Here is a 115,343-nt window from a genome sequence, read left to right as displayed (position 1 = left end):
ACAACCAGCCTGGCTCGCGACCGTAACAGGCTATACGGACAACGTAGGCAAGCGCGAGTTGAATCTGGTTTTAGCGGAGCATCGGGCTAAAACCGTAGCGGATTATTTGAAACAACGCGGTGTGCATCCCGATCAGATTATAGTCAAGTGGGAAGAGCCGGAGCCAAAAGCATCCGCTAAGAATCTGGAGGATACAAAAACAATAAGCAGGCGAGTAGCTGTCCAGCTTTCGCCGAGGTGATTTTTGTTGATGATAAAAGAGGGTTGATAGTTCGGCGTAGTTTTAAACTGTGCTCAACACTATTTCGCTCACCGCGTCATAAATTCCCAGGTTGTGTTGGTATAATGAAACGAAGGGTCTTTAGGCGCTATCCAACTGCCGCTTAGCTTCCCTTTTTTGTCTTTTTTGACAGTAAGTTGCGCCCAACTGTACTTGCCTTTTTCGTAGTCGAAAGTGATGCCGTCGTCATCATACAAGTTCCAACTGGCTTCTGTAGTGCCGTAATGTCGGACTTGCAACGGAAGTTTTTCGGTTTCACCAGGCGTGTGCAACTGGAATGGGATCATCGGAATAATTCCCCCTTCTTTTACAAATACCGGAATAGCTAACGACGCTGGCTTAACGTCGATTACTTCGCCATTGCCTACTACTTTCCCGGTGTAAAAGTCGTACCAATTGCCCGCAGGCAGAACCACCTTTCGGCTTGTTTCGCCAGCAAACAAGGGGGCTACCAGCAAGAAATCACCCACCATAAACTGGTCTTTGATATCCTGTTTCACGGCCATCGCGTAGGGATTATCGGTAGAACTGAATTGGGCCGTTGTCGCCTTAGCATCAAAGGAAAAACCATCGACCAGATTCATGGCTCGAATTGGCGGCTTGCCTTCGAAATGATACTGGGCAAAGGTTGTGTAGAGATAGGGGAGTAACTGCATCCGTAGTTGCATCACCGCTTTTACCTCATCGGCCACATCGGCAAACGACCAGGGTTTGGTGCCATCGGCCCAGGCGTTGAGCATCGCCATCGGCGAAAAGCATACCGTCTGCATCCGGCGCAGCCATTCTTCCGAGGTTTTAGACGTTCGTGCTTCGGGTGTCCAGAGTACACCGGCAAAGCTACTGGTACACAAGGCTGTAATGAAATCGCGGTGGTCGTAGTAATCGTTGTAAATTACGTAGGGCATCGACGGAGAACCTGCATTTGAACCGCGCACCAGCCCGTAAGTTCGCTGGTTCTTTTCCCGAAACCAGCCGTCGGTCATTTTCTGGAATTGCAGCCCGTAAATCTGCCGCATCTGCTCGGCGCCGGTTCCGGAAGGGAACTTGGCAACGTCGGGCCAAAGCCAGTGATCGTACCCATCAACTTCATCTACTTTATAGCCCGACACGCCAATGGACAGGTGCTGTTTTGTGAATAAGCTCTTGTATAAATCGCGGGCAGGGGGCAGATTAAAATCCGGTACCCGCCCCACCCAAACCGTATGCGAACCCGTATACGGGAGCACGTCCTTAAAAATGGGTGAATGCAACGAAACGTAGGGATTGATCCAGAGATTAGACCGAATATTTTTTGTCGCCAATTGCTTCAGAAATTGATCGGGCTGCGGAAATCGCGTGCTGTCCCAGACGAAACTGTTTGGGTAGGAGTGGGATTGCCAGCCGGGTTCCAGCCCAACAAAACTTAACGGATACCCTTTGGCTTCAAACTCGGCTACTTCGTTTAGAATCTGTTTGTCGGTAAATAGCGTTGGCGTTCGATGGGTGAAACCAAGCCCCCATTTAGGCGGCAGCGTACCTCCTCCGCAATAAAGATTGTAGCGTTGCATGACTTCCATTGGCGTTCGTCCGGCAAATACATACACCTCCGTACCAGCCGCCGGAATCACCATCTCTACTGCATCTGAGTAGGGTTGCGCGCTCCAGTCTCGCTGGCTATTGCGGTTCATTTCGGGTGGTGTATGTTTGCCTTCGGCCAGTACGCCCGTACCCGCGTAAACCGTGATGTACCGGGCCGAATTGATGAGTACACCATACCCTAGGCTGGACACATAAAACGGAACAGGTGCATGAGTTCGACCGTTGTCTTTTCCATTGTAATGGTCTACATGCAGCGTTTTGATGGTGCCTCGTTGCTGAACGCTTTTAAAATTTAAGCCTAGCCCAAAGAGTTGTTCGCCCTGTTGGAGGGGAAATCGTAAAAAGGTTTTGTTGTCTGTTTTTTCGTGAAAGCTCTCACCGAGCTGCGTAGGAAATGAACGCTCGCCCAGCTTTTGTAAGCCATCCAGTCGGGGTTTTACATCGGCAACTGCCAGCGGTGTAATGCCATCCGAACTACCCACCACCGATTTCCACACACCGGGCGCTATCTGCTGCCACTGAAAAGCGGCCTGCTGCCCGAAGCTGCTGATGACTACAAACAGACTGCATACGAAAAATAGAACGGAACGACGCTTCATGGTTTAGGGAATGGAGATCAGTAAATAGAACACCAATTTTTATGGTCGCTATGATTGAAAAGGTTATCGGATTATCCGATAGCGGAAAACAGATTCAACAATTTTTTTATTGATACAACTATTGCCAATTTTCAAACGATCATTGTTCATCGTAAATGATCATAAACATCAGCGGCCCATTGCTCTACTGATTCGATTTAATCCTGAAAAGGAAGCTGTATATTTACAAGCCTTGTGCGTGTGTCAATGAATGTACTACTGGAAGCACGTAACAGGCTATCACACCAGACGTTAACTGCTTATTGGTCTATTGAACTGGATGGAAAAGAAAGGGGCAACTGCTCAGCTAACCACAGGTAAGGCGAAATTTATCGCGCTGAGTGAAAGCATTATTGAAAAAATAAAAACGGGGGAGTTATTGCCAGGAGATCAGATACCTTCTGAAAATGAGCTGATTAAAACCTTTAAAATAAGTAACACAACCGCACGAAAAACGCTTCTTGAAATTGAATCCAAAGGTTGGGCACGGCGCATAAAAGGCAAAGGAACCTACGTGCTCAATCGGACAGAAGACCATCATTTACTCCGCACGTTAGGCTCAATCTACGCTACCCGACGTGGTTTCCACGATAGCCTGATTGCCGAGGGGTTTACGCCCAAAAATATCGTTCTGGAAAAAACGATTTTGCAGGACGGGATTTCATCGGAGATCAACGGGCGGCATTTTATTATCGAAGGTCCTGCGCTGAAACTTCACCAACTCCGCTATGCCGATGAGCTGCTGATTAAAGATGAGGTCAAATACATTTCCCTGACGCTCTGCCCGAAGATTAATAAAATACCGACCGAGGTTTCGTATTTCAAAGTCTACGAAAACAACTATCATCTGAAAATCAACGAAGTTCAGCAGACGTTGGGCGTGAAAATTCTGGAGCCCAACACGACGAATTTTGACCTAAGTAAACCAACGCCGGTCTTCTTGCTGGATAGCGCCGTGATCTGTACCGGCGATAAGGTTGTTGAAATTGAGCAGTCGTATTACCACGGCGATAAGTATAAATTCGCCGTTATTGCCAACCCCGAATTCGATTATCGGCCCGCCAATCCGCTTAGTTCGTAAACCACTTCAGAATTTCGTCGGCAATGATCTCATGTCCTGCTTTGTTCGGGTGGTTCACGTGCGACATGTAGTTGGTCAATTCACCCCGTTTGGCAATCTGCTTAAACTTCGAATACGGATCAGCTATTCCGATGTGGTTTTGTTTAGCTAGTTGATGAATTTGCTGAGCGTGTGGCTCTAGTGGATTGGTTGCATCCAGAATATCCAGCCGCTGGTCGGGAGAGGGAGTTAGCAGAATTATCTTTATGTTCTTGGCCAGGGCCATCTGTATCATGCTCGCCCAGGCTTCTTTTACCTTGCCAATGTCCGAGAAACGGTCGTTGAGGGCGTAGTCGATAAACAGGACGTCGGGTTTGTGAACGAGCACATCCTGCTCAAAACGAGTTTGCCCTTTGATGGCATTCTCTCCGCCAATGGCCGTCACAATTACATTGATAACGGCATACGGATACTGCTTTTTCAGTTTTGCCAGCAGCAGATTTGGATACGATTCCAGGGTATGCACTTCATGATCGTGCCAATAACCCGCTGGTACTGAGTGTCCATGAAACACCAGATTGATCGTCCGGTTTTTCGGCCATTGGATAGTGAGTTCCTGTTTTATAGTGGATAAATAAGTTGTTGAATCAGCTTGCTGGGCCTGTGTGCTTAAGGATACTCCCAGAAATAAGAGGATAAGTATGGTCTTCATTCAAGTGTTTGTTATATCATTTGTGGTGCCAGGTTCTTTAACCTGAGACGAGGAGGTTTCTCAAAACCTTCTGTTTGTGTCTATAGGTTTTGAGAAACCTAAAATGTCGGTTATTAGTAACCGACACCACGGGCGGCACTACCAAAATGCCACCAAATCACCCGTTATGTTTTCAACGACGTAGTGCTTACCGTATTTCTTATCGCCGAGCTTGAAGGCTGTCTGCGGCTTTTTCCACGGATAGCCTGTATTGGCATACACGTGTAGACTCTGCTCTGTAACCTCGTCATCAGGATAAATGCGGACGGTAGCGTTCTTCAAACCCATCAACCGGATGCAGCGTTTCATGTGCTTCACCCCTGACGTCATTTCCTGACACGATACGATTCCGTCTGCCTGATCAATAAACACACGGCTTTCCCGATGCCAGGCTTTCGGCATAGAATACACTGAATAACCATTAGCTAATTCCGTTTCGTAACCCGTTAGAATGGGGGCTCCCTGAGGAAGTTTGAACCGATGCGTGATGGTTGTATTGGGGCAGTAACCCGAGAAGAAAAAGCCGTTGCTGCCTCTGGAAATAGTCAATACGGGATTTTTAACCGACGGATTTCGCTTATCGATTCGATAGTCGAGGCCAAACTGGTTCAGGACGTAACGCATCAAAAGCGGTCCCGTAAACAGTTGCTCGGGATCGTCGGGCGTCAGGAGTTTGCCACCGGTAAACTTACTTGAATTGGTGCCGCGTACATAGGCAACTTTGCCGCCTTTCCACTCTGGTTTTTCGCGTACCCAAACCACGTCGCGTTCATTCTGGCTCTGGCTCATTTTTGCCCGTACTTTCGTTCCAACGTCAGCTTTATTCTTCACCTGCGTCGCAATACCACCTCCTGAAAACAGGGCATTATGGATGATCTTATCCGGGTATTTTTTAGTCAGTTCATCCAAGGTTATGCTTGAATTAACCTGAAACTCCCCGTCGAGGGCTTTGGTATTCTGGAGATTCAATAGATTTAGAAAAGCCGCTCCGGCATGGTCGGCGGGGCCGTAGATGAGGAGTTTACCGCCATTCTGCACAAAATCGATCAGCGTTTTTTCGAGTGATGAACCCGCGTCGGGTACGATGGAAACCAGAATCGACTCATTGAAATAAGTGGGCTTTGTGACCAACACTTTTTGGAGTGAGCCCGTAGACGTAATCGTGTTCAACGGAAAACCGTTGTTGATGGCCTGCCGGATAAGCCAGTCGCCGTAGTAGATTTCGGGCAATCGGTCAGGTTGTTTGTAGGCCCAACTATGGTATTCATCGAACGGATACACCCAAACCAGTGGCCCTGGAGCAGTGGGCGAATCGTAGCGGGCTTTCAGGATGTGGGGTGTCACTTCGTCGGGGACCTGAGTGGGCATTTCGCCGTAAGAATTGTCGGCCGTCAGGAAATTCAAATGCGTTGGCAGCTTTATTTCGCCCTTTGCATTGATACGTGCTACCGCCATCGGCAGGTAAATATCATGCGGCTCCTCTCCATAGCGATCCAGCCACGGGCTATTCACCCACCATGGATCGTGCGTGTAATAGCGGAACAGATAGCGTTCGTCGGGTAACTCGGCCATCCGCGACATATACCCAACCATTTCCAGACCAAAATCCCCATCTAGAGCCGCCCAGGGTGAATTGGGGGGCGGGAGCATGTTGTAATGGCCCCCATAAATCTGTTTCAGATCAACGCCATCGCGGGCTAAATCGGCACCAGTCGATAGGTTCGTGCCTCGGGTTTGAATCTGGAAATCAGGGCATTCCTTACGAAACAAATTCCAGAAACCGGCGATCAATTCTTTGGTATTCGCTAATTTTTCGGGTGCAAAGGCTTTCCCATTGAAGATGGCCCCGGTCGATGACCAGCCCTCAACCCCGAAGCCGAATCCATTGCTGAGCCAGATGAAATCGTAGCCTAAATCAGTCAGGAAATGCTGACTCTGCCGACCCAGAAACGTACCAAAAGGCGTATTGGCCGGAATGCCTTTGGGGAAACCAGCGTAGGCATCGGCATCGGCGTTCAGGGTCGAATAACAACTGACCATCGTCTTGTGACCCATTGCATTACCACCCAAAATTTCCGGGTGCTTTTTGTACTTAAACTCCGACTTGGCAAACTCCGGACCTGGGTCGAATGTAGCACCAATCATAACGGGTTTGCCTGTAATGCGCTTACCCGTTTCTTTCAACGTTTGAATAATAAACTTCAAATCACCGTAGGTGAACGCGGGTGGATTTTCGATGTACAGATAGGCCCGCTCGTGAAGGGACAACTCTTTCGGACCTGAACCCACTTCGTGTTCCGTGTTCGGGTTGCCGATGTAGCGCGCCCATTCCAGCGGCTGTGTCAACTTGCCTTTGTAATCCAGAATTTCAGACCCATCCGACGTCCAGAGCATCACCGAAACCGTATCGGTATGACGCAGCAACGATGACCATTGAGTAAACAACTCCGTAGCCACCTGTTGAATATACGCCTTGTCGTTTTTCTTAAACGGCTTCAGCGACGCTTCCAGGGTGATGTTGTTGAAGGGCTTACCTCGTAGCGTAGAATCGTCCAGATTGGGGGTATCTACGGTAGTTGTAAAGCCCAGAATGACAATACTTAACAGGCAGAGGGAGGTTAGGATTTGAGTACGCATGGGTTGAAAAAGTTAAAGTTATGGGGTAGTTACCCTCACCCCCGGCCCCTCTCCCAAAACAGGAGAGGGGTGAAAAATAGGACAGTCCTGCTCCCCTCTCCCATTTTGGGGAGAGGGGTTGGGGGTGAGGGTAACACGCATCAATATCCCGGATTCTGCTTCAGTGCCGGATTCAAGTCAATTTCTGCTTGTGGAATTGGGAACACCAATTCGAAATCCTGCACCGAAAAACTAAGTTTCTGACTGGCATAATGGGCGTTTAAGACCGTTTGCGCCCGGCCCGTTCGGACTAAATCGAACCAGCGATGACCTTCGTACAGCAACTCAACCCGTCGCTCCTGTTCCAACGCCAATCGTAAGGATGACTGGGTAAGGCCCGCCAGGACGGGTAATTTAGCCCGCTGACGAACCTGATTGATGTAAGGCAACGCATCGGTTGTTTTACCTTGTTCATTGAGCACTTCGGCGTACATCAGCAAGACGTCGGCAAACCGGAGAATCGTGAACGAGATGCTGCCGTCGTTGGGGTCAACGGCTTTAAAATCGACAAACTTTAGCCCGTAGCGACTGTACGATTGCTTGCCGCCAATGAGCGTGACCGAATCATTGACCGATATGGCCTTGCGAACATCATCCGCTTCGTAGGCTTTGGTTAAATCCAGCGTAGGCACAATACGACCCGCCCCCTGCGAATTGTTCGGGAAGATAGCCATGCTGGTGATGGCGGGGGTAAACAACGAGGAATAGTTATTGCCCAGCGTTTGCCCAGATAGATAATCAACTTCCAGAATAGTTTCGGCCAGATTCGTATTGCCATTGGTAGACAGTGTTTTATAATCGGCTACCAGCGAATACTGCTTGGAATCGATCACCTCTTTGAGCTTCGTAGCGGCCAGATCGTAGTTCTGCTGTGTCAGGTAAACTTTTCCCAACAACGCTTTCACGGTCATCTGCGAAGCTCTGGTTTTATCGGTAACCAGGGCGGCTGGTAATAACGATTCGGCGCTGGTTAAATCAGATAGAATAAGTTTGTAGGCTTCCTCTTTGGGCTTTAACGTTAAATCGGCGGCTGATACCTGCGCTGGACTGGTGAACGTCTGGGTAGCGATGGGTACATTTCCAAATAAGCGTACCAGATAAAAATAGCTGAACGCCCGTAAAAACTGCGCTTCGCCCTTAATGCGGTTCTTAGCCGTCTGGTCGAAGTTGACGGCGTCAATCCGGTTCAGAATATTGCTGGACTGCGAGATGGTGTACAAACAGGTACTCCAGACCGCTCTGGTAAAGGCGTTCGTTGCCGTAACGCCATTCTGATCCAGTTGCATCTCATCGGCCGATGGCGATGACCACTGGATTTCCGTATTGTCGGTGGTCAGTTCTGCCAGATAAATGATATTGCTACTGCTGTACAATCCCCGAAACGTGCTGTACACGCCAACCAGCGCCGTTTCAAAATCATTTTGATTCTGATAAAAACTCTGATCACTAATCTGGTAAGCCGGTTTCAGATTCAGAAAATCCTGGCAGGAGGTCAAGGTGGCCGTCAGAAAGAGTAGGGCCAATAATTTCTTTTTCATGACAGTTAAAGGGGAATAATCAATGAGTTGATTAATGTATTTATGCTAATTCACCTCACCCCCAACCCCTCTCCTAAAACAGGAGAGGGGTGAAAAATAGGACGGTCCTGCTCCCCTCTTTTAGGAGAGGGGCCGGGGGTGAGGTGAACCACAAGTATTAAAAGTTTCTAAAAAGTCACACGCATTCCCAACGTATACGTTCGTGGGTTTGGGTACGAGAAAAAGTCGACGCCACTTTTGGCCAGGTTATCCCCTCCGGTACTGCCTTCGGGATCGTAGCCTGGGTACTTGGTGAATGTGTACAGGTTCGTGACATCGGCATAGACGGAAAGCCCCTGAAGTTTCAGTTTGTTAATCATCGTTGTCGGGAAGGTGTAGGATAAATTGACATCCCGAATGCGGGTAAACGAACCATCGAACAGATATTTGGTTGTGCCCGCGCTGAAGCCAAACGCATAGTCATTCCGAATGGCGCGGCCATATAAACCGTCGCCCGGATTATCTGGCGACTTCCAGCGGTTAGCTATTGCTGCCAACTGGTTCTGAACCCCGGCATCGTTCAGGTTTACTTCGCCACCCTGGAAATAAATCTGGTTACCATAAGTGCCGTTCAGGCTAACGCTCAACGCGAAATTCTTGTAGCTGAATCGGTTACCCAAGCCCCAGGTGAATTTTGGCCAGGGGCTACCGACGATAGTTTTGTCCGACGTATTGATTGTTCCGTTGCCATCTACATCCTGGTATTTATAATCACCGGGTTGGACTCTAGGGTTTTGAAGCGGGCTCTTGCTGATTTCTTCCTGTGTCTGGAAAATACCCAGGATATTCAGTAGTCGGAAGCTGGAAATGGGTGAACCTACCTGTGCCACCTGATAATCGGAAGTGACGATTCGGGCGGCATCGGAATTGAGCGACAGGACTTTATTGCGGTTCCAACTGATGTTGAAATCAGTGTTCCACTGAAAAGGGCCCTTGCCGATATTCTGCGAGTTAATAGTTAGCTCAAGCCCCTTGTTTTCAACCTCGCCAATGTTCTGAACCGAGCTGCCAAAACCCGAAGCCGATGGTAGCGTTACGTTCAGCAATAGGTTCTTTTTATAGGCCTGATAAGCATCGACCGTGAACGAGAGTCGATTATGGAATAGGGACAAATCCATACCGATATTGCTCTGTACCGACTGCTCCCAGGTCAGTTGGTCATTGGCTAGGCTGGTTGGAACGATACCCGAAACGATCTGCCCATTCGATACCGTTCGGGCTACACCCAGCAAGCCCTGCGTGGCATAGTTCGGAATCAGGTTATTCCCCGCGACACCAAAGCTGGCTCTGATTTTCAGATCGTTGATAAAACTTGCCGATTTCATGAACGGCTCATCCGACAGGCGATAAGCAGCCGATAACGATGGGAACGTACCCCAGCGATTCTTGGCCCCAAAGCGCGAACTACCATCCTGCCGAATCGTGGCGGTCAACAAATATTTGCCCGCATAGGTGTAATTCACCCGTGCCAGCCACGACATGATAGCCCATTCGCTGATGTAATTCGTGCCCGTCGAAACGGTGCCAGCGGCCAGATAAGGCACATAATCCGTTGAAAACCCCGTAGCCCCTGCCTGCAAAATTTCGTCCGAATTTTTCTGGATGGTATAGCCCACTAAAGCGTCAACGTCATGCTTACCACCGAACTTATGGCGGTAGTTAAGCGTGTTTTCGTTCAGCCAGTTCAGGCTCTTAATTTCAGTCGAACCTGCCGTTGCGGCTCCTGTCCGGCTGGTGGCTAACCCGACTTTCGATGATTTCCACAGGCGCGTGACGTTGTTGGAATAATTCACTCCAACCGATGTTTTCAAAATCAGCCCTGGTGCCAGTTCAAATTGCAGGTAATTGTTCGTGAATACGTTGGTGTTGTTACGCTTATCCGAAAACTCAGCGGCAATCACCAACGGATTTTCGACCGGAATACCCGTTGGGCTGGAGAATTCAGAATAAGGCGTTCCGTCAGGGTTCGTTACCGGAATGGTTGGGTCGCTGGCCAGAGCTGCTGAGATCAAACCTCGGTATTGCAGGTGACCTTCCGCCCTGGCGAAATTGCCGTATGAATGTGCTCCCGAAAACGAAGCCCCAATTTTCATCCACGGGGTAAGCTGGGCATCGATGTTGGTACGCAGTGTGAATTTGTTGAAGTCGGAGCCAATAATGATACCCGTTTGGTTGAAATAGCCACCTGATACATAATAGCTTACATCCTTGCTAGTCCCACTGGCCGACAGTTGGTAATTATTCACCATGCCTTTTCGAAAGATGACGTCCTGCCAGTCGGTGCCGTAACCTTGATCGGCAAATTGGGATGGGTTACGAAATTCGGGTTTAACCTGCGTAGCCGTGCTACGAACGCTGTTGGGGTCAGAGGCTTTTCCACCAGCAAATACCCAGGCATTGTCGCGACCTTCGGCCACAAACTCCGCGTATTGACGGGGTGTCAGGAGCTTCATTTTTCGGGCTAGTTCCTGCATGCCGCTTGAGTGCTCGAAGCTAATGGTTGGCTTGCCTAACTTACCACGTTTGGTGGTAATGATAATGACGCCGTTGGAACCACGAGAGCCATAAATAGCCGTCGCCGATGCGTCTTTCAAAACCTGAATCGACTCAATATCAGCGGGGTTGATGATGCTGAGTGGATTAATTCGGTTGGTCGAACTGCTACTGGCAATGCCGCTGGCGGTGTAGGAGTTTGCACTAAAACTGCTTAGATCGGAGCCGCCCCCGCCCGTGCCAATCGCGTATCCATCGACCACATACAGGGGGGAGTTTCCTCCAGTAATTGAGCTAATTCCCCGGACAATTACGTTGACGTTTCCACCCGGTGCACCCGACGTTTGGGTAATCTGGACACCCGCCACTTTACCCTGCATCATTTGGTCGACACTTGTAGCGGATGGAACAGGAACCAGATCTTTACTGGTCAGGTTGACAATCGAACCCGTCAGGTCTTTTTTGCGCTGGGTACCGTAGCCAACGACAACCACATCCTGTAACTGCTGCTGATCGGTTTTTAACGACAGGTTGAAGGTTGTTCGCTTGTTAACGGCTAGTTCCTGAGGAGCATAGCCAATAAAACTGACGACCAGTGTAGCGTTGGGCGCGACATTCAGTTTGAAGTTCCCATTCACATCGGTTGTTGTGCCGTTTGTTGTGCCTTTTTCGGTGACAGTTGCGCCAACCAATGCTTCACCGTCTTCCTCGGCAGTGATTTTGCCACTCACCAACCCTTTTGTCGATTGAGCAGACACGCTATGCACGACAGACAATACGCTTAACATGCTGCCAATCACCAGGAGTCGCAGCCGATGAAATAAAAAATGATTCATGATTAATTGGTTAAGGTTTAAGTAGTTATGAATTTTTGATTCAATCGATTCTTTTGATGCTATAGTATCAAGAGAATCGATTGAATCTGATTTAGAGCTTACTCCTTGATAATCACCGATTCGATCTTCAGGTAATCGGCGATTTTCTGAATCGTTTCGGCGTGGTGGCCTACGCCCAATGCGAAATGGTGCGTTGGGCCTGCCTGTATCCAGCGTTTCAGGAACGTGCGAACATCCGGTTTGAAAAAGCCACGCGTGTTGGTATTGCCGGTTGGCGGAATAGGTCCCGCAATCGACTCGCCTTCGGCAATGATGAATTTCATTTTGCCTTCGTAAGTCGAGCTGATACTCAACATCGTAATGGGGCCTTCCTTGATTTTGAACTCGACACCCGCTCCGAAACCGGGTTTGCCATGATATTTTTTCAGACTTCGGAGAACCGGCTGCCCTTCAGCAATGGCGATGTTATGTGGACCATCGTGGCCAACCAGAACAAAATCTTCCTTGAAATCGACCGGGTGGAACTCCGCGAAGCTGCCACCGATGCCCAGGCGTTCCATAATGAGCATGGCAATGCAGGTTTTCAAATCCGATTCGCCACACATCGGGAAGCCCGCGCCCTGGAGCAGGGAGTTACCCACAATCAGGTTCGACATAACGACGCGGGTATCGCTGTCATCCGGGCCATCGTAGTAATAGGCTAGCCCGTCCAGTTTTTTAGCTTTGATGAATTTTTCCAACGCCACAGCCGCTTTGGCCGCAATGTGTAGGTCAGAATCCCGAAGCTTTTCGGAGATGGGGTCGGAAACCGGATCGGGGGTATCGAAAAAATCCAGAATTCGTTCTTTAACGGCATCGATTTCGGCTTCGGTAGCCTGCTGATACTGACTCACAATTTCATGTGCTTCGCACTGAACGATGTGCGCACCGAAGTGGGCGGTCAGCATGGTCGAATCGGAATGCATGTCCAGCATGGCCTCAATCGGGTGGCCTATATGCCCGATTCTTGCCGTTTTTAAATCATGCAAGACAGCGGCAATCCGACAATATTCGCTGATTTCGGCATCGGCAGCTGGATCGTCGTACAAAGTGCCAATAATCATTTGGGGTACTTTCTTCCCCATCCGAACAGCTACACCCGCGAACTCAGGTAAAGCGCAGATGTCGTCGTTGTACAATTGCAGATAGGTCGATGCCTGACTGTAATTCATGGCCTTGTCGGGTTGCAGGGCCACAAGGATAATTGGGGTGTCGATGCTTTTGATAATGACGCCGAACGTGCTCGATGTTGCGTAGGTGAGCATGTCGCAAAAAATCAGGTCCAGATTGGCCGCGTTGAGTTTAGGAACAAGCTCGTAAGCTTTTGTAACATCATCGACAAGCCCAAAATCAACGATCTCCACGTCGTGTTGTGCTTCAATTTTATCGATGAATACGGCCTGTTTTTTCAACAGATCGTCTAATAATCCGTCGAACTGGCCCCAGTATTTGAAATATCCTACGCCGAACACCCCGATTCGGGCACGCGTTGGTTTCCGTTTTACGAAGGCGCCCTCTTTCGCCAATACTAGTCCATTCAATGATTGGTTTTGCATATAAATTGGGTTGGTGTCTTTGAGTATTTTAGTTAGTGCACTAAGTTGATTTTGATAGTAGTTTTCCTTGTGTGACCCCTTCAGGGTCAAATGTTTATAGCAATAAGGATCTTCCTATAAACATTTGACCCTGAAGGGGTCATACAAGAATAGGGGTTTGGTTTAGTTGAATAAGTTTTGTAAAGTCAAGTCAGATTTAGCGAATCGGTATGGATAGAGCTTGATTCGTTACTTCCTGCTTTACTCCCAGAGACAGCGCTTTTATCCTGGGGATGAACACCAGTAGCAACACAAATGCCAATGGATAAAGCAAGCCTGAGGCAATCCAGAGAGGTGTATACGAATACCGTTGAATAACCACACCCATCAGCGGGTTGAGCAATAAACTGGACACGGCCCCCGCCGTACCCGATAACCCCACAACCGTTGAGGTCGCCTTTTGACCAAACATATCGGAGATGGATGTTATATAATTGGTGATCCAGAATCCATGCGCAAACATGAACACCGCCATCAACGCAACGGCTACTTCCACCGACGAAACCCACGAAATAGCTGGTGCCAAAAGCGTCAACAGGGCTGCAATACCCATTACCGTTTTTCGAGCTTTATTGACCGTATACTGATGAGCGATCAATTGCCCTGAGAACCAACCGCCGAGAATATTCGCAATTCCTAACGCAAGAAAAGGTATCCAGAATAGCCTGCCAATCTCTTCGAACGAGACATTCCGAACCGAGCTGAGGTACTTCGGAATCCAGAACATCATGAAATAAAATACCGGATCGAGCAGAAACCGGATGATGATGAATACCCAGGTTGGCCGTTTTTTGAGTAATTCCAAAAAAGAGACAGTTTCTTTAGGGCCAGCTTCCAATTGAGAAACGTTGGCCATAGTTTCTTTCTTCCAAGGCATTACTAACCAGGCGATTACCCAGGCAATACCAATCAAGCCGGGAATTAGAAAACCTCCTCTCCAGCCATAATTAGTAGATAACCAGATCGTTAGAGGAGGGGCAACTACAGCACCAATGGCCGAACCCCCAATAGCGATTCCATTCGCCAGCGCGCGTTCTTCCTTGTCGAACCAGCGGTAGACGGTCCAGGCGGCTCCGGGAAAACAGCCACCTTCGCCCATACCCAGGAAGAATCGGAAAGTCAGCAATTGAGAAAAGGTGGTCATTACTGCATGCAGACTATTCGCCACCGACCATACACCTACCGAAATGGCCAGCCCTAGTTTACCGCCCACCCGGTCGATTAACCACCCACCGAGCGTAAACATAAGGGCGTAACTGATCAGAAAACTGGTATTGACCATGCCGTATTCCACATCGGTGATGTGAAACTCCTGCTGAATCTTAATAATCGCAATCGATAATACCTGCCTATCCAGAAAACTTAAGCCAGTCGCTATAAACAGGAGGAAAACAATTAGCCAGCGGAGATTTTTGTTCATACCACTTAACGCACTAAGTTAGTGCTTGCAAAGATATAAGTATGGGTATGCTAAAGTCAATAGCTATAGTACTTTTTTTTAATCAAATAGAAATAATTCTACAGATTCGGTGGGTTGCAAAAGTGAGGGTATAAACAATACACGAGGTTTCTCAAAACCTCACGGTGTCGGATGTGTGCATCTGACACCACGTCGTAAATACTTGCCAATGTGTTGGTTATTGTCAATTATGCATTTACTTGGAACAAATCGTGCCCAGTAATACCGGTATTACTGGGCACGATTTGTTCTCCTAAACTAACGTGAAAAATGGATAAAACCTAAAGTTGCCGACTGATTGTCAGTTATTTACAAAGTTATTTTTTGTCATCCCGACGCCAGGAGGGATCTTCGGTAACTGGTTATTTACCGAAGATCCCTCCTGGCGTCGGGATGACAAAAAACTAGTATGATGCTATTCGTAAATCCTCCATAATTCACGTTAAACTAAAGGTTAACGCTTGTTACTTTTTAGCGCTGGCGATCAGGTCTTGGGCCATTTTCACATAATCACCATTTTTGGCTTCAGTTGCCAGAGTAACGGTTTTTTCGGCACTGGCAATGGCATTTTTCTTGTCTTTCAGCTTTAGCTCGATCCGGGCTTTCAGCAGCATAATCCAGAAAGCTTTCGGGTTTTGTTCCGTCGCTTTATTGACCCAACCCAGAGCTTTCGACAAGTCCCGGTTGTTTTCGTAGTAGTAGCTGGCCGCTTCAAAATAAGCTGGCTTGTCCGAAGCCATCGACGCTTCGATGTTTTTAGTGATGATATTATCGATGTCGGCAGTGATAGGCACTGGAACACGGACGTTATCCCACATGATTTCCAGTGTTGCTGAACTGGCCAGAATATCGGCGATATTGATCGTAAAGGTCTCTACTTTGTTGGGCAGGATAGTTGGTTTTACCTGAACCCGTACCACTTCGTTATCGAGTTTGTAATCGGCTACGTTGGCGCCCAGGTTCAAATCTTTGGACAACATGACTTCCCAGCTGGTTTTACCAGGAATCGTAAACAGACCGTATGTGCCCGCTTTTACATCCTTGCCACCCAGTTTGACGTCGCTCGAAAACGTGATTTTAGAGGTAGCATTGGCACCTGTGCGCCATACTTTGCCATACGGAACGAGGTCGCCAAAAATCGCCCGCCCTTTCGTTGCGGGTCGTGAGTATTCGAGCGTGATATCGCCTAAGGCAAAACTTTGCTTGGTGGTTTGGAGCGGGCTGGCAGCAGGGATTTTTAACTGTGCGGTAGCGATGTTGATGGAGACTACGGTCAGCAAAAGGATTGCCGAAATAGCTGATAATAGATTGCTTTTCATGAAAGAAAAATAATGTGCAGGATATATTTAGTTTTCGGAGCGAAGGTACGAATTAATGCACGAGGTCCGAGATAAGAAGATTCTGCGTTGAGTATTTAACCCAAGTTGATATGGTTAAAAGATAGCATTGGTCAAATTAGGTTCTGGTTATTGCTATTGACGTGGTTTTCATAAAGCGGAGTAATCTGTGTTAGAAAGGTTTACCATTCATCCGCAAATATTTCCGTAAGAAATGTGGCTGATTATGAAACGGCGCGATTCTATTAACTTGCTAGTTCGTATTCAAGTAGTGCCAAAATTTATGAAGATCATACGTCTGTTTCTGCTGGTTTCTGCCAGCTTGTTTTTTCAGTTTTCCTTTGCCAAACCAACGCTTCCGTTACTGTATGAAGTGAACCTCAACGACCGCGCCGACGACGAATTCAAAGTAACGCTACATGTGAACGGATTAACTGCCGATAACGCTGTGTATCAGTTTGCATCAACGGCGCCGGGAACTTATCAGGTTATGGATATTGGTCGGTATGTGCGCTCGTTCAAGGCATTTGATGCCAAAGGAAAAGAAGTGAAAACAACACAAGTATCGACCAACCAGTGGAAATTTGACCGACCCGAAAAAGTCCGGACGGTTCAATACAGTGTTGCCGAAACCTGGGATACGCCTGTAAATGAACACAAACCGTACAATATGTGCGGTACGTCCATCGAGAACGATCACGTATTGATCAACGGTCAGGGCGTATTTGGTTTCCCAATGGGCATGCAATCGGCACCGATCGAATTGAAACTAAACTACCCCGCTAGCTGGGTTGTCGGAACAGCTCTAGACAAAAATGCGAAGGGTAATTTCACCGCGGCCACCTACGACCGGATTGTGGATTCACCCATTTTGCTGGGCCGCCTGACGAAAGCCACAACAACCGTTGCGGGTGCGCAGATCGATGTGTACACCTACTCAAAAAGCGATAAAATCAAGTCGGATCAATTGCTGAACAACATGCAGTCGATGTTGACGGCGGCTGGTCAGTTTTTGAAGCAACTGCCCGTCAAGCGTTATACGTTTCTGTATCATTTTGAGGACCAAAGCTGGGGTGCCTGGGAGCATTCGTATAGCTCAGAATACGTGATCAAAGAGGAAGAGTTTTCGAAGAAATTAGCCGATGAGATGACGTCGATTGCTGCGCACGAATTTTTTCACGTAGTCACGCCACTGAACATTCATAGCGAAATCATTCAGCAGTTTAATTTCGAGACGCCTACACCTTCGGAGCATCTTTGGTTGTACGAAGGCGTAACCGAATGGGCCAGCGATGCCATGCAGTTGCGCGGTCAGATTATGGATTTGCCGACTTATTTCGGTGAACTAAGCCAGAAAATTGCTTACGATAAAAGCCTCGATACAACCTATAGCCTGAGCAAATTAGGCTTAACGTGTTATACCGACGAAGGCCAGCGTCAATACGGAAACATTTATGCCCGTGGCGCTCTGGTTGCCGGGTTGCTGGACATCCGCCTGTTAGAGCTGTCGGGCGGAAAGCGGGGGCTGCGTGAGGTTATCAATGAACTAGCCACTACCTACGGACCGGATAAATCATTCCCGGAGAAAGAGTTCTTCTCCGTTTTTACCGAAAAGACCTATCCTGAAATTGGTGATTTCTTTAATCGGTATATCAAAGCGGCTGAACCACTGCCCTTTAGCGATTACTATGGTAAACTGGGAATCACCTATACACCAGCTATTCCCACCGGAGAGAAAGTTGCCCTGTTGGGGATGAAGCCCGCTTTTACCGGTACCAAATTTGTTCTTACGCGTATAACCGACCCGCTGTTGAAGGCTGGTTTACAGGAAAACGATGAATGGGTTTCGTTCAATGGTCAGCCGTTGAGTATGGACAATATCGGCAAGATTCAGACTGACCTGAAGCAACTGAAACCGGGCGATACCTACGAAGTCACAGTTCGGCGAAACGGGCAGGATATTACCGTGAAATGCCCGATGCTGGAAAAGGAGGGGCTTAAACAATATGTTTTCGAGTTAAACCCTCAGGCCACGCCACAACAAGTGCAACTCCGCGAAATCTGGCAGAAAAACTTGTAGACTAACAGTACGCTGAACGCTTAAATCGGGCTGTTCATTGGCTAAACCAATGAACAGCCCGATTCTATTTTGTGTCTGATTGACTGCGTAATCAAACACGTACAGGCAAGTGTAATAAAGAGATCTTCATTAAACCATCTGTTCTCATCATAGTCTTATGCTAAACAATGACGAAGGCGAACGCGTTAATTGTCATTGATAAGTCAACTTATCCTACTAAGAATTACAACTATGAAAAAGACACATCAGATTGTTACGCTACTAATGCTGGCAATCATTTCGCTTGGTCAGTACGCTGAGGCCCAGGCTATAAAAGGCTGGGGAACTGGTACAAATGGGGCTGTTATTGGTGCCGGTAGCGGTGCTGCCATAGGAGCTATCATCAACAAACGTAATCGGGTTGTTGGTGGCGTGGTTGGTGGAGTCGTTGGGGGTGCTGCTGGGTATGCCATCGGTAAAAAATCAAAACGACGCTGGAGTCCACAGGCAACCGGAACGGCCATTGGTACAGGAGTGGGTGCCGCTGCGGGTGCCATCATCAATAAACGTAACCGGGTTGTCGGTGGCGTGGTAGGTGGAGTCGTTGGGGGGGCTGCCGGGTATGCCATCGGTAAGCATACAGACAATAAAAACAAAGCCGAAGCCGCCCGGATTGCCGCTGCTGAACGGGCTGCGGCTCAGAAAGCGGCTGCCGATCGCGCTGCGGCTAATCAGGCAGCCCATGCAAGAGCTGTAGCTCAACAAACGGCTCCTGTAACACCAGCCGCACAGCCAGGTATGCCTGCCGTTGCTGCTGTTGCCCAGACACAGGGAGCTAGCCTGATCGACACGACTCAACCTACAACTTCTTACGTGTTGAAAGCGGGTTATCTGCCAAATGATACCTATGGTGACCCTCTGTCGCCTTATCCAACCTCCGAATACCGCCGGAAAAGCTGGTAACAATTAGTACTCGTCCATTTTAGTTTCTATAGATTCTTTGGGCTCTATCGTCTTTGATTATCAGTACAATAGAACCAACCGCGTGGGCGGCCCCGAGAATCTATAGAATCCCCTAGAATCTAGTTTGCCAAAGCACTAGTACCTGTGTTGCCGTAAATCAGGATTCTATTGATTTCAGTAGAATCGATGAGAATCTATAGAATCTCCATTTACGGCAACACCCTTTTTATCATTCACTTCTAAAACGTTATGTCATGAACACATCCATCCGCATTTTAGTCGCGGCCACCCTTCTTGCGTCCTGTTCGCAATCGACCGATACGGTTAATATTCAGGATCTTAATCGCCAGTTTATCAACGCCTGGAACGATAAAGACTCAACCAAAATAATCTCGCTTTTGGCCGATGATGCCCATTTCCTGCAAGGTAGTACGCACTTTAAAGGGAAAGCAGAAGTTGCCGACAAATGGGTGCGCGAAACGTTGCCCACGCTGACCGACCTGAAAACCAATGTGGTAAGCTCGGAATCGGATAGCAAAATTGCGTACGAAGCGGGTACATTTTCTGTTGATGTACTGCCATTGAATCCGAAAGATCCACATGCGTACGGCGAAGGCAACTATATTTTGCTTTGGAAAAAAGGGAGCGATAATAGCTGGAAACTGAGTTACGCGCAACTGGAAGACCTGCCTGTTCAGGTGAAAAACTAATAGGCGGTTGATTGGGCGGTAAAGCTGCGAACGATTTAGCGCGTAAGCGCCTTATAGTATACGCATGACTACCAATGAAATTTACGATGTGCTGACTGATGGTATCAGCAGCATTATTCCCGACGAATGGACTATTGTCCGACTGAATGTTCAGATTTTGTCGAATGGACAAGATATTGAATTTGAAGGTACTTACCTGACGCCAACTGGTGAAGCAGAGCCTTTGCCGACCGATTTCCCGGATGAATTGGTCGAAGCCGTTCAGGAATTATACCTGCATCGAAAAACGGAAGGTCTTCCGCCCGCGAATCGGCTTCAAATTGATCTGACAGCTCAAGGCCAATTCTCGACTGAGTTTAGCTGGGATCAGGAAATTCAGGACGAAGATGACCATTTTTCAAAGGGCGGTACAGCCCGCGAGTGGATCGCGATCCGTGAAGCTAAATACGGCCCGATTGAGCCAATGGACGAGTAGTGTTTTCTGACAGGATTTACAGGATTCACAAGATGTAACACAGCAAAAAAATCTTGTGAATCCTGTAAATCCTGTCAGAAAAACTAGCTCAGTAAATTCAATAAATCCTTTCTGGACAACGATTTAGCAATGGCCGCGTCGGTCTTGATCAGATTGCCAGCTAGTTTCTCTTTCGATTCCTGGAGTAACAAAATCTTTTCTTCAATCGTGTTGGGGCAGATTAGCCGAACGGCGACTACATTTTTCTTCTGCCCAAGGCGATAGCTCCGGTCGATAGCCTGATTCTCAACGGCTGGATTCCACCAAGGATCAACCAAGTATACATAGTCGGCTTGCGTTAGGTTAAGGCCCGTACCCCCCGCTTTCAGGCTGATCAGAAATACACGTATAGACTCATCCGTCTGGAACCGATCAACGATGGCAGCCCGATTACGCGTTTTCCCCGTAAGATACTCGAAACCAATCTGGCGCTTCGCCAGCTCGTTTCTAATCAAGTCGAGCATGGACACGAATTGGGAGAAAACCAGGATTTTATGATTCGGTGATTTATTCTCGATCTGCTCCATCAGCACATCGATTTTGGCGGATGGATCACCGTAAAATTCATCGTCGTTCAACAGCACGGGCGAGTTACAAATCTGCCGTAGTTTGGTCAGACCCTGTAACACATGCAGACGATCTCTGGGAATATCTCCTTCCTTGGTCGTCAGTAAGAAGTTCCGAAACTCACGTTCGTAGGCATCATACACACTCCGCTGGTCCACGCCCATGTCGCAATGGAGAATCATCTCTGTTTTATCGGGTAGCTCGGTTGCCACCTGTGCCTTGGTTCGACGGAGGATGAACGGATTGATTTTTTTCTGGAGTTCGCGGGCGCGACTGCTGTCACCAAACTTATCGATGGGCGTAGAGTAGTGAGCCCTGAAATGGTTGTAGCTCCCCAAAAGACCCGGACAGGCAAAGGATAGTTGGCCGTATAAATCGAATGTGTGGTTTTCGATGGGCGTTCCCGTCAGCACAAGCTTATTGCGAGACTGCAACAATCGCGCTGCCTGGTAACGTTGCGACTCCGGGTTTTTGATCGCCTGCGATTCGTCCAGGAAGATGTAATTGAACAGGTATTCTTTTAAAAATCGGATCTCAGACAGGAGGGTGCCGTAAGACGTTAAAATAATGTCGTACTGGCCAAACTCCTTTTTCGTCAACGCGCGATCGGCACCATAAAATGTATGAATTTTCAGGGTTGGAGCAAATTTGGCCACTTCGGCCTGCCAGTTGAACAGGAGCGAGGTGGGTACAATGACTAAATTGGTCATAGCCTTTTTCTTCTCGCGTAAGAGCAGCATAAAAGCGATAACCTGAAGCGTTTTTCCGAGTCCCATATCATCGGCCAGGCACCCTCCAAAACCAAGATCGTCCAGAAAGTTCAGCCAATTCAGCCCCTCTTTCTGATAGTCCCGGAGCTTAGCATTCAGCTCTTTGGGAACGGCGACAGGCTTGATCGCTTTAAAGTCGGCGAAGCCTTTCGTAAACAAAGCCAGTTGATCTTTTACGTCATTCATCAACTGCTCTTCGGCATACAATTCACCAATGCTCGCAAAGCTAACTTTCGGTGTTCGGATACGTTCGTCAACAACTTCCCCCGCCTGGAAATAGGCAGTAAATCGGTCGAGCCATTCAGTAGGTAACAGGCCCTGCGTTCCGTCGTCGAGGGTAACAAACCGGCTCTTGTTCTTTATGGCTTTGTGCAGGTTTTTCAGTGTCACCTGCTGCTTCCCGTACGATAATCCCAGTGAAGTTTCGAACCAGTTCAGACCACTACTAACAATAACCGAAACTTTCCCTTTGTTTGGATTGAGTTTGTTGTTCCTGAGAGTATTAAAGCCTCTGATTTGAATATCCTGAGTCCGCCAGGCTTCGAAGGCATCGAGAAACCAGCCTTCTTCGAGCATATGTTTTTTGTGCAGAAAAAACTGGTTTTGGTGAAGCTGGTCCTGAAAATCAGGGTGCTGCGCTACTACTGCCAGCGTGAACTGAATTTCAGCAGCTTCATCGCGCTTTACCGTGAATGGTTTCCCTTTGCTATCGACAGCGTGAATTTGTCGGGTCGATAGTACGGGTACTTCAACAGGGCCGTATTTCATGACAGGCGTCAATACGACGTAGTTTTCCGTGTCTTCGAGGTAAATGAGTCGCTCCCGAACCTGATTAAATCCTTTTTCGATCAACTGAGCTGGCGTTGCCGGTTTCAGATACGCATAATTGATCTGAATCTGATCTTCCAGTTTAACCAGAACCTCCTGTTGAAAAGCTTCGTATTTTGACTGGTGAAGAATGATCTTACTATTCCGCTTCGTAAAAAACTGGATAACGCGCAGATAATCAGGATTTCCGATTAAATGGAGCGTATCATCGAGTAAAATGAAATAATCGTATTTAAGGGTTAGCATGTGAAGTTCGTAGGTTCCACCATCAATGGTCAGCGATCCCGAAATCTCGTAGAAGTGATCTACCTGCCGAACTAGTAAGGCTAGTTTAGTCTTCAGAGTGGTGAGCTTGACGGGTGTAAGCGAATGGGCCGTAATATTTTCTGAAATACTACTCGAGTGATAAAAAACGGCCAGTTTTGCCGGATTCGAGGCTACTAAACGTAAGCTCTCCAAGTCCGTTTCTTCTTGTTTAATACGGTGCTGATTCTGGAATTTGGCAACGGCCGAATAGAATTTTACGTCGTTCAGATTATCTACTTTCGGTAACACTTCGAAGGGTTGAACAGAGGCTAATGGATTCTTGATTCGACCATCTCGCGCTGTAGCAGCTTCAAACAGCTCCAGACAGAACTGATTATAGTAGCGGTGTTTCGTAAAAACCAGAATTCGTTTCAGACTCGAAATAGGCTTATCAACGGCTGGTCCCAGATGCGTTTTTTTTTGCAAAAGGCTGGTAATAAGAACATCTTTATCTGCCTGCGATAGTGGAATGAGTTCTCTTTGTTTGGGCTTGATACTTAGCGTTTTATTCTGATAATGTATGTCGAAAAAATCATCCAGTTGTTCTTCATTTTCCAGACCATAATCTTTGGCAACCGCTTTAATTGCGTCGTGCCGAAGGGCCTGATCGAAGAAAATGCGGAACTCCCTGCGCCTAAGCAAGCTCGATAAAACCCGTACCTGGTGTTCGCACAGTTTATCTTTTGGCGCATCACACATGCAGGAAACCCATACCGATTGGTCGAACTGCTGAACCGTCACGATGGGGAAGTAGGTTAGCCGAGACGTACTCGTAAATAGCCCTTGATTGACAGCAATTTCCTGCGGCTGAATATCAATATACCCATCGGAGAAAGAATTGTAGCCTGCGCTATGTTTGGCCAAGAGGCTATCGGTCAGCGTAGGGATTATGATGCCTGTTAACCAATAGTCGTGATCAGGGTCAAAGCTATCGGCATGATCGTGCATGGCGCGGGGTATTGGCTTTCATAAAATAATCTTGGATAATTTTCATTCTCACCGGGTTTCAACCCGGTGAGAATAAACTCATAACATAACCTCTGCCATAGGTTCATTAACATCTTCGTGCCGACTTCGGTGCTGTACGACTCGTTGGCCAATCAGCAGAACCAGCAATCCGCTAACTACAACCGTCAGCATCACACCTACCATCGGAAGAGCGGTGTTGTTGTGCAGCACACTCACTGCCGCCGATACGCAGGCACCAATGCCCATACGGAAGCTGCCCATCAGGGCCGCTGCACTTCCGGCATGTCGGACAAACGGAGCCAGCGAAAGTGCCGATGCATTGGGACCCGTAATTCCCTGGCCGCATAGGAAGAGAAATAACATCACCATCAGTCCATATTGCCCATACCAGCCCGCCCAGGTTCCAAACACCAGCAAAAGCCCAACGACGGTTTGATACCGCAGCGTGGCGAAAATGATTTGTTCGCTGGTGAATCGTTTCAGGAAAAATCGGTTCAATTGGGTTGGCGCAATCACGGCAACGGATAGAACGGCGAAAATCCAGCCGTATTCCTGTTCGTTTACGTGGTAAATATTCATGAACACATCGGACGAACCCGCCAAAAACGCGAAAGGGGCGGAGGTTGCCAGACCACCTACCAGCGCGTAGATCAGAAATTGGGGTTGTTTCAATACGGTAAAAAAGCTTCCCAGTACCGCTTTCGGTTGAAGAGACAGAGCTGTATCGGGCGCTTTACCGTCAGGTAGGACAAAGTACACACCGACCAGAATGAGCCCTGTTATGACGGCCAGAATCAGGAAGATCGAATGCCACCCCAGCGCAATAGTAGCATATCCGCCAACGGTTGGAGCAATCATTGGCGAAACGGCGATCACCAGCGTAAGCAGCGAAAAAACCTGAGCAATCTGATTGACTGGGAATAGATCGCGCACTAATGCCTGAGCCGCCACCAGGCCAACACATCCGCCCAATGCCTGGAAAAGGCGCATCATAATCAGCATATCAATCGTAGTGCTTAAGGCGCAACCAATTGAGGCCAGGAGATAAATGGCCAGACCGGCATAAAGCGGTAGTTTTCTGCCAAACCGATCCAACAAAGGCCCATACAGAAGTTGTCCAACCGAAATGCCCACTAAATAAGCCGTCAGCGACAGCTGAACCTGCGAAATGGAGGTGTGAAGATCTTTGGCAATAGCCGGAAAGCCCGGCAAATACATATCAATAGAGAATGGGCTGATAGTAGAGAGTGTCCCTAAAATCAGGATAATAACAAAATGCTGACGGCGAGTCATAAACTCTGAGAATGGTACACTTATAGAGACGCTCAATTGAGAGCGATTGTTCCACGTAGGTGTAACTCCATTGGTTAGTACATGTATGAATACTAGTATTTTGAGGTAATGTGGTGTAATTCAGAAGGGAAATAGCTTTCGCTGCTGCGTGCCCAAACATGTTTTAACAGAAGATTAATTGAGATACAATTGCACTACTTCAGCTACATTTTTGGTAGAGATGGCCGTACCTTTGTACCAGAACGCCGAACTGTCGGAGTGCCGAACCGTCGGAACGCCGAGCCGCTCGAAAACAAGCCACAGATGTACGTCAAACCCAAAAAAGAACTCGGCCAGCATTTTCTGAAAGATCTGAGTATTGCTCAACGCATTGCTGAACTGCTGACCGGGCATGGTGAATATAAAAAAGTCCTCGAAATTGGACCGGGTATGGGCGTTCTGACGCAGTTTGTCCTGAACGATACCCGTTTTGAGACCTATGTGATTGAAATTGACCGTGAGTCGGTAGATTACCTGAAACAGCATTTTCCCGCACTCGATGGGCATATTCTACCCGCCGATTTTCTGAATATTCGACCTGATTTACTCCCGACCAAACAGCCTGATAATACCGAGTTGTTTGCCGTAATCGGCAACTTCCCCTACAACATTTCGACCCAGATTCTTTTCAAAATACTGGACATGCGCGATCGGGTACCCGAAGTGGTGGGTATGTTTCAGCGCGAAGTGGCACAGCGCGTGGCGTCGGGACCGGGTAACAAGGATTATGGCATTTTGAGCGTATTGCTACAAGCCTGGTATGACATCAAATATGAATTCACGGTCGACCCGGACGTGTTTAATCCACCTCCCAAAGTTCATTCGGGCGTCATTTCGCTTCGGCGAAATGCGGTCACCGATCTGGGCTGCGATGTGCGAAAATTCACGCAAGTGGTGAAACATGGGTTCAGTCAGCGCCGGAAAACGCTTCGAAATGCCCTGAAACCCCTAAACCCGACAGAAGCCGCTCTTGCCAGTCCATTCATGGATAAACGCGCCGAGCAATTGAGTGTGGCTCAGTTTGTGGAACTAACACAATTAATGAGTGAAAGAGCGGAAGAGTGAAAGAGCGACGAACGCTTGGCCATCACCCTTTCGCTCATTCACTCTTTCACTTATTAAAACCGTGACTTTCGAACTCACCAAAGACTATCTCGATCATATTCAGTCGGCTATTGAAACGAGGGATGAAACGCTGCTTCGGACTGAGATGGAGGAGTTGTATCCGGCTGATATTTCGGGGATTCTGGACGAACTGGAGCCTGAATCGGCACGCTACCTGTTAGGACTGCTGGATAAATCCGTCGGCGCCGAAATTCTGGCCAATAGCGACCCGACCGTACGCACTAATTTGCTCAAACTGTTTACGTCGGAAGAACTGGCTCCGTTCATCAACCAGATGGATTCGGATGATGCCGTGGATTTGCTGAATGAGCAGCCCATTCAGGTGCGGGAAGAGGTTATCGGCTTTCTGGAAGATCGTGAACAGGCCCGCTTTATTCTGGATTTGCTGCATTATGAAGATGGTGTTGCGGGTAGCTTGATGCAGAAGGAGTTGATCAAAATCAGTGTCAACCTGACTGTCAACGCCTGCATTGAAGAAATCCGCCAGCAAGCCGAAGACGTCGAAAATGTGTATGCCGTCTATGTGGTCGATGAAGTGGGTAAACTCCTTGGGCTGATATCGCTCAAAAAAATCGTGCTGGCCCGGAAAAATGCTAAGATTGCCGACCTCTACGACGAAGATGTGGTGTTTGTCGAAACCTATCGACCAGTTGCCGAAGTAGCTGAGTTGATGCAGAAATATGACCTGGATGCCATTCCGGTTGTAAATGTGCAGCAGCGGTTGCTTGGCCGGATTACCATCGATGACGTCGTCGACGTAATTACTGAACAGGCCGAAGAAGATATTCAGGTAATTTCGGGTTTGTCGGGCGAAATAGAAGAAGATGATAGTGTCTGGCAGCGTTCTAAAGTGCAGCTTCCCTGGTTAGTTGCCGGGGCCGTTGGGAGCTTGCTGGCAGCAACGGTTATCAACGGATTTCAGAGCGAATTGGGGAAAGTAGCGGCTCTGGCTGCGTTTATTCCAATTATTGGGTCGACGGGAGGTAACGTGGGCATTCAAACGTCTTCGCTTATTTTGCAAAGCCTTACCGATACAACGGGCCTGAGTATGACAATGGCCAAGCGATTGCTCCGAACCCTGCTGGTCGCGATTATCAATGGTCTGGTTGTAGGCCTGATTGCTGGTACGTACACCTTCATCATTGGCGAACCGCGTCTGTTTTTCGTTGTGGCCACGTCATTGCTTGCCGTGGTATTACTGGCGTCATTTATGGGTACGGTTACGCCCTTGCTGCTCAATCGAATCGGAATCAATCCAGCAGTAGCTTCGGGGCCCTTTATCACAACGGCCAATGATTTGATTGGCATTGGTGTTTATTTCCTGATTGCACAATTGTTACTAACAGAGGTGTGATTGTTATTACTGCAGGTGTCGAAAAGTAAAATCCGGACCTATAGCACAGAAACGTTTCGGGATGCCTATATGCAGCCTGAACAGAAACTGGATGCTATTTTGAAACTTGATTTTGGGAAGTTCTTCATCGTAGAAGTTGAAAAACTCATTCGTCTGATAAAGCTTCCTGTTCCGCCGATTCGCTCAACAACGCACACGTTTATTTTCCTCACCGATGGCGAAGCGGTGATGACGATTGGGAGTGAAACCTACACCATTTACAAAAACGAGTGTTTGGTTGTGCCAGCCGGTCAGGTGTATTCGTTCAATAATGTTGATCAAAATCACGGTTATCTGTGCAACTTTCATAATGACTTCATTATTGGGAAGTTTGGCAAAAATGAACTGCTAAAAGACTTCGAATTTTTGCGGGTTTGGGGTAATCCGCGTATTCATCTGGATAAACAAACGGCCAAGTTTGTCCGTCGGCTCCTTAAACGGATACTACTCGCTTATTCGGAAAACGGGTTAGCCAATCTGGACATTATCCAATCCTATTTTATCGCGATGTTGTGCGAAGTGAATCGGGTGTACAAGCCCGTGTCGGTCAATATGCAGACCAACGCCGTGAGTATTACGAATCGGTTTCGGGAGTTATTGGTTGATCGAATCAGGACCAGTCATCGGGTAACGGACTATGCATCCGAGTTGAATATTACGCCAAACCATCTGAATAAGGCAGTCAGGGCAATTACTGGAAAATCACCCACCAAATGGATCGATGAAACCATTGTACTGGAAGCCAAAGTGCTGCTTTATCAGAGTACGTTGTCAATCAGTGAAATAGCTGCCGAAGTCGGTCTTTTCGATTCATCATACTTTAGTCGTCTGTTCAAAAAATACGAAGGTGTAACGCCCAAAGCGTTTCGCAAGATGATTGAAATGTCCTAGAAGTCGCGTTGTTAGTCCTAGCTTGATTTAATGATGGTAGAGACCTTTGCAGCACTCTTTTTATTGGATTGATTGACCTGATAAACAGGCCGATGTACTGGTTTTAGAAAATGTATTTGTCTCTACTTGTTGTTCATTCAATTTTTCGATGGCTGGTTTTACTAAGTCTGTTCTATGCCATCTTCAGGGCATACAAAGGATTCACAACTCAGGCGGTGTTTTCGAAAACGGATAATTCGGTTCGCCACTGGACGGCTACTATTGCTCATTTGCAATTGACAATTGGCGTTATTTTGTACAGCAAGAGCCCGATTGTTAGCTATTTCTGGCATGATTTTAAGAACACGATTGCGCATATCGATACCGCCTTTTTCGGACTTGTGCACATGCTATTAATGCTTGTTTCGGTGATTGTTCTGACCATTGGTTCGGCTCTGGCCAAACGCAGACCAACCGATCAGGAGAAGTTCAGAACGATGCTGATCTGGTTTTCAATTGCGTTATTCATCATCTTTATTGCCATTCCCTGGCCATTTTCACCGCTGGCTAATCGGCCTTATTTACGAGTATATTAATTATTTTCTGTCATCTCGACGCAAGGAGAGATCTTAAGGCGGCAATTCGAGATCTCTCCTTGCGTCGAGATGACAGAGAAACGTACCAATCATAAAAATCTGCCGGTCCGCCGGTTTCCAATAACCATGAAAAATTTCCTCACAACAAACATCGGTCGGCTTCGACTCATTGGTCTTTTAGAAGGCATTTCGTTACTCGTACTGATTGGTATTGCCGTTCCTGCGAAACACCTGCTGGGCGATCCAACACTCGTAAAAGCAATTGGTCCCGTTCATGGCGTGTTATTTCTTCTATTTGTGTTCAATACGCTAAGCGTGGGAGTCGAATACCGATGGAAGTTTAAAACGACGACCTGGAAAGTGCTGCTTGCCTGTATGGTTCCCTTTGGTACGTTCTACATCGACAAGAAAATATTGAGCAAAATAGAGCCATCGGCTGACTAGTGCTTTGGCAAAATAGATTCTGGGGGATTCTATAGATTCTCGGGGCCGCCCGCGCGGTTGCCCCTATTGTTCTGATAATCAAAGACGATAGGATCAACCGCGCGGGCGGCCCCGAGAATCTATAGAAACTAAATTGGACGAGTACTAGATTAGCGAGCAGGTATTCGTAGAAGGGTCAGCTTTTCTTATCTTGCCTGAACTATGATCATTCGTTTTGCTACATCAGCCGATGTGCCCGCTATTCTGGCTATTTATGCGCCTTTTATTACAGGATCGACCATTACGTTTGAATATGACATACCAACTGTTGCTGAGTTTACCGAACGTGTTCAAGCCATTCAGCAGCAATTTCCTTATCTGGTAGCTGAAATCGACGGGCGATTACTAGGGTATGCCTATGCGTCGAAGCACCGGGACCGAGCCGCGTATCAATGGTCCGTCGAGACATCGGTGTATGTGCATCCTGACCGTCACCGAAAAGGGATTGCTCGTCAGCTTTATAATACGTTATTTGATTTATTACGTCGGCAAGGCTATTACAATGCCTATGCGGGTATTACGTTGCCTAATCACAAAAGCGAATCATTTCATCGTTCATTCGACTTCGAACACATTGGGACGTATACGAATATTGGCTACAAGCTGGGGGCGTGGCATAGTGTGTCCTGGTTTCAGTTACCACTCCAACCTTATCAGACAAACCCACCCGTGCCAATTCCCATTACTCAACTAGAAATCAAAAAGAAACTTGATAAATAACGTAACTAATGGCCTATGGCACCTAATAGGCTTAAGTTCACACAAAAGGCTAATCCTTAAATCGAAAGAGTACAAGTTTACGGTTGAGGTTCCCACTGAGGTAAACGGCGATTGGTAAAATTATCAAATTGTTAAGAATGAAGTCGGCAAGGTAATGCGTGCTTAATTGCCTGTACTTTTGTAAGTGATTTTACTTACGAGTACCCTACGTAATTCTTGAACTTGTGATTCGCCGTTCTTTAGCTTTTTGTCTGGTAATCAATTTCTTTGTTGTCACGATTAGTCGTACACTTGCACAAACATCTCTTACGCCAGCAACTCCGTTAGGAAGCTGGCTGATTGCCACGGTTCAGTTGCCCGGTGGAGATAAAAAATGGGGCGGTTTTGCCGAATTGCAAGCCCGTAGTAATGGTACGTTCAGTCAATATTTTTACAATGAACTGAAGGCTGGCGTTAGTTACGACCTTGATAAAAATTTCTCGCTGATGGTAGCCGGTGGGCGTTATGCCACCTATGATTATCAGGATCTCTCAGCTGGTCCGCTCAATACCGAAAAGCGTATTTGGGAACAGCTCATCATCAATCAATACCTGACCCGACTTAAGTTTGAACATCGGTATCGTATTGAGCAGCGGTGGTTTACGTATCGTGACGGTACAACACCCTACCGCAACCGAATTCGGTATCGGCTGAATATGTTCGTGCCCCTTAATAATCGGACAATTACGGATAAAACAGCCTTCCTGTCTTTGTACGACGAAATCTTCGTTAATCCGCTAGGACCAACGTTTGAGCGGAATCGATTGTATGCAGGTGTGGGCTACCAGTTCGATCAACGCTGGATTATACAATTGGGACTTATAAACCAGACCAATTACAATCCGGCCACGTTTGAAAGTGGAGTATTTACCCCGCAGCTGGCCACGGGTAAGAACAATATCGTAGTTGGGCTGACCTACCGATTGAAGCGCAGTAAAAACTCCGAGAAACTACCGTCGCAGCCTGATTGATTTTTTCTCTGACAGGATTTACAGGATAAACAGGATTGAAGGGTCAAAATAATCCTGTAAATCCTGTCAGAGAAAAATTAAACTATTCGGGAAATACAGAATTCATGGATGCCGCCCGTTTCCCGGTACGCAATATGCAGGCCGTAACTGTCGCAGATTTGCCGGACAATGGCCAGCCCTAAGCCTACCGAATCGGGCCCAGTACTTTCTTTTTTGAAGCGCTCGAATAACCGTTCGGGGTCTGAGATCAATTGCCCTCCTGTATTACTTAAACACAACTGATCGGCGGTCGATGTTAGCTCGATTCGACCGTTGGGCTGGTTATGTTTGATGGCATTATTAACCAGATTCGTGACCAGGCTATCTGCCAGAGAAGCTGGAAGCTGGACGGCAAAGGGCGCAGTTGTTTGTAGGTTTATTGACAACTGCTTGAACGACAGGACCTCTTCCATGTCGGTTAGTTTTTCTGTCAAGAGTGCCGATAAATCGACTGATTGCGTATCACTAAACTGCCGATTCTCAATTTTAGCCAAAAGGAGTAATCCCTGATTCAACCGAGAAATGCGTCGGGATGCCTGATAAATTGACTCAATCCAGTTCGTTTGGGTTTCGGTGAGTTGTTCGGTCTGAATGAGTTGCTCCACTTTGGCGTTAATGAGAGCTAGGGGCGTTTGCATCTCATGCGATGCATTTTCAGTAAATTCTTTCAGACTTTGATAATCCTGCTGCATCTTCGCTGCCATTTTTTGCAACACATCGTTCAGCTCATTGAACTCCGTAATTTCTGACTTACTCAATTGCAGAGATGTATCGTTGTTGAGATCAAATTGCTTGATGCGCGCCAACGTACCGTAAAACGGAAGCCAGAGTCGGCCAGAGAGTTTACGTTGAAACCAGAACATGCCAAGCAACAGTAAACCCAGAAAAAGTACCATTGCAACACTAATCACTTCGATTAGCCGATAGGTCTGAATTAGAGACTTACGGATAGATACGCGGTGAATAATGCCGTGAATCGGTTCGTAGAAGGTCAATTGCCGGAACGGAATTAGTTCGCCATCGTAGCGATTTTCAATAAGTGTGTCTTTAAAGGCTTCCCGAATGGGGACACGTTTGCTAACGGGTATTACCTCAATCTTATTCTCAACAAAATACGGCGCACTCGTCCAGGCATTGTGTTTGCGGACATAGGTTTCAAAATCCCGCCGTTCGACTTTTAACCGACTTTCGACCTCATCGTAAATAAGGAGCCGGATAATCTGGTAAAAGGCCAGCGCGGTCAGCAGATAAATAACCAGCGAAAACGTCAGGTAAATCTGGTTAGTTTTGGTAAGCAGTTTCAAGGCTGACTAAATTTATAGCCGATTCCGTAGATGGATTGTACGTAATCGGCAGCTCCTTTTTCCAGCAATTTCCGGCGTAGATTTTTGATGTGCGAATACACCATATCGAACGAATCGGCGGAGTCGATATTATCGCCCCAAAGGTGCTCCGCAATGGAAGCTTTAGTGAGGGCTACATCCACATTCGACAGGAAATAAAGTAGTAAATCATACTCCTTTCGCGACAGTGTTGTGAGCTGCCCATTGACGAATACTTTGCGGGTATGGGGCACCACTACGATTTCCTGAAACCGAATTTCGGTGTGCCCACCAAACTGCCGCCGACGAAGCAGCGATTTAACACGAGCATTCAACTCCGACAAATGGAAGGGCTTGGTCAGGTAATCATCGGAGCCTATTTCGAGGCCTTTTAGTTTGTCTTCCAGTGCATTACGGGCCGATATAATGATGACGCCTGTTGTCGCAATAAGCCGTTTCAGCGTTTCGATAATCTGAAATCCATTGCCATCGGGCAACGTCAGATCAACAATCACGCAATCGTAGGTATAGAGATGAATTTTTTCTTCGGCATCCCGAAACGTAGCTGCTGTTTCGCAGATGTATCCATCCTTCACCATGTAATCGGTGATGCTTTCTGCTAACCCCTGTTCATCTTCTACGACCAATACTTTCATGACGTTGTCTGCGCTAATAGAGCGCTAAAATAGGCCGCAATGTTGGAAAGATTCTGTAGAGACGCAACCCTTTGCGTCTCCTCACCCGAATGGTTTTACTGACCAAAGAATACTGACGCGTGAGGAGACGCAAAGGGTTGCGTCTCTACATGATCTCCGTATTCGCAAAATACACCATCGCCTTGTACAAAAAGGCTGCGTATTCAGGATTCGCCTGATCATTCTGACTCGTAAAGCGTTGGTCATCCAGATAAAGCTGGGCCAATCCTTTGTAGGCTTCTTTCATATTTTTTGATCGACAAAGTTCTTCACCCCAAAAGCCCCGAATGTTGTCGTAATGACGCGCTATCTGTTGCTGAACAACTTTACTGGCTGGGTCTTGTTTTACCAGACTCATCAGCGTTTTGGCAATAGCCTTCTGGTCGGCTTTTAATTGCTCAAAACCCGCTTTCTCTTGTTGACGCAGGTTTTGCTCACTGGCTTCAACTTCTTCTGCACCATAGTTGGTAACGGCCTCCTGTCGGTATTGCGGCCCTTTCGGAAAGCCTTCGTATAACTCTTCGGTTGTTAACATAACTCGTTCTCCTTTTAAGGTTGAAATCGTTTTGTCAATCGTTGCCAGCAGCGTCGAGAGTCGGTATTGTCGGGCCTGGAGCGCCAGTTTATGACTTTCCAGCGCTTTGATCATGTTAAAATTCGGATCTTCCAGAATGTCGAGAATCTCGCTGAGTGAGAAATCGAGTTCTTTGTAAAAGAGAATCTGTTGCAGCCGAATTAGCTCGTTTTCGCCGTACAATCGGTACCTGGCCTCGGTACGGATCGATGGTTTTAACAGGCCTAACTGGTCGTAGTGATGAAGTGTGCGCACACTAACACCCGCTAGTTTCGCCAGCCTTTTAACCGAATATTGCCTCATTATAAACGCCTTGTGCTGATTAACGAAACAAATGTAAGCTATGACGTAAGGGGAGAGTCAAGAGAAATTTGCAGTTTTTTTGAAAATGTCCCAATCAGCTTTACGCCCGTTTTAGGGCCATTCATCGGCCATAATAGATGCTTGGTCAATTAAAGCTGTGAGCAGAGGAGGCAATGGTTCATTTTTGTGTCATCCTGCTAACAGAAACAACACGACTCATGAAATTTAAACACTGCCTATTGCTAGGGATTATCTTCGCTTCACTGTTCATTGGAACCCTAATCACGCTAAGTATGACAGCTCCTCACGATTTTACTATTGGCATGGCGAAAACAGTAGATCGATAACGCTTATCGATCCGTCCCTAGCTGTAGGTAATCGGTTTGGGTAGCCGATTCACAAGCCAAAGGCAGAACAGCGCATTGAAAATTAGGGTGAATGGAATCACGGAGATATTCTTGAAAAACAGAATAATTGCCCATTCAGACGATTGGTTGGAAATAATCTGGCGTGCCTGTAGCGTAATGTATAGACAGGTCTCATACGCTACGTGGTTGATCAGCTTGTTGACTAGCAGCGCGATAACCGAAAAAGCAACTAGATTAATCAGCAGACTAAGCCATTTATCCTTCATTTTTTGGACCGCTAGTCGCCAGTTTTGTTTACGACTATGCTTGTTCGTAACGAGTTGCACAAGACGAAGGGCACCAGTTTTAACATTGGTAAGCCCCAAGGCATAAACGAAAATCAACACCCGAACTGACTCAACCACTACTTCAAGCAATGTATTTGATAGCGGACTGATTGGGCCGAAGGCTTTGAGTTGAATCATCCGCCCAAAGGCAGCAATTAATCCCAGACCAAAGATGATCAAAAAGTGATTTTTGATAAATCGGATGGTGTGAATGGTCCAGTCGAGCGATTTGAGCAATTTCAGAGACGTTGTCATGGTAAGGAGTTGATTTAGGAAAACTCGTTTGCTCAAATCTATTGCATTTTGAGTTGGCTGTCAATGAGTTGTCTGTGGTTTCTGCATAATAAAAAGGCGCGGGCATTAGCCCGCGCCAGTATCTAGAATTTGTAAGTCTGCTTATACCAACGTAGCGTCAACGCTGATCGTGGTGTTGAACAGTTTCGAGATCGGGCAATTGTGTTCGGCATGATCGACCAACTCATCGAATTTAGCTTTGTCTAAGCCTGGAACGCTGGCCGTAAGCGTCAGTTTAGAACTGGTGATGCCAGCCTCTTCGAGCGTAATGGTGCATTTTACATCGAGCGAATCAGCCGCGAAGCCTGCTCCCTGAATGTTAAACGCTAACTGCATGGCAAAGCAACCTGCATGGGCAGCGGCTACCAGTTCTTCAGGATTGGTACCGACGCCATCGGCGAAACGGGTGTTGAACGAGTATTGTGTTTGATTCAGAACCGTGCTGGCTGTTGTCAGATTACCTTTACCATCCTTACCTGTTCCGGCCCAATGTGCTGATGCATTCCGTGTAATTTTCATGTCTGTATGATTTAGTTTTGTTAGCGATTTGTTTTTGATAGGACAAAAGTAGCCGGGCGATACTTGCCTATTTTTCACCTATGTTAAAAAGCGCTCGAACAAACTAAAAAAAATGATTACTGCCCCACACGATATCCTACATCACCATTTACACCAGTTTGCGCAACTCCCTGATGCCGATATGAAACTGGCCGATGAATTCTGGCACGTCAGGAAAATGCCCAAACACGATTACTTCAATTTCCAGAATTCGATTTGTCGGCAGGTTGGCTTTGTCTTGAAAGGGCTGTTTCGGGTATACTACATTGACCCTAAAACCGAGCTGGAGCACAACCTGTATTTCATTCCTGAGAACATGTTCCTGACGTCACTGAAAGGATTGTTGACCAAAACGGCCTGCCCGTATCTGATTGAAGCGCTGGAAGATGCTGAATTGCTGGTCATTGACCGGGAAGACTTGCAGCAGCTTTACCCAAGATCGCACAGCTGGGAACGCTTCGGGCGGATACTGGCCGAGCAGTATTTCCTATTCAATCAGATGCGGTCTGAAAGCTTGTTGACGCAAACCGCCGAGGAACGATATATCGATTTAATCGAAAGTCAGCCGGATATTCTGAATCGTGTATCGTTGGGGCACATTTCGTCTTATCTGGGCATTAAAGGTCCATCTCTAAGCCGAATTCGGGCGCAGGTCGCGCGTAAATAGTAGCGGTAAAACGGAATTATAAGCCCACTGTTTTAGCTGTGGGCTTATAATTCCGTTTTATACGAACTCAATACCCTTCATCCGTAACCAGATAGAAGCTCTTAGGGTAAGTCGATTGATCGTCGTTTTGAATCGTAACCGTCAGAAATTCAACGTGTGTGTAGGGGCTGAATAAAACGATTACACTATCGATAATGGATTGGCCTTGCGATAACGTCTGAGTTTTTATGAACTCCAGCGCTTCGTCCTGTGAGTCGAAACTACCGAGTAAATCGCCTAAGTTAAGGGCTGGCTCCTGATCGGGGAGTTCTCCTGTTGTGTTGGAGATGGGGGAATCGGCTGGCTCTTCTGAATCGTTGATGGGAGCCGTATACAGTTCTATAGTCATCCAAATAAAATGTAGTGTATAAACGGTTAACTAATTTCGGCTCATTTTGATCGAACAAATTCCCATTCCCACACGTCGCCATCTTCCTCATCCCAGATCGTTCCGAGATTCACAAAACCATTTTTCTGGAGAATACGCGTGGAGTAACTTTCCTCTGGTAACGTTCGGGCTGTAACTATAACGGCAGGATCAGTCTTTAGGGCGAGTTGTACCAATTGGGCACACATTTCGGCTCCAATACCTTGATGCTGGTAGTCTGGGAAAGTGCCATACGCAATCTCAACCCGACCGTTTTTAGGCTTTCCTTTGAACGCGCAACTGCCCATTAAATGACCATCGAGTTGAGCGTAATAGCCAATCCAAGGCGGGTTGTAGCCGATTTTATTGAAAAACTCAATCGTCATCGAAAGACTTGGCTCACAATCGGGATGATTGAGAAATTGGGTGTTTTCGGAAAGGGTTGGGTAGATGGGAAGGAGGAGCATATGGAGGAGTTATCATCAAAAGGTGAGTTGCAAATGCCCGCCTAATCCTTCGACAATGCGCATTAGCGTGGTTAGACGAATGTCACTAGCATCGTTTTCTATGCGCGAGATGTAGTTTTTTGTCGTTCCTACTTTCAAGGCTAGTTCTTCCTGAGTTAAATTCTGCTTTTTTCGAGCCTCCTGGATCAGAACACCAATTTTGAAGGCTTCATAACCTTGTTCATAGGCTTCACGAGTAGCGGTTCCTTTTTGACCATATTTTTGATTGAGATGATCGTCAAAGGAGGTTAGATTATCGAGAGGATTTTTCATTATAATATGCTTGTTTTAATCGTTCTGCACGTTCCAGTTCTTGTTTAGGTGTCTTGTCTGTTTTCTTCTGAAATCCATTCATCAGGACTACCAAATTGCCTTCGTCATAAAAGCAGAAGACCCGGAAAATGTTACTACCAACCTTGATTCTGATTTCAAACAGCCCGTCACTACCTTCTAAATGTTTAAAATATTTTTCTGGAATGATTGGTAAATCTCTAACCAAGCCAATTACCCAGTCGATTTTCAATTGAATCTCCGGTTTTTGAGCATGGTAAAAATCCCAGAAGTAATTTTTGTAAACCAGAATGTTACGTGGTATTCGTGGTGCCATGTACTAAAGTTGCCTAACTGGATAACAACAGGCAAATCTAATCAGTTCTCGTACTTAATTTCAGGTAAAAGAGAAAGTTAGAGGAGCGGATTTGCTGATGTTGATTTAATACCCCCAATTCTTTCTGTCAAAGGCCCTATTTCCCAAATGTTTCCAAATTTGAGATCGTGTTTTGTAGACACTTGATCGTACCGGCGCCTAAGGTCGGTCAGGTTGTTGTGAATGAAACATGCTCTTTTTCATTGCTCCCCACAGCGATTCTCCGGTCGTCTCGCGTATCGAACTCGATCGGGCTGGCTTCTTATGCTGGGTACAAGCCTGCTGACGTTCCAGGTATCGGGGCAATCGCTTACACTGAATCAGGTAGTCGAGCAGTCGGTTCGACAGTATCCTTTCCTGAAATCCAAACAGGCTGAGGTTAGTAGCGCCGAACGGCGGTTACAGGCCAGCCGGACTGAGTTGCTGCCTACCATGATCCTTCAGGATCAGTACAACTACGCCACGAGCAACAGCCTGAATAACTCGTTCTTTCCGAACGAAGGCACGAACATCTCGACCTCGGGCGGTGTGCGGGCTACCGCTATTTCGCAGGCTAGTTTTGGTAGCTATACCAGCGCGTCTATCGAGTGGCGGGCCATTACATTCGGACGTATCAAGGCGAATGTGGGCGTGGCTAAAGCCGACCTTCAGCGGAGTCAGGTTGATTACGAAAACGAGATTTTCCAGCATCAGGTCCGAACGATTGATGCTTATCTGCTACTGCTGATCAATCAGAAACTGGTGCAGATTCAACGCACGAACCTGGATCGGGCGCAGACCTTCAAACGGGTGGTCGATGCGGGTGTCCGGTCGGGGATGCGGGCAGGTGTCGATAGTTCGCTGGCCACTGCCGAAGCCGTTCGTGCCCGACTGCTTTTACTGAGCAGCCAGCAGCAGGAACAGGTGCAGCGATTACGTCTTTCTGAATTGGCCGGTCAATTGCAGAACGATATGCGGGTGGATAGTATGAGTTTCTATTCGACACTTCCGAATGGGGTTTTTCTGTCCGATTCGCTTTCGCCCAAGAATCCAACCTTACGGTTATTTGAATCCCAGATAAATCTGTCAGCGGCTCGTAGTCTGGCTACCCAGCGTTCCGGGATGCCGGTTATTTCATTGGTTGGTGTGGGTAATGCCCGGGGTTCCGGCTTCTCGAACCAACAGGGCGATGTTTTTCAATCAAATCAACTGAATGGTCTTGGTTATCAGGTTGGTAACTATCTCGTCGGCGTTGTAGCTCGCTGGAATCTGACCAACACACTACGTTCCCGGCACGATTATCAGGCCGATCAATATCTGGTAGAACGTTCCCGGCAGTTGTTCAACACGCAGCGATTGCAGATAACCCGCCAGTATCAGGAAGCGGAAACGCTGTATCAGGTTGCGCTGGAACAAGCCCGGCAGGCGCCCATTCAATTGCAAGCTGCCCGGCAAGCCTATAATCAGGCAAAATCACGCTACGAAAGTGGTTTGACCGATTTGCCAACCTTGCTGCAAAGTGTACTCACGCTCAACCGGGCGGAGGTCGATGGCTATGTGGCTGTCAGTAACGTATGGCGTTTCCTACTCCTGAAAGCAGCTGCTGACGGGGACTTGTCGCTGTTTATGAATCAAGTTAAATAAGGTTTACAGTTTATGGTATTCGGTTTATGGTAGGCTGGCGCGTAAGCTCTTATACGCCAACCGTAAACCGAATACCATAAACCGAATACGAAAAAGCTATGTATAACATCATTCGTTCCGCATTGCGTAAACCCATTTCGGTGGTTGTGATGGTTATGGGGCTTCTGTTTTTCTCGGTGATGTCGCTGTTTACCATTCCGGTCGACATTTTCCCGAACCTGGATTTGCCAACGATTTACGTGGTGCAGTCGTATGGCGGTATGTCACCCGATCAGATGGATGGCTTCATGGCGACACGTTACCAGGATCACTTTCTGTATGTGTCGGGGATTCGCGACATCGATGTAAAAACGATTCAGGGGTTGTCGTTGATCAAACTTTCGTTCTACCCCGGTACCGATATGGCCCAGGCTGCGGCCGAGGTAGCCAACAACGTATCGAGGGCGAAGGCGTACATGCCCGAAGGAACGGTGCCGCCCCAGGTTGTCCGATTTGATGCCAGTTCGGTGCCGGTGGGGCAGCTGGTTTTTGAAAGTCCGAGCCGATCCTTAAATGAAATTCAGGATTATGCGTCATCGCGGGTGCGACCTATGTTCTCCCGGATTCCAGGCGTATCCAGTCCACCGCCGTTCGGGGGAAACCAACGGTCGGTCATTATCAAAGTTAACCCCCAACTGGTCCGTAGTTATCAGTTAACCCCTGAGGAGGTAATTAAGGCGATTGTGACCAACAACCAGCCGTCGCCTGCTGGTAATATCCGGGTTGGGGATAAAACCATGATGACGCCCGTTAACTCGCTGGTTAAACGGCCGGAAGACTTTCTGAATATACCCATTCGGGTTGGTTCAGGACCCACGGTGTTTGTGCGGGACATAGGTACCGTGGAAGATGCTGCTGACATCACGGTGAGTTATGCGCTAGTCAATGGTCGACGGGCGGTATACATTCCCGTTGTCAAAAAGTCGGACGCATCGACCCTCGATGTCGTCAATAACCTTCGCAAAGCCATGCCCGAATTGCAGGCAGCTGTGCCCGAAGATGTGAAAATTTCGTACCAGTTCGACCAGTCGGTTTACGTAACCAACGCGCTGAAAAGCCTGGTATCGGAAGGGATTCTTGGCGCTGTACTGACGGGCTTGATGGTGCTGCTCTTCCTACGTGACTGGCGAAGTGTGATCATTGTGGTTATGACCATTCCGATCTCGATTCTATCGGCTGTAATCATGCTGAATCTGTTTGGTCAGACTATCAACATCATGACCTTATCCGGGTTGGCGCTGGCTATCGGGATTCTGGTTGATCAGGCTACAGTAACGATCGAAAATATTCACCAGCATCTGGAGATGGGCAAGCCCAAAGCGGTGGCCATTTGGGATGCCTGTAAGGAAATCGTTTTCCCCGAATTCCTGATTCTGCTGGCTATTCTGGCCGTATTTGCCCCTGCGTTCGTAATGAGTGGAGTACCCCGCTCTATGTTCCTGCCGCTGTCGCTGTCCGTTGGTTTTGCCATGATTGCGTCGTTCCTGTTGTCGCAGACGTTCGTACCAGTGCTGGCGAACTGGTTGCTGAAAAGCCATCCCGAACATGAAGCGCCCACCCTTGCCCTGGATGCTCGGGAACGTCACATGATCGAAGAGGAACACGCACCAGCCAACGCTAAAGGATTTGAGAAATTCAAGCAACGCTATTCCGCATCGCTCGAAAAAATTCTGAACCGTCGCGGATTGGTCGTTGGCGGGTATCTGGTTGGTAGTGTGGCGGTTATCGTTGCCTGTTTTATGGTCATTGGAACCGATATTCTGCCGCATGGCAATAGTCATCAGTTTCAGATGCGCCTACGGATTCCCGACGGTACGCGTGTAGAGCGCACCGAAATGGCCATGCTAAAAGTGCTTGGGATTATCAAAGAAGCGGTAGGCGGTGAGAACGTCGAAATTTCATCGGCCTATGTCGGTACAGTCCCATCCAGCTATGGTACCTCCAACATCTTCGTGTTTAACAGTGGCCCACACGAAGCGGTTTTGCAGGTATCGCTGAAAGAAGATTATCATGTTAAAATGGACAATCTGAAGGAAGAGCTGCGGAGACGTATTGCCCAGGCCTTACCGACGGCCGCTATTTCGTTCGAGCCGATTGAGCTAACCGAAAAGATCATGAGTCAGGGGGCCAACACGCCTATCGAAGTGAAGGTAGCGGCCAAAAACCTGAAAGAAGCGGGTCGGTTCGCCAATAAGATTCGGGAGCGAATGGCAAAAATTGCCTTCCTGCGCGATGTGCAGATTGCTCAGCCGCTGAATTATCCGATCCTGAACGTGACCATGAATCGCGAACGGGCTGGACAGTTGGGCGTTACATCTACACAGGTCGCTCGTTCCATGGTGGCCGCTACGTCGTCGAGCCGTTTTACGGATAAAAACCTATGGCTCGATGAATCGAAAGGACTGGCTTATCAGGTTCAGGTACAGATTCCTGAATATCAGATGGGAAGCGCCAACGACATTGGTAACATTCCATTACGCAGTGGCGAAATGCACCCCGTATTGTCGGATGTAGCGACCTTTTCGGAAGGAACCGCGCCCGGTGAATATGACCGCGCTGGCCCAAACAATCTGGTAACGGTTACGGCTAACTTACAGGAAAAAGACCTGGGGTCGGCTCGGAAAGCGGTTGAGCAGGCTATTAAGGAAGCAGGCCAACCTCCTCGTGGCGTCATTGTGGAAATGGGTGGGCAAACCAACCTTCTGACCGATACCCTTAATAGTTTGCAGACGGGGCTACTCGTGGCCATCGTGATTATCTTCCTCCTGCTGGCAGCTAATTACCAGTCGTTTAAGTTGTCACTGGTGATTCTGGCGGCTATTCCGGCGGTGGTAGCGGGGGCTTTGCTCATGCTGCTGGCCTGCGGGGCTACGTTGAACCTGCAATCGTATATGGGGCTGATTATGTCGGTGGGGGTGTCGGTAGCGAACGCCATTCTGATGGTAACCAATGCTGAAAACCTACGGCTGGACATCGGCGATACGCGTAAGGCGGTCGTACTAGCGGCTAATAGCCGGATTCGCCCGATTCTGATGACCAGTATTGCCATGATTGCGGGTATGGTGCCGATGGCATCAGGGCTAGGCGAAGGGGGCGATCAGATTGCCCCACTGGGACAGGCCGTTATCGGCGGACTGATTGCGTCGACATTGGCCGCTCTCCTGATTCTACCTTGTGTGTTTACCCAGCTTCAGGCCAAAGCCACTACCCAGTCGGTATCGCTCGACCCAGAAGATCCCGAAAGCAAATATTACCATCAGGAACAGCAGGAACTGAGTCATAGCCTGTAATAAAAGTATCATCTATCTCTAGTCAAAGGAAATCGACATGAACTCGTCAATCATAAATCGCTCAAGTGTTAACCCGCGACGTAGTTATTCGCTCATTCGCTCATTTGCCCTTTCGCTCTTTGTTCCTGTTGCCATGACTGCCTGCTCGTCGGCTAGTAGCGAAACGAAATCAACTGCCGAGAAAGCGCCAGAAGTGCAACAGGTTACCGTAACGACTGTGCAGGAGTTACAACCTAGCAAACGGGTTACACTGCCAGGCGAGTTAAAACCCTGGAATCGAGTGAGCATGTATGCCAAAGTGAAAGGCTTTGTGCGTGATATTTCGGTCGATCGGGGCACGATGGTTCACAAAGGCCAGGTATTAGCCCGACTCGATGCGCCCGAAGTGATTTCGGAATTGAGTCAGGCGCAGGCGCAGGTTCAGGCGCAGGAAGCTACTCTGGTCGAGCAAACAACCCGCGCCCGCGCCAGTCGGTTGACCTACAATCGGTTGCTACAAACGGCTAAAATGGAAGGGGCTGTATCGGCCAATGAACTCGACCAGGCGCTGGCCCGAATGCAGGGCGATAGTGCTATGGTTGCCGTAGCACGAGGCACCGTACAAGCTGCCCGCTCCAACTACCAGGCCAAAACCGAACTTCGCCAATACCTCACCATTACCGCTCCGTTCGATGGTATGGTGATTGAACGGAACATCAGCCCTGGTGCTCTTGTTGGTGCGGGCGATAGCGGTAAGCCACTATTCGTTCTGGAAGACAGCCGGACTTTGCGTTTAACGGTTGCCATTCCGGAATCATTTGCGAATCAGTTAAAGTCGAAAAGTGCCGTTTCGTTCACGGTCAATGCGATTCCCAATCGGCAGTTTAACGCGAAACTAGCTCGTTCGGCGCAAAGCCTGGTTGAAGCCAATCGTGCCATGATGGCTGAGTTCGATGTAGCCAATCCTGGTCACGAATTGAAAGCTGGTATGTATGCCGAAGTACAAATGCCCATCGAACGAACGGGTAAAACGATGTTCGTGCCGACAACTTCGGTGGTTAGCTCTAGCGAAAAAATGTTTGTAATTAAAGTAAATGATAACCGGGCGCAATGGGTATCGGTGCAAAAAGGGAACGTTCTGGACAGTCTGGTGGAGGTATTTGGCGATGTACAACCCGGTATGACCATTGTTAAAAAAGCGTCGGAAGAAATTCGTGATGGTCAAGAAGTAAAAGGTGTGAATAAGTAGGCTTTGTTGATTATTATGCGTGGTGTCGGTTTTAAGAAACCGACACCACGCAGGATCATTTCAGTACAACAAATAGGGCCTTACCTCCTCGGCCCACGCTTCACAAGCTAGTAGTTTGTGAAGCGTTTTTGTAAACAAAGCAATCGGTAGCTCAAATAGCGACTCCGAATCAGGAGTGCCCAATAACTTATCCAGATGATGTTTCCCCGTCGGATTGACATGAGTGGAGTAAGGTGCCCAGTCAAATTGATCAGGCTGGTGATCATATACCAGTTTGATAAACAACAGCCCGGATAAAACGGGTTTGAACTTGGTCGGTTCTGTAACATGAAACATAACCCCTCGGCATAATTGACCCACGTATTTGCCGCTTTGTGGCGTAAACGTAATCGCTCGCCCGACCACTCCTCCCAATTCTAATTCGTTAAATTGCCGCACTATTCGATTGGCGTCTAACCAGGGCGCTCCCGCTAGTTGAAAAGGCGTAGCTGTTCCTCGTCCTTCGCTGAGATTGGTAGCCTCCAGTAGCCCCAGACCAGGGTAAAGCAAAGCCGCTTCGGCACTGACCATAGCGGGCGAGGTTGGCACAAAAGAAGACTGCCAATCTCGTGAAAAAGCCTCCCGATGCCAGCCTTCGGTTTTCACGATGATCAGGTCAAGAGCGGGCAATCGGTTCTGTTTCCAGTAGTTGGCCAATTCGCCAAACGTACAGGAATGTCGTACTGGTAACTGCCATCTGCCAATGAACGAAGCGCAAGCGATTTCGTCTAAAATTGGGCCTTCTGCCAACTCCATATTACCGGAAAGTGGATTGGGTCGATCAAGGAGAATTAAGGGCTTCTTGTGGAGCGTACAGGCTTCCATGACGTGCGTAAGCGTCCAGAGATACGTATAAAAGCGGCAACCGATATCGGGCAGGTCAACAAGTACCGCATCGACATCGGCTAAGTCCTCGGCAGTAGGCTGAAGTTTATCGCCGTACAGGCTGATAATTGGCAAACCGGTTAAGGAATCTATTCCATTGGGCATCAATCGACCATCCTCACCAATCGCTTCCAGACCATGTTCGGGTGAGAATAACGTAACGATTGGGTAGCCAGCAGCAAGCAATGCCTGCCGCGAGGGCATATAAGTCGAGGTTGTGGCTGCCTGATTGGTGACGAGGGCCAAGCGTTGCGAGGAATAACGAGCGGCCTGTTTTAGGAAAATATCGACGCCAAATCGTACGGTCATGTGATGTTTGTCAGGGCCAAGCTCTGGCTTGGCCTGTTAAGTTATTTGGCCAAGCCAGAGCTTGGCCTTGACAATGAAAATTACTTTGCCTCTGTCTGAATATGCTCAGGTAATGGTCCCACGCCAACCAGATAAGCGGGGATTCGGCGCACGAAAGGTACGTGTTTGAGGAACCAGAGTATGAACGGTGGAAAGCTAGCAGGTCTGGTTGTCGATGCATTGATAAAGTGTCGGTGGACGAAGATTTGCCCGAATTGAATAATTTGGACGGGCCACAAACGTCGGCGCTGAATACGCGCTAATTCAGTTATCGTAACCGGACCTTTTTGCAGGGAAGCCGTCAATAGATTGGCTGTGGCAACGGCATCCTGAATGGCCATGTTGACGCCCACACCACCCGCTGGCGACATCGCATGCGCGGCATCGCCAATGCACAACAGCCCCGGTTTGTACCATTTCCGTAAACGATCAACCTTGACAGTGAGCAGGCTAATTTGATCCCAGGATTTTAATTCTTTCACATAGTCACCAACAAAAGGAGCCATACTTAGAATACTGGCTTGTAAGTCAGCAAGACCCCGTTGTTTTATTGAGTCGAATTGACCTTTGGGAATAATATAGCCACATTGGAAATACTCATGTCGGTCTATCAGCACCATAAATTGGCCTGATTTAAAATAACCTACTGACTGTTCGCCGATGGCAGGGTCTTTCGGAATTCGCATCCAGAGTACGTCGATGGGAACCCCGAAATCCTGGACAGGCAACCCCGCCTTTTCACGAATGACAGAAGTGCGGCCATCGGTGCCCACTACAAGATCGGCCCGGATTTCTAATTCACCCGTTGGACTGGTAGCTCGCACACCCAAGACTTTCTCGTTTTCTTCAATCAGATCAGTTGCTTTTGTTTCCAGGTATAGATGAAACGCAGGAAATTGTTTGGCTTTATCGGCCAGAAAGTTGAGGAAATCCCACTGGGGCATGAAGGCAATAAACTTGCAAGTTGTGGGCAAGTGCGCGAAGTCGGCAACGGGGACTTCCTGTCCTTCCATGGTTCCGTGAACGGCCCGAAGCTCCTGGTGAGGCAGTTTGAGAAACTCATCTAATAAACCCAACTCAACCAGTAATTCTAAGGTTGATGGATGAATGGTATCTCCCCGGAAATCGCGTAGAAAATCTTTATGCTTTTCCAGAACAACAACATCAACTCCCGACCGGGCCAGTAGAAAACCCAACATCATACCGGCTGGTCCACCACCCACAATACAGCAGCGTGTGGTTATGTTTTTCTGATTCGGCTGTGGGGGTTGCATAGGAAAAGTGTCGATCGCCAGTGTTTGCTGTTAAAACAGAATGGCTGCCTCTACGCGGTAGAAACAGCCCTGGTAGTCAAAATCTGGTAAAGCTACATTTTTCATCGCTAGTCTGGTCAACTGGCTAACCGTTGCACACAAGATTTTTACAACGCTGTCGCTAAATAGCTTCCTGCCCAAACACCTCAGTTGTTGGTAGCTAACGTGTTTGGGTAGGAAAGGAAGCCGTTACAATACTCGGTTATTGATGATCAGTTAGTTGATCGTAACCTTGATAATCTTATTAATAGTGGGTAAGGTAGTAAACGAGTTTGGATTCGGTACCAGCGCAATGGGTTGGCTTTCGACAAGTGGGGTACCTGCTAGATTGAACTGAGTTATGCCAGCTCCTGGGAATTGGTTAATAGCCGTTCCGTTGTCATATAGTGCAATCGTTGACGAAATATCGCCTTTTTGTGTGGCATCAACCCCATCTGTCGAAGCAAAGAACCAATCGTTGGAAAACCCATACATGGTGGCGATAGCAACGCGATCGCCAGTAGAGACGGTCAACGTCTGCGAAACTTTTCCGCCCGACTGGCCATTGATGACGGGCAATAATACGTTTGTACCAGGCGCATGCAGTACATAAACAGCCTTCACTCCTGGCTTTGTCTGTAGCGTTGCAGCCAGCGTGTCGGCATTTCCTTTCTGAGCCAATGGTTTTAAGCCTTCGCCCCGATCTTTCTGCCCTACAGTGAAAAGTGGATTGGTAATACCGTTATATACAACCACAAGAATAGGCGATAAAGGGGTGAAAATGCCGGTGATACCACTGATGTATGTACTCAGCGGGCCATTGTCGCCTTTTTCTGCAATAGAAGTCAGACCATTGGCACTGGGTTGGCCTTTGCTATAAAGTGGAGCGGGGTTCAGCAGATTACCGCCAACAATGTATGATACCGCCCATACACCTGGGCTTAGCGGAGTTTCATTCGCGGTTCCACCTGAAATATTCTGCAGCGTTAGCGTAAAGTAGGAATTGCCATCGTAAGCGAGCATGGCTTTGATAAGTTTAGAGGCAGACAGATAGGTATTCCCCTGTGCATCAACGCCATTTACTTCGGTAATAGATTGACTATCGGCCGTTCCTGGATGATTAACTGAGGAGCCCGGTACCTGATTGATGCGTGTGCCGTTGTCCCATAACTTGATCTGCGACGAAACATCGCCCTGAATAGGATTACCAGTAGCATCATAGACGGCAATACCGGGGTTTTCCGGTGCAAAAAACAGATCGTTAGACCAGCCATACATAGTAGCAAATGAGATTGCTTCGCCTTTTGCTGCCGAAAAATGAATGCTTATCGACTGGCCTGGTAAAATTACTGGAGGAGTGCCCGTACCCTGAAATGTGCCCGATTCAACCAATGGTTGTGACTGTAATACATTCTCGACGGAGAGTGTCGTAGTGACTGGAGCAGGTATGTTGTGATCTTGTATACTACAGGCGCTAAGTCCTGATAGGAGTATACTGGTTACGACTGCCAGAAGACCAATTGATGACTGGAATTTCATAGAGATTCGTTTTGAATGGATGACGGTGCAAACCAACGCAGACGATATCCCTGAGAAATCGCAGAAGTATAACAAATGTATCACAACGTGATTTGGGCGCTATTTTTTTAGAATTTTGATCCATCACAGGCTTCCCCTCAACGATACTAGTGGCTATGTATAAGGTGCTGATTATTGAAGACGACCGTAACATTATCGAATTATTAAAAATACACCTCAGCGATTTGGCTTGTGATGTTACGGCAGTAAACAATGGACAGGCTGGCCTGGCGCTGGCGCATGGGCAGACATTTGACCTGATTATTTTGGACCTGATGTTGCCCGGACTCACGGGTATGGAAATATGTCGGCGGGTACGTCAGATCGACCGTCGTACACCAATTCTGATACTGTCGGCCAAATCGGAAGAGATTGATAAAGTGATTGGCCTGGAAACGGGTGCCGATGATTATCTAACCAAACCATTCAGCATCAGAGAGTTTATTGCTCGCGTGAAGGTGATTTTTAGACGGAATGAAGAAAGCCAGGCAGGGCATTATGCGCTTTCTACTACACTAATTAAAGCAGGCGATCTTGAGATTGATATCGACAAACGAAAGATTAGCCTGAATGATGTACGGATCGATCTGACGGCTAAGGAGTTCGATCTCATTGCCCTACTGGCGTCTAATCCGGGTAAAAGTTATAGTCGCAAACGCCTGCTTAACTTAGTTTGGGGATATAACTTTGAAGGCTATGAACACACTGTGAATTCACACATTAACCGGCTCCGGGGAAAGATTGAAGAAGATCTGTCGAACCCGAAATTTATTCTGACGTCCTGGGGAGTAGGCTATCGATTCAACGAAGATTTATAAGCACTTATGTCTTTTCAGACACTTCGAGGAAACCTATTATTCTGGAAAATAACAGCGGTGTTTTCAGGACTCCTTCTGGTATTAGGAACGGTGTTTATGCTGATCGGTTCCCGTTTATCTAATGCGTATTATATGAGTGCCCATCAGGAGCTTTACGGGAATATCGCCAATCACCTGGCTACTTTTACGAAACCGCTCAAAAATGGTAAGCCCGACACGACTGTAACGCACGATATTATTCACTCGATTATGGTCGCCAATCCCAGCGTTGAGGTCTATCTGCTTGACACAACAGGTAAGATTACGGACTTTGTGGTGCCCGACAAATCGGTACGTCAGCGGCAGGTTGATATTGCCGTTGTTAAAAAATGGCTCAATGCCGAGCCGCATGAACGGCCGCTGGGCATTAACCCGAAAGAACCCAACGAACCGAGCATTTTTTCTGCCGCGCCCATTTACGAGCACACGAAACGGACAGGTTATGTGTATGCTGTTCTGGCCAGCGAACGACAACGTCAGATTCTGACTGCCCTGAACAGCAATCTCACCTACCGATTTGGGTTGTATGTGTTTCTTTGTACGCTCCTGATTGCCTTTATCGTAGGCGTCGTGACGTTTTTTCTGTTGACCGACACCATCGGTCAGATTGCCGCAGTGGTCAAGCGATTTAAAGAAGGAGATTATACAGCCCGTATTGCTGGATCTGTAAAAGGAAACCTGGGATTGCTGACAGCAACGTTTAACGAAATGGCTGATGTGATCGTTGCCAATTTCGATAAGATTACCACAACAGATAAGTTTCGGCAGGAGCTGATTGCCAATGTTTCGCATGATCTGCGCACGCCGTTGTCGATTATGCAAGGCTATGTGGAAACGCTGATTATCAAGAAACAAACGCTAACAGAGCTAGAAAAGGATACCTATCTGGCAGTTATCTTAGACAGCGCGAAACGCCTTTCTGGTTTAGTCGATCAATTGTTCCAGTACGCTAAACTGGAGGCCAATCAGATTATTCCAGAAAAAGAACCGTTTCTGATTACTGAGCTTACTTCCGACATTCTTATGGTTTATCAGCTCAAAGCTGATGAGCACGCCATTCAGTTGACAATGGAGGCAACGGGAAATATCTCACCCGTTTTTGCCGACATTGCTTTAACCGAGCGGGTGTTACAAAATCTGCTGGACAATGCCTTTAAATTTACGCCCGATGGAGGCTGCATTACCATTAAACTCGAACAGACAAAGCGGGGTGTTGTGGTAAAAGTGACTGATACAGGCATTGGCATTGCGCCCGAAGATCAGCCCTATATTTTCGAGCGGTATAAGCAACTTGAGGGCCATCAATTGTCCAAAATAGGCATGGGAATTGGCTTAGCCATTGCCAAGAAAATTCTAGAGCTACATCAGACTGCTATTCATGTCCAGAGTGAGCTTGGCAAAGGAACGGCTTTTTGGTTCGAACTATCCAGGTTAGGCTAACTATTTCTATAGAGAGGGATACTCTGAAAGGAGCGGCATTCGATTGGAGGGCTATCGTCGTTACAAAACGGAGTACTCCATTTTGTAACGACGATCTTATTATTTCCCTCCCGGCCGGGTTGGGCGTACTTCAATCTTACTGGGTAATGTGCGCGGATTCATTTTTAGCAGGTCGGAAACGATCTGGCCGATGTCTTCAGGCTGTATTTTCCAGGCGTCCTTATCGCTGGGCTGGTGATCGTTGAAATAGGTGGCTACTGAGCCCGGCATGATGGTAGAAACCTTGATGCCCTCTTTACGTAAATCGAGCATAACGGCCTGTGTAAAGCCCACCAGACCAAACTTACTGGCATTGTAAGCCGCTCCGTTTTCGAAGAAATTGGTGCCTGCCAGACTGGCAATCGTGATGAAATAGCCTTCCGATTTTTTCAGCGCATCCAGCGTAGCTTTAGCTGTGTAGAAAACACCGGTCAGGTTAATGTCGATGGTTTCATGCCATTGCTCGGGAGTGAGTTCCTGAATGGGTGCAAAGTGCCCTACACCCGCGTTCGCAATCACATAATCGAGTTGACCCCATTTGCCTAAAATAGCGTCTACAGCCTTCTGTTGAGAAGCCAGATCGCGCACATCAGCTGCTACACCAAGGGCGTAACCGGGCTTGATTTCGTTCAGCTTAGCCGCTGCTAGCTCGGCTGCCACCGACGAACGACTGGTGATTGCCACTTTTATACCTTCGTTGATCAAAACTTCGGCAATGCCGTAGCCAATGCCTTTCGAACCGCCTGTAATGAGCGCTGTTTTTGTACTATCTGCCATGAGTAAACGTAATAGATGTAACTTTCGGCCATAACCCCGAAGCAACTGGAAAGGTTTTCGCTCGAAAGGTAGCGCTTGGTAAGAGAAAAGTAAATTTCCTGAAAAGAGAGAGTAATAGTTAACTCATCGTGCAATCAATTATTTTTCGCGTCCAGCCGAAATTGACTAATAAGGTGTTTCGACAGGTTGGGCTAGAATCATAATCTGCCCAAACGATAATTGACGGTAACGATGCCTTGTAAGCCCGGCCAGAATTTATCCCAGCTCGTTAAGCCGATACCCGGTTGATAGGTTCTATAGTTCGCAAACAGCAGATAGTCTGTTCGCTTTTGAAGGCCGATGAATTTCTGAATACCCAGGTCAATACTCCAGTGGTTGGTGAGCCGGATATTCATGGCAGCCGTTACGCCAGCACCCAGAACGAACCCTTTGGCCGATTGGGTAGAGAAGATGTCCTGGCCCGAAGGGAATGACCGTATCGTGGCGTCTTGTTGATACTGCGAGCCAATCAAAATTAGACCAATTGGCAACCCAATTCGAGCTTTGGTTTTTACCATTCGAATCGCATCGATTCGGGAGCCTACTTTTACAAATGTGCCTGATGTATTTAAGGCACTAAAGCCGCAGTCGCAGGCGTAGCCAGAGGGGGCGGCAGCGGCATGATTTTGATACGTGTAGCCTGCATTGAGCGTTAAAGCCCACTTATCGAGGTTCGGACTCCAGGCCGTTGTTAGTTCTATGGAACGGCCGGGCAGAACTGCCAGATTGGTACCAATTTGCCCTTGCCATCCTTGGGCGAATACCTCTAAACAACAAACGATCAGTAACGTAAACGAGAGTAAAAGTCGATTCATCGGTGTGGGATGGTTTAAGAATTAACCAATGTTGCTGAGACAATTTTGCCGCTAACCACCAGCCTTTTTTGCTTTATACCCCTTACCCGTTAGCCAAGCCAGCACTTTATCGCGGTGATCGCCCTGAATCAGAATTTCGTTGTCTTTGCTAGACCCGCCTGCGCCACAGGCCGTTTTAAGCTGCTTTCCCAGATCGGCCAAGTCAGCTTCTGTACCAATGAACCCGCGCACGGCGGTTACTACCTTGTTACCGCCCAACTTAACCACCCAGATTTTGAGCGCCTGTTGGGCAGGGGGTAGCGTTTCGGCTTCAGATTGCTCGTCGGATTGATAATGAAAATCGGGGTTGGTGGAGTAGACAACACCGGTGCGGTTTTTCTTGCTCATGGAAAACTCTATTTATGAGCAAAGCTAATTTATAGCACGCTGATGATGCAGATTTTTATGATTTACGCAGATAAAAATTCAGATAAATCATAAAAATCTGCGTTCCATCTTTTTAAAGCTCCATCAGTTGACGAACGGCATCGCCGTAGGTACTGCCACTGGTTACTTTGGTCCCTTTTTTATCGTTCATGGCGAGCATAAACTTACCGTCAAAATGGCGATGGATTTCCGCAACTTTATGCCGATTAACCATTACCGACCGACTGACGCGTATGAAAGTATCGGGCAATTTTTCGTTTAAGGTTGTTAAGGTATAAGTCGTTAGGAACTTTTGCCCATCCATGGTGGACAGAAAAACGTATTTATCCTCAGCTTCAAAATAGGCGATGTCGGAGAGGGGAATCAGCTTGATTTTATCCCCCGTTTTCACCGAGATCGAATAGATTTCTTTCTTCGGTTGCATTTGCGCCAGAAGCCGCATAACGCTCTCCGTCATAGGATTTTGCGTTGTTTGGATGGCATCACTGCGTTCCACTAGTGATCTGATCTTCTGGATAGTACGATTCAGTCGTTCGGCTTCAATTGGCTTTAGTAGATAATCGATGGAGTTCTCTTCAAAGGCCCGAATAGCATACTGATTGAAGGCCGTTGCAAAGACAACCATCGGCATGAACGTCAGTCGGGAGAGCATTTCGAAGCCGTTGAGCAAGGGCATTTCGATGTCCAAAAAAATCAATTCGGGTCGTTCGGCTTCGATGAGTGTAAGTCCTTCGGCTCCGTTGGACGCTTCACCAACGATTTCTACCATATCCCGGTGTTTGTCTAACAGACGTTTTAAACGGCTGATTGCCAGCGATTCGTCGTCGACTAATATCGTTCTTAAGGGGAGTGTCATAATCAGTTGAGAGGTGGTTCTACGTTACGCTTCGGGTGTTAAATAGGTCTGACTACTTCGAATTTTCGTCATCAGAATCGAAAGCAGAACTTGCTTTAACGGCCAGTTCTGAAGCTCAACCCGAGCGTCGTTGCCATAGAGTAATTTAAGTTTGTCCTGAATGCTACGCAGCCCATAGCCGCCATCCATATCGTCGGGAAAAGCGGGGCCATTGTCGTGAACGCAGAGGTTTAACTCGCCATTTTTCTCGTAAATCCGAACATCAATTCGCCCAGCGTCAGCAAGTTTGGCGATACCGTGTTTAATGGCATTTTCAACGATGGGCTGCAGCAGAAACTGCGGTAATTTTAGATCATTCAAGGCTGGGTCGGAGACTTCTACGCTAAAGGAAAGCCGGTTTCCAAAACGCACTTGTTCAACCTGAAGGTAGGTGCGTACCATTTCCAGTTCGTCGGCCAGAGTAGAAAAGAGTTCGCCATCTCGTCCCGTCGAGTACCGAAAGAGTTTCGATAGGAGTAGCGTCATTTCCTCAGCTTTATCGGGGTCGTCATGCACCAGGCTGGCAATGCTGTTGAGGGCATTATACAGAAAGTGAGGATTGATCTTTGCCTGCAACGCATCTAACTCAGCCCGTGTTTTGAGCTTTTCCATGTTGAGCAACTGAAATTCCTGCTCGGAGAGTTTTCGGGTAAGTTGCCGCCCTTGTTGCAACACATACAGGAAAATGTTGGTAATCAGTAAATCGCCCAGCATATAAATGTACCAGGGCGCTGTTTCTCCAATAAATGCTGGTCGCTTCGCTAATTCGTCGATATAAGGCTTGAGTAATACAAGATACAAGCTCGTGTTGATAGCGAAAATACTGACCAGAACAACAAAACTAATGACTAGATGGCGCTGCCAGATGGCGGGAAATTGATGGGAAAGCCAGCCGGATAACGCCCAGGTTAAGAGAAATACAACGGCTCCGTTGGTCATATTCTGAACGATCAGGAACCGATATAAACCCGCCAATATAGGGTCTTTAGCCGTGATAATCAGGTTTGTAAAGTAAATGATTGCACTGCTACCGTATACCAGGAGGGCACCTAAAAACATGCCGATGAGCGTACCCCAGCCTGATTTTTGTAGGACAGTGGTCAGCGTAATCGGTTCCGGACGCGTTTCTACGGGATTACGGTATTTGCTGCGTCCGGCAAAATTAAATGTGGCTCCTTCCACATTGGCGCCGTTCAGATCGACGTCTTCCAGAGAGCAGAAATTCAGGTTGGCTTCGTATAAGTCGGCATCGGCGAAAGAAGCCCCCGTAAGATTTGAGAAACTCAGGTCGGCTCCCCTGAGAATAGCTCCCCGAAAATTAGCTTTATCGAGGTTTGAAAATCGAAAGTCTGCTTTTGTCAGGTCAAGACCACTAAAATCGAAATTAGCCAGGTCTGAGCCCATCATATTGAGCCGTCGGCCATTTTTACCAATCGTGCCGATGAGTTGTTCGCGGGTCATTTTAGTCTAGATTTACTGTATTCGGGTTACGGTTGTCGATTTGGCGACAGATCGCTGGCTGATTTAAAAGTAGTAAATTTTTCAACTGCTTATTTTCCTTTTAAAGCCATGAGAAGTCGTTGGAATAAGCCCGGTTGTTGTATCCGACAATTGTGAAAGGCTCTGATTTTCCATTGGCCATCGGTTTTAACTACTACCATCGTTTGAATCGAGCGCCGATTCAGGGGTGGGTTCTTCTGAAAGCGTAATTTAATCGTACCCGTTGAGTGAACAAGCGCGATGGTATTGCTCAAAAAAGCAATAGATGGCTGTTTCTGGGCCGGATGCATAGTTGAGCCTTTGAGCGCCCATGAATTGAATAAGTCATGGTGTATTTGGCGATTCGCTTCCTTGCCAATAATTTGCTGACCCGCAAACGTAATGTAGTCGCAATCATTGGTCAGGCATTCGGCGAAGATGTTGGCGTCGCCCATATCCCAGGCGGTTGCCAGTTGAGTGAAAACCTGATGAATAGCAGCTTCGTCTGCCTGTCTAGCTGATTTTGCTTCTGGTTGAGGCTCTTCTAGGACTTTCATGTAGGTAACCATCTGCTTCTGAAAGAATTATTTCCTAATTGGATAAGACAAAGCTAGACTGATCAGACTCGGAGTCCCTGCATTTTCTGACGAATGTCAGCTGATAAGGTGTGAAATAGGGTAGGGGAGAGATGAAGTTATTTCGTAGTATTGAAAAACAAATGCAAATTGTGTTTCAAAATACCTTGTCTAGCTAACATTTAGTTGTAAGTATTGTTAGTGACATAATAACCTGAGCTCCATTGACTACTGCGTTGATTTCCTTTCCTCTTTCTATCGGACAACTTCGACCCTGGCGTGAGGGCGACGAAGAGTCGTTGGTTCGGCATGCCAGCAATCGGCATATCTGGAACAACGTACGTGACTTTTTCCCCTATCCTTACACACCAAGAGATGCACATTCATGGGTACGTTCAAACAAATCTTATCAGCAGCCCAATAATCTGGCGGTTGAGATAAATGGGCAAGCCGTAGGGAACATTGGTTTTACGGTGAAAGATGATATTTATCGGTATAATGCCGAAATCGGGTATTGGATCAGCGAAGATTATTGGGGAAAGGGAGTGATGACGCAGGCTGTACCGATTATGACAAATTATATCTTTCAGAATTTCCAGGTTAATCGCATCTTTGCATGCGTGTTAGAAGGGAATATCGGCTCGATGCGTGTACTCGAAACCGCTGGGTATACGCATGAAGCAATTCATCGGAAAGCAGCGGTTAAAAATAATCAGTACCTGGACGAACATATTTTCGCCATTCTCCGCGCCGAACATAAAGCGTTGAATTCCTCATCTAGCAACCGTTAGTTAGCCATTGGTAACCTGTTTTCTGGGGTTTGATAAGGCGCTAACGAATAACTTACTTAACTATAACCATTTTTTGTGGTTAACTCTTTAAACCATTACCGCTTCGGCGGACCCACTATTCATGTCTAAAATAGTGATTGCCATTGACGGATATTCCAGCTGCGGAAAGAGCACAACTGCTAAAGCGGTAGCCGCCCGGATGGGCTATGGTTATATTGATACGGGCGCTATGTATCGCGCTGTCAGTCTGTTCTTTATACGGGAACATGTTGCGCTTTCCAATGAAAGAGAAGTCGCCGACGCCTTGGAGAAAATCCACATTACGTTTAATCACAACGCTCGCACCGGTAAGAATGAGACCTGTCTGAACGGTCTGAACGTAGAGGAGGAAATCCGTAAAATGTATATATCCAACATTGTGAGCGAAGTGAGCGCCATCCCGGAAGTGCGTTGGGCGATGGTTGCCCAGCAGCAGAAAATGGGACGTCGGCGGGGTGTTGTTATGGATGGGCGGGACATTGGTACAAAAGTGTTTCCCGATGCTGAAGTTAAGGTATTTATGACGGCCGACACCTATACCCGAGCCAAGCGTCGGCAACAGGAACTACTGGCTAAGGGCGAACTGGTGAATCTTCAGGATATTATCGACAATTTAGAAAAGCGTGATCATATTGATACAACGCGTTCCGAAAGCCCTCTTCGGCAAGCCTCTGACGCCAAGCTTCTGGATACGTCGCACATGACAATCGAAGAGCAGGTTGATTGGGTAATTGAACAGGCCGATCAATGTTTGGCGCAACTTCATCGGAAGAAGGGACGAAAGTTAGTAGTGGAGTAGGGCAAGTGGTTTACACACATTGACATGTATATACTCCACTTACCACACCCATAACGAATGACAGCCGATTTTCTACTAGTAGGGCAGGGAGTGGCAGGGTCGGCGCTCGCCTGGACACTCGATCAACGAGGCTGTTCGGTTATCCTGGCCGATGACCCTTCGCTTCCTTCGGCATCGGCAGTAGCCGCCGGGGTCGTCAATCCACTGACGGGTCGTAAACTCGTTCATACCTGGAAAGCGGACGAGTTGTTCCCGTTCCTACATCATTTTTATAGTGACATCGAGCAACAACTCGGTGTTCGCTTCTTTCATCCTAAAAATATTTACCGCCCATTCCGGTCTATAGCCGAGCAAACGGCTTATTTAGAACTGACAAATGACCCTGGTGTACAGGCATATGTTTCTAAAGCTGTTGATAACCAGCAGTATAGTCAGTTTATTAATAATCCATTTGGCGGATTGGAAGTAACCCAGGCAGGCTGGTTAGATTTAACTGAGTTCGTCAGAATTATTAAGGGTTATTTTATTAAAAAAAATCAATATTATGAAGGTCGTGTTGTTCTGGATGATCTGAAGATCAGTGATAATAAAGTAGAGCTGAAAGGGGTTACTGTCGGAAAAGTTATATTTTGCGATGGTGTCCAAGCCCGCGAGAATCCGTTATTTGACTGGCTTCCGTACAATCCCGTGAAAGGACAGATTCTGACAGCCCTTGCCGAAGGGTACTCTATTAAAAATATCGTTAATCAGGGGATTTTTATTTTGCCTGTCCGGGATGGGTTGCTAAAAATTGGTGCTACCTATAGCTGGCACGATTTAGATTGGCAAACAACGGAGGATGGTCGCGAGTTTCTAGAGTCGAAGGTTCGTGAACTGTTAAAAATACCGTATCAGGTTGTTGCGCAGCAAGCCGGTATTCGCCCATCAACCAAAGATCGTCGACCATTTATTGGCTTACATCCAACGCAACCCGTTGTGGGTATTTTTGGCGGTATGGGTACAAAAGGTGTATCACTGGCTCCTTATCTGGCAGAACAGTTTACACGTTACTTATTAGATGGCGAAGATTTGGAACCGGAAGCGAATATTAGCCGCTATGTTTCGTTATTATCGAGAAGTGAATAACTTAGTAGTTAGGGGCGAGGAATTAGGAATGAGAATGTTGTTAAACTAAGAAAAACACGCGCCAGCATTCTCACTCCTTACTCCTCGCTTCTCGCTCCTGATTGCTAAACACGTATGCGAAATCAATACATTCTGTTAGTAGGCCTGTGGCTGGGCGGGTTAAGCGTGGCTTTGGCGCAAAACTATCCGTCGCTGGAACGATTTGGAAAGAACCGGATTCAATACCGGAATTTTGAGTGGAAAATCGTTCGAACCTCAAATTTTGAGATTTACTATTATCAGGACGGTAATCAGATTGCCAACCTGACGGCGCAGTATGCTGAATCAGAGTTCGATCGCATTACCGAGTTGTTGGGCTATACACCCTATAATCGGGTCAAAATTTTCCTGTTTAATTCACCCGCCGAACTGGCTCAAAGCAACATTGGCCTTAATGCGCAGAGTGGACTAAGCAGCAAGGAACAGAACTTGTCTAAATCGCGCGTTGAACTCGCGTTTACAGGTGATCAGATTAGTTTTCGGCGCCAAATCATCCACGATATTTCGATGTTGTTCGTGTATGATATGCTCTACGGTGGAAGCCTGAAAGATGCACTTCAGAGTTCACTTTTGCTTACGTTGCCCGACTGGTTTATGCCCGGTATTGCCTCCTACATGGCAGAAGGGAATAGTCTGGAGTTAGACGATTACATGCGGGATATTTCGCTGACTCGTCCTGTTAAAAAACCATCACTGCTTTCAGGGGCTGAAGCTGAGCGAGTTGGGCATTCGATCTGGAATTATATTGTTCAGCGATATGGTCGGGATAATGTGTCGAATATCCTGAACCTGACGCGCATCATCCGAAATGAGCAAAGCAGTATTTCCAGCACGCTGGGTGTACCGTATAGTCGGTTCCTGCGTGAATGGCGTGACTACTATGCGGGCATGGCTACCAGTGTAGCGCAATCGTATCAGCAAGGTAGCGACGATTTCCAACTTAAAGTAAGCTCTGCCGATGATAAATCGTCATTAATTAGTCTTAAACTAAGCCCCGACAAGCAGTTTATTGCGTACTCGATTCTACGAGATGGGAAGTTCCATGTCGAGGTAGTTAACACATCGAATCACAAAAAGTCAACCGTTTTATCGGGGGGCTATCGGCTTGATGGGCAGGCAACGCGTACCAGCACGCCCCTGGTAGCCTGGCAAAAAGACAATAACCTATTGATTATCACCGATGAACTTGGCGAAACGAACTTGTATCAGTACAGCGGTTTTGAAAAGAAAGCAAAGCGTCAGTTTAAACGTAAAGTAAATGGGTTGTCGCAGGTTGTCTGGATGGATGCCTCTGAAGATGGAGGAAGTCTGATCCTCAGTGCAGAACGTAAAGGGCAAAATGACCTGTTTTTGTACAGCATTAACCGTGGCTCTTACCAGCAGTTGACCAATGACCTTTACGACGATTTGTATCCTTCTTTCATCGGGCGTACCGCTCGGGAGGTAGTATTTAGTTCGAATCGGCGGGAAGATACACTTGGGGTAGACAAAGGATCGTATAAAACTATCCGTGACCACATGGTGCTGTTTACGCACGAGGGGAGTGCCCGTGATTTATCGGTTGTCCGGTTAACGGATTCATTATCGCGCGCAACGCAACCCATCCCGGCTGGCGAAAAAACCGTTTACTTCCTCAATGATGTGTATGGTATCCAAAATCTGTACCGACTTGAGACTGAAAGTAAAGCGGTGACACAGGTAACAGCTTTCCCACAAAGCATTCATTTATACGATCTTAACCCAGCTAATGGGGGGTTTGTCTATAGCAGTTTGAAAAATGGGAACGAAGTTATTGGCTTCCGTTCGCAACTCAATCTGAATCAGTCGGTACAGGTTCCGCCCACGCAGCGTAGCTTAAGTACGGTTCGTGCCAATGCTGCTCGGATGGGTCAGGCGAAAGTTGATACAACCAGGCCGATTGAGCGTGTCGTGGCCGACACAAGTAAGGCTGGGCGGAATGTGGCTGTGGTTGATCCAACCAGAAAAATGGCACTGGAACCCGGAGAAGTCGATACGGATAATTATCAGTTTGACCCCGACGTGTTGAAATCGACGGAATATCGCCAGCGTCGTACAGTAGCCGGTAACACGATGCCAAGTCTGGCAACAACACTGCCCCGAAATCGCCGTCGGGAGAACATCACGATTCGTGGCCCATTTGATTATAAAGGTACTTTTGGCGTTAATGAAGCTCCTTCAAACTGGCGTATTGACCCAATTAAAGGATTTGGCTATGCACAGGATGTAACGTTAACGGACTTACTGGAAAATCATGTATTACGTGCGGGCGGGTTTGTTAGCCTGACCAACACTCTGCGTAACAGCGACTTATTTGCCGAATACACTAACCTGACCCACCGGATTGATTACGGCGCTCGAGTTGACCGACAAACGCTGTTTGTCGACGGTGCTGGGTTACTCCAGAAGTACCGGTATAATCGGGTTTCTGTGTCTGCTTCGTATCCTATTTCGGTCAATAGTCGCTTCACGTTATCGCCTTTCTACGCCATGACGCGCCTAATTGATCTGTCATTCCTGGACACGCCAGATCTCGTGTCTGATTATGCCGGACTACGGGGCGAATTTGTTTTCGACAATACGCAGGTGAACGGGATGAATATGTTGACGGGTACAAAAGCCAAGCTTCGGTATGAAGAATATGCCGGTTTGCGATCGTCTGCCGATGGCTTTCGGCGTCTGTCACTCGATTTGAGACACTATCAGAAAATCCATCGTGATCTGGTTCTGGCCTTACGGTTTTCGTTTAATCAGTCAGGTGGAGCAGCTCCCAAAAAGAGCACGTTAGGCGGTATGGAAAACTGGATTGGCTCCAATACGAAAGAGCAGGTTGCGTCGAATCCGTTACTGGTTCCTAATACACTGACAAGCGACGTTAATGTTCCCTATGATTATCGGGATGTATTCTTCCTGGATTTTGCTGCTCCCTTGCGCGGATTCCGGCAGGGTAAGCTAACCGGAAACAGTTCTATGCTGTTCAATGCTGAACTTCGTATACCACTAGTTCGCTATTTGTACCGAGGAAATATAACGTCGAATTTCCTGCGTAATCTGCAATTGGTAGCCTTCACTGACATTGGAACTGCCTGGACTGGTAACGGGCCTTTTAGCCAACAGAACAGCCTGAATACGGAGATTGTTGGGGGAAAAAATATTCCATTCCGGGCTATTGTGACAAATTTTAAAAACCCATTCCTGATTGGTTATGGAGCGGGCGTACGGACCATGATTTTTGGCTACTTTGTTAAGTTTGATTACGCCTGGGGCCTTGAAGACAAGACCATTGGGAAGCCCATTCCTTATTTAACGCTTGGCTACGATTTCTAGAAAAACTGGTGATAATGAGACAAAAAGCCATTCGTACGAATGGCTTTTTTTGTTTACTAAATGCCACCGGAAAGTAAATTATTGCTTGAATCCGTGGGTGGATAAGTATCTTCGCTGCACTTCAGTGCCCGATTGAGCTGAAGGTTCCCCTCCCATACATTGCTGCATTATCCCTCTTTTTAAGCTCCTGAATAGGCTGGTAGATTATTTATGGCTGTCTAATTGCAATGATTGCATCACAAATAAATAAACGAGACAAGGCTGTATACAATGCAGTTGGCATAGTTTTCGCTAATCGTCTGTCAACCCTCCTTATACCGTATCTGCTGACTCTATCATGCTTTTACCAATCTACAATAACATAATAGTAAAATAGTTACTTGGTGTTAAGTATCTATTTTACAGTGTTTTAATGCTCATTCGAGTTAAGATCCGAAAAGTAACTGTGGTTTGGCATAGTTTTAGTTAAATTTTAGGAAGCAAAATAGTCTTTTTATGCCCGAACAGCCCACTGTTACTAACAGAGGGATATGTTGGTCTTAATCATCATATAATCTGTAAGGTCTATTTTGTGCTATGATATTGTCCCAAATTAAGTTGCAGATGGAAGAAATGTCTACACTACACACGGAACGTCTTAAGCCTGTGATTGGCGTTACCTCTTCGGAACAGCGTCGCCAATTCGTAGGGAAGAAGAACCAGATAATTTGCTTTGTCGGGCAGATAATAAGCTACATCTGGGAACTGATTCAAGGGAGGGTTCTTCCGTTTCAGATTGTTTCGACGTCATCTTTCTCATTATCATTTACAAAGCCTGAATGTCTAAGCAGTAGTACGCAGGATTTGGTAGGATTCGACCCAGAGCCGCCCGATATACTCGATTCGGGTCCACCTGGGAAGCACGTTTCTATAACGAAAAAAGCCTATCATTTTTTTGCACAACAACCAATGAATGAGCAATTTATACTAAGTAAGTCACCTCATGAAACCCCTCCGTTAGTTGATACGGGTGGGATTCCTGTAGCCGTGATACCCAAATCATCAATAGGAGGCAGCCTTAATCGGTTGTTATGCTTATTGATGAATGCGGTTCATGGTACAACAAGACCCGCCTTGACAGGGGCGTTGTCGGTAGTTTCCCTTCTATTGATTTTACTTGTTGGTTCGCCCATGCAGGCACAGGCGCAAGCAACCATCAACTTAAGTCTCCACAAGAGCATCAGTACACAGGCTCCTGCTATTGGTGATGTTGTTACGTATACAATAGCTGTTGCTAATGCTGCCACGGCATCAACCACAGCTACGAATGTATCAGTAACCGATAATTTGCCAGTTGGCGGTGTGGCCTTCGTGCCAGGTTCAGCTACTATTACACGTGGGAGTGGTACCTATACACCAACTGGTTCGGCAACGGCTACGGTGGGTACCTGGTCTATTCCTTCTATCGCACCGGGCGATTCGGCAGTTGTCGTTTTAAAAGCAACCGTTTTACAACGGGGTGTTTGGTTCAATACGGCTGAGGTTGCTGCGGCCGATCAGACAGATGCGAATTCAGTTCCTAACAATCAAAGCTTGTTGGAAGATGATTACGACGCTGTCTGTTTTTCGGTTCCTATCCTTTGGTATGTTGGTGATGAATATACGGTAACGATCCCATCTGGCTATGACCAGATTGTTTGGTATCGTGATAACACACCCATTAGTACATCGGCGGTATCTACGTCGTTAGCAGAAGTTAATAGTGATTTCTCGCTGACCATTAAAAGTCCTGGTGTATATCGGTTTATAACCTACCGCAATGGCTGTCCGGCAACAAACTGCTGTGACATTCAGATGATTCAAGGGCCTTATGGTAGTTTAGGCGATTTTGTTTGGCTAGATACGAATAAGGATGGAGCACAAACATCTGGTGAACCTGGTATAGATGGCGTAAAAGTTTATCTATATGATCAGACTGGTACCACTAAGTTAGACTCAACCGTTACTGCTGGTGGCGGTAAATACCTGTTTGATAGTTTAACCGATGGTAGTTATGTGGTGCAATTCATTTCGCCATCTGGCTATCAGTCTACATCAGCGAATGCGGCTGGTGTGACAGATGATTTAGATAGCGATGCTGGCGTAAATGGATTTACGGGCGTATATACAATTGATACGAGTCAGCCAGAATCCAGCACCGCACGTAATAATCCTACAGTAGACGCTGGTTTCTATATTCCATCGGCTGGCTTGGGTGATTATGTCTTTGCGGATAATAATAAGGATGGCATCCAGAATACGGGCGATACCCCAATTGCTGGTGTAGTCGTTATATTATATACGAACGGAGTGGCTTCGGCTACGACGGTGACCAACGCGAGCGGCTTCTACAGCTTCACCGGCTTAACTCCCGGTAGCAGCACGAGCTACTCAGTAGGCTTCACCACGCCGGCTGGTTACACCGCAACACTGGCTCATCAAGGTACAGATGGTACTTTAGACAGTGATGCTGATGTGATCACAGGTCGTACCCAGTCAGTAACTTTAGCCGCAGGCGAGTTCAACCCAACTCTGGACGCTGGTTTCTACATCCCATCGGCTGGCTTGGGTGACTACGTATTCTTCGACGCCAATAAAGATGGTATCCAGAATACAGGTGATACCCCGATTGCCGGTGTCGCGGTTACTCTGTATATAAACGGAGTAGCTTCAGCAACGACGGTAACTAACGCGAGCGGCTTCTACAGTTTCACCGGTTTAACCCCTGGCAGCAGCCTATCTTACTCCGTAGGCTTCACCACGCCGGCTGGTTATACGGCGACCTTGGCTAACCAAGGCACGGATGATGCGCTGGACAGTGACGCTGATCTGATTACGGGTCTGACCCAATCGGTGACGTTGGCTCCAGGTGAGTTCAATCCGACTTTGGATGCTGGTTTCTATATCCCAGGTGCTGGTTTAGGCGATTACGTGTTTGCGGATAATAATAAGGATGGCATCCAGAATGGTGGTGATACGCCAATCGCGGGTGTCGTAGTTACTCTATATACGAACGGCGTGGCTTCGGCAACGACGGTTACGAATGCCTCTGGCTTCTACAGCTTCACCGGTTTAACCCCCGGCAGCAGTCTTTCGTATTCAGTAGGCTTCACGACACCTTCAGGCTATACGGCTACGCTAGCGAACGCTGGCACAGACGACGCCTTGGATAGCGATGCTGATCCAATCACAGGCCTGACTCAGTCGGTGACGTTGGCTCCAGGTGAGTTCAATCCAACCCTGGATGCTGGATTCTACATCCCATTAGCTGGCTTAGGCGACTATGTGTTCTTCGATGCGAACAAAGATGGTATCCAGAATGGTGGTGACACCCCGATTTCTGGTGTCGTGGTCACTCTGTATATAAACGGAGTTGCTTCGGCAACGACGGTAACGAATGCATCTGGTCTCTACAGCTTTACGGGTTTAACCCCCGGCAGTAGCCTATCTTACTCAGTAGGTTTCACAACGCCATCGGGCTACACCGCAACATTAGCGAACGCTGGTACGGATGATGCTTTGGATAGCGATGCGGATCTGATTACAGGCCTGACCCAATCCGTAACGCTGGCTCCAGGTGAGTTTAATCCAACCTTGGACGCTGGATTCTACATCCCATCGGCTGGCTTGGGTGACTACGTATTTGCGGATAATAATAAGGACGGCATCCAGAATGGTGGTGATACGCCAATCGCGGGTGTCGTGGTTACCTTGTATATAAACGGTGTGGCCTCTACTACGACGGTCACGAATGCCTCTGGCTTCTATAGCTTCACGGGCTTAACCCCCGGCAGCAGTCTTTCGTATTCAGTAGGATTCACGACTCCGGCTGGTTACACGGCGACCTTGGCCCATCAAGGTACAGACGGTGCTCTGGATAGTGATGTCGATCCAATCTCGGGTCGCACTCAATCAGTGACGTTGGCTCCAGGTGAGTTCAATCCGACTTTGGATGCTGGATTCTACATTCCATTGGCTGGTTTAGGCGATTATGTGTTCTTCGATGCCAATAAAGATGGTATCCAGAATACAGGTGACACGCCGATTTCTGGTGCCGTGGTGACCTTATATACGAACGGTGTGGTCTCCGCTACGACGGTGACCAACGCGAGCGGTTTCTATAGCTTCACGGGCTTAACCCCCGGTAGCAGCCTTTCGTACTCGGTAGGCTTCACCACGCCGGCTGGCTATACAGCTACGCTAGCGAACGCTGGCACAGACGACGCCCTGGATAGCGATGCTGATCCAATCACAGGCCTGACCCAATCGGTGACGTTGGCGCCAGGGGAATTTAATCCGACTTTAGACGCTGGATTCTACATCCCGTCAGCTGGCTTGGGTGACTATGTCTTCAATGACAATAACCACAATGGTATTCAGGATGGTGGTGACACGCCGATTTCTGGTGTCGTGGTTACTCTGTATACGAACGGCGTGGCTTCAGCAACGACGGTTACGAATGCCTCTGGCTTCTACAGCTTCACGGGCTTAACCCCCGGTAGCAGCACAAGCTACTCAGTAGGCTTCACGGCTCCAGCTGGTTACACGGCGACCTTGGCTCATCAGGGTGGTAACGGTGCATTAGACAGCGATGTCGATCCAATCACGGGTCGCACTCAGTCAGTGACGTTGGCTCCGGGTGAGTTCAACCCGACTCTGGATGCTGGATTCTACATCCCATCGGCTGGCTTAGGCGACTATGTGTTCTTCGATGCGAACAAAGATGGCGTTCAGGATGGTGGTGACACACCAATCGCGGGTGTGGTGGTTACCCTGTACACAAACGGTGTAGCCTCGGCTACGACGGTTACGAATGCGAGTGGACTCTATAGCTTCACGGGCTTAACCCCAGGCAGCAGCCTATCTTACTCCGTAGGCTTCACCACGCCGGCTGGTTATACGGCGACCTTGGCTAACCAAGGCACGGATGATGCGCTGGACAGTGACGCTGATCTGATTACGGGCCTGACCCAATCGGTGACGTTGGCGCCAGGTGAGTTCAATCCGACTTTGGACGCTGGATTCTACATTCCAGGGGCTGGCTTGGGTGATTATGTCTTTGCTGACAATAATAAGGATGGCATCCAGAATGGTGGTGATACGCCAATCGCGGGTGTCGTAGTTACTCTATATACGAACGGCGTGGCTTCGGCAACGACGGTTACGAATGCCTCTGGCTTCTACAGCTTCACCGGTTTAACCCCCGGCAGCAGTCTTTCGTATTCAGTAGGCTTCACGGCTCCAGCTGGTTACACAGCGACCTTGACTCATCAGGGTGGTAACGGTGCATTAGACAGCGATGTCGATCCGATCACAGGTCGTACCCAGTCGGTAACATTAGCACCAGGTGAGTTCAATCCAACCCTGGATGCTGGATTCTACATCCCATCAGCTGGCTTGGGTGACTACGTGTTCCTTGATCACAATAATAATGGTATCCAGGATACAGGCGATACGCCACTTGCTGGTGTCGTAGTGACCTTATATACAAACGGAGTAGCTTCGGCAACAACGGTAAGTAATGCGAGTGGTTTCTATAGCTTCACCGGCTTAACTCCTGGTAGCAGCTATTCTTACTCGGTAGGATTTGGTCCATCGCCAGGATACGTGCTTACCATATCTAACGCTGGTACAGACGATGCTTTAGACAGCGATCCTGATCCAATCACTGGTCGTACTCAATCGATCACGTTAGCTCCAGGTGAATTCAATCCAACACTAGATGCTGGTTTCGATCCTGTAGCAGGCCTTGGCGACTATGTCTTCTCTGATAATAATAACAATGGTGTCCAGGATGCAGGTGATACGCCAATCGCGGGTGTGGTGGTTACTCTGTATACGAACGGTGTGGCTTCGGCAACGACGGTCACGAATGCGAGCGGTTTCTATAGCTTCACGGGCTTGACCCCAGGTAGCAGCCTTTCTTACTCAGTCGGTTTCACAACACCTTCAGGGTATACTGCTGTACTGGCTCATCAAGGTGGCAATGATGCGCTGGATAGTGACGCTGATCCAATCACAGGCCGTACCCAGTCGGTAACGTTAACACCAGGTGAGTTTAACGGAAATCTGGATGCTGGTTTCCGCCCATCCTGCCCAGTTAACTTTAATCTGGTCGTATCGAATGATGCAACGCTCTGTAATGGAGATACACTTAGCCTGGTGGCTACAACGTCGGTTCAGGGAGCAAAGGTTAATTGGTATCTGACGCCATACGACGGAACTGCTTTTGCTACCGTCAATAGTGGTGAAGCGGTTCCGGTTCATCCAACAACAACGACTGTATACTACGCTGAGGTTGTTACGACCGATGGTTGTAAGAGCGCTCGTAAGCCAGTTGTTATTGAAGTGACAACGGTACCAACGCCAATTTGCCTGGGTAATACGAAAAATACTTGCCCATCTACAACGGTCGATCTGACTGCAATTCAGATCGAAAATCACAGCACAGGATTGACTTATGAGTGGTACACGAGCCTTGATCGCTCGCAAACTACACGGGTAACGAACCTGACGGCTGTGGGTGCAGGTAAATACTATCTGTTCGCGAAATCGGGCAATTGCTACAGCAACCCAACAGTACTGACTGTTGAGATTGTTGATTGTAACTGCCAGAATGTGGCAGGTGTGAATGTAGGCCCAGGTATCGCTGCCTGCTCTGGAGATATTATTCCAGTCAAAGCAGTACTTTCTGGTTCGGCAACAAGCGTAACCTGGTCGTCGAATGGTACGGGTGTGTTTAGCAACCCAACCAGTCTGACATCTACCTATACGCCATCGGCAGCTGATATTACGGCTGGTAATGTATTGATTACCGCAACAACCAACGATCCAGACGGAGTGGGTGGTGTTTGTCAGGCAGCTACTAGCTCGCTGATTCTGCAAATCGCGCCCCGACCAGATGCTCCATTCAATGTAGCTTGCGACGATACACTGGTTTGCCAGGGTAGCAGCACGAAACTGATTGGGTTTGCGCCTGGTTTCAAAATCAACTGGTATGATGGTGACGGTAAGCTGATCGGTACAACACAAAGCGGTGGAAAACTGGTGGTAACCCCATCGAAGGCTGGCGCTATTGTGTACTCGGCTGAAGCCTTCAGCGATGCTGGCTGCGTAAGCGAACGCTCGTCACTGACAATCACAGTTGGTACCTGCCGGGCTGATCTGGCCGTCGTGAAATCGATCCTCACGCCTGGTCCATATAGCATCGGTCAGAAAATTACGTACGCTATCACGGTAACTAATAATGGTCCAATAACAGCCACAGGCGTTAAAGTGACCGACGTGTTACCGGCTTCGCTGACCTATGTAAGTTCGACACCAGTTGGTCAGTATAACCCAGCATCGGGTATCTGGAACGTCGGTAATTTGACGGCTAACTCAGATCGCAACCTGTTAATCGAAGTAGGTATCGTTGGTACCGGCTCGGTTAGAAACACTGCGATTGTAGGTAGCCCAGACAATGATCCACGCCTGGCGTACAACGATACCTCAATGGTTACGATTCCAGTTAACGCATGTGCGGTTAACCCACCATCTATCGTCTGCGCAATCACCGAGATTTGCAAAGGCGGAACCACAACGCTCAGTGCGAAAGGGTGTGCCGATGGTACGGTTGTCTGGTCGGATGGCCATACGGGAACAACAATCTTTGCTACGCCTAGTGCAACAACGATTTATACCGCTAGCTGCGTAGTTGGTCAGTGTACGAGCGTTGCTTCAAACGCGATTACCGTAACAATCGTAGAACCACAAACGCCAACGATCACAGCTAGTGCCGATAATGTTTGCCCAGGTACATCGGTGACGCTGACGGCGTCGGGTTGTGCGGGTGGCATCATCGAATGGTCTGATAAAGCGCAAACGGGTACTTCGATCGTGGTGACGCCTTACGGCAAAACAACCTACACGGCTCAGTGCCGTCTGGCGAACTGCCTAAGCAACCCAGCTGTGAAGACGATTAACGTCAACACCGATATTCCAACACCAGTTATCGTTTGTAGCACCACGGTTGTTTGCCCAGGTGAAACCATGACACTGACGGTTGAGAATTGCCTCGGTACGCCAGTTTGGAACAGCACCACAGCAACTACCAGCAGCATCATTGTGACGCCAACGCTTGGCAACAATACCTACTCGGTATACTGTAAAAATGATGCCTGTGTGAGCAAGTCGTCTCCTGTATATACCATTAACGTGGTGGCCCCAGTTAGACCAACCATAACCGCTAGTGCCGATACGGTCTGTGCTGGTAGTACGGTTACCTTAACGGCGGCTGATTGTAACGGAACGGTTTACTGGTCGAGTGGCCAAACGGGTCCAAGCATTACCGTGAGCCCAACGGCTAACATTAGCTACTACGCTCAATGTAAGTACCGGACTTGCCTAAGCGATCCATCGAACACGGTGAACATTGCCGTAGTAACGCCAACAACGCCAATTGTTAGAGTGAACAAAACACTCATCTGTAGCGGAGAGCTGGTGACACTAACAGCCACAGGTTGCAACGGTACGGTGGTCTGGCATGGTGTGGATAAAGTTGGGGCTTCGATTAATATCTACCCAACGGAAACCAAAGAATACTACGCTACCTGTAAGCAGGGCTCTTGTGAAAGCGATCCATCAACCAAGGTTCGGGTAACCGTCAATACCTCGACGGCTCCGGCACCAACAGTTGTTGCCTCAACATTGGCTACCTGTAACAATGGTTTGGTATCGCTGACAGCTACTGGCTGCGTTGGTACTGTGAAGTGGTCGGATGGTCAGACGGGCTCGGTTGTGTCGGTAACGGCAACAACGAGCAACCATGAGTTCTACGCGCTTTGCCTCCCAACCAGTGGTACAGCTTGCGGTACTGGTAAGTCGAACGTTGTGAATATCAACGTAACTCCGACACCAACACCAAGCATTGTTCGTTGCCTCTGTAGTGCCGATACGATCTGCCCAGGTGAGCAAGTGAAACTGTCGGTGAAAGACTGTCAGGGCACGCCTTACTGGAGCACCGGTGAAACAACAACGAGCATCGTTGTATCGCCAACCGTAACCACGTCTTACACAGTTTACTGTCAGGATGGTGTTTGCCAAAGCACAACAACGGATGGCTATAAAATCACGGTAATCCCAGTGACGGAGCCAACCATCACCGCATCTGCTACAACCGTTGCACCCGGTGAAACGGTTACGTTGACAGCTACTGGCTGTAATGGTACGGTGATCTGGTCGGCCAACGACATCAACGGAAACAACCAGGGTGCGTCTATCGTCGTGCGTCCAGAAGGCACACAGACTTACTACGCACAGTGTAAGTTCCGGAACTGTCTGAGCGATCCATCTGTCACGATTGTGATCAACCCTGGCGATTGCGTAGCGAAAGCAGGTACGCTGGTAGCGGTAAATGGCACAATCTGCGGTGGTTCTAGTAGCACTGTAACGGTTGCTGCCACGCTCAATGGTGGACTCGTTCAACCAACTGGCTACTCAGTTGTCTACCTGCTGACGAAAGATGGTGTGGTTCAGCAAACCAGTGCTACGCCAAGCTTCGTAGTATCGTCGGATGCTGGTAATTATGCTATCCAGACGTTAGTATACAACGGCAACGTAGGTGATAAGAACTACTTCGATCTGTCGGCAGTACATACTGGTATCACAACATCTGCCGATGTACTGGCTCTGATTGGTACGAAGTGTGCTGATCTGGATGGAGTAGGTGCTCAAGTGACTGTACATGTTATTGCACCGCCAACCTTATCGGCTACATCGCTCACCGTTTGCAGTGGTGGAACGGTTGCTCTGACCGCTACCGGCTGCACGGGAACAGTAACGTGGTCGGATGGTACGGAAGGTGCTACGTATACGAAACCAATCTACACCGATCAGTGGCTGACCGCCATCTGCACGGTTGACGGTTGTGCTAGCAGCCCATCGGCAAGCGTACATGTTACCCTGGCCGCTCCTGCTATCCCGATTATTGTGAGCGACAAGCCTGCCGTCTGCGTAAGTGAAACGCTTTCGCTAACCGCTACGGGCTGCGAAGGTGGAACCTACATCTGGTCGGATGGCACAACCGGCAGTGCGCTGACTGTAACCCCAACATCGGATGTTAGCTACCGAGTACGTTGCAAAGTGGGTGAGTGCCTGGGTGATTGGTCAGCTTATACGACCATCAAAGTGGGTGCTCCATCGGCTCCGACAATCTCGATCGCGGGTGGTTCTGGTAACATAACAACCTGCTTCGGTGCACCAGTAACGCTGGTAGCTGAAGGTTGTGGTCCGAACAGCTACGTGACTTGGTCGAATAATCAGGTAGGTAATTCGATCACTGTATCGCTGTCCAGCACAGAAACCTTCTCGGCTCGGTGCTGCAACTCGAACGCTTGTAAGAGCGTGCCTTCGAACCAGATCACGGTGACCGTACTACCGAAGGTTCCACAGCCAACGGTAAGCGATATCACCAATACCTGTCCGATCCTAACGGCCGATCTGTCGAGAGCGGTTAGCAGCAACCCTGCAACGACAGGTGGTGTGTTTGAATACTATACGGATGCCGCGTTGAGCAGTGCATCGAAAGTGGCTGATCCAGCGCACGTAGGTACCGGAACGTACTACGTAGTTGAACGTACGACCAACGGTTGCGTAGGTCTGCCAGTAGCGATTCATGTTCAGATCACAACTTGCGAAGAGCAGCCTTGTGATCCGCAGAATCCGGCAACGGCCAACGCTGGCGCTGATGCCAGTGTGTGTGCTGCGAAGAGTTTCCAACTGAGTGGTGTCATGGGTGGTGCGGGTAAAACCGCCCACTGGACCACCAGCGGTAGTGGTACCTTCGATAACTCGTATGCCTTGAACGCGACTTATACCGCCAGTCCAGAAGATGTACTGTCGGGTAAAGTAACGCTGACATTGTCGGTAAGCACGAACAATGCAGCTTGCCCAGTAGCAACAGATGATATGCTCCTGACCATCGACGGTATTAAATCGCCTGTTTCGATATCAGTAGTTTCTGGCGCACTGAACCTGTGCTACGGTGATTCGGTAGTCCTGAAAGCACTACCAAATGCTCCAGGTTACAAATGGAGTGATAACCAAACGACTCAAAGTATCGTCGTTAAGAAGAGCGGAGTGTATAGCGTCCAGCTTTATGATGGCAAAGGCTGTAGCTCAGTTAAATCGGATGATGTGGTCGTCAATGTTAGCGAACCAGTTCTGCCTCCGCTGGTGCACAATCTGCGGAATACCTGTCCGTCGAAAATTGTTGACCTGACAACGGCGCTGTCTTCGACAAACCCAGGTAGCACGTACACGTATCGGATTTGCGAATGCAACACGTCAAACATTGTGGTTCGTCCGGATTCGGTTTGTGAGGGTACGTACTGGATTGTTGAGAAAAACGCACTGGGTTGTGTAAGCAAGCCATCTAAAGTGGTCGTTAAAGTCTTCAACTGTGCTACTGACACACTCGATACCGATGTGAGCATCGCTAAGACAGCTAACACGGCGTTCGTTAAAAATGGTGAGCCTGTTACCTACACCATCACGGTGAAAAACGAAGGTTCGCATACGGCGAAAAACATCGATGTTCGTGACGTACTGCCAGCAGGCCTTGAACTGGTGCCAGTATCGTCACCATCGTACAAAGTGTCGAACGGTACGATTACGCAAACGATCGATAGTCTGCAAGCAGGTGCGTCTACCGCGATTGTGTTTGCTGCTAAGCTGACGGTGAAAGGCAAGGATGTTGTCAACACTGCCGAGATTACGTATCTCGACAACAAAGACACCAACTTGGCTAATAACACCTCAAGTGTAACGGTTAAAGACACAACGGCGCAGAAACATAGCCTGATTGGTTTAGCGAAAGCAGTACTTGGTACGCCACGCGCTGAAGGTGATTCATTGATCAAGGTTTCTTACCAATTTGTGGTAACTAACTTCGGTGACGACACTCTGAAACATGTGCAGGTTGGTGATGATCTGGCCTACGCATTCTCGCCAAATTCGGTCCTTTCCACCAAACTGACGTTGTCGAACAGTGAATCGACATTGAAGCTGAATCCGGCCTTTACTGGAGCGGGAAGCAACAGTGACCTACTTGACAACACGAGCTATATCAAACCAGGTGCTTCGGAGTTGATTGTGCTGGACGTGACGGTGAAACGGGCTGCGGGTGATTCGACCAAGTCGTTTAACAACTATGGTAGTGCGACCGCCTTCAACAGCGTAACAATCGTTTCCGATATCTCGACGAGCGGTGGTGATGCTGACCCAGATGGTGATGGCGATCCTACCAACAACACAAGTGCAGCCAGCTTCACGCTGAGCACAGCACAGCCACAGGGCCCAAGTATTGGTCTGGCGCTGGCAGTTGTGAAAATAGAGCAGCAACCTGATAGTTCGTACAACGTGACCTACAAGGCAACGATTAAGAACTTTGGCGATGTAGATCTGAAAGGTATCAGCGTGACGGATAGTCTGAGCAAGGTGTTTGCTTCACCTGTTTCCTATAGCGTTGTTGGTTCGCCAGTAACCGGATCGGGTAGCACGTTAGTAGCGAATGCAGGCTTCGATGGCAATACGCAGCCAAATCTGTTGGGTAGTGCCAGTACGTTGGCCGCTGGTGTTCTGGATACCGTTGTGTTTGTCGTGAATGTGAAGACCAATGGAAACAACGGTCCGTTCTACTCGACTGCAACGGCTGAAGGTAGCACGCTCGACGGTACGCAGGTGGTGAAGGATATCTCTAACAATGGAATCGATCCAAACCCAGTAGGTTCTACCTCGACAACGGTTCGCTTCGATCTGCCAAAAGGCTTACTCGGGGTTGCCAAGTCGGTGGGTACACCAACGCTGGTATCTGACGGTGTCTACGACATTCCGTACACGATTATCCTGAGCAACTTAGGAAGTGTAGACCTTAAGAAGGTTCAGGTAGTAGATAACCTCTCTGAAACCTTTGGTCACGGTGCGCTGATTGCTAGTAATCAAATTGCCATCACAGGCACGGGTACAGTAACAGTCAACCCAGACTACTCAGGTCAGGGCCTGATCACCCAAATGCTGGTTGATTCGGCTAGTACGCTGGCGGTTGGAGCTAAAGCGACGCTGAGCTTCACGGTTCGGGTGGACGTTAGAAGTGCTGATTCGTTGACTTTCTACAACACGGCCCTGGCTTCGGCCTTGACTCCGACCGATGAAGTAGTCGAAGACGTGTCGACGGCGGGTACCAACGATGACCCAGATAATGACCTGGACCCTCGCAATAACAGCCAGACAACGCCGATTGTATTGAATGGTCTCTCGTCTAACTCGTATATTGGGGTGGCGATGGCCGTTCGCGATACGGTTCGTCAGTCGGATGGTAGCTACAACGTAACGTACCAGATTGTGGTGAAAGCCTACGGTCCTGATCCGCTGAAGAGTGTCAGCGTAAGCGATACCCTGTCGAAGGTCTTCAACAACCTGACCGGGTCGACCTACACGCTGGTGAGCGCACCGATTATCACCTCAACGGGTAGTGCGCTGAAACTGAACCCGAACTTCAACGGTAGTTCCGATCCGCTGCTTGTTCTGGGCGACAGCACCAGTACGCTGGCGGCAGGTAAAGTCGATACGATTCAGGTGGTGGTGAATGTCGCTTCGAGCGGTAGCACGACCACGTTCCTGAACTCAGCGTATGCGCAGGCAGTGGCTAAATCGGGCACGGTCAGTGATGTGTCGACGAGTGGGTTAAACCCAGACCTCAATGGCAATGGCAACCCAACCGATTCGAACGAACGCGAAGCAACTGCGCTGAACCTGCCACCAACGTTCCAGACGATCTTCATCCCAGAAGGTTTCTCGCCGAACAATGATGGCGTCAATGATCTGTTCGTGATTCGTGGAACCGCTGGCCTGACCGTTAGTATGGACGTTTACAACCGCTGGGGTAACCTGGTATATACCAATGCCGATTACCACAATGATTGGAATGGTAAAGCTAACACGGGTACCGTAGTGGATGCCGATGCGAACGGCGTACCAGACGGAACGTACTACTACGTGATTAATTTGAGCGACGGACGCAAGTTTGTACGATACATGACGATTAACCGCTAATACCGATGTCAAATCAGTTTTCAAAAAAACATTGGGCAGTCGTGCTGCTACTGATCCTTGGGATCGGTAGCAGCCAGGTCCGGGCTCAGCAGGACAAGATGTTCTCGCAGTACATGTTCAACATGATGGCCCTTAACCCGGCCTATGCCGGTAGTCGAGATGTGCTGAGCATGTCGGCACTCTATCGGAACCAGTGGACTGGCTTACCGGGTGCGCCCCAGACCGCTACGTTCACGATGGATATGCCCCTGAATAATGAACGAGTTGGCGTTGGATTGCAGCTCTACAGCGATAAGATCGGTGTCTTGCAGGAAGCCGGTGGCTTTGCCTCTTACGCCTTCCGTATCAAAGTAGGCGCTAAAACAACGTTGGCGTTGGGCTTACAGGGAGGTGCATCAAGCTATCAGCTTAATTTAACGGACGTAAAAACGTCGCCCGATAATCAAGTTGACCCAGCTTTTGCCTCCAACATCTCAAAGGTCCTGCCCAACTTCGGTACGGGTGTCTACCTGAGCAACGACCGGGCATATCTGAGCTTATCGGTGCCTCGCTTGATTAAAAACAAACTGAGCGAGTACAACGTGGGCGACTATCGGTCGGTGCAGGCTCGTCAGGCTTATTTAGCCGCTGGGTTTGTGGTTGGTCTTACACCAGGCATCAAAATGAAGCCATCGTTGCTGGTGAAATATGCAGAAGGTGCGCCACTGGGCTTCGATGGAAACATCAATTTCTGGTTTGCCGATCGTATTTCTATTGGTGCATCGATTCGCCGGAATCAGTTTTCGTCATGGGCTAAGTACACCACCGACGCTGTCGTTGGCTTGCTTGAAGTTCAGCTAACGGACCAGTTCCGATTCGGTTATGCCTATGATTACACGATGAACGGATTACAGAGTGTAGCTCCTAGTTCGCACGAAATTATGATTCGGTATGAGTTTGGTTTCGGTAAGAACAAAATCCTGACACCGCGTTATTTTTAAGTAGAAAATAAAGGCAGAAATTAGGTTGTTGAATTGTTGTAAAGATTTGTCTTTCAATAATTTAATAGCCTAATTTCTGTTTTTTTATTTTTCAAAAAATGTGATGAAAAGACGAAAGTATTTTCGTCTTTTCACGCTTTCTTTAGCTAATTCCGGCTCAGTATTTGCTTGTTAGTAAGGTGTATTCTCCTAAGCGATTAGAGAGCATGCACCTTATTTTTTTGTATTGCCGGTTACCAACTTACACTAGTGTATGACACGAATTCTTCCTTTCATCGCTCTTCTCTGGCTGTTTGTCAGTCCCCTGATGGCCCAGTCGCTGCTTAAACAAGCCGACCGCCAGTTCGACCAGTTAGCCTATACAAAGGCCATAGAGTTATACGAGCAGGTTCTTACGAAACAAACCGCTATGTCAGACGTCGACCGTCGGGATGCGAGAGCCAAGCTGGGATATAGTTATCAGCAAACGCGTGATATGCCTAATGCTGAACGTGTTTATCGGGATTTAGTTGGCGAAGGAGATTTACCGGCAGATTATTCCAAATGCTACCTGTTTTATGCGCAGGCCCTGGCCAGCAACGGTAAATACAAAGAAGCACAGGCAGCCTATGATAAATATGGTAGTGTCCAGAATTCAGACAAACGGGCTCCCTCATTTTCAAAGCTTTATAGCGATGTAAGCGCGTTGACGAAAAATGCTGGTAGCTATAAAGTTGAATTCCTGAGTATGAATACCAAACGGGCCGAGTTTAGTCCGGTGCTGTATAAAGAGGGGCTTGTATTTGTGTCGGCAGGTACGGGCGGAAATGGGATCAAGCGCGTTTTCAAATGGAACAATACTCCGTTCCTGGATTTGTATTATCTGCCTGATGCGCAAACATTACGCGGTAAAGCCTCAAGTTTAGGGGGAAGTAAAACAGCTGTAAGGCGCCCCCAAACCCGACTGATTCGGCCGCTGGGTAGTGATGATTTCACGGCACCAACTGCCAATGACTCAAAAACAATAGGTTTCTATGGGGGTACCAATATTAACCTAGGATATGAAGATCAGCCAATTAGCGAGTCTGATCGGTTTAGCCGGACGTTAAATACCAAATACCACGAAGGGCCCGCTACGTTTACAAAAGATGGCTCGCGGGTGATCTTTACGCGCAACAACTTCAATGAAGGCGAGTACCGGAAGAGTAGTGATGGGGTGAATAAACTCAAGCTCTACACCGCAACCCAAACAAATGGCATCTGGAGTAAAGCAGAAGAATTGCCCTTCAATAGTGATGAGTATTCGACGGGGCACCCAGCACTGTCGAAAGATGATCAACTCCTGTACTTCTCGTCAGATCGGCCCGGTGGGTTAGGGGGGACCGACATCTATGTGTCTAAGTGGACTAACGGAAAATGGGGTGAGCCTGTTAATCTGGGCAAAGAAGTGAACACGAAGGGGAATGAGCTATTCCCATTTGTCGATGAAAAAGGGAATATTTATTTCTCGTCCGACGGTCGTCCTGGCCTGGGTGATCTGGACATGTTCTATGCTCAACTCACGCCCGATGGCCAGCAAGGCGTACTCGCACGTAACCTGGGCGAACCGCTTAACTCGCCTAAAGATGATTTTGGCATTGTAACGGATGGTGATCGGATGCATGGTTATTTCAGCAGTAACCGTAAAAATGGGGGTGCCGACGATGACGTATACCGTTTTACGCGTGAGGGATCGCTTTATCCATGTCGTGAGCTTACGGTAAGTGTTACCGATGCCGATTCAAAGCAACCATTGGCAAATACCTCAGTTGCCTGGGATAATGCCGCCAACGATAAGCAGAAGGAGCTGAAAACTGATTCGGAAGGCTTGGTTCGTATTTGTTTGGATGTAGACAGCGACTTTAAATTCCTGGCCAGTCACGAAGGATACACCGACAGTAAAGTTGGTTTCTCGACGAAGGATTTGTCTGATGATCAGCCTTCTCGTTTAGAAATTCCCTTAACGAAACCGAAAGCAGAAGAGTCTACGGCCATGACCACCTTGCGTGGTCGGGTAACAACTCAAACCGACAAAACTCCAATTGCTGGTGTAAAAGTCGTGTTAGTGAACGAATGTGATGGTAGTAAGCAGGAAGCTACTACAGGTGAGGATGGTAGCTATGAATTCCCGGTGAAACCAGGATGCAACTATTCGCTCGAAGCCATGAAGGACAACATGGCTTCAATGGGTAGTCGTATTTCCAAAGAAGGTGTTGGTTCAACCGACCTAACTATGTTTAAGAAGGGTGATGTTGTTAAAATCGATAACATCTACTACAACCTTAACAAATCGAATATCCGGCCCGATGCGGCTGTTGAGTTGAACAAGGTGGTTGACTTGATGAAGAAATATCCAACCATGACCATCGAAATGCGTTCTCATACCGATAGTCGGTCAACAGCCAAATACAACAATACATTGTCAACCAGTCGGGCAAGGGCGGCAGTCGCTTACCTAAAATCGAAAGGCATTGCAGCTAAACGAATGGTGGCCAAAGGCTATGGGGAGAGCGAATTGCTGAATAAATGCAAAGACGGCGTGAACTGTTCTGAAGAAGAACATCAGCAAAATCGCCGGACCGAGATTAAAATTCTCAAGTTGGATTAATAAATTTTAAACACAGAGGGCACAGAGAAAAAAACGGAGTACACAGAGCGCTATTATTGGTTTTCTCCGTGTACTCCGTTTTTTCTCTGTGCCCTCTGTGTTTTACTTTTTTTAATGCTTTAGGTTTTCCACGCAAAACCTCGCAACTTGTTTCTTTATTTAAACGACTCTATGCATTTAAACGACTCTATGCGCTTAGGTTTCCTTACCTCAATTATTTCTTTTCTGATCGGTAGCTTTTTACTGTTTTCGAGTCAGCGTGTCTACGCACAAAAAGAAGTTTTGTACTCACAGTACCTCTTAAACCCTTTAAGTATCAACCCCGCTTATGCTGGAAGTCGTGAATCATTACATCTATCAGCCTTTCTCCGACGCAAATGGATTAGTGTTCGGTATGCTCCGGTTACGCAGAGCGTGGCAGTTGATGGGGCTGTGGCCAATGGCAAGGTAGGACTGGGTTTCCAGGCGTTAAACGATAAAATGGGGGTATACACAACGCAGGGAGCGTACGGGAGCGTTGCCTACCGTTTTAACTTGCCGGCCCTGGCAAAACTGTCCATTGGAGTTCAGGGAGGAGTAAGTGTAATACCGCTTTACGACGTAACTACAGCCACAAGTATAAATAAAGCGGTTGCCAGCCTGGGCGTAGGAGTTTACTACCAGTCAGATCGTTTCTTTGCCGGTGTTTCGGCACCAGAACTGAGCGGACAGGTGACGGATCTGACGGGGCGATACATTTACAAAAGTGTCCGACCGATTATGATTCAGGCAGGAGTGCCCATTGAAGTTGCTGAAAATACGGTGTTGATTCCCTCTGTCCTGATTTCAAAAATCGCCGATCGCGATCTTGGCTTTGATATCAACCTTCGGGCATGGTTCAACGAACAGATAGGATTGGGACTGTCGTACCGGCAGAATAGTCCAGGGGTAATTTCGACAAACTATGTGCAGGCAATAGCCGAATACCAACTAACAAAAGCAATCCGGCTGGCTTATACCTTCAACTCCCAAACCCCGGAAAGCCCCAACGCCATGCAATATGATCAGAAGAGCGTTCATGAGATTATGCTTCGTTTTTCTCCCAACGTGCTGACGTTTAAGTATTGATCTATTGCCTGGTTTTTTACATAGGTAAGGCAATGAAAAAAAGTAGTAAATTGTCCCCCTTGAAACGTAACAAAATGCCCGTGTGAAACCTTCTACTGAGATTTTCAGGGCCGACATGTTGCGCTATTTATCGGCCAGTAGTCGTATGCCTAATCAATCTGTTATTCAGAATTTGTATATACCCAGCGATCTTGATCGTGAGTTTCCGCTTGCTCCGCATTTTGTGCAGACGTTCGGTTCTTACCCGAATTATCTTCATTTCAATGATGATTTTAAGCCATCTGGGCAACAATTGTTAGAAACACGGGGGTTTGTGTTAATTAACCACTCTATTCGGGTTACGGATCAGGGCTGGCATGCTATCGAGCGGATTTATCAACACGAAGATGGCATCCTATTGAAAGCCGAGTTTGTGGGGGATCGCTTTTTTAGACTCTACGGCTACTATCGTGACGAGCTATCGGCAAAGAAGCTACTGGATGGATTTCAGGATCATAAATATGTACACGAAGATAATCAGACGCATATATACCTGATTCAGAGTGGTCTGGGTGGTTTGCACACCGAACGTGTAGAAATTCTACCACCCACCATCGATCTGGAATTGCACTACAACGATGATTTCCTGGTTGTTCATGATCGGTTGGTTAATCTGTTGGCTCAACCCAAAAGCAAAGGGCTGATTCTGCTCCATGGTGAGCCTGGAACGGGTAAAACGACTTATATCAAACACCTCAGTTCGCTGGTCAAAAAGGACATGCTCATTTTGCCGCCTTATATGACCAATTACCTGACATCGCCCGAAATTATTCCGTTTTTGCTGGATAATAAAGACTCTGTGTTGATCATCGAAGACGCCGAACGAATTCTACAGTCGCGTGAGGCCGGTGGCGACACGAATAGCGTTTCGAACATACTGAACCTGACTGATGGCCTCCTTGCCGACTGTATGCATATACAGGTCATTGCCACATTCAACGCCAGCAAACATCTGCTAGACAAAGCACTGCTTCGAAAAGGGCGTCTGATGGTCGATTATGCGTTTGGTAAACTGGACGCAGCCAAAGCCAACAAGTTACTAACGCATCTGGGAATGGACTATCGCACCAAAGACCCCATGACTTTGGCTGATATTTTCAACCTCGAAGAGCAAACGGTTTCGGGCGAACGACACGAAGTGAAGATGGGGTTTTAGCTTAGAAGATTCGTTTTATCGATTTAGTCTTCAGATAATCGTCAAAAATTACATCACTACTTACCAAGTTCATTTCTTCCACAATAGCTTTTGCTACGATAATTCGGTCAAAAGGATCTTTGTGATAAAATGGTTGCCTATTTTGTTCAACCGTATGAATAAAGTTGATTGGTAGTATTTCTAGCTCATTTTCCATTACGTCATTAATCACTGTCTCGTAGTTGCCGTTAATGGTCAGCTTCCCAAGTGCAGTTTTAATTGAAATTTCCCATAAACTAGCAATACTGATAAAGATCTCATTGTCTTCATCTTCTATTGTTTCTCGTGCTTTTTTACTCAATTCTGTTGAGCCGCTGATGAACCAAAGAAATATTTGCGTATCAATCAGATAATTCATTACATATACTCATTAAAGTCTTCCAATGGCGCATTGAAATCAGCCGAAAGCGTATATTTACCCTGCGCACTGCCAAACTTGCGTTTATGTGGCTTCTCGGTTGACTGGTGATTATATCTATTTTTAAGGAATTCAATATAATGAAGCACCTCTACCTTTAGATTTTCAGGTAATTGATAAAGCTGTGATATGATGAGTTTTTCTGTCATGTTGTTGGGAGATTTTGAATTTCGTTTATCGTTCCAGCTATTGTTCAATGATATATGACCATAAACTCGCGCAGCTCAAAAGATGATGCCATGGCATGCTATTTTAGGATACACTTTGTCTTGCTCTTTTTTATCACAAAAATTAAACATAGCCTGATTACGAAGATAATAACTAGCTAAAAGCCTCTTATAATTACCTTTAACTTTTCACCCCATCCGATTGGCTTTCCACTTACTTACCTTAGTCGCTACCTGAGTACTTGTTCCATTTTGTTTTGGCTTTCGGTTTTCCATTAGATAAGCCGCTAACATGGCCGCTAATTCGGCTTCAGTCGTATCGGGTGGTGTAGTTAGTTTGTCGGGGGTAAAGTATTTACTCACAAAGCCCGTATCGAACTGGCCTGACCGGAATGCGTCATGTTCCATCACAAACCGGCAGAAAGGGAGTGTTGTTTGTACACCCGAAATCTGGTATTCGTCAATGGCGCGAATCATTTTCTGAATGGCTTCCTCGCGCGAGTCGCCGTAGGTGATGAGCTTAGCAATCATCGGGTCGTAGTAGATTGGGATGGCCATGCCCTGCTCAAAACCATCGTCAACGCGAACCCCGTTTCCTTGTGGTCGTATGTAGGTTTCGAGTGTGCCCACATCGGGTAAGAAGTTATTGGCCGGATCTTCGGCGTACACCCGTACTTCTACTGCATGACCTTTGATCTGTAAATCTTCCTGCTTAATTGTGAGCGGTTTGCCTTCGGCGATGTAAATCATCTGTTTCACCAGATCGACACCCGTAATCTGTTCAGTAACTGGGTGTTCGACCTGAAGGCGCGTGTTCATCTCCAGGAAATAAAAATCAAGCTTATCGTTGACGATAAATTCTACAGTTCCGGCTCCATAGTAGCCACAGGCACGGGCTACATCGACAGCCGCCCGACCCATAGCTTCCCGAATTTCGGGCGTTAGAATGGCCGAAGGAGCTTCTTCAACTACTTTCTGGTGCCGTCGCTGTACGGAACACTCCCGCTCAAACAAATGAATGATATTGCCGTGCTGGTCGCCCAATACCTGGATCTCAACATGTCGGGGCGACGTGACGTATTTTTCAATAAATACTGAACCGTCGCCAAAAGCGGATTGTGCTTCACTCACAGCGCGATCCATCTGCTCATCAAATTCCGCTTCGTTCTCAACCACCCTCATCCCTTTGCCGCCACCGCCAGCACTGGCTTTAATCAGAACAGGGTAACCAATTTGGGCAGATATAACTTTGGCTTCTTCCCGGTCGGTAATGGCCGAAGGAGTGCCAGGTACCATCGGAATGTTATATTGGGCAACGGCCGCTTTAGCCGCCAGTTTACTGCCCATCACCTCAATACTTTCGGGAGAAGGTCCAACGAAAATTAACCCTGCCTGCCGAACGGCGCTGGCGAAATTGGCATTTTCGGAAAGGAAGCCGTAACCCGGATGAATGGCATCGACGTTCAATCGTTTACACACATCAATGATTTCGTCGGTCCGCAGATACGATTCCGTTGAGGGGGGCGGACCAACGCATACAGCCTCGTCGGCATAGCGAACATGAAGTGCATTCCGATCGGCCTCGGAGTAAATAGCGACCGTCTGGATACCCATTTCACGGGCAGTTCGCATAATTCGTAAAGCAATTTCGCCCCGATTGGCAATAAGGAGTTTATTGATTTTAGCCACGCTGCTAGTCAGAAAATATCAGGAATAGTCAAGAGTAGTCAAAGATTGTCAAGAAGTTGCAATACTGACTATTCTTGACTATTCATGACTACTTTGTAACAATAATACATGATTGTTACAAAACGATTATCGAATCGAAAATTTGCGCTACCGAAAGTTAACCGTATTTTTGCATTTACTCTGTAAAAAACAAGGGTTTGCCCTGATAAACAATAATAAAAAGTGGATTTATTTGAGAAGCTACGTAACAACTTAGGTCCCATCGGTTCGCCGGCACGGGAGTTCAATGGCCACCATTATTTCGCATTTCCTAAATTAGAAGGCGAGCTTGGCCCCCACATGCGTTTTCGGGGCAAAGAAGTACTGAACTGGAGCCTGAACAACTACCTTGGTTTAGCGAACCACCCCGAAGTTCGGAAGGCGGACGCCGATGCATCGGCAGACTGGGGCCTAGCTTACCCAATGGGAGCCCGCATGATGTCGGGAAACAGCGATCTCCACGAGAAGTTTGAAAAGGAGCTGGCTGAATTTGTGGGGAAAGAAGACGCTTTCCTGCTCAACTATGGGTATCAGGGGGTTATGTCGGCCATCGAGGCTGTTGTGGATCACCGTGATGTAATCGTTTACGATGCTGAGTGCCATGCCTGTTTGATTGATGGTATCCGGCTACATAAGGCCAAAATGGGTGAATACTACAAATTCAACCATAATGACATGGCTAGTCTGGAGAAAAACCTTCAGCGGGCCACTAAGCTAGCTGCCGAGAAGGGAGGAAGCATTCTGGTTATTACCGAAGGTGTGTTTGGGATGTCGGGTAAGGTTGGTAGCCTGGATAAGATTGTTGCGCTGAAAGAGAAATACGAATTCCGTTTGTTAGTTGACGATGCGCATGGTTTCGGTACTATGGGCGAAACGGGGGCTGGTGTTGGTGAAATGCTCGGCTGCCAGAAGGGAATTGACCTGTATTTCTCAACCTTCGCTAAATCGATGGCTGCCATTGGTGCGTTTATCGCGGCCGATCACGACATCATCATGTACCTGAAGTATAACATGCGTTCGCAGACGTACGCTAAAGCGCTCCCGATGCCTTACGTAGTGGGTGGGCTGAAGCGTCTGGAGATGATTCGCAACTCGTCGGAATTCCGGGATAAACTCTGGGCAAACGTTCGGGCCATCCAGAATGGTCTGCGCGAACGAGGCTTCGATATTGGCGAAACAGAATCGCCCGTAACGCCTGTGTTCCTGCACCATATTGAAGGGGGCGTTGCCGAAGTGGCTACCCTAACGAAGGATCTTCGCGAAAATATGGGCGTGTTCTGCTCGATCGTTGTATACCCCGTTGTTCCGAAAGGTACGATCATGTTGCGCATTATTCCAACGGCTGCTCACTCGCTGGAAGATGTGGAATATACACTCAATGCCTTCGCGCAAATGGGTGATAAGCTCAAGCGCGGTGTTTACCGGGAAAATATATCACCTGTAGCCCCAAAAACACTGGAAGTATCGGCCGAAGCAGCCACTGAGTAGGGTTTTTGGTGAAAAATTGGATTTTTTGGTCATTTTTTTGTCTAAGCTATTGCGCTGTATAAGAGAATGACTAAATTTCAGTCGAAAACCGCGTTTTTAGCGGAATTTGGGCATTTTTCACACATTTAAACCCATACTTATCGCTATGGCACGCTTCGATGAAGTAAAGAATTTGGTTATGTCGCTAGAAAGTGATTTCGAAAAATTCTACGAAAAAAATAACCAGGCTGCCGGTACTCGCGTTCGTAAAGGAATGCAGGATCTGAAAACGCTGGCGCAGGAAATCCGTTCGGAAGTTCAAAATACCAAGAACGCGGCTGCGTAAGCAAAGGTCCTTAAGACCAAAAATTTAAAACTCCCTCGTCGGCTAGTAGGCTGGTGAGGGAGTTTTAAATTTTTGTGCGAACGGGCTGCTTTTCGTTTTACAGAACCTTCTCTTTGTGCATAAGTGTAGCAACGCCTTTTGTTGTAACCTTCCCTGTTTTTACATCCCGGATTTCACCCAAAATTTGGGCAATGTGCTTAACCGAATCAATCGACTGAACGGTGAACGTAGCTTCATAGTCTGTATCGACAAACATAGGGCGTAAAAACTCCAGCGTTTGGCCTAAATAAACGGAGCCGTAGCCTGGAAACTCCGTACCCAGCACTTTTGTAAATACGCTGGCACCTAACATACCGTGAATAATTGGGCGTTTGAAGGGCGTTTGAGCGGCAAAGTCAGCGTCAAGATGAAGCGGGTTGTTATCGCCTGTAACGCGGGCAAAGTCGACTACATCGGCCTGCGAAAACTGAAAGGCGTAGCGATGAACAGCATTGAGTCCAAATTCCATAGGAAAATGAATGATAAATGATAAATGATGAATGATATGCTACAAAAGCTGCCCCGAATGTACAATGAATAATGATGATTCAGGAATAGCTCGGCTCTACAGATTGCTGGTTCACTAGTCCGGCTATCATTCATCATTCATCATTCATCATTACCTTCGTGGTTACTTATGCTTACGAACTTGTTTTCGCTCCATACGGCGACTGCTAAACGCGTATTTGGATTAGATGTGATGCGGGCGTTGGCCATCCTGATCGTGGTGGATGCCCATGCAACGATTGCTTTGAAAGAATACTATAATGGAATCTTTCTGCATCATCTGCTGCCCGATGGCGTCGAGTTATTTTTTGTCCTGAGTGGTTTTCTAATTGGCGGTATTCTGATTCGATCCTATGAAAAAAAGCAACGCTTCGATCGGGAGTTATTACTTAATTTCTGGACACGCCGGTGGTTTCGGACCTTACCCAACTATTACCTGGTATTGGGTGGATTGATTCTGATGGCTTTGGTAAGGGCCTGGCGTAGTGGCCTCCATCATAATTTGCCTCCAGCAGGAACATTGATTAAGTACTTCTTTTTCGTCCAGAACTTTGCGCAATACGTTCCCGATTTCTTCACCGAAACCTGGAGTTTAGCCATCGAAGAGTGGTCGTACATTACGCTCCCGTTGGTGTTATGGATCATGCATAGCCTATTTTCGGGGAGGTGGTCAAGGCAGCGAATTGTGCTGACAACTATTTTAACCATTATTATTAGTACGAATTTGTACCGGTTTATAACGGCCTTACAGATTCCGATTTCGGAGGGAGAGCTAGGTTATCGGGGCATTGTAATAACACGACTGGATGCTATTTCATATGGGGTGCTGGCGGCTTACGCCAGACATTATTTCCCGGCCCGATGGACAAATGAATCACTGCGTCGTCGACTTTTGGTTATTGGTCTGATCATGACAGTGATCGCTTCTTTCTCGGCTTCTATTGTCATTATTGGTTACTATGGTGAGCTTGGGCTTTTCCCGGCTTACACATTTTTTAAACGTACATTCTATTTTCCACTCATTGGGCTAAGCATGACCTTGCTTATGCCTTATATGGACGGATGGCGAACCGCGACGGGCGTATGGGCTCGCTTTGGCATTGCACGGGCAATCACGCATATCAGCCTGATTTCGTATTCGATGTATTTGCTGAATTTAACCCCCATTATGCTGAACATAATTGAGCGAATACCAACAACTTCCTATACAACTGGTTGGCTAAAAGTTGGCCTGTTTTGGGTACTAGTACTGGTATCGTCAACCCTTCTATACAAATTTTTCGAGAAGCCCGTCACCGAACTCCGCGATCGCCTATCCTCCAAGGAGCCTACGCAGTTGGTGAGTGAAAGAGTGAAAGAGTGAAAGAGCGTAGTCTTGAAGTGAGTCTTTTCGCTCATTCATTCTTTCGCTCTTTCGCCAATTAATTCGAATGGTCGCTGACGATTAGCCAGTGGTTGTTAAGCTTACGCCATAAGAGGGTGAAGTAGCCATCAGCATCGCCAATTTTAGGGCGCGTTAGGTGGAAGCGGCCGATAACGTAGGCGACGTCAGGCGAGGGGAAATCCAATTGTAAAATGTCGAATTTGAGCGTTCCCATAGAAACGCGAGTGGGATATCGTTTTTTGTAATTGGCGAGCGTTGCCTCATACCCATAGGTAATGCCCGCCTTACTAACAAAGGTGAGTGAATCGGAGGGCCAATAGCCATTCATAAACTTATCGACTCGTCCAGAATTCCAGTCGGTGGTTTGGCGCTCCAGAATTTGCAGAATGGTTCGACGTTCTTTCGATAGTTCCTTTTGTTCGGATTCGATAGTGTGCTGACCCAAGACGGGCCACCATATTGACGTAAGTAAGACTGCGACGATAATTCGGTTCATGATGACTATTTTTTAATGAAACGATAGAAGCCTGTTTGTGGTTGGCAAATAGCCTATATTTTACCGTTATTTAACGCGTATTCTACGTAGACTTTTAGGTACGACAACCATGCGATTACAGAATAAAGTAGCCATTATTACCGGTGCTGCCCGAGGAATTGGTCAGAAAGCTGCCGAAGTATTTTGCCAGGAAGGTGCAACCGTCATTATCTGGGATGTGCTCGACGAAGGCGAAAGCACGGCACAAGCGCTGGCTGCACAAGGATTTCGATGCGAATTCAAACACGTTAGCACAACAGATGTGCCAACCATCGAAGCGGCAGCCCGTGATGTGTTTGACCGTTATGGCCGGATCGATATTCTGATCAACAATGCCGGAATCACACGCGACAAAACGCTCCTGAAAATGTCATTTGCTGAGTGGCAACAGGTTATTGATGTAAACCTGACTGGCGTATTTAACTGTACCAAAGTGGTTGCGCCTTACATGGTTGATCAAAAATATGGCCGAATTATCTGCACATCCTCGATCAACGGGGTTCATGGGGCCTTCGGACAAACAAATTATGCTGCTGCAAAAGCGGGCATCATTGGTATGGTGCGATCATGGGCTAAAGAACTTGGACCAAAAGGTGTTACAGCTAATGCTGTGGCTCCCGGATTCATTCAAACGGCCATGACCGATGCCATGCCCGACGAAGTTCGCAATCAGGCGGTCGCGACTATTCCCGTGCGCCGTATTGGTAAACCCGAAGACATTGCCTACGCATATTTATTCTTAGCATCGGATGAAGCGTCGTTTGTGAATGGACACGTGTTATCTGTCAATGGGGGGCAGGCGTTGTAAAAGGTTCAATGTTTCAGGTTTCAAGTTCAATGTTCTAGGTTGGCCAATAACGTATAATATGGAACATTGAACTTGAAACCTGAAACATTGAACTTGAAACAAACCGTATCTTTGCGGATGTATTTGCCGTCACTGATCCATGAACAGAATCCGAAAATTTTATAATGAGTATAAGCCGTACATTTTTTCGGACGGCTGGTACTATGTGTTTATCGTTGTTTTCATTCTCATCTTGTTTATATTTTTTTCGTAAGTGGCTACCCGATCGGCTGTTTTGGCCATCATTAATCCAAATTCTGGCACCACGTCTGTCGAGCAGAAAAAACTGCTTCAGGATGCCTTTATGCGTCAGGCTACGGCTCTGGACTACGCTCCCGAAATTGCCCATACAACGCATGCCGGGCACGCTACCGAATTGGCAGCGGCTGCCGTTGAGCGGGGTGTTACGCGTGTGCTGGCCATTGGGGGCGATGGAACTATTAATGAAATTGCCAAGGCCCTTCGGCGGTCGGCTACGGCGTTGGGAATTGTACCCATTGGTTCGGGTAACGGACTGGCTCGTCATTTGGGCGTCCCTCTCAATCCAATGAAAGCCATCGAGCGAGCATTGAATGGTCGGCCTGTGGTGATTGATAGTGGAGAAATTAACGAATACCCATTTTTCTGCACGGCTGGCCTGGGCTTTGAGGCCTATGTAGCCCATGAGTTTGCCAGGCAGCCTGTGCGTGGTCTGCCAACGTATGTACGCACTGCTTTTCGAGCGTTTCAGGCTTATAAGCCGCAAAAGCTGCTGTTGAATGGGCAAGCCAAAGAAGTATTTTCACTAACCTTCGCCAATGCCGGGCAGTTCGGCAATAATGCCTGGATGGCACCAACGGCCAATATTTCAGACGGACGACTGGAACAATGCGAGATTCGACCGTTTCCGACACAGGCAGCCCCCATGATCACATGGCGATTATTCAACAAAACGCTCAATCTGTCGAGCTACTGGCGCGGGCATTCGATTACGACAGCTACAGTAGAAACTGACGAAGCGTTATTAATTCATGCCGATGGCGAACCGTTGACGCTACCCACCGGGAAGGCTGAAGTACGGATACTACCGGGCAGTTTGCTGGTTTTATTATAAGTCTCTCAACACATTGACGCAACTAAACGTCAAAAGCCCGATATTTGCCCCTCCAAAACTATACTGATGTCGGGCGATATAGTTCGGCGTCTTCTGTCTGATGTCTCAAAAAGTAGTTCTTGCCTTCAGCGGAGGTCTCGATACCTCCTTCTGCGTTAAATATTTGTCCGAAGACCGGGGTATGGATGTTTACTCGGTGCTTGTCGATACGGGCGGTTTCTCCGATGCCGAACTCAAGGCAATTGAGGAGCGGGCTTACTCGCTGGGCGTTAAATCCCACGTAACCATCTCTAAAACGGATGATTATTATCAGCAATGCCTGAAATTTCTGGTATTCGGTAATGTCTTGAAAAACAACACCTATCCGCTTTCGGTGAGCGCCGAGCGGATTTTTCAGGCCATCGCTGCTGCTGAATATGCGCGGGAAATTGGTGCGTCGGCTATTGCGCATGGTAGTACCGGAGCTGGTAACGATCAGGTACGTTTTGATATGGCGTTTCGGATCATTGCTCCCGATGCAGAAGTGATTACGCCAATCCGTGATTTGAAACTGTCGCGCGAGGCCGAAATTGAATACCTCAAATCGAAAGGTGTTGATCAGGAGTGGCACAAAGCGGCTTACTCGATCAATAAAGGTCTATGGGGAACGTCAGTTGGTGGTAAGGAAACGCTGACGTCTGACCAGTTTCTGCCTGAATCAGCCTGGCCAACTCAAGTGACGAAAACTGAGCCGGAAACCATTACGCTCACGTTCCAGCACGGCGAAATCAAAGCGATTGCCGGGCCGACGTTCGGTGATGAGAAGTTTGCCAACCCAGTTGATGCCATTCGTAAGTTGACTGAACTGGCTGGGCCGTATGGTATTGGTCGCGACATTCACGTAGGCGACACGATTATTGGCATCAAAGGCCGCGTTGGATTCGAAGCTCCGGCGCCATTAATTCTGATTAAATCGCACCACACGCTCGAAAAACACGTACTGGGCAAGTGGCAGTTGTACTGGAAAGAGCAACTGGCGAACTGGTACGGCACGATGTTGCACGAAGGCCAATTTATGGACCCTGTTATGCGCAACATCGAAACCTTCCTGGCCGATTCACAGGCGCATGTATCGGGTAAAGTACATGTGTTGCTGGCACCTTATCGGTTCCAGGTGCTGGGTATCGAGTCGGATCATGATCTGATGTCGTCGAAATTTGGTTCATATGGCGAAATGAACAATGCCTGGACCGGCGACGATGTACGGGGCTTCTCAAAAGTGGCTTCTAATCAGGTAATGATCTACGAGAAAATTAATAATCAGTGATCGGTAAATCGCGAAAATATTGTGCTCCTCGACGTATTGGTTACCCATTGCAACTCCTTGATGTAGTGGTTGACCAATACGCGCAGGGAAGCTATAGCCAGCGCGATTACGGCTCTTTAAATACCGATGCGCCGTCTATTCTGCTCATGACATCGGGGCATTTGGGCGACGCACTGATTTTATCGTATGCCTTTCCGCTCATTCGGCAACGCTATCCAAAGGCGCAGATCGACGTATTGGCAGGTTCCTGGTGCGATCCTATCTGGAAGGGAAACCCATACATCCGTAAGGTTGTTCATCTCAACCACGTTAGCACAAATCGACGTTCTTTGTCGAAATGGGGCAAGTGGCAGGAATTTTACCGAACAACCCGATCGGCCATAAACGAACTGCGCGATACGGTGTATGATTACTCGGTTGATGTTCGGTTCTCGGATTCGCCTATGCACTTTGTGTTGCCCTATCTGAAGGTCAAACGCAAATTGGGTTTCGGTACCCGAGGTTTCGGTGGCTTGCTCGATGAGGAATTTTTCATGCCCGATGAGGAGATTCACAACTTCGATCTGATCCTGAAGGTATTAAAGCCAATGGGCGTTGAGGGCGATTTACGAACCGTAGAACCATACTTTGTTCACCCAGCCCTCTCGCCAACTGAGTTGTGGGCCAAGATGAGCCGCTCGGTTCCGGCGCATAAACCCGTTCTGATTTTCCCTGAATCAGGTGGCGAGTTTCGGATGTTACCTATTGAGTACTGGGCTAAATTGGCAAGTCGGCTACTGACCGAAAGCCCACATCCGCTAGTATTCAGTGGACAGAAAGCGTTCACAACCGAATTGTATGAGCGCGTTCGGAACGATCATCCGGCTGATGCCGACCGATTGATACCGGCTGTTGGTACGCTGAATCTTCAGGATATTGCCAGTTTAAGCGAACAGGCACAGGTTGCTTTTACACTCGACTCGCTACCGATGCACCTTTGCTGTTTAGGATGCCCGACCTTCTCGTTTCAGAAAAATGGCATGGGCGTTCAATTCTTCCCGATTGCCAGTCAGCCAACGGTGGTGGTTCATAATCACCAGCTTAGTCGGGATCTTACCATTGATCGGCCCGGGTTTAGTAGTGAATACGTTACAGTTTTTGACGATACCGTTCTGGATCGTGCGCTGGAATGGTTTCGGAGCGTGAATACACACAGCCGAATTACGTCATCTAAGTGAATCAATCCGGTAAAGCGGTCGTTAGCTAAAAAGTATGGAAACAATTAATGTTGGTATCATTGGCGGAGCTGGCTACACAGGTGGCGAACTACTCCGTATTCTTATAAATCACCCGTTTGTAAACGTAGCGTTTGTGTACAGCAACAGTCAGGCAGGGAAACCCGTCTGGTCTACGCATACCGATTTGCTGGGTGATACAGACCTTACATTTTCGGGTGAAATTCCTTCGTTGAAGGATGGCGAAGCGACTGTTGATGCTATCTTCCTCTGTTCAGGACACGGGGCTTCGGTAACGTTCATGGCAGAAAACGAAGTATCTGATGATATAGCTGTGATCGATCTCAGCGCTGATTTTCGCGATGAGCACGACGATTTTGTGTATGGTCTTCCCGAATTGCAGCGGGACCGTATTCAGGAAGCTACGCGTATTGCCAATCCTGGCTGTTTTGCTACCAGCATTCAACTAGCCCTTTTGCCGTTGGCTAAAGCGGGAAAATTAACTGACGCTGTTCAGGTGAGTGCCATTACAGGTAGCACCGGGGCCGGGCAGGCGCTTGTACCAACAACGGGTTTCACCTGGCGGAATAATAACGTGTCGATCTATAAGGCTTTCACACACCAGCATCTGGCCGAAATTCGCCAGAGTCTAACACAGCTGGAGCCGGAGTTTAACCATGCTATTAACTTCGTACCGTATCGGGGTGATTATACGCGAGGTATTATGGCCAATGTGTACACGCCATTTTCAGGTACGTTGGAAGAAGCAAAACAGCTTTACAAAAATTATTACGGAAGTCATCCATTTACTTACATAAGCGATACGCCAATCGATGTAAAACAGGTAGTGAATACCAACAAATGCCTATTGCATTTAGAAGTCCACGACGGTCAATTGCTTATCACGAGTATCATTGACAACCTGACGAAAGGTGCGTCGGGGCAAGCCGTTCAAAACATGAACCTGATATTCGGCTTGCCAGAAGATACCGGTTTGCGCCTGAAATCGGTTGCGTTTTAAATAGGTAACGCGGTTGGAAAACCGCGCTTTATTGTATCTAGAGCGCGGTTTTCCAACCGCGTTACTAAAATGCTTGAAACCGAACGCCTTGTACTGGATAAACTCACTGTTGAGGACGCTCCCTTTATGCTGGAGCTTCTGAATACACCGCTGTGGCTACGGTTTATAGGCGACAGGAAGGTGCGAACGCTTGATGATGCTCGTCAGTACATTCTAAATGGAGCGATTAAAAGCTATGAGCAAATGGGTTTTGGCCCCTTTCTGGTCAAGCTAAAAAGCGGAGGAACGCCCATCGGCATGTGTGGCCTGTTTAAGCGTGACACACTAGAAGATATGGACATTGGCTTTGCGTTTCTACCCAATTCGATAGGCAAAGGGTACGGCTTTGAAGCAGCTACAGCCGTCATGACCTACGCCCGAGATGTTTTGAGTGCAAATCGGATTGTAGGCATTACGAACCCCGATAACCAAAACTCCATTCACCTGCTCGAAAAACTGGGGTTTTGTTTTGAACGAAAGGTTCATCTTACGACCGGCGATGAGGTTTTCTTATTCGGAACGTCAATCAGCAACTCATAATCTCGTTAGTGCGTCCTGCCACTTTTTGAACTCGGCCCGGTAAACTTTGTGTCGATCTAAATCGGGTTCAAATGTTTCGCCAAACGCCACACGATCGGCGGCTTCATCCAGCGTTTTTACTTGTCCAACGGCTTTCATTGTCAGTAAGATAGCGCCCATCGATCCGCTTTCATTGCTGGCATTCAGGCGTACTGGAACCCCTGCCATATCGGCCAGCATCTGCACCCACAAGGTTGACTGCGCAAAGCCGCCGTTGGCGTGAATAACACGTGCTGGCCCCGTGTATTCTTTTAGTAATTCGTTAATGCTAAGCAGGTTGAACAAGACGCCTTCCAGAGCCGCCCGGACAAAGTGGGCTCGGGTGTGCTGCCAATCGACATGCAGGTAAGCCCCCCGCACCGACGCATCCCATAAAGGAGCGCGTTCGCCCTGCAAATAGGGGAGGAATAATAACCCATCTGAGCCGGGATTGATGGTTGCGGCTTCTTCCAGAACGGCTTTTGTATCCTGTTGGGTCAATTTCTCCGACACCCACTCCAGTACATTGCCGCCATTGTTGGTTGGGCCACCTACGGCATAATAGCCTTCATCCAGAAAATAGCAGAAGAGTCGTCCTTTAGGGTCACGAAGGGGTTTGCGTACAGTTTGGCGAATGGCACCACTCGTGCCGATAGTAAGCGTAGCGGTACCGCGTTTTATGGCTCCGGCCCCAAGATTTGCCAGACAGCCATCTGAAGCCCCAATAACCAGCGAAACTCCATCTGGTAAGCCTGTTCCGGCTGTATCGGGCCGGGGTTTATACGTTCGCTGGAACGTTGTAGGAACGGGTGTTGATAGCTGATCGACTCGAACGCCTGCATAGTCCATCGCGCGTTTGCTCCAGTGGCGTTTGCTCTCGTTAAACAGGCCGGTTGCGGTTGCAATTGAGAAATCAATTTCAAACTCACCCGTCAGTTTTTGCCACAAAAACTCTTTGATCGAGCCGAAATGAGCAGTACGACGCAACAGACGTGGGTCGTGTTCGCGCATCCAGGCCAGCTTGCAAAGCGGAATCATGGGGTGAATAGGCGTACCCGTTTCTTCATGAATCGTCTTGCCTAAATCAGCTTGCTTCGTTCGTAAATCGTTGGCCTGAGCTTCCGCCCGATTGTCGGACCAAAGGATTGCATTGCCCAACGGAGCTCCATGAACATCCATGGGTAAAAGGCTATGCATCGCTGTGCAAAAAGCAACGTGCGTAATTGTATGGCCATTTTGGCTTGCCTCCCGACATACTTCCGAAATCACTTGTACAAAAGCAGACCAGATTTCATTCGGGTCCTGTTCGGCATAACCGGGTTCGGGATTAAGCGTTGTGAGTGGAGCGGATGCATGAGCCAGAATCTGACTCAAATCCGGCGGCATAGCCAGGGCTTTTACGTTGGTAGTACCGACGTCAACGCCAACGAAGCAATTCATAAGATTGGTGTTTTCGGCTTACGGTTTGTGGTTTACGGTGGGCTAACGCGTCTGTTATTTTTGCGTCATCCCACCGTAAACCACAAACCGTAAACCGTTTTACTTTATGTAGTCAAGTTGTAAAACGATACTGCATTTTCGCCGAATACTTTCGCGCGCACTTCCTCGCCCCAGGCATCGACATACTCTTCGACCAGTGTTTTAACCTGCGTATAGTTGGCAGCTACTAAGCATACGGGCCAATCAGAGCCAAACATCAATCGGTTGGGGCCGAAATGTTCGAAGACAACATCCAGGTATGGAAAGAAATCTTTCTTGCTCCAGTTGTGCCAGTCCGCTTCGGTTACCATGCCCGATAGTTTACAGGAAACATTTTTGTTCCTGGCGATCTCAGCCATAAAATTCGACCAGCGACTGATCTCCTGCTTTTTAATATAGGGTTTCGCCAGGTGATCGATCACAAAGTTGATTTCGGGAAGAGAACGCACTAGCTGCAAGGCTGCTTTTAGCTGGCTGGGATAAATCAGGATGTCGTATGTGAGGCCATAATCGGCTAGTTGTCGTATGCCTTCGATAACCGCTGGACGAGCCAGAAAATCGTCGGGTTCGGCTTGGGCTACGTGTCGATAGGCTTTGATTTCCTTGTATTGAGAAAAGAAATCCAGTCGTTGCCGCAACTGCTCCGACTGCAAATCAACCCAGCCTACAACGCCTTTCACGATGTCGTAATTCTGAGCCATGTTGACCAGGAACAGCGTTTCCTCCTCCGATTGTGAAGCCTGAACGGCTACACACCCATCGATGCCGTTTTGAGCCAGAACCGGTTCTAAATCAGCAGGTAGGAAATCGCGCTGGATGGTAGCCATATCATCCGTAATCCAGCTATCACGGACAGGGTCAAAATACCAGAAATGTTGGTGGGCGTCGATAGTCATCTTTCTGAACCGGGATTTATTTGATTAAATTGATTAACATGATTTTGCTACTGGAAATAGTATTTTGATGACAGGCAAAATCATGTTAATCAGGCAAATCACAAAAATCCCGGTTCAGACGTATGCTACCGCCGTCTGTTTCTGTTGGCCTAAACCTTCAATGCCCAGCTCGACTACGTCGCCAGGTTTGAGGAAGCGTTGTGGCTTTAAGCCCATACCCACACCCGCTGGGGTCCCTGTCGAAATAACGTCACCGGGCAGTAGGGTCATGAACTGGCTGAGGTAGCTAACCAACGTTGGCACATTGAAAATCATGTCGTCCGTATTGGAGTTTTGTAATTCCTCGCCGTTTATGTTTAGCCAGAGGTTCAGGTTATTAGGTTCTGGAACTTCATCTTTCGTAACCAAATAGGGTCCCAGGGGAGCGAATGTATCCGCACTTTTCCCTTTCACCCATTGGCCGCCACGCTCCAGCTGCCAGGCGCGTTCGCTATAGTCGTTATGTACAGCATAGCCTGCTATATAATCCATAGCATCATCTAGCTCAACATAGCTGGCTTTTTTACCAATGATAATAGCTAATTCGACTTCCCAGTCTGTTTTTTCGGAACGTTTGGGGATTACGACGTTGTCATTGGGTCCGCAAAAAGCCGTCGTTGATTTGAAGAAAACAATGGGTTCTGCCGGAACAGGTGCATTGGTTTCTGCAGCGTGTTTAGCGTAGTTCAGACCAATGCAGACTATTTTAGATGGGCGCTTGGTGCAAGGACCGAAGCGTTCGTCAGAAGACACTTCGGGGCAAGTGTGCGCATGAGCAGTAAGCCAGTGAGCTAATCGCTCGGGGCCATTGCTGGCAAAAAATGATTCATCGTAATCTTCACCAAAGTGGGTTACGTCAATATGTTGGCCGGTAGGTAATACAACGCCGGGGTGTTCGTGGTCGGGCGAGCCGAAGCGGAAAAGTTTCATGCGGTAAAATTCAGCTATTTTTTGATAAAAGGGTACTTGGGCGTGTTTTTTAACCATACAGATTTTGGTATGGTATTAAGAGAAGCCTTTCTGCAAGATTATTCAAATCGTTCTGTCAACCGACCTGGGTCTTGTCTTACATCGAATACCGTCAGTATCAATACATGCTGCGGATCAACTATTCGGTAAATAATTTTATGATAACCTTCCAGCAAATAGCGAGGTTTGCCTGGGTGTTCGGCTAGCAAAGGTTCTTGTTGTCCAATTTCAAGAAAGCCTTTTTTGAGTAATTCAACTCGATCTATAATTCGACTAACAATTCGGTCTGCGTAATGCTTACTTCTTGCCCCACGTAGCAATCAATTTTTTGACGTCTTCATGATCTGTTACTTCACCCCGGCGGGCGGCTTCTTCGGCCCGTTCAATTTTTGCCAGAAATGTTTCCTGGCTCATTGGCTGACTTGGGTAATCTGTTAAGGAGGGTGTATATAACAAACTGGCTATCTCGCGGAGTAGTAGCGCATCGTTTGTTTCGAGAACTTTCTCAATCACTTTAATCTTTTCTTCGGCAGCTGTCATAAGGCTAGGTTATTTAAGTTTTGAGATTAAGCCTGATCTATTAGCCATTCCGGCAAAATTTGCTTGTATATGATTAAACTGTTTTTACAAGCAGTATCAATCTTGTCGAATGCCTGTTGCTTCAAAAAACTACCATCAGGTAGAGCCTGTATTAATGTGACAACAATTTTGAGCGACTTCCGACGGAATGGCTTCAAAGCTATAATTTCTCTATAATCATTGTCATTTTGATTTCGGTATAATTCTTTATATGCTTCATTACAGTAGTTGCCCCATGATCTCATTAGCTGAGAGAAAAAATAATGTTTCTCATTATTTGTAGTACGAAATTTAGAGTGGTAACGGTCGCATTTTTCTTGAAGATCAATCAAACTGTTTATGGACCAATATTTATTTTCATACTCGTACCGCTGCCACATTATTTCCTTTCTCATAAAGCATTCATGTAAGATATCTTCAGTAATGAAATGATCGTTTCGTATGTCTTGAAGAGTTTTTCCACTAATTCTAACCCCTAGCTGCTTTAGGTTAATTATTAAAGTGGTTAAATCAGCAGACGTAGATATCATTTTGATTAGATTATCTAAACTTTGGAAGTCCATAGCGATTTGTTTATAAAAAAGCCTCCACGTTTCCGCAGAGGCTCTAATATAAGCATAATCTATATGCTAGTTACCCAACGCTACCTTCCAGGCTAATGGCCAGTAGTTTTTGGGCTTCTACCGCAAATTCCATAGGAAGTTGATTTAAGACTTCTTTGGCGTAACCGTTGATGATCAGCGCTACAGCCTGCTCGGTTGGAATGCCGCGCTGGTTGCAGTAGAACAACTGATCTTCACCGATTTTAGATGTTGTCGCTTCGTGCTCAACCGTGGCTGAAGGGTTGTTCACTTCCAGATAGGGGAAGGTATGTGCACCGCATTTATCCCCCAGCAAAAGCGAGTCGCATTGGGAGTAATTCCGGGCATTTTCGGCACGCTTTAATACCTGCACCAAACCCCGGTAGGAATTCTGGCTTTTTCCCGCCGAAATACCTTTCGAAACGATCCGGCTTTTGGTGTTTTTGCCGATGTGAATCATTTTGGTACCTGTGTCGGCTTGCTGCATGTTATTCGTAACCGCTACCGAATAGAATTCACCAATCGAATTGTCGCCTTTCAGGATGACCGAAGGATATTTCCAGGTGATGGACGAGCCGGTTTCAACCTGTGTCCAGGAAATTTTTGCGTTCGGACCATCGCAGATACCGCGCTTGGTTACGAAGTTGTAAATACCGCCTTTTCCGTCTTTATCGCCCGGATACCAGTTTTGTACGGTCGAATATTTGATTTCGGCGTTGCCCATCGCAATCAGTTCAACGACGGCAGCGTGAAGCTGATTTTCGTCGCGCATAGGAGCCGTACAACCTTCGAGGTAACTCACATACGAACCTTCATCCGCAATGATCAATGTCCGTTCGAACTGGCCCGTTCCGGCCGCATTGATCCGGAAATAGGTCGATAACTCCATCGGGCAACGAACCCCTTTCGGAATGTAGCAGAACGAGCCATCGGTAAAGACAGCTGCATTCAGGGCTGCAAAGTAGTTGTCTTTGGCTGGAACAACCGAGCCTAGGTATTTCTTAACCAGTTCGGGATGTTCATGAATGGCTTCGGTAATGGAGCAGAAAATAATACCCCGTTCGGCAAGGTCTTTTTTGAACGTAGTGGCTACTGAGACCGAGTCCATAACGGCATCAACTGCTACGCGTGGGCGGTCACCCTCCGGTTCAATGACACCCGCCAGCCGTTTCTGTTCGTTCAGCGAAATACCAAGTCGCTTGAATGTATCCAGCAGTTCAGGGTCAATTTCGTCGAGGGAATTAACAGTCTTCTTTTGCTTCGGAGCCGAGTAATATTTAATGGCTTGATAGTCAATCTTTGGATAGAAAACATTGGGCCACGTAGGCTCAGTCATTTCCTGCCACATACGGAATGCTTTCAGACGATTCTCAAGAAGCCAATCGGGTTCATTTTTCTTCGCAGAAATGAATCGAATCGTACTTTCATCAAGACCAACCGGAGCCTCATCGGCTTCAATCAGCGTCTCAAATCCGTATTTATATTCGGCGTTGGTAATACTCTCTAAAATTTCAACGTCCTTGCTCATAGTCTCGGTTAATTGCCCGGTAACTCAACCAGTGCAATACTTTTTTAACAATTTGCCCGATATGTACGTTCCGGGCAGGTTGGACAAATATCGGAAACTTTCCGTTACGTCAGTTATTTTAGCGCCTATAGTCTATCTGTTTATAGCGATGCTAAAGAAGCCCGCAGACAGAAAGCGATAGCGTCGAACTATCTTTCCCTTAAAGCACGAATGCCATCACCCCAGGGTGATGGCATTCGTGAACTGACTAGATCAACACGAACTATTTCGCAGTTACCTTAATAGTACTGTAGTACAGCGTAGTTAGACCTTCATAGCCCGAGTCGGTTCCAACAACGAGCCAGAGTTCACCCTGGGCGTTGGTGCGAACAGTAAGTGGAGCATCAGCATTACTACGGGTGATTAGTTTATAACTGGTTACGTCGTCACCAGCGCCAATATTGCCTAGCAAGGTGGCATCCTTACCACCAGTAGCCTGATTTCCTTTGTCCAGATTAATGCTGTAAAAACCATTTTCCAGCACTTTAGTTGGCTCTGTAGCCGTAGCTCCCGCTTTCAGATAAACGCTTCCCCCTGGCGAACCACCAATTCCTATTGAATTCGTAGCGTATGCCGATGCTAGCTCAATATCGAAAACCAGTTTATACTCTGCGTTGACTTGCAGACCAGAAATTTTCTTCTTAAGAAACATAAAAAGATCATCGCTCCGGTTCATGCTCGATACCCGAATCGCTTTACGGGTCGAATCCAGCGGACTGGGTAAAGCAGACCATCCCGATTCAAACTGGATATCCTGTTGCTGAGTACTGTAATCGGCAATGTCGGCTTGCCAGCCATCCTGGTTTTGTTTGAAGTTGGATTGATAAATAATGTTAGGGGATATCACCGGATTCAGATCCTTTTGGCAGGAGGAAGCGATGAGCGAAAAGATAATGGTAACGATGAGCAAAAATGAATTTAAACGCATACTTGTATTGTTTGGTTTGCAACCGTTGACCCGCTCACTAGGTCAATGGTTGCAACTAGCAAGGCGCAAATCGTTAACGCCGACGTGCCGATTCGTCTAACCCTCTCAAGGCGAGATAGAAAGCAATGACATAAATTAATTGGTTTCCGGCACCAGTCCAGTCTTCTTTCAGCGTTGTGCCAAACAATAAAGCAGCTATCGTTAGTCCGCCCAGAAAGTAGCCCCATCGGCTAAATTGTCCCCCCAGCAGGATCAGAACCCCAACGGTGAGTTCAACGAATGGTAGTGTATATAAGAAGGCTTTGGTCAGAATGGGAGGGAGGAGTGTGCTGGCAAAACCAGCTTCTGTTTTTGCCACAAACGCGTTTAGTTTGGGAATGCGTACCAGCCCATGCATGAGCATATTAATACCCAGTCCAATGCGAATTACAAGCCTGGCTAATTGGCTGTTAGTCATCGTTAGTTTCATCTGCATCGCCATTTTCTACTGCTTCTTCTTCCAATACATCATCGTTAAGGCCGTAATCTCCGTCCGATTCATCAAGCGTAACTTCCGCTTTTTCGGGTTCAGGGCCTGATGCGTGAACAGGGTTCATTTGTTGGTCTTGAGGGATTCCAGCGTTTGCTTCTTCGCTTTGGGCCATTGGTTGAATGATGCCCTGATTCCCATCATCGGCGGGGTCATAGTCGTTGGTGTTCATGGTGTTGATTTTTAGGGGTTTATCATTAAACCTATAAGATTTCAAAAACCTTATAGGTTTGCTTAGACACTACCAGAGCGGGTTACGTGGCCTCCTAAGGCATAATTATCGTCCTGGTGGTGATCATGTTCGCCGGTTGGATCGCCATCTTCGTCTACAGGTTCATCGTCAAGTTCTTCATTCACTGCTTCTTCTTCGGTCTCGTCGCCGTCTTCAATAGCGTCGCCGTTTTGGTTCTTAACGGTGTCCGGGTCAGTTCCACCGATTCGTGCATCGGCCAGGGCAGTACCGCTAGGATTTGGGTGATTTAGTGAGGTTATCATATCCGTTGCGTAATTTGGTTATAACAAGATAACTCGCTAGAATAGCGAAAAGTTAGACTTAAGCCATTGCCTCTTCTCCGCATTTTACTCGATATACGCTATGAAATCAATTCTGTTGGTGTTCAGCCTGTTCATTGTCTCCGCTACGCGCGCCCAAACCACCCGCGATCCGCTGTTTATCTCGTTCGATGGGACCAAAATTCATTATGATATTATAGGAGAAGGCAAGCCCGTTGTGTTATTGCACGGCTTTATTTCGACCAGCGAAAGCTGGAAACGGGCGCATGTACGACAGGCCCTGGCCGATGCTGGATTCAAAGTCATAACGCTCGATTTGCGCGGTAATGGCCTTTCCGATAAACCTCACGAAGCTGAGGCTTATAATAACAATGCTGAGTTAAAAGATGTCATGGCGTTGGTACAGTTCCTGGGTATCACCAGCTACGATGTAGTTGGCTATTCGCGCGGGGCTATCCTGACGGCTAAGTTATTGACGATGGACAAGGAGGTTCGTCGGGCGGTGATGGGTGGCATTAGTGTTGACTTCTCGGACCCCAACTGGATTCGGCGCAAAAATTTTCACGAAGCGCTTACCAAACCCGGTAGTCATCCAGAGTTGCAACCAGCCGTCGACAATGCTAAAAAAGCAGGAGCCGATACAGTTGTTCTAGCCCGATTGCAAGAGTTTCAACCCGTTACGAGTCGAGCCGACTTAGGAAAGATTAAAATTCCGGTCCTTGTTATCAATGGTGATGAAGATAAAGATAACGGCGATCCACAAACACTGGTCGACGCTATCCCTGGCTCTAAGCTTGTCATTGTTCCAGGCAACCACGGTGGAGCGATGCGGACGCCTGAATTTTCGAAGGCTGTCGTGGAGTTTTTGACAAAGTAATTGTTGAGGTTAAACAGGCCTTCATGAAACGATTACTCCTTTAACAGGAAAAAGCTACTGGCGCTATTTGCAAGTAGTGCAATAGTTGGATAAACGATGAATAGACTAGAACTCTTTGCTTCGTTAGATGGGCTTCCTATCCAATCAGTTGTTAACCAGTAAAGTGTTATCCAGCCTATGCCTGATAGGGCAGTACACCAAATCCAGTTAATTAAAAAATCAGACCGACCTGGTTTGATAATCAGCCCAATAAAAAAAGCATTGATGAGCTGGCCCATATAATAAGCGGTCACGCCCTGTATAATGCCACCTGATTTATTGTAGGTAATAACGGGGCCCCATTTCATCCAGCAATAAAAAGTAATGGGTAATGTGAGAAACCAAAAACCAGGGCGCGCAACGGCGGGGTGAATTTTGAAAATGAGGTATTGCGCAATAGTTACCAGAATTGGAAAGAAAAATATCCCGCCCATCCCTGTCAGCCAGCTTAGTATATGCGCCAAAACAGGTAATACAATCCAACAGATACGCAGGTTGTTGTGCCACCAGGTATAGGAATCGAATGTGTTTTGCATGTCTATAATCGCTTAGGAAAATGTTGAGCTAAGCTGAGTTTGCAATCAGGCTATTACAAACTCAGCTTATTGTAGCTAGTACTCGTCCAATTTAGTTTCTATAGATTCTTTGGGTTCTATCATCTTTGATTATCAGTACAATAGGACCAACCGCGCGGGCGGCCCCGAGAATCTATAGAATCCCCTGGAATCTATTTTGCCAAAGCACTAGTTAGGGAAGGTTATTTTTACCGGACTTGGCTCGTTCAGTGTTCGTTTACGCATTCTGAAAAGCACATAAAGATTTGTGAGATGCACTACGCCAAGTAATAGCAGAATACCTCCCACTTTGTAGCTAAGGACTTCAAAAACCTCCTGTGGATTTCGTACAATTTCGATTACTCGCAATAGCATTACCGAGTACCCGATATTGAGTAGGTAGAAGCCAATGAGGAGCAGTTTATTCACAGAATCGGCTAACTCAGTATTAGCGTGGAATATATCGACCAGAAATACTCGTCCATTTACAAATAGTGTTCGCCCAACCCAAACCGTGACTGGAATGACTAGGAGCAGGTACAGTGCATAGGTTGCTACATTATAATTCATTGCCTTACTTTGTTTATGTGAATTTATTATTTTTAAAATTTCAGAAATAATTGAAAGTTCGTTACAAAAAAATATCACCGAAATACTTTTATAAACTGACTCATCAACCAGTTTTCCTCAGCTTTGATGACCGCATTCAGCGTACCATCCGCGAAACCAACAACACTGCTCAAGCCTTCCATAACGCGTTGGAATTCCTGTGCTTCGGGTGTATCGGTCGGAATCATTTTTAGTTCATTGAGTACATCAACAACCGGCGTAATTTCCCGACGACGGCGTTCTTTAGCTACTTGACGGGCTACTTTCCAGATGTCTTTTTCGGCCATAAAAAACTCCCGACGCTCGCCCGGTTTGAGTTGCTTGTAAATCAGGCCCCAGTCCATCAGGTCGCGTAGATTCATGCTGGCGTTACCGCGCGAAATCTGTAACTGCTCCATAACATCCTCAGTAGCCAATGCTTGCGGTGAAATCAGCAATAATGCATGCAATTGCGCCATCGACCGATTGATACCCCATTGCGTAGCTAGCGTACCCCACGTATGAATGAATTTATCCTTGGCTTCGTCGAACGTCATGTGCCAAAGGTAAATTATAGTTTTTGTATTTTCAAAATATTTTGAAAGAAATGATTTTTGGGTAGGAATAATATTGCATGAGAAAATCAATTAGACCTTTCGCAAAAAGCCTAACTAATCTAGCCCAGGAATATGCAGCAGCGTGTTGGGGTTAGGGCAAAGAGCTAAAAATTTAGTCCGATTCATCAGGGAGCACACGCCAGGGAAATCGCCTTTCAGGCCGAGCATGTCGGTCATGAGTTGAAAATGAAGGTGTGGAGGCCAATCTCCATTTTCAGGGTAGGGACCAATTTCGGCCAGTTTCTGGCCTGCATTAAATTCTTTACCTTCATACAACCCATCCAACGATTGTCGGGTCAGATGGCCATAGAGAGAATACAGCGGTTTTCCAGCCGCGTTACTTGGGTGCTCCAGAATAATCGTGGGGCCATAGTCGCCGAAGTTCGCGTTGTCCTGAAAACTATGCACACGACCGGCTAGGGGAGCAAAAACGGGGGTTCCAGCATCGGCCCAAAGGTCGATTCCGAGGTGAATTTCACGCGGTTCTTCAACCGATACATTAAAATGTGGGCTTCGACGGTAGATGACCCGATGCTCATTATAACCACCGACACCAACTTTGGCACCTGCGGCTTTTAGTTTGCCGAACACATAGTTGGTAAAAAGGGCAGTATTGGTCAGATCAAGTGTGCGAAGGTCAGGGTTGCTGGCTGAGAAGTCCAGAATCAAGAAAGGATCTTTTTGAAAATTGAAAGGGAGCAGCATTGGCTTCGGGTTAAGTAGCGAAACTTTACTTCAAAATAGGGTAAGTCGAACGAACTACAAGCAGGTACATGAGTTAACGATCAAACAAATTTCCTTAATCCAATGAAAGTCAACTGTATACTTTTTAGTTTATGCGTTGCTCTACTCCTCTTATTGCAGCATTGTACACCGCCTGACAGTACCGTAAGATCGCTTTCAGGTAACTGGGATTTACGTGCTGAATTAGAGGGAGTAGCCCGAAGTTCGGCTGTTTCGTTTACGATTGGCAATCTGGCCTACATCGGAACGGGACTGGATGTGTCGAACAATGCACTGGCTGATTTCTGGCAATACGACCCCGCCCGAAATGCCTGGACTCAACTGGCTGATTTTCCTGGCAAAGCCCGAAGTGAAGCTGTTGCCTTTGCTACCAGACAGAAAAAAGGATACCTCGGAACGGGTATAGATGCTCAGGGCAACCTACTTCGTGATTTCTACGAATATGATCCGACAACGAATGCCTGGAAACGCATTGCTGATTTTAGTGGCTCAGCCCGGCGTTCGGCAACGGCCTTTAGTCTTTATGACCTTGGTTTTGTGGCCTTAGGGTTCGATGGAAGTGAACGGGCTGATCTTTGGCGCTATAGTCCTTCGACTAATCAATGGACAGAACGACAGTATATAGGTGGTCCCGCACGCGTTGGGGCAACAGCATTTGTCATCAACAACATTGCATACGTTGGCGGAGGAAGCGCGCAGGACAGCAATCTTAACGACTTCTGGATGTACAATTCTGATACGAATAATTGGACCTCACGACGGAGTATTCCTGAGGTAACCCGTTCGAATTCATATGGATCAGGCTTTTCGATCAATGCTGTCGGTTATTTTCTCGTGGGCACAGATAGGAAAGGAGTTCTGGCGTATAGGCCCGAAGATGACTCGTGGACAGAACTACAACCTTTTGAGGGCTCAACACGGACTAAAGCGGTTGGATTTTCAATTGGCCAAAAAGGCTATATAACTACGGGGGCAACTGGCAAGACCCGTTTTGATGATCTATGGGAGTTTGATCCGGGCTATTGAGGACTTTGCTGCTTTCGGATGTTGAGGGTATATTTGATGCTATTTTCCCCGTTATTTACGCAGATTCTTCGGCAAACTGATCAATTAACCTAACTAGATGGAAGCTACTATTGAAAAACCCGTTAACAACGTCACCTTCTTTGGTCATCCTATAGGTCTGTTCGTCCTATTCTTTACCGAGATGTGGGAGCGATTTAGCTATTATGGCATGCGGGCTATTTTACTCCTGTTTCTGATCGATAACGTTCGGGGAGGGTTGGGGCTTAGCGAAGCAGAAGGCGCGGCTATTTATGGAATCTATACCGCATCCGTTTACCTACTTTCTTTACCGGGGGGCTTTATTGCCGATACAATTCTGGGCCAGCGGAAGTCTATTTGGTACGGCGGCTGGATTATTATGCTTGGTCACCTTATCCTGGCCATTCCGTCGGGGCCGGGGTTATTCTATATAGGTCTCTGTACGGTTGCTATGGGAACTGGTCTGCTGAAACCAAACATTAGCAGTGTTGTTGGGGAGTTATATCCTGAAGGGGGCGCGCGTAAAGATGCGGCTTTCTCCATCTTCTATATGGGGATCAATTTAGGTTCGTTGCTTGGCATTTTTACGGTTGGGTATCTTGGGCAGCGAGTTGGCTGGCATTATGGTTTTGGTGCTGCGGCTATAGCAATGGCCTTGGGGTTGATCACCTTCCGGGTTTTAGGACAGCGGTTTCTGGGTGAGTATGGTAACTACGTAGCCCGACCAGCAACGGATGGCCTGAAATCTCAAGCGGGAAATCGCTCTATACTAGCTTTTGTCGTTTTTTTAATTGTTGTATTAGGGGCGCTGCAACTGACGGGCATGATCGATATGACCACCGCACAAGGATTAGCGCGGGCAATGGGAACGATCATTTCGCTGATAGCCGTAAGCTATTTTGTGTACATTTTAGCTGCGGGAGGATTGGATGCTGTTGAAAAAAAGCGGGTAATTGTTTTGTTCGTTTTCTTTTTGGCATCCGCTTTGTTCTGGGCGGGAAATGAGCAGCAGGGATCATCACTACAAATCTTTGCCGATCGGTATACGGACCTCAACTTTTTTGGCTGGGAAGTACCATCGAGCTGGTTTCAGAACCTTAACCCAGCTTTCATTCTGACTTTTTCGCCTATTCTGGCCATGCTCTGGGTTTTTCTGGCGAATCGAAAATTGAATTATTCAGTGCCTGCCAAATTTGCAACAAGCCTCCTTTTGCTTGGTCTGGCTTATGTTATCATGGTTATTGCGTCTAAAATAGCGTTGACGGGTACCCGTACATCTCCTTTGTACTTGTCGTTTACTTACCTGTTTTTTACCCTTGGCGAGTTGTTTTTGAGTCCGGTTGGTTTAAGTGCTTTTTCTAAGTTGGCACCAAAAAGGTACACCAGCCAGTTAATGGGTGTCTGGTTTGTGGGTACGTCGTTGGGGAATTTGATTGCGGGGCTATTTGCGGGTGGTTTTGACGAGGAGAATGTGCATCAAATGCCGGAAATGTTCCAAAGTGTTGCGTATTTCAGTTTAGGCTTCGGTTTTCTGCTACTACTTTTATCGAAACCCCTGAAAAAGTGGATGGGTGGTATTGAGTAAAAACGGTACTGCCTTATTGGCTATCCTTGATAACTAGCGCTGGATTCGCGCGCTCGTATTCATCGAGCGAATCGGTACCCTCATCGGTCAGTTGATAACTAATCGTATTACTCTCTTCTTTATCATTTGCACACAGCATACCAATGGCTAATAATCCCTCGATGTAGTAATTAATCATGAGGTAGTCGAAATTGGTTTCCTGTTCCAATTGAGGATAGGTCACCCCTTTTTCTGTGGCCTTCAGAATACTGTATTGAGCAAATGTAAGAATCATGTTAAAACAAACGAACTATAAGTAGCTTTAAGTGAATCTATAGCGAAATTCGTGCCTTTTATTAATCTGAGAGCAACGAATAAAAGCCTTACATATGACCTAACGAAGATGAATGGAAGATTGATTTAACTTACTTGATTTTATGAGGCAAAGGGAAAATAAGGCCGTTGAAAAACGATACCAGCTATACTAAACGAAAGTTAGGCCAAAGCCTGAATCGAACCGCTCAAGCGGGGTTGATAGGGTTCGATCCTATAGTATACAACAGCAAAAGCCCTATCCATATTGGCAGGGCTTTTGCTGGTAAAGGCTTTTCCTGAATAAAGCGTAATCGTTAGGAGGTAGCCTTTGAGAATTATAGTTCAAAATCGCTGACCCTAAAAGAGTCAGCGATTAATGAACTATCCAACTACAAACCAAACCTGTTGGTTTGTAAATTCTCGAGTGAAAAACCTCAATAATTGAGCCAGCCCATACTACCAAAGGTTATTTTAGTCTAAAAAACTTCCTATCTGTTGACTTAAGAAATCTATTCGTCTCAAGGTCAAACCTTTGTAGCCATAATTTTACATACATTGGGAAAGCGCCCGTCCAGGGAAAGCTAGCACCTGTAACGGGCACTTATATATGTAGCCGGAAAATAGAGAAAGAACGGTTTGTCGGGAGAATGAATGGCTAAAGAAGCCACTGGATTTGGTATATACGAGCTGGTAATAGCAGAATTATTGCCAATAATGCATCGACGCTTTATGGAACTAAGAAGCCGACTCCCTACTTTCGTACTATGAATCTTAGTCGTGAACACCAGGAATTAGTCGATTTCTTTTCGGGCCGTGATCTGCCTACTGGCCCTCAGCACATCAACGAATATAGTGTATTGCTCAATTTGCAGGGAGCCGTGAATACACGTCTACAACAACTGTATAGCGAGGTCGAAGCAACCAGAAAGTCGGCCGCACTTATGCTAACAGAAGTAAAGGATTGGCTAATGCTGACGGCTTCGGTAGAAGAAGTACACTGATTTGCAGCGGTCTAAAACCATTGCGTTGCTTTTACAGAGTTGGACTGCCTAGAGCAAGAATTTGACTACACTGTAAGTATAAATCAAGGTAATCAAGAACACCGTTACCCAGGTTAGGACACGAACCAAGGCGAACGAAGAAAAACGAGGATTATTCATGGCTGTAAAAGTTAACGGCTAGTTTATATACGCCGTAAACTAACTGACAGATTTTCAGCTCATAAAAAACTTTTTACTGTTTCATAAAGCGAGTTACTCCATCACGAAGTTGATCTACCAACTTCCTTGATTGTATAAGCCACTGCCCGGCTATTGGGTTTGACAGCTAAATGAATCCACTCGCTGTACTGACGGGTAAAAGAGGCTCCATAATAAAACAGTAGTGAAGCATAGAAGACAAACAATAGCAATAAAATAATTGCCCCCGACTTGCCATAAAGTGGCCCAATCTGGCTGTGAATAAGGAGATTGTTTAAGATGGCTTCGCCCGCTTTGAAAAGAATACTCGTGAAAAATGCACCTGGCCAAACAGCTCTCCAGTCTATTCGGACATCGGGTAAAAACTTGAATAATAGCGCAAACCAAATCATGCGGATAAGTATGGAGGCCAAAAAATGCCCAAGGTTAGCTATTGACTGATAGTAGGCAAATGAAGGAAGCGACCATTGTAGACTTAGATGAGCCGTGAATTGCTCAAGGGTTAATGACAAACTAAACAGGAACCCAGAGCCTATAATGATGGCCATAGCCATAAGCTTATCGATCAGAATGCTGAAAAACGACCTTCCTTCCTTTTTTTTAATATTCCACAGTTGATTCAGGGAGCTTTTAAGAATGGCTAATAAAGTAGTAGAAGCTACTAACAACAAGAGAAAGCTCAGTACAGTCAAAAGAAAGCTGGGTTTCGAGCCTTGAAGACGATGCGAAATGTCTTCAAGCTGATTGGCACTTCTGGCCCCAAACAGGTCGGCTAGTTCGTCAAAGAATTGGCCGCTAATGCGCTGATAGTGATCGTTAAAAAGCCTACTAAGTACGCTACTAATAATGATGACAATGGGCGGCAAAGCAAAAAAAGAGAAAAAAGCAGTGGCCCCCGCCATCCGAATAGGATCATTTGCCCGCAGGCTGGTGAATGCCTGTTTTAAGAGTAAGAGAAGGGGAGCTACTTTTTTCACCGTATGAGCAATAAAGGTGTTAGACCAAAAACGAACCTGAATATCCTAACCCGCCTTTTCCCGCCAGTTAGTATTACGCAATTGGTACAGTTCGAGTTGGAGCCGGGTTACCTGATTACGGCAATAAGCTAACTGATCGGTTGGGGCATGGACATCCTGCAAATGATCCAGTAAGTGAAGCCATTCGCTAAGGTGGTGTTCGGTAATGCTGGCAAAATCTATATCGGAAATATATTGTGGCTGACGTGTGCCCGATCGTTTCGTTTTCATGATTAGTAAGCGGGTTAGTGGCTCATCAGTATATAACACATAGGTAGCTATTTGTTCACTGAAAATCGTTCGCTAATTAGCTATAGAGAAAATGTGCTTGTTGCAGATAGGAGCGTAAACGTTTTGTAACCTGAGCTGATATAGGCAATTGGCTCCAGTAAAGACCCAGAACTGGATATATAAAATAAATCTACCGTATAATAGATTTATTGTGTCTTAATTGACTGAATTTATTCTAAAGTTCAATCGGCAATTGTATTTGTTTAAAGAATATGATTTTAGTTAACTTGTGCGATATAATTTATTATGATGACTTCATTGACAGACGAAGAAATGATTCGTCAATGCTTAACTACGCAACCCAATCAATGCTTTGAAACACTCTATAATCGATATGTAGGTAAAGTTTACCAACGGTGTTTATCAATGACCAAGGATTCTGAGAAAGCCGAGGATTTTACACACGATATTTTTCTAAAAGTGTTCGATAAACTCGATGGTTTCCAACAGCGATCCAGCTTTTCAACCTGGTTATATTCTATTGCCTATAACTATTGCGCCGATCAGCTTCGGATAGCTAAACGACTGAACACCACCGGACTTAATGACGATGTTGATTGTATAGATGAGTCGCATGAAGCTTTGCTGCATGAAGAAACACTTCTGATGGTTAAGCAAGCTATGGGAACTCTCTCGGTTGAGGAGCGGTCGTTGTTACGATTAAAATATGAAGACGGCATGAGTATCGATGAAATTGCCGAGTTGTATGGCTTAAAATCAAGCGCAGTTAAGATGCGGCTAAAGAGAAGTCGTGAGAAAGTACAACGTTTATATGCTAGAAAAGCGTTGATTTAGAGGGAATTGTCAGGTATATATATCGTATAAGAATATAATTAGTAATAAAACCGAAGCCCCATCAGTTACGATGGGGCTTTAGTTATTTATGGGTTGATATGTCGTTCTCTCGTTAAGAGTTTTCCTGTTTCCATATGAGTAGCTGATACCGAGATCGCACTCTACGTATTTTAAATGTTTCTGGTCTAACGGTTTAGGCTATTAGTAGTTTTACAACTTGTTACAATATAATGGGCAATAATCGAGCCAATTAATACCTTTCCCCCGTTGACCGATTAATCAATAAAAAGCGGATGAGAGCAACCATTCAGGTTGATTTGAAGTCTTATTGTTTAGCGAGATAAAACTCTGTTGATAAATGTAGGTGTACAGGAGTATCCTATTGGGAGCTTAACTGTTAGTAAAATTCAACCTACTAGAAGTTATGAAACTATGAAGCTTTTCACCAAATCTACATCATGCAATACGTTCTACGCTTTCAAGTTTATGATGGGCCATCTCGCCAGCATTTCACTCAATTGGGAACCGATAGGTTAGTGGACAAATACCCTTTATATCGTTATGGATTAGTTTATCGCATCAATGACGAGCCACTAACCGACAAATTACCTGTTTATGTAGCGGCTAATATTACACGGATCAGGCATATTCCAGACCCAAGCAATCCAGACACAAGTGCTTTGTTATTTGAAGTCTTTCTTGCCCGACTTGAAGAGTGGGGAGAGTTTGAAGAGGCCGAAGAGGTAAAACAAGTAAAAGAGACTTATTGGCCCACATACAGCAAAAAACTTATCAGGGAAAGACCATTGTGATTATCGAACTGACGAAATTGCTGAACGTCTTAGCGTCAGTATTCGAACTGTAGATGGGCATCGGGCTAACCTCCTCGAAAAGACAAACGCCCGCAATACGGCTGGCTTGGTCTTGTTCGCGATCAAGAATCGCCTGCTCGATCTGGCAGATTTACTTTGATATAGCGGTTCTCACTGGCAATTAGGCTATGACAGTAAGGTCGACATTATCATTATATCGGACCTTTCAAGCTGGTCATCTCGCTCTTCAATAAGCTGGGCCTTACGCCTGTCGTAGTTTTAGTCTAGCTTCAAGTTTAATTGAACGAGTTTTTGGTATCATGAGGTGGGTGAGGAGTTAAATAGGAGAAAAGTTGATGTAACTCCTTGTAAATTCTTATTTTTAAGCATTGCCAAAGGGAGCCATCCCGTAGTAGCGTTCGAGGAAATGTCCATACACGCGCCGAGCGTGTTTTCATTTGTTTTACCTTCCCATAGGACATCATATCAAAGCAGAGCCGACCATCCTCACCTCGAAGATACCGCTGAACGTAACCTACTTTTAGCCCAATATCCCTTTGATAGCCCATACTAAGCCCATATGCGTTTAGATACGGGCGTTTATAGTGTCGAAACTCGGTCAAACAGTCTTTTAATAATTCATAGAGTTGAAATTGCCAGCGAGGTATGTCTGCTATAGCAATAAACGAATAGCGACCATAAACGCAGATTACACCTGGCTGATTCAGTTTTTGCATCATTTCATCCAACCAATTGGGCGGGTATAGACAATCCGCATCCGCAAGTAAAACGTACTTACCCAACGCCATCTCCTGTCCGAGTTGTCGGCTAGGTCCCCAGCCTTGAATAGGTTGAAAAAAATACCTGATGTGTAGTTTCTCAATTAACTCCTGAGTTCTATCCGTGGAGTTATTGTTAATGACAACAATTTCAAAAGGGATTTTTGTACAAAGGTTCGAAAGAGTGCTGATCGTACGTAGAAGATTGATTTCTTCGTTGTAGGCTATAACAATTATCGAAACTAATGGCTTGGTATTGACTCGATTATCAAGTCGTAAATTGATAGAATTAAATAGCGATTGGGGGACTTCATCTATCGTGTTAAATGGATATTCGTACTGATTAATCCATTTCGGATTTGAAAAAAGACTCATTTAGTAATGGGGCAAAAACTATTAAACTAATTCAGGAAGGGTAACCAGAGCGTTAGGAGGGCTGGTTACAGTAGGTCTAATGTTAGTTGGCTTGCCGAGCGATGGAAATCCAGCTAACACTCTTCCCTATAGAATAAGGCAATCCACATTACTAATGGACGAAGGGTAAAGAAGTGACAGTATAGACGTTTTCATTATGGGTGAGTGAGTTGGGATTCATTGTTTAGACAATGCAAAAAAAGAATAGTCAACAAATAGTTATTAAAAAATTATTAACTAACAAGTTGTCTATTATTTGGAATTGTATATAAATAGGTGCTAAGGCTACTGATAAGGTGGCTCTTTAGTCTTATTTACGCTCTGGCAGTGTACATACTACTACGCAGGCATAGGTAGCTTTTGTTGCAGGATGAAAAGCTGCCCTAGCGCTTTAGCTCACAGCTGCTACCTCTACATCCAAAAGGAACTGGAGGAGCACAAGAACTAGATAAAGCATTGAGGTTGGGGAGGATGGTCAGCGCGCGGCTGGCTAGCTATTGATTGAATAGATTGATAAAAGCATTTACTGTAGTAAATAGATCAATGAGTTTTACTTCAGAAATCTGTATTTGCATAGGGGCATTAGGACTGAAAGTGAAGCCCGAGTTCACGTTAAACTATTGCAAAATGGTTATTTAGTGCAATTACTTTCCGATACAGAAAGTAATATGGTTTGTATGTGTGGTTCAATGTGCTGTATATCAGTATCTTGAAATTTTGACGCTTCTTTTTGGGTACAAATAGTGCTCAAAATCTGCAAGTTTTTAAGAACTAGTCGAGTTCAAAGAATGGTAGTCCTTAAAAAGTAATGATGGCAAGTAAACACCGCAGTCGGGCCGTAGTTTTGGGT

At 47.2% G+C, this 115,343-nt stretch carries 95 protein-coding genes (1 of these 95 running past the window's edge); 44 read left to right on the top strand and 51 right to left on the bottom strand.

What is annotated here, in order from left to right; translation table 11 throughout:
- On the top strand, positions 1 to 241 hold the 3' portion of the coding sequence (locus tag ACYVGR_RS25505; RefSeq protein ID WP_460962098.1) for an OmpA family protein. 125 nt of this gene lie to the left of the window's left edge; the window shows 241 of its 366 coding nt (coding positions 126-366); its start codon lies off the left edge, out of view; it ends in the stop codon at positions 239 to 241.
- 68 nt (positions 242 to 309) lie between these two features.
- Here the strand turns inward: ACYVGR_RS25505 and ACYVGR_RS25500 are convergent, their stop codons facing one another.
- Positions 310 to 2,457, bottom strand: coding sequence for a TIM-barrel domain-containing protein (locus ACYVGR_RS25500; protein ID WP_460962096.1), 2,148 nt, complete (start codon positions 2,455 to 2,457; stop codon positions 310 to 312).
- Positions 2,458 to 2,776: 319 nt separating this feature from the next.
- Between ACYVGR_RS25500 and ACYVGR_RS25495 the strand changes: the two genes are divergently transcribed.
- Positions 2,777 to 3,577 (top strand): GntR family transcriptional regulator, encoded by an 801-nt coding sequence (locus ACYVGR_RS25495; RefSeq protein WP_460962094.1) that lies wholly within the window; start codon positions 2,777 to 2,779, stop codon positions 3,575 to 3,577.
- On the opposite strand, the gene ACYVGR_RS25490 is transcribed toward ACYVGR_RS25495, so the two are convergent.
- The 7 genes from ACYVGR_RS25490 to ACYVGR_RS25460 form a co-directional block, all read right to left on the bottom strand.
- Complete coding sequence (locus ACYVGR_RS25490; protein ID WP_460962092.1) at positions 3,567 to 4,268, bottom strand: SGNH/GDSL hydrolase family protein; 702 nt, start codon at positions 4,266 to 4,268, stop codon at positions 3,567 to 3,569. The genes ACYVGR_RS25495 and ACYVGR_RS25490 overlap by 11 nt on opposite strands.
- 138 nt (positions 4,269 to 4,406) lie before the next feature.
- On the bottom strand, positions 4,407 to 6,944 hold the full coding sequence (locus ACYVGR_RS25485) for a hypothetical protein (protein WP_460962090.1): 2,538 nt from the start codon (positions 6,942 to 6,944) through the stop codon (positions 4,407 to 4,409).
- 140 nt (positions 6,945 to 7,084) lie between these two features.
- On the bottom strand, positions 7,085 to 8,521 hold the full coding sequence (locus ACYVGR_RS25480) for a RagB/SusD family nutrient uptake outer membrane protein (protein ID WP_460962088.1): 1,437 nt from the start codon (positions 8,519 to 8,521) through the stop codon (positions 7,085 to 7,087).
- A 167-nt stretch (positions 8,522 to 8,688) separates the two neighbouring features.
- Complete coding sequence (locus ACYVGR_RS25475; protein WP_460962086.1) at positions 8,689 to 11,889, bottom strand: SusC/RagA family TonB-linked outer membrane protein; 3,201 nt, start codon at positions 11,887 to 11,889, stop codon at positions 8,689 to 8,691.
- 98 nt (positions 11,890 to 11,987) lie between these two features.
- The gene (locus ACYVGR_RS25470; RefSeq protein ID WP_460962084.1) at positions 11,988 to 13,484 is read right to left on the bottom strand and encodes an L-fucose/L-arabinose isomerase family protein; all 1,497 of its coding nucleotides are present in this window, start codon (positions 13,482 to 13,484) and stop codon (positions 11,988 to 11,990) included.
- 196 nt (positions 13,485 to 13,680) lie between these two features.
- Complete coding sequence (locus ACYVGR_RS25465; protein WP_460962082.1) at positions 13,681 to 14,943, bottom strand: MFS transporter; 1,263 nt, start codon at positions 14,941 to 14,943, stop codon at positions 13,681 to 13,683.
- 503 nt (positions 14,944 to 15,446) lie between these two features.
- Positions 15,447 to 16,301: a DUF2911 domain-containing protein gene (locus tag ACYVGR_RS25460; RefSeq protein ID WP_460962080.1), complete on the bottom strand. Its 855-nt coding sequence runs from the start codon at positions 16,299 to 16,301 to the stop codon at positions 15,447 to 15,449.
- A 301-nt stretch (positions 16,302 to 16,602) separates the two neighbouring features.
- Here ACYVGR_RS25460 and ACYVGR_RS25455 point away from each other — a divergent pair, with 301 nt between their 5' ends.
- The 4 genes from ACYVGR_RS25455 to ACYVGR_RS25440 all read left to right on the top strand — a co-directional run bounded on the left by ACYVGR_RS25455 (position 16,603) and on the right by ACYVGR_RS25440 (position 20,526).
- Positions 16,603 to 18,399, top strand: a complete 1,797-nt coding sequence (locus ACYVGR_RS25455; RefSeq protein ID WP_460962078.1) for a M61 family metallopeptidase — start codon at positions 16,603 to 16,605, stop codon at positions 18,397 to 18,399.
- A 231-nt stretch (positions 18,400 to 18,630) separates the two neighbouring features.
- The gene (locus tag ACYVGR_RS25450) at positions 18,631 to 19,341 is read left to right on the top strand and encodes a YMGG-like glycine zipper-containing protein (RefSeq protein WP_460962076.1); all 711 of its coding nucleotides are present in this window, start codon (positions 18,631 to 18,633) and stop codon (positions 19,339 to 19,341) included.
- Positions 19,342 to 19,595: 254 nt separating this feature from the next.
- Positions 19,596 to 20,051, top strand: coding sequence for a YybH family protein (locus ACYVGR_RS25445; RefSeq protein ID WP_460962074.1), 456 nt, complete (start codon positions 19,596 to 19,598; stop codon positions 20,049 to 20,051).
- A gap of 64 nt (positions 20,052 to 20,115) precedes the next feature.
- Positions 20,116 to 20,526 carry an antitoxin YezG family protein gene (locus ACYVGR_RS25440; RefSeq protein WP_460962072.1) on the top strand — a complete coding sequence of 137 codons (411 nt, stop codon included), beginning with the start codon at positions 20,116 to 20,118 and terminating at the stop codon, positions 20,524 to 20,526.
- A gap of 83 nt (positions 20,527 to 20,609) precedes the next feature.
- Here the strand turns inward: ACYVGR_RS25440 and ACYVGR_RS25435 are convergent, their stop codons facing one another.
- Both ACYVGR_RS25435 and ACYVGR_RS25430 read right to left on the bottom strand, forming a co-directional pair.
- A complete protein-coding gene (locus ACYVGR_RS25435; protein WP_460962070.1) occupies positions 20,610 to 23,984 on the bottom strand; it encodes a DEAD/DEAH box helicase in 3,375 nt (1,124 codons plus the stop codon).
- Between the two features lie 78 nt (positions 23,985 to 24,062).
- Positions 24,063 to 25,298, bottom strand: a complete 1,236-nt coding sequence (locus ACYVGR_RS25430; protein ID WP_460962067.1) for a multidrug effflux MFS transporter — start codon at positions 25,296 to 25,298, stop codon at positions 24,063 to 24,065.
- Between the two features lie 303 nt (positions 25,299 to 25,601).
- Here ACYVGR_RS25430 and rsmA point away from each other — a divergent pair, with 303 nt between their 5' ends.
- The 7 genes from rsmA (at position 25,602) to ACYVGR_RS25395 (ending at position 31,534) form a co-directional block, all read left to right on the top strand.
- Positions 25,602 to 26,402 (top strand): 16S rRNA (adenine(1518)-N(6)/adenine(1519)-N(6))-dimethyltransferase RsmA, encoded by an 801-nt coding sequence (rsmA, locus tag ACYVGR_RS25425; RefSeq protein WP_460962436.1) that lies wholly within the window; start codon positions 25,602 to 25,604, stop codon positions 26,400 to 26,402.
- A gap of 61 nt (positions 26,403 to 26,463) precedes the next feature.
- Complete coding sequence (mgtE, locus tag ACYVGR_RS25420) at positions 26,464 to 27,816, top strand: magnesium transporter (protein ID WP_460962065.1); 1,353 nt, start codon at positions 26,464 to 26,466, stop codon at positions 27,814 to 27,816.
- A 15-nt stretch (positions 27,817 to 27,831) separates the two neighbouring features.
- Entirely contained in the window at positions 27,832 to 28,746 is a 915-nt protein-coding gene (locus ACYVGR_RS25415; RefSeq protein ID WP_460962063.1) for an AraC family transcriptional regulator, read from the top strand.
- A 110-nt stretch (positions 28,747 to 28,856) separates the two neighbouring features.
- Positions 28,857 to 29,321 (top strand): hypothetical protein, encoded by a 465-nt coding sequence (locus ACYVGR_RS25410; RefSeq protein WP_460962061.1) that lies wholly within the window; start codon positions 28,857 to 28,859, stop codon positions 29,319 to 29,321.
- Positions 29,322 to 29,447: 126 nt separating this feature from the next.
- Positions 29,448 to 29,765 carry a DUF3817 domain-containing protein gene (locus ACYVGR_RS25405; RefSeq protein WP_182460896.1) on the top strand — a complete coding sequence of 106 codons (318 nt, stop codon included), beginning with the start codon at positions 29,448 to 29,450 and terminating at the stop codon, positions 29,763 to 29,765.
- Positions 29,766 to 29,966: 201 nt separating this feature from the next.
- Positions 29,967 to 30,524 carry a GNAT family N-acetyltransferase gene (locus ACYVGR_RS25400; RefSeq protein WP_460962059.1) on the top strand — a complete coding sequence of 186 codons (558 nt, stop codon included), beginning with the start codon at positions 29,967 to 29,969 and terminating at the stop codon, positions 30,522 to 30,524.
- 224 nt (positions 30,525 to 30,748) lie between these two features.
- Entirely contained in the window at positions 30,749 to 31,534 is a 786-nt protein-coding gene (locus ACYVGR_RS25395) for a DUF2490 domain-containing protein (RefSeq protein WP_460962056.1), read from the top strand.
- 77 nt (positions 31,535 to 31,611) lie between these two features.
- Here ACYVGR_RS25395 and ACYVGR_RS25390 read toward each other — a convergent pair whose 3' ends face one another.
- From ACYVGR_RS25390 to ACYVGR_RS25370, 5 genes are all read right to left on the bottom strand, one after another.
- Positions 31,612 to 32,877: a sensor histidine kinase gene (locus ACYVGR_RS25390; RefSeq protein ID WP_460962054.1), complete on the bottom strand. Its 1,266-nt coding sequence runs from the start codon at positions 32,875 to 32,877 to the stop codon at positions 31,612 to 31,614.
- On the bottom strand, positions 32,874 to 33,551 hold the full coding sequence (locus ACYVGR_RS25385) for a response regulator transcription factor (protein WP_460962052.1): 678 nt from the start codon (positions 33,549 to 33,551) through the stop codon (positions 32,874 to 32,876). The genes ACYVGR_RS25390 and ACYVGR_RS25385 overlap by 4 nt, the downstream gene beginning before the upstream one ends.
- Before the next feature lie 145 nt (positions 33,552 to 33,696).
- Positions 33,697 to 34,467, bottom strand: coding sequence for a MerR family transcriptional regulator (locus tag ACYVGR_RS25380; RefSeq protein ID WP_460962050.1), 771 nt, complete (start codon positions 34,465 to 34,467; stop codon positions 33,697 to 33,699).
- Between the two features lie 364 nt (positions 34,468 to 34,831).
- A complete protein-coding gene (locus ACYVGR_RS25375) occupies positions 34,832 to 35,416 on the bottom strand; it encodes a hypothetical protein (protein ID WP_460962048.1) in 585 nt (194 codons plus the stop codon).
- A gap of 141 nt (positions 35,417 to 35,557) precedes the next feature.
- Positions 35,558 to 35,974: an OsmC family protein gene (locus ACYVGR_RS25370; protein ID WP_460962046.1), complete on the bottom strand. Its 417-nt coding sequence runs from the start codon at positions 35,972 to 35,974 to the stop codon at positions 35,558 to 35,560.
- A gap of 112 nt (positions 35,975 to 36,086) precedes the next feature.
- Here ACYVGR_RS25370 and ACYVGR_RS25365 point away from each other — a divergent pair, with 112 nt between their 5' ends.
- The gene (locus ACYVGR_RS25365; RefSeq protein ID WP_460962044.1) at positions 36,087 to 36,680 is read left to right on the top strand and encodes a Crp/Fnr family transcriptional regulator; all 594 of its coding nucleotides are present in this window, start codon (positions 36,087 to 36,089) and stop codon (positions 36,678 to 36,680) included.
- A 67-nt stretch (positions 36,681 to 36,747) separates the two neighbouring features.
- On the opposite strand, the gene ACYVGR_RS25360 is transcribed toward ACYVGR_RS25365, so the two are convergent.
- Genes ACYVGR_RS25360 through ACYVGR_RS25345 form a run of 4 tightly spaced genes read right to left on the bottom strand, consistent with a single transcriptional unit; the run spans position 36,748 to position 38,199 of the window.
- On the bottom strand, positions 36,748 to 37,068 hold the full coding sequence (locus ACYVGR_RS25360) for a hypothetical protein (protein ID WP_460962042.1): 321 nt from the start codon (positions 37,066 to 37,068) through the stop codon (positions 36,748 to 36,750).
- Between the two features lie 41 nt (positions 37,069 to 37,109).
- Positions 37,110 to 37,553 (bottom strand): GNAT family N-acetyltransferase, encoded by a 444-nt coding sequence (locus tag ACYVGR_RS25355; RefSeq protein ID WP_460962040.1) that lies wholly within the window; start codon positions 37,551 to 37,553, stop codon positions 37,110 to 37,112.
- A gap of 15 nt (positions 37,554 to 37,568) precedes the next feature.
- Positions 37,569 to 37,865: a helix-turn-helix domain-containing protein gene (locus ACYVGR_RS25350; RefSeq protein ID WP_460962038.1), complete on the bottom strand. Its 297-nt coding sequence runs from the start codon at positions 37,863 to 37,865 to the stop codon at positions 37,569 to 37,571.
- The gene (locus tag ACYVGR_RS25345; protein ID WP_460962036.1) at positions 37,846 to 38,199 is read right to left on the bottom strand and encodes a type II toxin-antitoxin system RelE/ParE family toxin; all 354 of its coding nucleotides are present in this window, start codon (positions 38,197 to 38,199) and stop codon (positions 37,846 to 37,848) included. The genes ACYVGR_RS25350 and ACYVGR_RS25345 overlap by 20 nt, the downstream gene beginning before the upstream one ends.
- Positions 38,200 to 38,421: 222 nt before the next feature.
- On the opposite strand from ACYVGR_RS25345, the gene ACYVGR_RS25340 reads away from it, so the two are divergent.
- The 3 genes from ACYVGR_RS25340 to ACYVGR_RS25330 all read left to right on the top strand — a co-directional run bounded on the left by ACYVGR_RS25340 (position 38,422) and on the right by ACYVGR_RS25330 (position 44,418).
- Positions 38,422 to 39,861: a TolC family protein gene (locus ACYVGR_RS25340; RefSeq protein WP_460962034.1), complete on the top strand. Its 1,440-nt coding sequence runs from the start codon at positions 38,422 to 38,424 to the stop codon at positions 39,859 to 39,861.
- Positions 39,862 to 39,959: 98 nt separating this feature from the next.
- Positions 39,960 to 43,190, top strand: coding sequence for an efflux RND transporter permease subunit (locus tag ACYVGR_RS25335; RefSeq protein ID WP_460962032.1), 3,231 nt, complete (start codon positions 39,960 to 39,962; stop codon positions 43,188 to 43,190).
- A gap of 37 nt (positions 43,191 to 43,227) precedes the next feature.
- On the top strand, positions 43,228 to 44,418 hold the full coding sequence (locus tag ACYVGR_RS25330; RefSeq protein WP_460962029.1) for an efflux RND transporter periplasmic adaptor subunit: 1,191 nt from the start codon (positions 43,228 to 43,230) through the stop codon (positions 44,416 to 44,418).
- Between the two features lie 60 nt (positions 44,419 to 44,478).
- Here ACYVGR_RS25330 and ACYVGR_RS25325 read toward each other — a convergent pair whose 3' ends face one another.
- From ACYVGR_RS25325 to ACYVGR_RS25315, 3 genes are all read right to left on the bottom strand, one after another.
- Positions 44,479 to 45,651: an exo-beta-N-acetylmuramidase NamZ family protein gene (locus ACYVGR_RS25325; protein ID WP_460962027.1), complete on the bottom strand. Its 1,173-nt coding sequence runs from the start codon at positions 45,649 to 45,651 to the stop codon at positions 44,479 to 44,481.
- A gap of 80 nt (positions 45,652 to 45,731) precedes the next feature.
- Positions 45,732 to 46,964, bottom strand: a complete 1,233-nt coding sequence (locus ACYVGR_RS25320) for an FAD-dependent oxidoreductase (RefSeq protein WP_460962025.1) — start codon at positions 46,962 to 46,964, stop codon at positions 45,732 to 45,734.
- 255 nt (positions 46,965 to 47,219) lie between these two features.
- Complete coding sequence (locus tag ACYVGR_RS25315; protein WP_460962023.1) at positions 47,220 to 48,521, bottom strand: spondin domain-containing protein; 1,302 nt, start codon at positions 48,519 to 48,521, stop codon at positions 47,220 to 47,222.
- A gap of 155 nt (positions 48,522 to 48,676) precedes the next feature.
- On the opposite strand from ACYVGR_RS25315, the gene ACYVGR_RS25310 reads away from it, so the two are divergent.
- The gene (locus ACYVGR_RS25310; RefSeq protein WP_460962021.1) at positions 48,677 to 49,378 is read left to right on the top strand and encodes a response regulator transcription factor; all 702 of its coding nucleotides are present in this window, start codon (positions 48,677 to 48,679) and stop codon (positions 49,376 to 49,378) included.
- Between the two features lie 6 nt (positions 49,379 to 49,384).
- Positions 49,385 to 50,857, top strand: a complete 1,473-nt coding sequence (locus ACYVGR_RS25305) for a sensor histidine kinase (protein WP_460962019.1) — start codon at positions 49,385 to 49,387, stop codon at positions 50,855 to 50,857.
- A gap of 99 nt (positions 50,858 to 50,956) precedes the next feature.
- Here ACYVGR_RS25305 and ACYVGR_RS25300 read toward each other — a convergent pair whose 3' ends face one another.
- The 6 genes from ACYVGR_RS25300 to ACYVGR_RS25275 form a co-directional block, all read right to left on the bottom strand.
- The gene (locus ACYVGR_RS25300) at positions 50,957 to 51,673 is read right to left on the bottom strand and encodes an SDR family oxidoreductase (protein WP_460962017.1); all 717 of its coding nucleotides are present in this window, start codon (positions 51,671 to 51,673) and stop codon (positions 50,957 to 50,959) included.
- A 197-nt stretch (positions 51,674 to 51,870) separates the two neighbouring features.
- Positions 51,871 to 52,527 carry a hypothetical protein gene (locus ACYVGR_RS25295; RefSeq protein ID WP_460962015.1) on the bottom strand — a complete coding sequence of 219 codons (657 nt, stop codon included), beginning with the start codon at positions 52,525 to 52,527 and terminating at the stop codon, positions 51,871 to 51,873.
- 51 nt (positions 52,528 to 52,578) lie between these two features.
- Positions 52,579 to 52,914: a translation initiation factor gene (locus tag ACYVGR_RS25290; RefSeq protein WP_460962013.1), complete on the bottom strand. Its 336-nt coding sequence runs from the start codon at positions 52,912 to 52,914 to the stop codon at positions 52,579 to 52,581.
- A gap of 112 nt (positions 52,915 to 53,026) precedes the next feature.
- A complete protein-coding gene (locus tag ACYVGR_RS25285) occupies positions 53,027 to 53,809 on the bottom strand; it encodes a LytR/AlgR family response regulator transcription factor (protein ID WP_460962011.1) in 783 nt (260 codons plus the stop codon).
- A gap of 24 nt (positions 53,810 to 53,833) precedes the next feature.
- Positions 53,834 to 55,309 (bottom strand): histidine kinase, encoded by a 1,476-nt coding sequence (locus ACYVGR_RS25280; RefSeq protein ID WP_460962009.1) that lies wholly within the window; start codon positions 55,307 to 55,309, stop codon positions 53,834 to 53,836.
- Positions 55,310 to 55,398: 89 nt separating this feature from the next.
- The gene (locus ACYVGR_RS25275) at positions 55,399 to 55,884 is read right to left on the bottom strand and encodes an SgcJ/EcaC family oxidoreductase (protein WP_460962007.1); all 486 of its coding nucleotides are present in this window, start codon (positions 55,882 to 55,884) and stop codon (positions 55,399 to 55,401) included.
- 242 nt (positions 55,885 to 56,126) lie between these two features.
- On the opposite strand from ACYVGR_RS25275, the gene ACYVGR_RS25270 reads away from it, so the two are divergent.
- The 9 genes from ACYVGR_RS25270 to ACYVGR_RS25230 all read left to right on the top strand — a co-directional run bounded on the left by ACYVGR_RS25270 (position 56,127) and on the right by ACYVGR_RS25230 (position 82,057).
- On the top strand, positions 56,127 to 56,693 hold the full coding sequence (locus ACYVGR_RS25270) for a GNAT family N-acetyltransferase (RefSeq protein ID WP_460962005.1): 567 nt from the start codon (positions 56,127 to 56,129) through the stop codon (positions 56,691 to 56,693).
- A 121-nt stretch (positions 56,694 to 56,814) separates the two neighbouring features.
- On the top strand, positions 56,815 to 57,531 hold the full coding sequence (cmk, locus tag ACYVGR_RS25265) for a (d)CMP kinase (RefSeq protein ID WP_460962003.1): 717 nt from the start codon (positions 56,815 to 56,817) through the stop codon (positions 57,529 to 57,531).
- Between the two features lie 57 nt (positions 57,532 to 57,588).
- Entirely contained in the window at positions 57,589 to 58,656 is a 1,068-nt protein-coding gene (locus tag ACYVGR_RS25260; protein WP_460962001.1) for an NAD(P)/FAD-dependent oxidoreductase, read from the top strand.
- Positions 58,657 to 58,770: 114 nt separating this feature from the next.
- Positions 58,771 to 62,040 carry a hypothetical protein gene (locus tag ACYVGR_RS25255; RefSeq protein WP_460961999.1) on the top strand — a complete coding sequence of 1,090 codons (3,270 nt, stop codon included), beginning with the start codon at positions 58,771 to 58,773 and terminating at the stop codon, positions 62,038 to 62,040.
- A gap of 612 nt (positions 62,041 to 62,652) precedes the next feature.
- Positions 62,653 to 76,149, top strand: coding sequence for an SdrD B-like domain-containing protein (locus tag ACYVGR_RS25250; protein WP_460961997.1), 13,497 nt, complete (start codon positions 62,653 to 62,655; stop codon positions 76,147 to 76,149).
- Positions 76,150 to 76,154: 5 nt separating this feature from the next.
- Positions 76,155 to 77,129, top strand: a complete 975-nt coding sequence (locus ACYVGR_RS25245; protein ID WP_182460918.1) for a PorP/SprF family type IX secretion system membrane protein — start codon at positions 76,155 to 76,157, stop codon at positions 77,127 to 77,129.
- Between the two features lie 253 nt (positions 77,130 to 77,382).
- Entirely contained in the window at positions 77,383 to 79,755 is a 2,373-nt protein-coding gene (locus ACYVGR_RS25240) for a carboxypeptidase regulatory-like domain-containing protein (protein WP_460961994.1), read from the top strand.
- Between the two features lie 171 nt (positions 79,756 to 79,926).
- Positions 79,927 to 80,862, top strand: a complete 936-nt coding sequence (locus tag ACYVGR_RS25235; protein ID WP_460961992.1) for a PorP/SprF family type IX secretion system membrane protein — start codon at positions 79,927 to 79,929, stop codon at positions 80,860 to 80,862.
- A gap of 115 nt (positions 80,863 to 80,977) precedes the next feature.
- Positions 80,978 to 82,057 carry an AAA family ATPase gene (locus tag ACYVGR_RS25230; RefSeq protein ID WP_460962434.1) on the top strand — a complete coding sequence of 360 codons (1,080 nt, stop codon included), beginning with the start codon at positions 80,978 to 80,980 and terminating at the stop codon, positions 82,055 to 82,057.
- 1 nt (position 82,058) lies between these two features.
- On the opposite strand, the gene ACYVGR_RS25225 is transcribed toward ACYVGR_RS25230, so the two are convergent.
- From ACYVGR_RS25225 to accC, 3 genes are all read right to left on the bottom strand, one after another.
- Complete coding sequence (locus ACYVGR_RS25225; RefSeq protein ID WP_460961990.1) at positions 82,059 to 82,454, bottom strand: type II toxin-antitoxin system VapC family toxin; 396 nt, start codon at positions 82,452 to 82,454, stop codon at positions 82,059 to 82,061.
- On the bottom strand, positions 82,454 to 82,663 hold the full coding sequence (gene vapB / locus ACYVGR_RS25220; protein WP_460961988.1) for a type II toxin-antitoxin system VapB family antitoxin: 210 nt from the start codon (positions 82,661 to 82,663) through the stop codon (positions 82,454 to 82,456). The genes ACYVGR_RS25225 and vapB overlap by 1 nt, the downstream gene beginning before the upstream one ends.
- 207 nt (positions 82,664 to 82,870) lie before the next feature.
- On the bottom strand, positions 82,871 to 84,370 hold the full coding sequence (gene accC, locus ACYVGR_RS25215) for an acetyl-CoA carboxylase biotin carboxylase subunit (RefSeq protein ID WP_460961986.1): 1,500 nt from the start codon (positions 84,368 to 84,370) through the stop codon (positions 82,871 to 82,873).
- Between the two features lie 222 nt (positions 84,371 to 84,592).
- Here accC and ACYVGR_RS25210 point away from each other — a divergent pair, with 222 nt between their 5' ends.
- Complete coding sequence (locus ACYVGR_RS25210) at positions 84,593 to 85,897, top strand: aminotransferase class I/II-fold pyridoxal phosphate-dependent enzyme (protein WP_460961984.1); 1,305 nt, start codon at positions 84,593 to 84,595, stop codon at positions 85,895 to 85,897.
- Between the two features lie 145 nt (positions 85,898 to 86,042).
- Positions 86,043 to 86,222, top strand: coding sequence for a histone H1 (locus ACYVGR_RS25205; RefSeq protein WP_460961982.1), 180 nt, complete (start codon positions 86,043 to 86,045; stop codon positions 86,220 to 86,222).
- 97 nt (positions 86,223 to 86,319) lie between these two features.
- Here ACYVGR_RS25205 and ACYVGR_RS25200 read toward each other — a convergent pair whose 3' ends face one another.
- Complete coding sequence (locus ACYVGR_RS25200) at positions 86,320 to 86,730, bottom strand: MaoC family dehydratase (RefSeq protein WP_460961980.1); 411 nt, start codon at positions 86,728 to 86,730, stop codon at positions 86,320 to 86,322.
- 168 nt (positions 86,731 to 86,898) lie between these two features.
- Here ACYVGR_RS25200 and ACYVGR_RS25195 point away from each other — a divergent pair, with 168 nt between their 5' ends.
- Positions 86,899 to 88,131, top strand: coding sequence for an acyltransferase family protein (locus tag ACYVGR_RS25195; RefSeq protein ID WP_460961978.1), 1,233 nt, complete (start codon positions 86,899 to 86,901; stop codon positions 88,129 to 88,131).
- 58 nt (positions 88,132 to 88,189) lie between these two features.
- Here ACYVGR_RS25195 and ACYVGR_RS25190 read toward each other — a convergent pair whose 3' ends face one another.
- Complete coding sequence (locus ACYVGR_RS25190; protein ID WP_460961976.1) at positions 88,190 to 88,648, bottom strand: YybH family protein; 459 nt, start codon at positions 88,646 to 88,648, stop codon at positions 88,190 to 88,192.
- A gap of 109 nt (positions 88,649 to 88,757) precedes the next feature.
- Between ACYVGR_RS25190 and fabG the strand changes: the two genes are divergently transcribed.
- From fabG to ACYVGR_RS25160, 6 genes are all read left to right on the top strand, one after another.
- Positions 88,758 to 89,495 carry a 3-oxoacyl-ACP reductase FabG gene (fabG, locus tag ACYVGR_RS25185; RefSeq protein WP_460961974.1) on the top strand — a complete coding sequence of 246 codons (738 nt, stop codon included), beginning with the start codon at positions 88,758 to 88,760 and terminating at the stop codon, positions 89,493 to 89,495.
- Between the two features lie 253 nt (positions 89,496 to 89,748).
- Positions 89,749 to 90,627, top strand: coding sequence for a diacylglycerol/lipid kinase family protein (locus ACYVGR_RS25180; protein ID WP_460961972.1), 879 nt, complete (start codon positions 89,749 to 89,751; stop codon positions 90,625 to 90,627).
- A 100-nt stretch (positions 90,628 to 90,727) separates the two neighbouring features.
- Positions 90,728 to 91,933, top strand: a complete 1,206-nt coding sequence (locus ACYVGR_RS25175) for an argininosuccinate synthase (protein WP_460961970.1) — start codon at positions 90,728 to 90,730, stop codon at positions 91,931 to 91,933.
- A gap of 47 nt (positions 91,934 to 91,980) precedes the next feature.
- Positions 91,981 to 93,150, top strand: a complete 1,170-nt coding sequence (locus tag ACYVGR_RS25170; RefSeq protein WP_460961968.1) for a glycosyltransferase family 9 protein — start codon at positions 91,981 to 91,983, stop codon at positions 93,148 to 93,150.
- Positions 93,151 to 93,184: 34 nt separating this feature from the next.
- The gene (argC, locus tag ACYVGR_RS25165) at positions 93,185 to 94,168 is read left to right on the top strand and encodes an N-acetyl-gamma-glutamyl-phosphate reductase (RefSeq protein WP_460961966.1); all 984 of its coding nucleotides are present in this window, start codon (positions 93,185 to 93,187) and stop codon (positions 94,166 to 94,168) included.
- A gap of 69 nt (positions 94,169 to 94,237) precedes the next feature.
- Positions 94,238 to 94,747 carry a GNAT family N-acetyltransferase gene (locus tag ACYVGR_RS25160; RefSeq protein ID WP_460961964.1) on the top strand — a complete coding sequence of 170 codons (510 nt, stop codon included), beginning with the start codon at positions 94,238 to 94,240 and terminating at the stop codon, positions 94,745 to 94,747.
- Here ACYVGR_RS25160 and ACYVGR_RS25155 read toward each other — a convergent pair.
- The 10 genes from ACYVGR_RS25155 to ACYVGR_RS25110 form a co-directional block, all read right to left on the bottom strand.
- The gene (locus ACYVGR_RS25155) at positions 94,742 to 96,205 is read right to left on the bottom strand and encodes a gluconokinase (protein ID WP_460961961.1); all 1,464 of its coding nucleotides are present in this window, start codon (positions 96,203 to 96,205) and stop codon (positions 94,742 to 94,744) included. The two genes, ACYVGR_RS25160 and ACYVGR_RS25155, sit on opposite strands and share 6 nt — an antisense overlap.
- 104 nt (positions 96,206 to 96,309) lie before the next feature.
- Positions 96,310 to 97,140 (bottom strand): amidohydrolase family protein, encoded by an 831-nt coding sequence (locus ACYVGR_RS25150; protein ID WP_460961959.1) that lies wholly within the window; start codon positions 97,138 to 97,140, stop codon positions 96,310 to 96,312.
- Between the two features lie 114 nt (positions 97,141 to 97,254).
- On the bottom strand, positions 97,255 to 98,109 hold the full coding sequence (locus tag ACYVGR_RS25145; protein WP_460961957.1) for a fumarylacetoacetate hydrolase family protein: 855 nt from the start codon (positions 98,107 to 98,109) through the stop codon (positions 97,255 to 97,257).
- 336 nt (positions 98,110 to 98,445) lie between these two features.
- Positions 98,446 to 98,688 carry a hypothetical protein gene (locus ACYVGR_RS25140; protein ID WP_182460937.1) on the bottom strand — a complete coding sequence of 81 codons (243 nt, stop codon included), beginning with the start codon at positions 98,686 to 98,688 and terminating at the stop codon, positions 98,446 to 98,448.
- A 26-nt stretch (positions 98,689 to 98,714) separates the two neighbouring features.
- Positions 98,715 to 99,290, bottom strand: coding sequence for a hypothetical protein (locus ACYVGR_RS25135; protein ID WP_460961955.1), 576 nt, complete (start codon positions 99,288 to 99,290; stop codon positions 98,715 to 98,717).
- Between the two features lie 70 nt (positions 99,291 to 99,360).
- Positions 99,361 to 100,836: a Fe-S cluster assembly protein SufB gene (gene sufB / locus ACYVGR_RS25130; protein ID WP_460961953.1), complete on the bottom strand. Its 1,476-nt coding sequence runs from the start codon at positions 100,834 to 100,836 to the stop codon at positions 99,361 to 99,363.
- A gap of 262 nt (positions 100,837 to 101,098) precedes the next feature.
- Positions 101,099 to 101,803: a hypothetical protein gene (locus tag ACYVGR_RS25125; RefSeq protein WP_460961951.1), complete on the bottom strand. Its 705-nt coding sequence runs from the start codon at positions 101,801 to 101,803 to the stop codon at positions 101,099 to 101,101.
- A 73-nt stretch (positions 101,804 to 101,876) separates the two neighbouring features.
- Positions 101,877 to 102,260 (bottom strand): DoxX family membrane protein, encoded by a 384-nt coding sequence (locus tag ACYVGR_RS25120; protein ID WP_460961949.1) that lies wholly within the window; start codon positions 102,258 to 102,260, stop codon positions 101,877 to 101,879.
- Positions 102,253 to 102,504: a hypothetical protein gene (locus tag ACYVGR_RS25115; RefSeq protein ID WP_460961947.1), complete on the bottom strand. Its 252-nt coding sequence runs from the start codon at positions 102,502 to 102,504 to the stop codon at positions 102,253 to 102,255. Before ACYVGR_RS25115 ends, ACYVGR_RS25120 begins: the two co-directional genes overlap by 8 nt.
- A 62-nt stretch (positions 102,505 to 102,566) precedes the next feature.
- Positions 102,567 to 102,827 (bottom strand): hypothetical protein, encoded by a 261-nt coding sequence (locus ACYVGR_RS25110; protein ID WP_460961945.1) that lies wholly within the window; start codon positions 102,825 to 102,827, stop codon positions 102,567 to 102,569.
- A gap of 100 nt (positions 102,828 to 102,927) precedes the next feature.
- Between ACYVGR_RS25110 and ACYVGR_RS25105 the strand changes: the two genes are divergently transcribed.
- Positions 102,928 to 103,722 carry an alpha/beta fold hydrolase gene (locus tag ACYVGR_RS25105; protein WP_460961943.1) on the top strand — a complete coding sequence of 265 codons (795 nt, stop codon included), beginning with the start codon at positions 102,928 to 102,930 and terminating at the stop codon, positions 103,720 to 103,722.
- A 32-nt stretch (positions 103,723 to 103,754) separates the two neighbouring features.
- Here ACYVGR_RS25105 and ACYVGR_RS25100 read toward each other — a convergent pair whose 3' ends face one another.
- From ACYVGR_RS25100 to ACYVGR_RS25085, 4 genes are all read right to left on the bottom strand, one after another.
- Positions 103,755 to 104,297 (bottom strand): hypothetical protein, encoded by a 543-nt coding sequence (locus tag ACYVGR_RS25100; protein WP_460961941.1) that lies wholly within the window; start codon positions 104,295 to 104,297, stop codon positions 103,755 to 103,757.
- Positions 104,298 to 104,504: 207 nt separating this feature from the next.
- Positions 104,505 to 104,885, bottom strand: a complete 381-nt coding sequence (locus tag ACYVGR_RS25095; protein ID WP_460961939.1) for a hypothetical protein — start codon at positions 104,883 to 104,885, stop codon at positions 104,505 to 104,507.
- Between the two features lie 74 nt (positions 104,886 to 104,959).
- Complete coding sequence (locus tag ACYVGR_RS25090) at positions 104,960 to 105,460, bottom strand: GbsR/MarR family transcriptional regulator (protein WP_182460945.1); 501 nt, start codon at positions 105,458 to 105,460, stop codon at positions 104,960 to 104,962.
- A gap of 114 nt (positions 105,461 to 105,574) precedes the next feature.
- Complete coding sequence (locus ACYVGR_RS25085) at positions 105,575 to 106,225, bottom strand: peptidoglycan DD-metalloendopeptidase family protein (protein WP_460961937.1); 651 nt, start codon at positions 106,223 to 106,225, stop codon at positions 105,575 to 105,577.
- Between the two features lie 102 nt (positions 106,226 to 106,327).
- On the opposite strand from ACYVGR_RS25085, the gene ACYVGR_RS25080 reads away from it, so the two are divergent.
- Positions 106,328 to 107,290, top strand: a complete 963-nt coding sequence (locus ACYVGR_RS25080; protein ID WP_460961935.1) for a Kelch repeat-containing protein — start codon at positions 106,328 to 106,330, stop codon at positions 107,288 to 107,290.
- A gap of 97 nt (positions 107,291 to 107,387) precedes the next feature.
- A complete protein-coding gene (locus ACYVGR_RS25075) occupies positions 107,388 to 108,893 on the top strand; it encodes a peptide MFS transporter (RefSeq protein ID WP_460961933.1) in 1,506 nt (501 codons plus the stop codon).
- A gap of 13 nt (positions 108,894 to 108,906) precedes the next feature.
- Here ACYVGR_RS25075 and ACYVGR_RS25070 read toward each other — a convergent pair whose 3' ends face one another.
- Positions 108,907 to 109,167 (bottom strand): winged helix-turn-helix domain-containing protein, encoded by a 261-nt coding sequence (locus ACYVGR_RS25070; RefSeq protein ID WP_460961931.1) that lies wholly within the window; start codon positions 109,165 to 109,167, stop codon positions 108,907 to 108,909.
- A 784-nt stretch (positions 109,168 to 109,951) separates the two neighbouring features.
- Between ACYVGR_RS25070 and ACYVGR_RS25065 the strand changes: the two genes are divergently transcribed.
- Positions 109,952 to 110,188 (top strand): DUF6965 family protein, encoded by a 237-nt coding sequence (locus ACYVGR_RS25065; protein WP_460961929.1) that lies wholly within the window; start codon positions 109,952 to 109,954, stop codon positions 110,186 to 110,188.
- A 260-nt stretch (positions 110,189 to 110,448) separates the two neighbouring features.
- Here the strand turns inward: ACYVGR_RS25065 and ACYVGR_RS25060 are convergent, their stop codons facing one another.
- Positions 110,449 to 111,363 (bottom strand): YihY/virulence factor BrkB family protein, encoded by a 915-nt coding sequence (locus tag ACYVGR_RS25060; RefSeq protein WP_460961927.1) that lies wholly within the window; start codon positions 111,361 to 111,363, stop codon positions 110,449 to 110,451.
- Positions 111,364 to 111,408: 45 nt separating this feature from the next.
- Positions 111,409 to 111,633, bottom strand: coding sequence for a hypothetical protein (locus tag ACYVGR_RS25055; RefSeq protein WP_460961925.1), 225 nt, complete (start codon positions 111,631 to 111,633; stop codon positions 111,409 to 111,411).
- A gap of 306 nt (positions 111,634 to 111,939) precedes the next feature.
- Between ACYVGR_RS25055 and ACYVGR_RS25050 the strand changes: the two genes are divergently transcribed.
- The 3 genes from ACYVGR_RS25050 to ACYVGR_RS25040 all read left to right on the top strand — a co-directional run bounded on the left by ACYVGR_RS25050 (position 111,940) and on the right by ACYVGR_RS25040 (position 113,460).
- A complete protein-coding gene (locus tag ACYVGR_RS25050; protein WP_460961923.1) occupies positions 111,940 to 112,488 on the top strand; it encodes an RNA polymerase sigma factor in 549 nt (182 codons plus the stop codon).
- 458 nt (positions 112,489 to 112,946) lie between these two features.
- Positions 112,947 to 113,300 carry a hypothetical protein gene (locus ACYVGR_RS25045; RefSeq protein WP_460961921.1) on the top strand — a complete coding sequence of 118 codons (354 nt, stop codon included), beginning with the start codon at positions 112,947 to 112,949 and terminating at the stop codon, positions 113,298 to 113,300.
- Positions 113,254 to 113,460, top strand: coding sequence for a response regulator transcription factor (locus ACYVGR_RS25040; protein WP_460962432.1), 207 nt, complete (start codon positions 113,254 to 113,256; stop codon positions 113,458 to 113,460). The genes ACYVGR_RS25045 and ACYVGR_RS25040 overlap by 47 nt, the downstream gene beginning before the upstream one ends.
- A 136-nt stretch (positions 113,461 to 113,596) precedes the next feature.
- Here ACYVGR_RS25040 and ACYVGR_RS25035 read toward each other — a convergent pair whose 3' ends face one another.
- Complete coding sequence (locus ACYVGR_RS25035) at positions 113,597 to 114,454, bottom strand: glycosyltransferase family 2 protein (RefSeq protein ID WP_460961919.1); 858 nt, start codon at positions 114,452 to 114,454, stop codon at positions 113,597 to 113,599.
- Positions 114,455 to 115,343: the final 889 nt, after the last annotated feature.

Source organism: Spirosoma litoris, assembly GCF_054776755.1.
Note: the sequence above shows the minus strand (reverse complement) of the source record. Positions and strands in the feature narration are given on the sequence as shown.

Excerpts from the sequence above, each read along its gene's own strand:
- ACYVGR_RS25500 (WP_460962096.1), bottom strand. The coding sequence starts at position 2,457 with ATGAAGCGTCGTTCCGTTCTATTTTTCGTATGCAGTCTGTTTGTAGTC.
- ACYVGR_RS25495 (WP_460962094.1), top strand. The coding sequence starts at position 2,777 with ATGGAAAAGAAAGGGGCAACTGCTCAGCTAACCACAGGTAAGGCGAAA.
- ACYVGR_RS25490 (WP_460962092.1), bottom strand. The coding sequence starts at position 4,268 with ATGAAGACCATACTTATCCTCTTATTTCTGGGAGTATCCTTAAGCACA.
- ACYVGR_RS25485 (WP_460962090.1), bottom strand. The coding sequence starts at position 6,944 with ATGCGTACTCAAATCCTAACCTCCCTCTGCCTGTTAAGTATTGTCATT.
- ACYVGR_RS25480 (WP_460962088.1), bottom strand. The coding sequence starts at position 8,521 with ATGAAAAAGAAATTATTGGCCCTACTCTTTCTGACGGCCACCTTGACC.
- ACYVGR_RS25475 (WP_460962086.1), bottom strand. The coding sequence starts at position 11,889 with ATGAATCATTTTTTATTTCATCGGCTGCGACTCCTGGTGATTGGCAGC.
- ACYVGR_RS25470 (WP_460962084.1), bottom strand. The coding sequence starts at position 13,484 with ATGCAAAACCAATCATTGAATGGACTAGTATTGGCGAAAGAGGGCGCC.
- ACYVGR_RS25465 (WP_460962082.1), bottom strand. The coding sequence starts at position 14,943 with ATGAACAAAAATCTCCGCTGGCTAATTGTTTTCCTCCTGTTTATAGCG.
- ACYVGR_RS25460 (WP_460962080.1), bottom strand. The coding sequence starts at position 16,301 with ATGAAAAGCAATCTATTATCAGCTATTTCGGCAATCCTTTTGCTGACC.
- ACYVGR_RS25455 (WP_460962078.1), top strand. The coding sequence starts at position 16,603 with ATGAAGATCATACGTCTGTTTCTGCTGGTTTCTGCCAGCTTGTTTTTT.
- ACYVGR_RS25450 (WP_460962076.1), top strand. The coding sequence starts at position 18,631 with ATGAAAAAGACACATCAGATTGTTACGCTACTAATGCTGGCAATCATT.
- ACYVGR_RS25445 (WP_460962074.1), top strand. The coding sequence starts at position 19,596 with ATGAACACATCCATCCGCATTTTAGTCGCGGCCACCCTTCTTGCGTCC.
- ACYVGR_RS25440 (WP_460962072.1), top strand. The coding sequence starts at position 20,116 with ATGACTACCAATGAAATTTACGATGTGCTGACTGATGGTATCAGCAGC.
- ACYVGR_RS25435 (WP_460962070.1), bottom strand. The coding sequence starts at position 23,984 with ATGCACGATCATGCCGATAGCTTTGACCCTGATCACGACTATTGGTTA.
- ACYVGR_RS25430 (WP_460962067.1), bottom strand. The coding sequence starts at position 25,298 with ATGACTCGCCGTCAGCATTTTGTTATTATCCTGATTTTAGGGACACTC.
- rsmA (WP_460962436.1), top strand. The coding sequence starts at position 25,602 with ATGTACGTCAAACCCAAAAAAGAACTCGGCCAGCATTTTCTGAAAGAT.
- ACYVGR_RS25410 (WP_460962061.1), top strand. The coding sequence starts at position 28,857 with ATGTATTTGTCTCTACTTGTTGTTCATTCAATTTTTCGATGGCTGGTT.
- ACYVGR_RS25405 (WP_182460896.1), top strand. The coding sequence starts at position 29,448 with ATGAAAAATTTCCTCACAACAAACATCGGTCGGCTTCGACTCATTGGT.
- ACYVGR_RS25400 (WP_460962059.1), top strand. The coding sequence starts at position 29,967 with ATGATCATTCGTTTTGCTACATCAGCCGATGTGCCCGCTATTCTGGCT.
- ACYVGR_RS25385 (WP_460962052.1), bottom strand. The coding sequence starts at position 33,551 with ATGAAAGTATTGGTCGTAGAAGATGAACAGGGGTTAGCAGAAAGCATC.
- ACYVGR_RS25380 (WP_460962050.1), bottom strand. The coding sequence starts at position 34,467 with ATGAGGCAATATTCGGTTAAAAGGCTGGCGAAACTAGCGGGTGTTAGT.
- ACYVGR_RS25375 (WP_460962048.1), bottom strand. The coding sequence starts at position 35,416 with ATGACAACGTCTCTGAAATTGCTCAAATCGCTCGACTGGACCATTCAC.
- ACYVGR_RS25370 (WP_460962046.1), bottom strand. The coding sequence starts at position 35,974 with ATGAAAATTACACGGAATGCATCAGCACATTGGGCCGGAACAGGTAAG.
- ACYVGR_RS25365 (WP_460962044.1), top strand. The coding sequence starts at position 36,087 with ATGATTACTGCCCCACACGATATCCTACATCACCATTTACACCAGTTT.
- ACYVGR_RS25360 (WP_460962042.1), bottom strand. The coding sequence starts at position 37,068 with ATGACTATAGAACTGTATACGGCTCCCATCAACGATTCAGAAGAGCCA.
- ACYVGR_RS25355 (WP_460962040.1), bottom strand. The coding sequence starts at position 37,553 with ATGCTCCTCCTTCCCATCTACCCAACCCTTTCCGAAAACACCCAATTT.
- ACYVGR_RS25350 (WP_460962038.1), bottom strand. The coding sequence starts at position 37,865 with ATGAAAAATCCTCTCGATAATCTAACCTCCTTTGACGATCATCTCAAT.
- ACYVGR_RS25345 (WP_460962036.1), bottom strand. The coding sequence starts at position 38,199 with ATGGCACCACGAATACCACGTAACATTCTGGTTTACAAAAATTACTTC.
- ACYVGR_RS25340 (WP_460962034.1), top strand. The coding sequence starts at position 38,422 with ATGAAACATGCTCTTTTTCATTGCTCCCCACAGCGATTCTCCGGTCGT.
- ACYVGR_RS25335 (WP_460962032.1), top strand. The coding sequence starts at position 39,960 with ATGTATAACATCATTCGTTCCGCATTGCGTAAACCCATTTCGGTGGTT.
- ACYVGR_RS25330 (WP_460962029.1), top strand. The coding sequence starts at position 43,228 with ATGAACTCGTCAATCATAAATCGCTCAAGTGTTAACCCGCGACGTAGT.
- ACYVGR_RS25325 (WP_460962027.1), bottom strand. The coding sequence starts at position 45,651 with ATGACCGTACGATTTGGCGTCGATATTTTCCTAAAACAGGCCGCTCGT.
- ACYVGR_RS25320 (WP_460962025.1), bottom strand. The coding sequence starts at position 46,964 with ATGCAACCCCCACAGCCGAATCAGAAAAACATAACCACACGCTGCTGT.
- ACYVGR_RS25315 (WP_460962023.1), bottom strand. The coding sequence starts at position 48,521 with ATGAAATTCCAGTCATCAATTGGTCTTCTGGCAGTCGTAACCAGTATA.
- ACYVGR_RS25310 (WP_460962021.1), top strand. The coding sequence starts at position 48,677 with ATGTATAAGGTGCTGATTATTGAAGACGACCGTAACATTATCGAATTA.
- ACYVGR_RS25305 (WP_460962019.1), top strand. The coding sequence starts at position 49,385 with ATGTCTTTTCAGACACTTCGAGGAAACCTATTATTCTGGAAAATAACA.
- ACYVGR_RS25300 (WP_460962017.1), bottom strand. The coding sequence starts at position 51,673 with ATGGCAGATAGTACAAAAACAGCGCTCATTACAGGCGGTTCGAAAGGC.
- ACYVGR_RS25295 (WP_460962015.1), bottom strand. The coding sequence starts at position 52,527 with ATGAATCGACTTTTACTCTCGTTTACGTTACTGATCGTTTGTTGTTTA.
- ACYVGR_RS25290 (WP_460962013.1), bottom strand. The coding sequence starts at position 52,914 with ATGAGCAAGAAAAACCGCACCGGTGTTGTCTACTCCACCAACCCCGAT.
- ACYVGR_RS25285 (WP_460962011.1), bottom strand. The coding sequence starts at position 53,809 with ATGACACTCCCCTTAAGAACGATATTAGTCGACGACGAATCGCTGGCA.
- ACYVGR_RS25280 (WP_460962009.1), bottom strand. The coding sequence starts at position 55,309 with ATGACCCGCGAACAACTCATCGGCACGATTGGTAAAAATGGCCGACGG.
- ACYVGR_RS25275 (WP_460962007.1), bottom strand. The coding sequence starts at position 55,884 with ATGAAAGTCCTAGAAGAGCCTCAACCAGAAGCAAAATCAGCTAGACAG.
- cmk (WP_460962003.1), top strand. The coding sequence starts at position 56,815 with ATGTCTAAAATAGTGATTGCCATTGACGGATATTCCAGCTGCGGAAAG.
- ACYVGR_RS25260 (WP_460962001.1), top strand. The coding sequence starts at position 57,589 with ATGACAGCCGATTTTCTACTAGTAGGGCAGGGAGTGGCAGGGTCGGCG.
- ACYVGR_RS25255 (WP_460961999.1), top strand. The coding sequence starts at position 58,771 with ATGCGAAATCAATACATTCTGTTAGTAGGCCTGTGGCTGGGCGGGTTA.
- ACYVGR_RS25250 (WP_460961997.1), top strand. The coding sequence starts at position 62,653 with ATGTCTACACTACACACGGAACGTCTTAAGCCTGTGATTGGCGTTACC.
- ACYVGR_RS25245 (WP_182460918.1), top strand. The coding sequence starts at position 76,155 with ATGTCAAATCAGTTTTCAAAAAAACATTGGGCAGTCGTGCTGCTACTG.
- ACYVGR_RS25240 (WP_460961994.1), top strand. The coding sequence starts at position 77,383 with ATGACACGAATTCTTCCTTTCATCGCTCTTCTCTGGCTGTTTGTCAGT.
- ACYVGR_RS25235 (WP_460961992.1), top strand. The coding sequence starts at position 79,927 with ATGCATTTAAACGACTCTATGCGCTTAGGTTTCCTTACCTCAATTATT.
- ACYVGR_RS25230 (WP_460962434.1), top strand. The coding sequence starts at position 80,978 with ATGTTGCGCTATTTATCGGCCAGTAGTCGTATGCCTAATCAATCTGTT.
- ACYVGR_RS25225 (WP_460961990.1), bottom strand. The coding sequence starts at position 82,454 with ATGAATTATCTGATTGATACGCAAATATTTCTTTGGTTCATCAGCGGC.
- vapB (WP_460961988.1), bottom strand. The coding sequence starts at position 82,663 with ATGACAGAAAAACTCATCATATCACAGCTTTATCAATTACCTGAAAAT.
- ACYVGR_RS25205 (WP_460961982.1), top strand. The coding sequence starts at position 86,043 with ATGGCACGCTTCGATGAAGTAAAGAATTTGGTTATGTCGCTAGAAAGT.
- ACYVGR_RS25200 (WP_460961980.1), bottom strand. The coding sequence starts at position 86,730 with ATGGAATTTGGACTCAATGCTGTTCATCGCTACGCCTTTCAGTTTTCG.
- ACYVGR_RS25195 (WP_460961978.1), top strand. The coding sequence starts at position 86,899 with ATGCTTACGAACTTGTTTTCGCTCCATACGGCGACTGCTAAACGCGTA.
- ACYVGR_RS25190 (WP_460961976.1), bottom strand. The coding sequence starts at position 88,648 with ATGAACCGAATTATCGTCGCAGTCTTACTTACGTCAATATGGTGGCCC.
- fabG (WP_460961974.1), top strand. The coding sequence starts at position 88,758 with ATGCGATTACAGAATAAAGTAGCCATTATTACCGGTGCTGCCCGAGGA.
- ACYVGR_RS25175 (WP_460961970.1), top strand. The coding sequence starts at position 90,728 with ATGTCTCAAAAAGTAGTTCTTGCCTTCAGCGGAGGTCTCGATACCTCC.
- argC (WP_460961966.1), top strand. The coding sequence starts at position 93,185 with ATGGAAACAATTAATGTTGGTATCATTGGCGGAGCTGGCTACACAGGT.
- ACYVGR_RS25160 (WP_460961964.1), top strand. The coding sequence starts at position 94,238 with ATGCTTGAAACCGAACGCCTTGTACTGGATAAACTCACTGTTGAGGAC.
- ACYVGR_RS25155 (WP_460961961.1), bottom strand. The coding sequence starts at position 96,205 with ATGAATTGCTTCGTTGGCGTTGACGTCGGTACTACCAACGTAAAAGCC.
- ACYVGR_RS25150 (WP_460961959.1), bottom strand. The coding sequence starts at position 97,140 with ATGACTATCGACGCCCACCAACATTTCTGGTATTTTGACCCTGTCCGT.
- ACYVGR_RS25145 (WP_460961957.1), bottom strand. The coding sequence starts at position 98,109 with ATGAAACTTTTCCGCTTCGGCTCGCCCGACCACGAACACCCCGGCGTT.
- ACYVGR_RS25140 (WP_182460937.1), bottom strand. The coding sequence starts at position 98,688 with ATGACAGCTGCCGAAGAAAAGATTAAAGTGATTGAGAAAGTTCTCGAA.
- ACYVGR_RS25135 (WP_460961955.1), bottom strand. The coding sequence starts at position 99,290 with ATGGACTTCCAAAGTTTAGATAATCTAATCAAAATGATATCTACGTCT.
- sufB (WP_460961953.1), bottom strand. The coding sequence starts at position 100,836 with ATGAGCAAGGACGTTGAAATTTTAGAGAGTATTACCAACGCCGAATAT.
- ACYVGR_RS25125 (WP_460961951.1), bottom strand. The coding sequence starts at position 101,803 with ATGCGTTTAAATTCATTTTTGCTCATCGTTACCATTATCTTTTCGCTC.
- ACYVGR_RS25120 (WP_460961949.1), bottom strand. The coding sequence starts at position 102,260 with ATGACTAACAGCCAATTAGCCAGGCTTGTAATTCGCATTGGACTGGGT.
- ACYVGR_RS25115 (WP_460961947.1), bottom strand. The coding sequence starts at position 102,504 with ATGAACACCAACGACTATGACCCCGCCGATGATGGGAATCAGGGCATC.
- ACYVGR_RS25110 (WP_460961945.1), bottom strand. The coding sequence starts at position 102,827 with ATGATAACCTCACTAAATCACCCAAATCCTAGCGGTACTGCCCTGGCC.
- ACYVGR_RS25105 (WP_460961943.1), top strand. The coding sequence starts at position 102,928 with ATGAAATCAATTCTGTTGGTGTTCAGCCTGTTCATTGTCTCCGCTACG.
- ACYVGR_RS25100 (WP_460961941.1), bottom strand. The coding sequence starts at position 104,297 with ATGCAAAACACATTCGATTCCTATACCTGGTGGCACAACAACCTGCGT.
- ACYVGR_RS25095 (WP_460961939.1), bottom strand. The coding sequence starts at position 104,885 with ATGAATTATAATGTAGCAACCTATGCACTGTACCTGCTCCTAGTCATT.
- ACYVGR_RS25090 (WP_182460945.1), bottom strand. The coding sequence starts at position 105,460 with ATGACGTTCGACGAAGCCAAGGATAAATTCATTCATACGTGGGGTACG.
- ACYVGR_RS25085 (WP_460961937.1), bottom strand. The coding sequence starts at position 106,225 with ATGCTGCTCCCTTTCAATTTTCAAAAAGATCCTTTCTTGATTCTGGAC.
- ACYVGR_RS25080 (WP_460961935.1), top strand. The coding sequence starts at position 106,328 with ATGAAAGTCAACTGTATACTTTTTAGTTTATGCGTTGCTCTACTCCTC.
- ACYVGR_RS25075 (WP_460961933.1), top strand. The coding sequence starts at position 107,388 with ATGGAAGCTACTATTGAAAAACCCGTTAACAACGTCACCTTCTTTGGT.
- ACYVGR_RS25070 (WP_460961931.1), bottom strand. The coding sequence starts at position 109,167 with ATGATTCTTACATTTGCTCAATACAGTATTCTGAAGGCCACAGAAAAA.
- ACYVGR_RS25065 (WP_460961929.1), top strand. The coding sequence starts at position 109,952 with ATGAATCTTAGTCGTGAACACCAGGAATTAGTCGATTTCTTTTCGGGC.
- ACYVGR_RS25055 (WP_460961925.1), bottom strand. The coding sequence starts at position 111,633 with ATGAAAACGAAACGATCGGGCACACGTCAGCCACAATATATTTCCGAT.
- ACYVGR_RS25050 (WP_460961923.1), top strand. The coding sequence starts at position 111,940 with ATGATGACTTCATTGACAGACGAAGAAATGATTCGTCAATGCTTAACT.
- ACYVGR_RS25045 (WP_460961921.1), top strand. The coding sequence starts at position 112,947 with ATGCAATACGTTCTACGCTTTCAAGTTTATGATGGGCCATCTCGCCAG.
- ACYVGR_RS25035 (WP_460961919.1), bottom strand. The coding sequence starts at position 114,454 with ATGAGTCTTTTTTCAAATCCGAAATGGATTAATCAGTACGAATATCCA.